Annotated in this window: 112 protein-coding genes, 1 tRNA gene and 3 pseudogenes (2 of these 116 cut by a window edge); 64 read left to right on the forward strand and 52 right to left on the reverse strand. The window is 64.8% G+C overall.

Translation table 11 applies throughout. The features are described 5' to 3' along the window. Positions 1–273: the end of a helix-turn-helix domain-containing protein gene (locus tag ACQCS0_RS02250; RefSeq protein WP_354155460.1), read on the forward strand. Its footprint begins 360 nt before the window's first position; 273 of the gene's 633 nt are visible here — the last part of the coding sequence; its start codon lies off the left edge, out of view; the stop codon is at positions 271–273. A 254-nt stretch (positions 274–527) separates the two neighbouring features. Continuing rightward, positions 528–1,994 carry a DHA2 family efflux MFS transporter permease subunit gene (locus tag ACQCS0_RS02255; RefSeq protein ID WP_354155459.1) on the forward strand — a complete coding sequence of 489 codons (1,467 nt, stop codon included), beginning with the start codon at positions 528–530 and terminating at the stop codon, positions 1,992–1,994. A gap of 79 nt (positions 1,995–2,073) precedes the next feature. On the opposite strand, the gene ACQCS0_RS02260 is transcribed toward ACQCS0_RS02255, so the two are convergent. The 3 genes from ACQCS0_RS02260 to ACQCS0_RS02270 are packed head-to-tail and all read right to left on the reverse strand — an operon-like array spanning position 2,074 to position 4,732. Next, on the reverse strand, positions 2,074–2,910 hold the full coding sequence (locus ACQCS0_RS02260; RefSeq protein ID WP_354155458.1) for an alpha/beta hydrolase: 837 nt from the start codon (positions 2,908–2,910) through the stop codon (positions 2,074–2,076). A gap of 34 nt (positions 2,911–2,944) precedes the next feature. Further along, positions 2,945–3,799 carry an alpha/beta hydrolase gene (locus ACQCS0_RS02265; protein ID WP_354155457.1) on the reverse strand — a complete coding sequence of 285 codons (855 nt, stop codon included), beginning with the start codon at positions 3,797–3,799 and terminating at the stop codon, positions 2,945–2,947. Positions 3,800–3,847: 48 nt separating this feature from the next. After that, a complete protein-coding gene (locus tag ACQCS0_RS02270) occupies positions 3,848–4,732 on the reverse strand; it encodes an alpha/beta hydrolase (protein ID WP_354155456.1) in 885 nt (294 codons plus the stop codon). 67 nt (positions 4,733–4,799) lie between these two features. Between ACQCS0_RS02270 and lysS the strand changes: the two genes are divergently transcribed. From lysS to dhaM, 8 genes are all read left to right on the forward strand, one after another. Continuing rightward, complete coding sequence (gene lysS / locus ACQCS0_RS02275; RefSeq protein ID WP_426939999.1) at positions 4,800–6,332, forward strand: lysine--tRNA ligase; 1,533 nt, start codon at positions 4,800–4,802, stop codon at positions 6,330–6,332. 2 nt (positions 6,333–6,334) lie between these two features. Continuing rightward, complete coding sequence (locus tag ACQCS0_RS02280) at positions 6,335–6,505, forward strand: hypothetical protein (protein ID WP_354155455.1); 171 nt, start codon at positions 6,335–6,337, stop codon at positions 6,503–6,505. Positions 6,506–6,659: 154 nt separating this feature from the next. Beyond that, entirely contained in the window at positions 6,660–6,989 is a 330-nt protein-coding gene (locus ACQCS0_RS02285) for a histone-like nucleoid-structuring protein Lsr2 (protein WP_282329791.1), read from the forward strand. Positions 6,990–7,443: 454 nt separating this feature from the next. Next, positions 7,444–9,936: an ATP-dependent Clp protease ATP-binding subunit gene (locus tag ACQCS0_RS02290; protein ID WP_354155454.1), complete on the forward strand. Its 2,493-nt coding sequence runs from the start codon at positions 7,444–7,446 to the stop codon at positions 9,934–9,936. 140 nt (positions 9,937–10,076) lie between these two features. Continuing rightward, positions 10,077–10,592, forward strand: coding sequence for an amino-acid N-acetyltransferase (locus tag ACQCS0_RS02295; protein WP_354155453.1), 516 nt, complete (start codon positions 10,077–10,079; stop codon positions 10,590–10,592). Between the two features lie 244 nt (positions 10,593–10,836). Then, positions 10,837–11,838, forward strand: a complete 1,002-nt coding sequence (dhaK, locus tag ACQCS0_RS02300; protein ID WP_354155452.1) for a dihydroxyacetone kinase subunit DhaK — start codon at positions 10,837–10,839, stop codon at positions 11,836–11,838. A 2-nt stretch (positions 11,839–11,840) separates the two neighbouring features. Further along, positions 11,841–12,473: a dihydroxyacetone kinase subunit DhaL gene (gene dhaL / locus ACQCS0_RS02305; protein ID WP_354155451.1), complete on the forward strand. Its 633-nt coding sequence runs from the start codon at positions 11,841–11,843 to the stop codon at positions 12,471–12,473. After that, a complete protein-coding gene (dhaM, locus tag ACQCS0_RS02310) occupies positions 12,470–13,177 on the forward strand; it encodes a dihydroxyacetone kinase phosphoryl donor subunit DhaM (protein WP_354223482.1) in 708 nt (235 codons plus the stop codon). Before dhaL ends, dhaM begins: the two co-directional genes overlap by 4 nt. 68 nt (positions 13,178–13,245) lie before the next feature. Here the strand turns inward: dhaM and ACQCS0_RS02315 are convergent, their stop codons facing one another. Then, positions 13,246–13,536, reverse strand: a complete 291-nt coding sequence (locus ACQCS0_RS02315; protein ID WP_354155449.1) for a DUF3040 domain-containing protein — start codon at positions 13,534–13,536, stop codon at positions 13,246–13,248. A 211-nt stretch (positions 13,537–13,747) separates the two neighbouring features. On the opposite strand from ACQCS0_RS02315, the gene ACQCS0_RS02320 reads away from it, so the two are divergent. Continuing rightward, the gene (locus tag ACQCS0_RS02320; RefSeq protein WP_354156531.1) at positions 13,748–14,983 is read left to right on the forward strand and encodes a transposase family protein; all 1,236 of its coding nucleotides are present in this window, start codon (positions 13,748–13,750) and stop codon (positions 14,981–14,983) included. Positions 14,984–15,030: 47 nt separating this feature from the next. On the opposite strand, the gene ACQCS0_RS02325 is transcribed toward ACQCS0_RS02320, so the two are convergent. The 3 genes from ACQCS0_RS02325 to ACQCS0_RS02335 all read right to left on the reverse strand — a co-directional run bounded on the left by ACQCS0_RS02325 (position 15,031) and on the right by ACQCS0_RS02335 (position 16,814). Beyond that, a complete protein-coding gene (locus ACQCS0_RS02325) occupies positions 15,031–15,522 on the reverse strand; it encodes a hypothetical protein (RefSeq protein ID WP_354155448.1) in 492 nt (163 codons plus the stop codon). Between the two features lie 36 nt (positions 15,523–15,558). Beyond that, the gene (locus tag ACQCS0_RS02330; protein WP_354155447.1) at positions 15,559–15,774 is read right to left on the reverse strand and encodes a hypothetical protein; all 216 of its coding nucleotides are present in this window, start codon (positions 15,772–15,774) and stop codon (positions 15,559–15,561) included. Between the two features lie 65 nt (positions 15,775–15,839). Continuing rightward, entirely contained in the window at positions 15,840–16,814 is a 975-nt protein-coding gene (locus ACQCS0_RS02335) for an A/G-specific adenine glycosylase (protein WP_354155530.1), read from the reverse strand. Between the two features lie 153 nt (positions 16,815–16,967). Here ACQCS0_RS02335 and ACQCS0_RS02340 point away from each other — a divergent pair, with 153 nt between their 5' ends. Further along, positions 16,968–17,651: a hypothetical protein gene (locus tag ACQCS0_RS02340; RefSeq protein ID WP_354155446.1), complete on the forward strand. Its 684-nt coding sequence runs from the start codon at positions 16,968–16,970 to the stop codon at positions 17,649–17,651. 23 nt (positions 17,652–17,674) lie between these two features. Here the strand turns inward: ACQCS0_RS02340 and disA are convergent, their stop codons facing one another. The 6 genes from disA to ACQCS0_RS02370 all read right to left on the reverse strand — a co-directional run bounded on the left by disA (position 17,675) and on the right by ACQCS0_RS02370 (position 24,474). Beyond that, positions 17,675–18,751, reverse strand: a complete 1,077-nt coding sequence (gene disA, locus ACQCS0_RS02345) for a DNA integrity scanning diadenylate cyclase DisA (RefSeq protein WP_282329780.1) — start codon at positions 18,749–18,751, stop codon at positions 17,675–17,677. A gap of 256 nt (positions 18,752–19,007) precedes the next feature. Continuing rightward, a complete protein-coding gene (locus ACQCS0_RS02350; RefSeq protein ID WP_426940000.1) occupies positions 19,008–19,550 on the reverse strand; it encodes a TOPRIM nucleotidyl transferase/hydrolase domain-containing protein in 543 nt (180 codons plus the stop codon). 253 nt (positions 19,551–19,803) lie between these two features. Next, positions 19,804–21,726, reverse strand: a complete 1,923-nt coding sequence (locus ACQCS0_RS02355) for a putative transposase (protein ID WP_426940001.1) — start codon at positions 21,724–21,726, stop codon at positions 19,804–19,806. Positions 21,727–23,312: 1,586 nt separating this feature from the next. Beyond that, positions 23,313–23,720, reverse strand: coding sequence for a hypothetical protein (locus tag ACQCS0_RS02360; RefSeq protein ID WP_426940002.1), 408 nt, complete (start codon positions 23,718–23,720; stop codon positions 23,313–23,315). A 29-nt stretch (positions 23,721–23,749) separates the two neighbouring features. Continuing rightward, positions 23,750–24,283, reverse strand: a complete 534-nt coding sequence (locus ACQCS0_RS02365) for a DUF2269 domain-containing protein (protein WP_426940003.1) — start codon at positions 24,281–24,283, stop codon at positions 23,750–23,752. 5 nt (positions 24,284–24,288) lie between these two features. Next, positions 24,289–24,474 carry a hypothetical protein gene (locus ACQCS0_RS02370; RefSeq protein WP_426940004.1) on the reverse strand — a complete coding sequence of 62 codons (186 nt, stop codon included), beginning with the start codon at positions 24,472–24,474 and terminating at the stop codon, positions 24,289–24,291. A gap of 114 nt (positions 24,475–24,588) precedes the next feature. On the opposite strand from ACQCS0_RS02370, the gene ACQCS0_RS02375 reads away from it, so the two are divergent. Continuing rightward, complete coding sequence (locus ACQCS0_RS02375) at positions 24,589–25,146, forward strand: TetR/AcrR family transcriptional regulator (protein WP_426940005.1); 558 nt, start codon at positions 24,589–24,591, stop codon at positions 25,144–25,146. A 310-nt stretch (positions 25,147–25,456) separates the two neighbouring features. Here ACQCS0_RS02375 and ACQCS0_RS02380 read toward each other — a convergent pair whose 3' ends face one another. The 4 genes from ACQCS0_RS02380 to ACQCS0_RS02395 all read right to left on the reverse strand — a co-directional run bounded on the left by ACQCS0_RS02380 (position 25,457) and on the right by ACQCS0_RS02395 (position 28,733). Continuing rightward, positions 25,457–25,927 carry a hypothetical protein gene (locus ACQCS0_RS02380; RefSeq protein ID WP_426940006.1) on the reverse strand — a complete coding sequence of 157 codons (471 nt, stop codon included), beginning with the start codon at positions 25,925–25,927 and terminating at the stop codon, positions 25,457–25,459. A gap of 734 nt (positions 25,928–26,661) precedes the next feature. Further along, on the reverse strand, positions 26,662–26,964 hold the full coding sequence (locus ACQCS0_RS02385) for a hypothetical protein (RefSeq protein WP_426940007.1): 303 nt from the start codon (positions 26,962–26,964) through the stop codon (positions 26,662–26,664). 363 nt (positions 26,965–27,327) lie between these two features. Further along, positions 27,328–28,128 carry a peptidase M56 family protein gene (locus ACQCS0_RS02390; RefSeq protein ID WP_426940008.1) on the reverse strand — a complete coding sequence of 267 codons (801 nt, stop codon included), beginning with the start codon at positions 28,126–28,128 and terminating at the stop codon, positions 27,328–27,330. Further along, positions 28,125–28,733 carry an RNA polymerase sigma factor gene (locus ACQCS0_RS02395; protein WP_426940009.1) on the reverse strand — a complete coding sequence of 203 codons (609 nt, stop codon included), beginning with the start codon at positions 28,731–28,733 and terminating at the stop codon, positions 28,125–28,127. The genes ACQCS0_RS02390 and ACQCS0_RS02395 overlap by 4 nt, the downstream gene beginning before the upstream one ends. 121 nt (positions 28,734–28,854) lie before the next feature. Here ACQCS0_RS02395 and ACQCS0_RS02400 point away from each other — a divergent pair, with 121 nt between their 5' ends. Continuing rightward, on the forward strand, positions 28,855–29,298 hold the full coding sequence (locus ACQCS0_RS02400; protein WP_426940010.1) for an NUDIX domain-containing protein: 444 nt from the start codon (positions 28,855–28,857) through the stop codon (positions 29,296–29,298). A gap of 176 nt (positions 29,299–29,474) precedes the next feature. Here the strand turns inward: ACQCS0_RS02400 and ACQCS0_RS02405 are convergent, their stop codons facing one another. The 4 genes from ACQCS0_RS02405 to ACQCS0_RS02420 all read right to left on the reverse strand — a co-directional run bounded on the left by ACQCS0_RS02405 (position 29,475) and on the right by ACQCS0_RS02420 (position 32,445). After that, on the reverse strand, positions 29,475–29,738 hold the full coding sequence (locus ACQCS0_RS02405; protein ID WP_056634869.1) for a hypothetical protein: 264 nt from the start codon (positions 29,736–29,738) through the stop codon (positions 29,475–29,477). Positions 29,739–30,052: 314 nt separating this feature from the next. Then, positions 30,053–30,523, reverse strand: coding sequence for an STAS/SEC14 domain-containing protein (locus tag ACQCS0_RS02410; RefSeq protein WP_426940011.1), 471 nt, complete (start codon positions 30,521–30,523; stop codon positions 30,053–30,055). A 309-nt stretch (positions 30,524–30,832) separates the two neighbouring features. Further along, the gene (locus ACQCS0_RS02415; RefSeq protein ID WP_426939104.1) at positions 30,833–31,333 is read right to left on the reverse strand and encodes a GrpB family protein; all 501 of its coding nucleotides are present in this window, start codon (positions 31,331–31,333) and stop codon (positions 30,833–30,835) included. Positions 31,334–31,740: 407 nt separating this feature from the next. After that, complete coding sequence (locus ACQCS0_RS02420; protein WP_426940012.1) at positions 31,741–32,445, reverse strand: SMI1/KNR4 family protein; 705 nt, start codon at positions 32,443–32,445, stop codon at positions 31,741–31,743. 280 nt (positions 32,446–32,725) lie between these two features. Here ACQCS0_RS02420 and ACQCS0_RS02425 point away from each other — a divergent pair, with 280 nt between their 5' ends. From ACQCS0_RS02425 to ACQCS0_RS02435, 3 genes are all read left to right on the forward strand, one after another. Then, positions 32,726–33,169: an NUDIX domain-containing protein gene (locus ACQCS0_RS02425; protein WP_426940013.1), complete on the forward strand. Its 444-nt coding sequence runs from the start codon at positions 32,726–32,728 to the stop codon at positions 33,167–33,169. Between the two features lie 177 nt (positions 33,170–33,346). Then, entirely contained in the window at positions 33,347–33,970 is a 624-nt protein-coding gene (locus tag ACQCS0_RS02430; protein ID WP_426940014.1) for a GNAT family N-acetyltransferase, read from the forward strand. Next, complete coding sequence (locus tag ACQCS0_RS02435) at positions 33,967–34,560, forward strand: class I SAM-dependent methyltransferase (protein ID WP_426940015.1); 594 nt, start codon at positions 33,967–33,969, stop codon at positions 34,558–34,560. The genes ACQCS0_RS02430 and ACQCS0_RS02435 overlap by 4 nt, the downstream gene beginning before the upstream one ends. A 158-nt stretch (positions 34,561–34,718) precedes the next feature. On the opposite strand, the gene ACQCS0_RS02440 is transcribed toward ACQCS0_RS02435, so the two are convergent. Next, positions 34,719–35,183 (reverse strand): hypothetical protein, encoded by a 465-nt coding sequence (locus ACQCS0_RS02440; RefSeq protein WP_426939110.1) that lies wholly within the window; start codon positions 35,181–35,183, stop codon positions 34,719–34,721. Positions 35,184–35,489: 306 nt separating this feature from the next. Between ACQCS0_RS02440 and ACQCS0_RS02445 the strand changes: the two genes are divergently transcribed. Both ACQCS0_RS02445 and ACQCS0_RS02450 read left to right on the forward strand, forming a co-directional pair. Then, entirely contained in the window at positions 35,490–35,723 is a 234-nt protein-coding gene (locus ACQCS0_RS02445; protein ID WP_426939111.1) for a hypothetical protein, read from the forward strand. Positions 35,724–35,744: 21 nt separating this feature from the next. Continuing rightward, positions 35,745–36,389 carry a hypothetical protein gene (locus ACQCS0_RS02450; protein WP_426940016.1) on the forward strand — a complete coding sequence of 215 codons (645 nt, stop codon included), beginning with the start codon at positions 35,745–35,747 and terminating at the stop codon, positions 36,387–36,389. A gap of 68 nt (positions 36,390–36,457) precedes the next feature. Here the strand turns inward: ACQCS0_RS02450 and arr are convergent. Then, positions 36,458–36,869 (reverse strand): annotated as a pseudogene (arr, locus tag ACQCS0_RS02455) (NAD(+)--rifampin ADP-ribosyltransferase). A gap of 9 nt (positions 36,870–36,878) precedes the next feature. Beyond that, entirely contained in the window at positions 36,879–37,076 is a 198-nt protein-coding gene (locus ACQCS0_RS02460) for a hypothetical protein (RefSeq protein ID WP_282329775.1), read from the reverse strand. A gap of 121 nt (positions 37,077–37,197) precedes the next feature. Here ACQCS0_RS02460 and ACQCS0_RS02465 point away from each other — a divergent pair, with 121 nt between their 5' ends. Continuing rightward, entirely contained in the window at positions 37,198–38,811 is a 1,614-nt protein-coding gene (locus tag ACQCS0_RS02465; protein ID WP_426939113.1) for a peptide chain release factor 3, read from the forward strand. A gap of 6 nt (positions 38,812–38,817) precedes the next feature. Then, complete coding sequence (locus ACQCS0_RS02470) at positions 38,818–40,047, forward strand: beta-ketoacyl-[acyl-carrier-protein] synthase family protein (protein ID WP_426940017.1); 1,230 nt, start codon at positions 38,818–38,820, stop codon at positions 40,045–40,047. A 98-nt stretch (positions 40,048–40,145) separates the two neighbouring features. Here the strand turns inward: ACQCS0_RS02470 and ACQCS0_RS02475 are convergent, their stop codons facing one another. Next, positions 40,146–41,141: a patatin-like phospholipase family protein gene (locus ACQCS0_RS02475; protein ID WP_426940018.1), complete on the reverse strand. Its 996-nt coding sequence runs from the start codon at positions 41,139–41,141 to the stop codon at positions 40,146–40,148. Between the two features lie 195 nt (positions 41,142–41,336). Between ACQCS0_RS02475 and ACQCS0_RS02480 the strand changes: the two are divergent. Continuing rightward, positions 41,337–41,629 (forward strand): annotated as a pseudogene (locus ACQCS0_RS02480) (L-idonate 5-dehydrogenase); the annotation flags it as partial. A gap of 12 nt (positions 41,630–41,641) precedes the next feature. Here the strand turns inward: ACQCS0_RS02480 and radA are convergent. The 3 genes from radA to ACQCS0_RS02495 all read right to left on the reverse strand — a co-directional run bounded on the left by radA (position 41,642) and on the right by ACQCS0_RS02495 (position 45,902). After that, entirely contained in the window at positions 41,642–43,015 is a 1,374-nt protein-coding gene (gene radA, locus ACQCS0_RS02485; RefSeq protein WP_058930359.1) for a DNA repair protein RadA, read from the reverse strand. A gap of 105 nt (positions 43,016–43,120) precedes the next feature. Further along, positions 43,121–44,248 (reverse strand): FUSC family protein, encoded by a 1,128-nt coding sequence (locus tag ACQCS0_RS02490; RefSeq protein ID WP_354156221.1) that lies wholly within the window; start codon positions 44,246–44,248, stop codon positions 43,121–43,123. A gap of 211 nt (positions 44,249–44,459) precedes the next feature. Then, on the reverse strand, positions 44,460–45,902 hold the full coding sequence (locus ACQCS0_RS02495) for an IS1380 family transposase (protein ID WP_426940019.1): 1,443 nt from the start codon (positions 45,900–45,902) through the stop codon (positions 44,460–44,462). A gap of 324 nt (positions 45,903–46,226) precedes the next feature. Between ACQCS0_RS02495 and pstS the strand changes: the two genes are divergently transcribed. The 4 genes from pstS to pstB all read left to right on the forward strand — a co-directional run bounded on the left by pstS (position 46,227) and on the right by pstB (position 50,355). Continuing rightward, positions 46,227–47,348 carry a phosphate ABC transporter substrate-binding protein PstS gene (pstS, locus tag ACQCS0_RS02500; RefSeq protein WP_354156220.1) on the forward strand — a complete coding sequence of 374 codons (1,122 nt, stop codon included), beginning with the start codon at positions 46,227–46,229 and terminating at the stop codon, positions 47,346–47,348. Between the two features lie 102 nt (positions 47,349–47,450). Then, entirely contained in the window at positions 47,451–48,383 is a 933-nt protein-coding gene (gene pstC / locus ACQCS0_RS02505) for a phosphate ABC transporter permease subunit PstC (RefSeq protein WP_354156219.1), read from the forward strand. Next, a complete protein-coding gene (pstA, locus tag ACQCS0_RS02510; protein ID WP_354156218.1) occupies positions 48,384–49,496 on the forward strand; it encodes a phosphate ABC transporter permease PstA in 1,113 nt (370 codons plus the stop codon). It begins immediately after the preceding gene. A 79-nt stretch (positions 49,497–49,575) separates the two neighbouring features. Beyond that, positions 49,576–50,355, forward strand: a complete 780-nt coding sequence (pstB, locus tag ACQCS0_RS02515; RefSeq protein ID WP_354156217.1) for a phosphate ABC transporter ATP-binding protein PstB — start codon at positions 49,576–49,578, stop codon at positions 50,353–50,355. Positions 50,356–50,393: 38 nt separating this feature from the next. On the opposite strand, the gene ACQCS0_RS02520 is transcribed toward pstB, so the two are convergent. From ACQCS0_RS02520 to ACQCS0_RS02530, 3 genes are all read right to left on the reverse strand, one after another. After that, positions 50,394–51,407 (reverse strand): inorganic phosphate transporter, encoded by a 1,014-nt coding sequence (locus tag ACQCS0_RS02520; RefSeq protein ID WP_354223938.1) that lies wholly within the window; start codon positions 51,405–51,407, stop codon positions 50,394–50,396. Between the two features lies 1 nt (position 51,408). Further along, positions 51,409–52,026 carry a DUF47 domain-containing protein gene (locus ACQCS0_RS02525; protein WP_282329765.1) on the reverse strand — a complete coding sequence of 206 codons (618 nt, stop codon included), beginning with the start codon at positions 52,024–52,026 and terminating at the stop codon, positions 51,409–51,411. 260 nt (positions 52,027–52,286) lie between these two features. After that, positions 52,287–52,946 (reverse strand): hypothetical protein, encoded by a 660-nt coding sequence (locus tag ACQCS0_RS02530; protein ID WP_354156215.1) that lies wholly within the window; start codon positions 52,944–52,946, stop codon positions 52,287–52,289. Between the two features lie 203 nt (positions 52,947–53,149). On the opposite strand from ACQCS0_RS02530, the gene ACQCS0_RS02535 reads away from it, so the two are divergent. Continuing rightward, positions 53,150–53,222: transfer RNA gene (locus tag ACQCS0_RS02535), tRNA-Lys, on the forward strand. Between the two features lie 56 nt (positions 53,223–53,278). Here ACQCS0_RS02535 and ACQCS0_RS02540 read toward each other — a convergent pair. Continuing rightward, positions 53,279–54,019: an ANTAR domain-containing protein gene (locus ACQCS0_RS02540; protein ID WP_354223936.1), complete on the reverse strand. Its 741-nt coding sequence runs from the start codon at positions 54,017–54,019 to the stop codon at positions 53,279–53,281. A gap of 668 nt (positions 54,020–54,687) precedes the next feature. Between ACQCS0_RS02540 and ACQCS0_RS02545 the strand changes: the two genes are divergently transcribed. The 5 genes from ACQCS0_RS02545 to ACQCS0_RS02565 all read left to right on the forward strand — a co-directional run bounded on the left by ACQCS0_RS02545 (position 54,688) and on the right by ACQCS0_RS02565 (position 60,946). After that, complete coding sequence (locus ACQCS0_RS02545; protein ID WP_354223934.1) at positions 54,688–55,647, forward strand: alpha-L-arabinofuranosidase C-terminal domain-containing protein; 960 nt, start codon at positions 54,688–54,690, stop codon at positions 55,645–55,647. A gap of 17 nt (positions 55,648–55,664) precedes the next feature. Next, complete coding sequence (locus ACQCS0_RS02550; RefSeq protein ID WP_354223932.1) at positions 55,665–56,249, forward strand: HhH-GPD-type base excision DNA repair protein; 585 nt, start codon at positions 55,665–55,667, stop codon at positions 56,247–56,249. Positions 56,250–56,255: 6 nt separating this feature from the next. Beyond that, entirely contained in the window at positions 56,256–57,260 is a 1,005-nt protein-coding gene (locus ACQCS0_RS02555) for a LacI family DNA-binding transcriptional regulator (protein ID WP_426940020.1), read from the forward strand. A gap of 115 nt (positions 57,261–57,375) precedes the next feature. Next, entirely contained in the window at positions 57,376–59,643 is a 2,268-nt protein-coding gene (gene malQ / locus ACQCS0_RS02560) for a 4-alpha-glucanotransferase (RefSeq protein WP_426940021.1), read from the forward strand. Between the two features lie 475 nt (positions 59,644–60,118). Then, entirely contained in the window at positions 60,119–60,946 is an 828-nt protein-coding gene (locus ACQCS0_RS02565) for a putative protein N(5)-glutamine methyltransferase (protein WP_354223926.1), read from the forward strand. A 58-nt stretch (positions 60,947–61,004) separates the two neighbouring features. Here the strand turns inward: ACQCS0_RS02565 and ACQCS0_RS02570 are convergent, their stop codons facing one another. Beyond that, positions 61,005–62,285: a DUF222 domain-containing protein gene (locus ACQCS0_RS02570; RefSeq protein WP_354223924.1), complete on the reverse strand. Its 1,281-nt coding sequence runs from the start codon at positions 62,283–62,285 to the stop codon at positions 61,005–61,007. Between ACQCS0_RS02570 and ACQCS0_RS02575 the strand changes: the two genes are divergently transcribed. Both ACQCS0_RS02575 and ACQCS0_RS02580 read left to right on the forward strand, forming a co-directional pair. Continuing rightward, entirely contained in the window at positions 62,267–62,485 is a 219-nt protein-coding gene (locus tag ACQCS0_RS02575; protein ID WP_354156207.1) for a hypothetical protein, read from the forward strand. The genes ACQCS0_RS02570 and ACQCS0_RS02575 overlap by 19 nt on opposite strands. A 578-nt stretch (positions 62,486–63,063) precedes the next feature. Then, complete coding sequence (locus ACQCS0_RS02580) at positions 63,064–63,411, forward strand: DM13 domain-containing protein (RefSeq protein ID WP_354156206.1); 348 nt, start codon at positions 63,064–63,066, stop codon at positions 63,409–63,411. A 151-nt stretch (positions 63,412–63,562) separates the two neighbouring features. On the opposite strand, the gene ACQCS0_RS02585 is transcribed toward ACQCS0_RS02580, so the two are convergent. The 6 genes and pseudogenes from ACQCS0_RS02585 to ACQCS0_RS02610 all read right to left on the reverse strand — a co-directional run bounded on the left by ACQCS0_RS02585 (position 63,563) and on the right by ACQCS0_RS02610 (position 67,963). After that, on the reverse strand, positions 63,563–63,997 hold the full coding sequence (locus tag ACQCS0_RS02585) for a hypothetical protein (RefSeq protein ID WP_354156205.1): 435 nt from the start codon (positions 63,995–63,997) through the stop codon (positions 63,563–63,565). A gap of 107 nt (positions 63,998–64,104) precedes the next feature. After that, positions 64,105–64,371, reverse strand: coding sequence for a GlsB/YeaQ/YmgE family stress response membrane protein (locus tag ACQCS0_RS02590; RefSeq protein WP_248763117.1), 267 nt, complete (start codon positions 64,369–64,371; stop codon positions 64,105–64,107). A 134-nt stretch (positions 64,372–64,505) separates the two neighbouring features. Continuing rightward, on the reverse strand, positions 64,506–65,339 hold the full coding sequence (locus ACQCS0_RS02595) for an aldo/keto reductase (protein WP_354156204.1): 834 nt from the start codon (positions 65,337–65,339) through the stop codon (positions 64,506–64,508). A 141-nt stretch (positions 65,340–65,480) separates the two neighbouring features. Beyond that, positions 65,481–66,089, reverse strand: a pseudogene (locus ACQCS0_RS02600) (hypothetical protein). Next, positions 66,083–67,054 carry an aldo/keto reductase gene (locus ACQCS0_RS02605; protein WP_354156203.1) on the reverse strand — a complete coding sequence of 324 codons (972 nt, stop codon included), beginning with the start codon at positions 67,052–67,054 and terminating at the stop codon, positions 66,083–66,085. The pseudogene ACQCS0_RS02600 and the gene ACQCS0_RS02605 overlap by 7 nt, the downstream one beginning before the upstream one ends. Before the next feature lie 87 nt (positions 67,055–67,141). Beyond that, positions 67,142–67,963, reverse strand: a complete 822-nt coding sequence (locus ACQCS0_RS02610; protein ID WP_354156202.1) for an aldo/keto reductase — start codon at positions 67,961–67,963, stop codon at positions 67,142–67,144. Positions 67,964–68,161: 198 nt separating this feature from the next. On the opposite strand from ACQCS0_RS02610, the gene ACQCS0_RS02615 reads away from it, so the two are divergent. After that, positions 68,162–69,073, forward strand: coding sequence for a helix-turn-helix transcriptional regulator (locus ACQCS0_RS02615; RefSeq protein WP_354156201.1), 912 nt, complete (start codon positions 68,162–68,164; stop codon positions 69,071–69,073). A 130-nt stretch (positions 69,074–69,203) separates the two neighbouring features. Here the strand turns inward: ACQCS0_RS02615 and ACQCS0_RS02620 are convergent, their stop codons facing one another. Together ACQCS0_RS02620 and ACQCS0_RS02625 are read right to left on the reverse strand one after the other, a co-directional pair. Beyond that, entirely contained in the window at positions 69,204–69,413 is a 210-nt protein-coding gene (locus tag ACQCS0_RS02620; RefSeq protein ID WP_160676972.1) for a dodecin, read from the reverse strand. Between the two features lie 105 nt (positions 69,414–69,518). Next, positions 69,519–70,223, reverse strand: coding sequence for a FadR/GntR family transcriptional regulator (locus ACQCS0_RS02625; RefSeq protein WP_354156200.1), 705 nt, complete (start codon positions 70,221–70,223; stop codon positions 69,519–69,521). A 143-nt stretch (positions 70,224–70,366) separates the two neighbouring features. Between ACQCS0_RS02625 and ACQCS0_RS02630 the strand changes: the two genes are divergently transcribed. The 12 genes from ACQCS0_RS02630 to ACQCS0_RS02685 all read left to right on the forward strand — a co-directional run bounded on the left by ACQCS0_RS02630 (position 70,367) and on the right by ACQCS0_RS02685 (position 84,111). Beyond that, positions 70,367–71,851 (forward strand): four-carbon acid sugar kinase family protein, encoded by a 1,485-nt coding sequence (locus tag ACQCS0_RS02630; protein WP_354156199.1) that lies wholly within the window; start codon positions 70,367–70,369, stop codon positions 71,849–71,851. 48 nt (positions 71,852–71,899) lie between these two features. Then, positions 71,900–72,799, forward strand: coding sequence for an NAD(P)-dependent oxidoreductase (locus tag ACQCS0_RS02635; RefSeq protein ID WP_354156198.1), 900 nt, complete (start codon positions 71,900–71,902; stop codon positions 72,797–72,799). A 101-nt stretch (positions 72,800–72,900) separates the two neighbouring features. Further along, the gene (locus ACQCS0_RS02640) at positions 72,901–74,328 is read left to right on the forward strand and encodes a GntP family transporter (protein ID WP_354156197.1); all 1,428 of its coding nucleotides are present in this window, start codon (positions 72,901–72,903) and stop codon (positions 74,326–74,328) included. Continuing rightward, positions 74,328–75,179 carry a class II fructose-bisphosphate aldolase gene (locus ACQCS0_RS02645; protein ID WP_354156196.1) on the forward strand — a complete coding sequence of 284 codons (852 nt, stop codon included), beginning with the start codon at positions 74,328–74,330 and terminating at the stop codon, positions 75,177–75,179. The genes ACQCS0_RS02640 and ACQCS0_RS02645 overlap by 1 nt, the downstream gene beginning before the upstream one ends. A gap of 37 nt (positions 75,180–75,216) precedes the next feature. Continuing rightward, a complete protein-coding gene (locus tag ACQCS0_RS02650; RefSeq protein WP_354156195.1) occupies positions 75,217–75,621 on the forward strand; it encodes a DUF1304 domain-containing protein in 405 nt (134 codons plus the stop codon). Between the two features lie 77 nt (positions 75,622–75,698). Beyond that, complete coding sequence (locus tag ACQCS0_RS02655; RefSeq protein ID WP_426939125.1) at positions 75,699–77,063, forward strand: acyltransferase family protein; 1,365 nt, start codon at positions 75,699–75,701, stop codon at positions 77,061–77,063. Beyond that, on the forward strand, positions 77,060–77,392 hold the full coding sequence (locus tag ACQCS0_RS02660; RefSeq protein WP_354156194.1) for a GNAT family N-acetyltransferase: 333 nt from the start codon (positions 77,060–77,062) through the stop codon (positions 77,390–77,392). Before ACQCS0_RS02655 ends, ACQCS0_RS02660 begins: the two co-directional genes overlap by 4 nt. Positions 77,393–77,723: 331 nt before the next feature. Then, the gene (locus ACQCS0_RS02665) at positions 77,724–79,340 is read left to right on the forward strand and encodes an aspartate aminotransferase family protein (RefSeq protein ID WP_354156193.1); all 1,617 of its coding nucleotides are present in this window, start codon (positions 77,724–77,726) and stop codon (positions 79,338–79,340) included. Then, positions 79,337–80,719 (forward strand): lysine N(6)-hydroxylase/L-ornithine N(5)-oxygenase family protein, encoded by a 1,383-nt coding sequence (locus ACQCS0_RS02670; RefSeq protein WP_354156192.1) that lies wholly within the window; start codon positions 79,337–79,339, stop codon positions 80,717–80,719. Before ACQCS0_RS02665 ends, ACQCS0_RS02670 begins: the two co-directional genes overlap by 4 nt. Next, positions 80,716–81,309 carry a GNAT family N-acetyltransferase gene (locus tag ACQCS0_RS02675; RefSeq protein WP_354156191.1) on the forward strand — a complete coding sequence of 198 codons (594 nt, stop codon included), beginning with the start codon at positions 80,716–80,718 and terminating at the stop codon, positions 81,307–81,309. The genes ACQCS0_RS02670 and ACQCS0_RS02675 overlap by 4 nt, the downstream gene beginning before the upstream one ends. Then, positions 81,306–83,180: an IucA/IucC family protein gene (locus ACQCS0_RS02680; RefSeq protein WP_426939127.1), complete on the forward strand. Its 1,875-nt coding sequence runs from the start codon at positions 81,306–81,308 to the stop codon at positions 83,178–83,180. The genes ACQCS0_RS02675 and ACQCS0_RS02680 overlap by 4 nt, the downstream gene beginning before the upstream one ends. 163 nt (positions 83,181–83,343) lie before the next feature. Then, on the forward strand, positions 83,344–84,111 hold the full coding sequence (locus ACQCS0_RS02685) for an SDR family NAD(P)-dependent oxidoreductase (protein WP_354156190.1): 768 nt from the start codon (positions 83,344–83,346) through the stop codon (positions 84,109–84,111). On the opposite strand, the gene ACQCS0_RS02690 is transcribed toward ACQCS0_RS02685, so the two are convergent. Both ACQCS0_RS02690 and ACQCS0_RS02695 read right to left on the reverse strand, forming a co-directional pair. Further along, the gene (locus ACQCS0_RS02690; protein ID WP_426939513.1) at positions 84,077–85,144 is read right to left on the reverse strand and encodes an FUSC family protein; all 1,068 of its coding nucleotides are present in this window, start codon (positions 85,142–85,144) and stop codon (positions 84,077–84,079) included. The genes ACQCS0_RS02685 and ACQCS0_RS02690 overlap by 35 nt on opposite strands. 274 nt (positions 85,145–85,418) lie before the next feature. Next, on the reverse strand, positions 85,419–87,044 hold the full coding sequence (locus ACQCS0_RS02695) for an MFS transporter (RefSeq protein ID WP_354156189.1): 1,626 nt from the start codon (positions 87,042–87,044) through the stop codon (positions 85,419–85,421). 490 nt (positions 87,045–87,534) lie between these two features. On the opposite strand from ACQCS0_RS02695, the gene ACQCS0_RS02700 reads away from it, so the two are divergent. Together ACQCS0_RS02700 and ACQCS0_RS02705 are read left to right on the forward strand one after the other, a co-directional pair. Beyond that, positions 87,535–87,747 (forward strand): hypothetical protein, encoded by a 213-nt coding sequence (locus ACQCS0_RS02700; protein ID WP_354156188.1) that lies wholly within the window; start codon positions 87,535–87,537, stop codon positions 87,745–87,747. A 71-nt stretch (positions 87,748–87,818) separates the two neighbouring features. Further along, a complete protein-coding gene (locus ACQCS0_RS02705; protein ID WP_354155428.1) occupies positions 87,819–88,079 on the forward strand; it encodes a hypothetical protein in 261 nt (86 codons plus the stop codon). Positions 88,080–88,238: 159 nt separating this feature from the next. Here the strand turns inward: ACQCS0_RS02705 and ACQCS0_RS02710 are convergent, their stop codons facing one another. Next, entirely contained in the window at positions 88,239–90,674 is a 2,436-nt protein-coding gene (locus tag ACQCS0_RS02710) for an ATP-dependent DNA ligase (RefSeq protein ID WP_354155427.1), read from the reverse strand. A gap of 40 nt (positions 90,675–90,714) precedes the next feature. Between ACQCS0_RS02710 and ACQCS0_RS02715 the strand changes: the two genes are divergently transcribed. Next, positions 90,715–91,764 carry a Ku protein gene (locus tag ACQCS0_RS02715; protein WP_354155426.1) on the forward strand — a complete coding sequence of 350 codons (1,050 nt, stop codon included), beginning with the start codon at positions 90,715–90,717 and terminating at the stop codon, positions 91,762–91,764. A 42-nt stretch (positions 91,765–91,806) separates the two neighbouring features. On the opposite strand, the gene ACQCS0_RS02720 is transcribed toward ACQCS0_RS02715, so the two are convergent. Then, on the reverse strand, positions 91,807–92,073 hold the full coding sequence (locus ACQCS0_RS02720) for a DUF7218 family protein (RefSeq protein ID WP_354155425.1): 267 nt from the start codon (positions 92,071–92,073) through the stop codon (positions 91,807–91,809). A gap of 247 nt (positions 92,074–92,320) precedes the next feature. Here ACQCS0_RS02720 and ACQCS0_RS02725 point away from each other — a divergent pair, with 247 nt between their 5' ends. Together ACQCS0_RS02725 and ACQCS0_RS02730 are read left to right on the forward strand one after the other, a co-directional pair. Then, positions 92,321–93,166, forward strand: coding sequence for a class I SAM-dependent methyltransferase (locus ACQCS0_RS02725; RefSeq protein WP_354155424.1), 846 nt, complete (start codon positions 92,321–92,323; stop codon positions 93,164–93,166). After that, positions 93,166–93,597, forward strand: coding sequence for an SRPBCC domain-containing protein (locus ACQCS0_RS02730; RefSeq protein ID WP_354155423.1), 432 nt, complete (start codon positions 93,166–93,168; stop codon positions 93,595–93,597). The genes ACQCS0_RS02725 and ACQCS0_RS02730 overlap by 1 nt, the downstream gene beginning before the upstream one ends. Before the next feature lie 73 nt (positions 93,598–93,670). Here the strand turns inward: ACQCS0_RS02730 and ACQCS0_RS02735 are convergent, their stop codons facing one another. From ACQCS0_RS02735 to ACQCS0_RS02755, 5 genes are all read right to left on the reverse strand, one after another. Beyond that, positions 93,671–93,949 (reverse strand): HPr family phosphocarrier protein, encoded by a 279-nt coding sequence (locus tag ACQCS0_RS02735; RefSeq protein ID WP_193340868.1) that lies wholly within the window; start codon positions 93,947–93,949, stop codon positions 93,671–93,673. A gap of 67 nt (positions 93,950–94,016) precedes the next feature. After that, the gene (locus ACQCS0_RS02740; protein WP_354155422.1) at positions 94,017–96,077 is read right to left on the reverse strand and encodes a fructose-specific PTS transporter subunit EIIC; all 2,061 of its coding nucleotides are present in this window, start codon (positions 96,075–96,077) and stop codon (positions 94,017–94,019) included. A 2-nt stretch (positions 96,078–96,079) separates the two neighbouring features. Next, entirely contained in the window at positions 96,080–97,105 is a 1,026-nt protein-coding gene (locus ACQCS0_RS02745; protein ID WP_354155421.1) for a hexose kinase, read from the reverse strand. Next, positions 97,102–97,905 carry a DeoR/GlpR family DNA-binding transcription regulator gene (locus ACQCS0_RS02750; RefSeq protein WP_354155420.1) on the reverse strand — a complete coding sequence of 268 codons (804 nt, stop codon included), beginning with the start codon at positions 97,903–97,905 and terminating at the stop codon, positions 97,102–97,104. Before ACQCS0_RS02750 ends, ACQCS0_RS02745 begins: the two co-directional genes overlap by 4 nt. A gap of 294 nt (positions 97,906–98,199) precedes the next feature. Beyond that, positions 98,200–98,457, reverse strand: a complete 258-nt coding sequence (locus tag ACQCS0_RS02755) for a DUF6458 family protein (RefSeq protein WP_282329715.1) — start codon at positions 98,455–98,457, stop codon at positions 98,200–98,202. A 163-nt stretch (positions 98,458–98,620) separates the two neighbouring features. On the opposite strand from ACQCS0_RS02755, the gene ACQCS0_RS02760 reads away from it, so the two are divergent. From ACQCS0_RS02760 to ACQCS0_RS02780, 5 genes are all read left to right on the forward strand, one after another. Then, entirely contained in the window at positions 98,621–99,271 is a 651-nt protein-coding gene (locus ACQCS0_RS02760; RefSeq protein ID WP_354155419.1) for a phospholipase, read from the forward strand. Positions 99,272–99,724: 453 nt separating this feature from the next. Continuing rightward, positions 99,725–100,513, forward strand: a complete 789-nt coding sequence (locus ACQCS0_RS02765) for an HAD-IA family hydrolase (RefSeq protein ID WP_354155418.1) — start codon at positions 99,725–99,727, stop codon at positions 100,511–100,513. An 81-nt stretch (positions 100,514–100,594) separates the two neighbouring features. Continuing rightward, positions 100,595–102,937, forward strand: coding sequence for a glycosyl hydrolase family 65 protein (locus ACQCS0_RS02770; protein WP_354155417.1), 2,343 nt, complete (start codon positions 100,595–100,597; stop codon positions 102,935–102,937). A 256-nt stretch (positions 102,938–103,193) separates the two neighbouring features. Further along, positions 103,194–103,997, forward strand: a complete 804-nt coding sequence (locus ACQCS0_RS02775; RefSeq protein WP_354155416.1) for a hypothetical protein — start codon at positions 103,194–103,196, stop codon at positions 103,995–103,997. After that, entirely contained in the window at positions 103,987–104,736 is a 750-nt protein-coding gene (locus tag ACQCS0_RS02780) for a 5-oxoprolinase subunit PxpA (RefSeq protein ID WP_354155415.1), read from the forward strand. Before ACQCS0_RS02775 ends, ACQCS0_RS02780 begins: the two co-directional genes overlap by 11 nt. Before the next feature lie 90 nt (positions 104,737–104,826). On the opposite strand, the gene ACQCS0_RS02785 is transcribed toward ACQCS0_RS02780, so the two are convergent. Next, complete coding sequence (locus tag ACQCS0_RS02785; protein WP_354155414.1) at positions 104,827–106,176, reverse strand: DUF445 domain-containing protein; 1,350 nt, start codon at positions 106,174–106,176, stop codon at positions 104,827–104,829. Positions 106,177–106,226: 50 nt separating this feature from the next. Here ACQCS0_RS02785 and ACQCS0_RS02790 point away from each other — a divergent pair, with 50 nt between their 5' ends. The 6 genes from ACQCS0_RS02790 to ACQCS0_RS02815 all read left to right on the forward strand — a co-directional run bounded on the left by ACQCS0_RS02790 (position 106,227) and on the right by ACQCS0_RS02815 (position 109,551). Beyond that, positions 106,227–107,135: a glycerophosphodiester phosphodiesterase family protein gene (locus tag ACQCS0_RS02790; RefSeq protein ID WP_354155413.1), complete on the forward strand. Its 909-nt coding sequence runs from the start codon at positions 106,227–106,229 to the stop codon at positions 107,133–107,135. A 74-nt stretch (positions 107,136–107,209) separates the two neighbouring features. Then, positions 107,210–107,698 (forward strand): hypothetical protein, encoded by a 489-nt coding sequence (locus tag ACQCS0_RS02795; RefSeq protein ID WP_354155412.1) that lies wholly within the window; start codon positions 107,210–107,212, stop codon positions 107,696–107,698. Beyond that, positions 107,695–108,510 (forward strand): AzlC family ABC transporter permease, encoded by an 816-nt coding sequence (locus tag ACQCS0_RS02800; RefSeq protein WP_354155411.1) that lies wholly within the window; start codon positions 107,695–107,697, stop codon positions 108,508–108,510. The genes ACQCS0_RS02795 and ACQCS0_RS02800 overlap by 4 nt, the downstream gene beginning before the upstream one ends. Further along, positions 108,507–108,818: an AzlD domain-containing protein gene (locus tag ACQCS0_RS02805; RefSeq protein WP_354155410.1), complete on the forward strand. Its 312-nt coding sequence runs from the start codon at positions 108,507–108,509 to the stop codon at positions 108,816–108,818. Before ACQCS0_RS02800 ends, ACQCS0_RS02805 begins: the two co-directional genes overlap by 4 nt. 109 nt (positions 108,819–108,927) lie before the next feature. Further along, positions 108,928–109,188, forward strand: a complete 261-nt coding sequence (locus tag ACQCS0_RS02810) for a hypothetical protein (protein WP_426940022.1) — start codon at positions 108,928–108,930, stop codon at positions 109,186–109,188. Positions 109,189–109,242: 54 nt separating this feature from the next. Beyond that, positions 109,243–109,551, forward strand: a complete 309-nt coding sequence (locus tag ACQCS0_RS02815; protein WP_354155409.1) for a hypothetical protein — start codon at positions 109,243–109,245, stop codon at positions 109,549–109,551. Positions 109,552–109,556: 5 nt separating this feature from the next. On the opposite strand, the gene ACQCS0_RS02820 is transcribed toward ACQCS0_RS02815, so the two are convergent. Continuing rightward, positions 109,557–109,775, reverse strand: coding sequence for a hypothetical protein (locus tag ACQCS0_RS02820; RefSeq protein ID WP_282329703.1), 219 nt, complete (start codon positions 109,773–109,775; stop codon positions 109,557–109,559). A gap of 708 nt (positions 109,776–110,483) precedes the next feature. Between ACQCS0_RS02820 and ACQCS0_RS02825 the strand changes: the two genes are divergently transcribed. Next, a protein-coding gene (locus ACQCS0_RS02825) for an integrase catalytic domain-containing protein (protein WP_426940211.1) crosses the window boundary here: on the forward strand, positions 110,484–111,046 show its 5' portion. The gene runs 205 nt beyond the window's last position; only the first 563 of its 768 coding nucleotides appear in the window; the start codon lies at positions 110,484–110,486; its stop codon lies beyond the right edge, outside the window.

Below are 111,046 nucleotides of genomic sequence, written 5' to 3' on the forward strand. Positions count from 1 at the left end.
GAAGACTTCGAAGCCTGCTCCTTCATCAACATCCTGCTGGAAATGGGCCCGGCCCATCCGCTGGGCCAGGCCAGCATCGACTACCTGGCCAGGATCAGGGGCCACGTGCAGGCCCTCGCAGAGCAGGCCGGGTTGGACCACCCGGAGGATTTCGCCCGGTCCTGGCACATCCTCATGAAGGGGTCCATCGTCTCAGCCACCGAAGGTGACACCCAGGCGGCGAAGCGGGCCCAGCAGATGGCCGGCTGGCTGATCGAGCACCACCGCAGCTGACAACTGGCACTCCCGCGCGAATGGCCCCTTAAGCCCCGCCCACGAATGCTGCGTTCCCTCGATGCCGAGCACCGGATTGCAAGGAATCAGGCGAAGCCCGGTTAATCCGGCCGGCTCCGAGGCGGCATACTGGATCAAGGTCCGGGCCGAACTAAAAACCTGTGTCCCCGGAATTAGTCCGGACGGTAGAGTGTTGGAATCTGCAGCGAGGTTGCTCGCGAGCCACTTCATTCTTACTCCCTGAGGGAATACCCGTGTCTACAGAAGTCTCTTCGAACGCCTCCGGGCAGCCCGGGCCGGTAGCAGCGCCGAAGTCCGCCGCGCCGGAGAAGATGTCCCGCGAATCGGTGACCATCATCGCCACCCTGCTCGTGGCGACCTTTGTGGTGATCCTGAACGAGACCATCATGAATGTGGCCCTGCAGCGGCTGATGGTTGACCTGCGTGTGGACGCGCCCACCGTGCAATGGCTCTCCACCGGCTTTATGCTCACCATGGCGGTGGTCATCCCCACCACCGGGTTCATCCTCCAAAGCCTGCCCACGAGGGCCGTCTTTATGCTGGCCATGGGTCTGTTTGCCGGCGGCACCGCCCTGGCGTCGGTGGCTCCCGGTTTTGAGGTCCTGCTCCTGGCCCGCATCGTCCAGGCCAGCGGCACCGCCATCATGCTTCCGTTGCTGATGACCACCATCCTCACCCTTGTCCCGCTGGCCAAGCGCGGCGCCGTCATGGGCAACGTCAGTATCGCCATCTCCGTAGCGCCGGCCATGGGCCCCACTGTCTCCGGGCTGATCCTGGAGCATTTCACCTGGCGCTTTATGTTCGTTTTTGTCCTCCCGGTCGCCCTGGCCGCGCTGGCCATCGGCGCCAAGTACCTGACGAACGTGGGTGAAACCGAGAAGACCAAGCTCGATTTCCCCTCCGTGCTCCTGACGGTTCCTGCCTTCGGTGGCTTGGTGTACGGCCTGAGCCAGATCGGCGGCGGCCAAAGCGGTCCGGGCACCATGGCCATCGCCGCGCTGGTCATCGGCGTCGCCAGCCTGACGGTCTTTGTGCTCCGCCAGCTCCGGCTGCAAAAGTCCGAAGCCCCGCTGCTGGATCTCCGCGCCTTCAACTTCAGGATGTTCACGGTCTCCGTGCTGCTGATGGTGGTGGCCATGATGGCGCTCTTCGGCGGTGTGATCCTGCTGCCCCTTTATCTGCAGGAAATCCGCGGCCTGGGCTCGCTGGAGACGGGTCTCGCGCTGCTTCCGGGTGGCCTGGCGATGGGCCTGCTGGGCCCGTTTATCGGCCGGCTGTTCGACAAAGTGGGCCCGCTGCCGCTCACCCTTACCGGTTCCGTGCTGATGGCGCTGGCGCTGTGGCAGTTTTCAATGCTCGACGCCGGCACTCCGGTCTGGTGGATCATCACCCTCCATGTGGGGCTCAGTTTCGGCCTGGCGCTGCTGTTCACGCCGGCATTTACCACCGGCCTGAACCCGCTGCCGCCGCATCTTTACTCTCACGGCTCGGCGATCATGAGCACCGCCCAGCAGGTAGCCGGTGCCGCCGGAACGGCGCTGCTGGTGTCCATTTTTGCCGTGGTCTCGGCCGCGTCGGGGCTCGTTGCCGGCATGAGTGCAGCGTTCCTGACGGCAACCGTGATAGCCCTCGCCGCCGTCGTACTCTCTGCGATGATGCGCAAAACCGAAGGTGCCGCCCCGGGCCACGGCGCCCACTAGCCCACTTTTAACCCAACGCGGGGTCACTTAGCGCCCATCCGGCCCACGGGAATGGGCGCTAAGTGACCCCGCGTTGCTGTTAGCCGGAGAAGAAGTCGCTCAGCTCGGTGATGAGCTTGTCCGGTGCACGGAGGACGCCGTCGTGGCCGGCTCCCGGCAGGATGGTGTAGCTGGAGCCGGACAGGACATCATGGATCTGGCCGCAGGCAACACCGAAGTACGCAGGGCTCTTCTCGCCCACGATAATCAGCGTTTCCAGGGGCAGCTCCAGGAACGGCTCGGCCGGCATGTCCGCTGCGATGATGGCCTTGATTTCCCGGACGCCGGTGCGCATCAGTTCACGCTGCTGCTTGCCTTCGGAAGTGCCCGCGGTGAGTTTGTTGGCCAAGGTCAGCATGGACAGCGGCATGCGGGATGAAAACGCTCCGCCCGCCTCAAGCCCGCGCTGCAGTACGGCTAAGGCGCGGTCGTCGTCCCCGGCGGCCGTGGCGCGTTCGTATTCGGCAGTCCAGTCGGCCTTCACACTGCGGTTCACGGACACGGCGGGGTCATACACAGCCAGCCGCTCCACCGGAAGGGTCCGGGCCGCGTGCAGGGCCACAGCGCCGCCGAAGCTGTGCCCAAAAACGTCCGTGCTGGAGGTGTGTTTCATTACGGCATCCAGGTCCCGGATGTCCCCGTCCAGCGTGTAATCCTCGGCCTGCGGCGAGGATGATCCGCGGCCGCGGCGGTTGAACGTGTGCACGGGGCGGCCCAACGCGGTGCTGAGTTTCTGGGCGAATTTTGTGTAGTCGGCCGCGGTCACCATGGAGGCCGGGACCACAACCACGCCGGAACCGGCGGAGGCCAGTTCAGCACCGGTGGAAAAGAGCTCCAGCGTGCCGCCGTCGGGGGTCTTGATGTTCTCGCTCGTCATGATCCGAGCCTAGCTGAGCAACCTGCGGAAAGCCTCAGCCCTTGAAGTAATCCGCGATGTCAGCGACAAGTTCCTTAACTGCGGCCGGAATGGAGCCATGGAAGCCGTTAGGTGAGAGCTCGAACGTGCTCCCCGGGACGGCCGCGTGAAGGCGCTGGGCGGTGACCTTGTAGTAGCTCGGGCTCTTGCCGCCCACCATAAAGTGCGTGTTGGCGGGCAGGACGGCGAAGTTCCTTGCATGCTCGGCTTCGCCGTACGCGGCCCGCAGTTCGCCCACGCCGGTTGGCATCAGCCCCCGGAGCATCTTGTTCACTTTGGTGCGCGACACCACAGCCATCAGCCCCGCAAGGACAGGCTCGGGGATCTTCGAGAGCGCGGTGCCAGGCTGCATGCCCTTTTTCATTCGGGCCATGGCATGCCCCACTCGGCCGGCGTTCACCGCGGCCTCGAACTCGTCCAGCCAGGACATGTCGATGCTGCCGTCGATATTGACTGCGGCGTCGTAGACCGCCAGCTTGTCCGGTTCGTATGAGGTGCCTGCGAACTCCTGGACGGCGTTCAGCGCCACCGATCCGCCCAGGCTGTGGCCCAGGACGTTGCGGGCACCCGTCGCATCCATGACCGTGCGGACATCGGCAATTTCCGTGGCCATGGAATAATCCGCCGGCTGCTCGGTGGAGTTGCCCCGCCCACGCCGGTCGTAGACGTCCACTGCCCACCCGTCTCCCAGCCCGTCGGCCAAAGCCATCGAGAACGGCCGGTAGATCAGGGCCGTGAGGAAGGCTCCGCCGATGACCACCACACGGCGTTCTCCCGGCGCATCCTCGGTTCCGTAGCTGTACAAAGCCAGCCTGCCGCCGTCGTGCGTGGGGACTTCCTGTGCTTTCACGCTCCCCATCCTAGGCGCGCGGTAAGGCTCCCCACCGGGCAAGGCGACCTACCGGCGCCTCCCCAGAGTTCGGGCCTGGCCGTCGCTGCCGTTGATGAACCGGGCAATCCGCACGGCCAGGCCCTTGCCGGGCCGGATGGGCCCCTCGTGCAGCTGGCCGGGGACCACCTGGAAGGTGATTGATGGCGCTGCGGCCGCCAGCTGGCGGCCGGTCTCGGCAAAATACGCCGGACTCCAGCCGCCGCTGAGCATCAGGACGGGGGCGGTGAGGGTGGTGAAATTCTCCAGTTCGGCGTCGGCGTCCAGTACCGCCCGCATTTCGTTGACGGCCGTGGGCAGCAGCTGGCGCATTTCCGCGCCCAGGTTGGTTTTGGCGGAGAGAATGCTCAACATCCGCAGCGCGCCGAGCGGCAGGTAGGACAGGGGACCGGCCGTGGCCAGGCCCTGGACCAGGTGCGCCCAGGCATGGTTAAGCTGGCCTGCGGTGACGGCGTCCTCAAGCTCCGGCCGCCAGCGGTGGCTCAGGTTTCCGGACAGCGACACCGCGGCGTCATAGGTCACCAACCGGCCCACGGGCAGGGTCCGGGCCGCCTGCAGCGCCACGAAACCGCCATAGCTATGGGCCACCACGTCCGTGGAACCCGTCTCGCGCATGACCGCCGCAAGGTCGCTGATCTCCGTCTTCACCGAATAGTCCTCCGGCTGCGGGGCGGACCCCGCCCTGCCGCGGCGGTTGTAGCAGTGCACCGGCCGGCACAGCAGGACGCTGAGCTTCCGGGCAAAAGGCCGGTAGAGGGCGTCCGTGACCAAAGTGCCGTGGATGAGTACGACGCCGGGAGGTCCCGCCGTCGTCGGGTCCAATCCTGCGGGGGTACGGAAGGAATGGACGTCGAGGCGCCCGCCGTCCTCCGCTTCAACTTTCCACGTCTCCACAGCCCGAGTCTATGCCCGGGCGGCTGCCGGGAACCGGTGGCGGGAATGCCCGGTAAACTTGGGGATTGTGACTCCCCAAAACACCCCCACCCCAAAAAATGTCCCAGAGCCGCTCGACGCCAGCGAGCAGATGCGCATCCGCATGGACAAGCGCGCGAAGCTGATTGAGCGCGGCACCGAGGCATATCCGGTCGGTGTGGAACGCACGCATTCCCTCACGGAGATCCGCGAAAAGTACTCTCACCTTGAGGCTGACGACACCACCGGCGACGTTGTGGGCATCACCGGCCGCGTGGTTTTTGTGCGCAATACCGGCAAGCTCTGCTTCGCCACACTCCAGGAAGGCGGAGTTGACGGCAAGGGCACGCGGCTCCAGGCGATGCTCAGCCTTGCCAACGTCGGCGAGGAAGCGCTCGCGGACTGGAAGGCGGTGGTGGACCTGGGCGACCACGTGTTCATCAAGGGTGAGGTGATTTCCTCCCGCCGCGGCGAGCTGTCCGTGATGGCCGAGTCCTGGTCCATGGCTTCCAAGGCACTGCGCCCGTTGCCGGTGCTGCACGCGGAACTGAACGAGGAAACCCGCGTCCGTCAGCGGTACGTGGACCTGATGGTGCGCGATGAAGCCCGGGAGATGGTCTATACCCGCGCCGCGATTACCCGTTCCATCCGCGAGAGCCTGCACCGCCACAGCTACGTCGAAGTGGAAACCCCCATCCTGCAGCTGGTCCACGGCGGCGCCCTGGCCCGCCCGTTCGAGACGCACATGAACGCGTTCGACCAGAAGATGACCCTACGCATTGCCACTGAGCTTTACCTCAAGCGCGCCGTGGTGGGCGGGATCGATCGCGTCTACGACATGGGCCGCGTCTTCCGCAACGAGGGCGTGGACTCCACGCACAGCCCCGAATTCACCACCCTTGAGTGCTACGAAGCCTGGGCTGACCAGTTCGTCATGGCCGAGCGCATCAAGGAGATCATCCTGGACGCCGCTGACGCCGTGGGTGTGGGCCGCACCCTCCAGACCGATGCCGGGGAGATCAGCCTCGACGGCGACTGGGCCTGGGTTTCGGTCTACCCGGGACTGTCCGAGGCCGTTGGCCAGGAAGTCACACCGGACACGTCGCTTGAGGTGCTCCGCGAAATCGCGCAAAAGCATGAGGTCAAGATCGACCCGAAGTGGGACGCCGAGAAACTGGCCGTTGAACTGTTCGGCGAAATTGTGGAACCCACGCTCCTGAACCCCACCTTTGTGTACGACTACCCGCCGTCTGCCCAGCCGCTGGCCCGCCCCCACCGGAATGACGGCCGCCTGATCGAGGCTTGGGACCTTATCATCGGCGGCATGGAGCGCGGCACGGCCTTCTCCGAGCTGATCGACCCCGTCATCCAGCGCGAGCGGCTGACTGAACAGTCGCGGCACGCTGCCGCGGGCGATGACGAGGCAATGCAGCTGGACGAGGACTTCCTGCGGGCCCTCGAATACGGCGCGCCGCCCATGGGTGGCATCGGCCTCGGCATCGACCGGCTGGTGATGTTGTTCACCGGCGCCGGTATCCGCGAAACCATCCTTTTCCCGCTTCTGAAGCCCGAAGGCCACTGACCATGGAATATGTAGCCGTACTCCTGCCCTCGTTGGTGGTTGGCCTGCTTTTTTGGTTTGCCATGAAATCCATCTTCAATGCCGATAAGTCCGAGCGTCAGGCTGAAGCACGGGCCCAAGCCGAGGCGGAATCGCGTTCCGGCGCGCCCGTGAACGAACAGAACCCCGAATAAGACAAATAGCTCGAAAGAGATTTGCGTGGGTTCCTGTGGATATCCACAGGAACGATTGAACGCTTTGACGCGTTGCCATAAAGAGGCCCATACTTTTTACAGGAACATCCTCATTTTCTGACAACCGAACCTTTCCAAGAGGAAGACATATTTAATGGCACAGAAAGTAAACATCATCCTCGTCGATGATCTTGATGGGGGATCCGCGGACGAAAACGTCCGTTTCGGCCTCGATGGGGTCAGCTACGAAATCGATCTGTCCTCGGCCAATGCGGCCGAGCTCCGTTCTGCCTTGGGGCGCTTTGTCGCCGCTGGACGCAAGACCTCGGCCGGCAGGCCTACCCGCACCAAGCCGGTTGCAGGCACCCGCCCCAACGACTCCGCGCAGATCCGCCAGTGGGCGCGGGATAACGGCTACACGGTTAACAGTCGCGGCCGAATTCAGGCTGAAATCCAGGAAGCCTACCAAAAGGCAAATTCCTGACCTGCGCATCTCCATCGGCGTGATAGGCCCTGTCTTCACCTTCGGGGTGGGGGCAGGGTTTTTTGATGCCAATTGTGAATGCGCAAAGACGGACTTTGGCATGCGCGAACCCTTGCTGGCCAAAGATCTTCAGCCGTGCCGTTGGGCAAATCTCCGCGCGATTTCCTTACGGCGAGCCGATGATTCGGTTTGAGCCTCTGGTCTGGGTCGCCGGCGCGAATTCTCCCACTCAAATCTTTGCGTGGCGGGAGACACCCGAAATGTCTCTAATTAGCGGGCCTTAGTGATCCTTGAGCCGTCGTCGTCCCTTACTGCGTTCCGCTCCTGACGCCGCGGTCATGAGCAGGATGACGGGAGGTTGAACACGTCATGTTTCCCCTGTGGCGAACACGCTCCCCAATAGTGGGTCTGCCACGTAGCATCAAAGTACGTCGTAGCTAGGAGTGTGGCGAAAATGTTTGAGCGATTTACGGACCGTGCCCGTCGCGTAGTTGTGCTTGCCCAAGAAGAGGCACGCATGCTGAACCACAATTACATTGGTACCGAACACATCCTCTTGGGTCTGATCCATGAAGGTGAGGGCGTTGCCGCCAAAGCTCTTGAGTCCTTGAGCATTTCGCTCGACGGTGTGCGCGAGCAGGTACAGGAGATCATCGGCCAGGGCCAGCAGGCCCCATCCGGTCACATCCCCTTTACCCCGCGCGCCAAGAAGGTGCTGGAACTTTCCCTGCGGGAAGCCTTGCAGCTGGGCCACAACTACATCGGCACGGAGCACATCCTGCTGGGCCTCATCCGTGAGGGTGAAGGCGTTGCCGCTCAGGTGCTGGTCAAGCTGGGCGCAGACCTCAACCGCGTCCGTCAGCAGGTCATCCAGCTCCTCTCCGGCTACCAGGGCAAGGAGACTACCGGCGCAGGCGTCGGTCCCGGCCAGCCCGAGGGCACTCCAGCCGGCTCCGTGGTTCTGGACCAGTTCGGCCGCAACCTTACCCAGGCTGCGCGCGAGAACAAGCTGGACCCGGTGATCGGACGTGAGTCCGAAATGGAACGCGTTATGCAGGTCCTTTCGCGCCGCACCAAGAACAACCCTGTGCTGATCGGTGAGCCCGGCGTCGGCAAGACCGCCGTCGTCGAAGGCCTCGCCCAGGCAATTGTGCGCGGCGACGTCCCGGAAACCATCAAGGACAAGCAGCTGTACACCCTGGACCTCGGTTCACTGGTGGCCGGCTCCCGGTACCGCGGCGACTTCGAAGAGCGACTGAAGAAGGTCCTCAAGGAAATCCGCACCCGCGGCGACATCATCCTCTTCATCGACGAAATCCACACGCTTGTGGGTGCCGGCGCTGCTGAAGGTGCCATCGATGCTGCGTCCATCCTGAAGCCCATGCTTGCCCGCGGTGAACTGCAGACCATCGGTGCCACCACCCTGGATGAGTACCGCAAGCACATCGAGAAGGATGCCGCGCTCGAGCGTCGTTTCCAGCCGATCCAGGTCAAGGAGCCCTCTGTCGCACACGCGATCGAGATCCTCAAGGGACTGCGTGACCGTTACGAGGCGCACCACCGCGTCACCATCACCGACGGCGCCCTCACCTCGGCCGCGAACCTCGCCGAACGCTACATCTCGGACCGCTTCCTGCCGGACAAGGCCATCGACCTGATCGACGAGGCCGGTGCCCGGTTGCGCATCCGCCGGATGACCGCCCCGCCGGAACTGAAGGCCATGGATGAGCGGATTGCCAAGCTGAAGATGGAGAAGGAATCCGCCATCGACGCGCAGGACTTCGAAGGTGCCGCTTCGCTCCGGGACAAGGAGCAGAAGCTCATCACTGAGCGTGCCGAGAAGGAACGCCACTGGAAGTCCGGCGGCATGGATGACATCTCCGAGGTGGACGAGGATCTCATCGCCGAGGTGTTGGCCAACTCCACCGGCATCCCGGTCTTCAAGCTGACCGAGGAAGAGTCCACGCGCCTGCTGAAGATGGAAGACGAACTGCACAAGCGTGTGGTGGGCCAGAATGAGGCCATCAGGTCCCTATCCCAGGCGATCCGCCGCACCCGTGCAGGCCTGAAGGACCCTAAGCGTCCGGGCGGCTCGTTCATCTTTGCCGGCCCCACCGGCGTCGGCAAGACCGAGCTGGCCAAGGCCTTGGCGGAATTCCTGTTTGGTGACGAGGACGCCCTCATCACGCTGGACATGTCCGAGTACTCCGAAAAGCACACTGTTTCACGGCTCTTCGGTGCCCCTCCGGGCTACGTCGGCTACGAAGAGGGTGGCCAGCTCACTGAGAAGGTCCGCCGCCGTCCGTTCTCCGTGGTCCTGTTCGACGAAGTGGAGAAGGCGCACGCTGACCTCTTCAACTCACTCCTGCAGATCCTTGAAGACGGCCGCCTGACCGACTCCCAGGGTCGCGTGGTGGACTTCAAGAACACCGTGATCATCATGACCACCAACCTGGGCACCCGGGACATCTCCAAGAGCGTTGCCACCGGCTTCCAGTCCGGCACGGACACCCAGACCGGCTATAACCGGATGCGTGCCCGTGTGACGGAGGAGCTCAAGCAGCACTTCCGTCCGGAGTTCCTGAACCGTGTGGATGACGTTGTGGTGTTCCCGCAGCTCACCCAGGACGAGATCATCGAGATCGTGGACATGTTCGTTGGCCGCCTGGAGAAGCGCCTGGCGGACAAGGACATGGGCATCGAGCTCACCACCGCGGCCAAGGTGCTCCTGGCCACCCGCGGCTACGATCCTGCTATGGGTGCCCGGCCGCTGCGCCGCACCATCCAGCGCGAGATCGAGGACCAGCTCTCCGAGAAGATCCTGTTCGGCGAGCTCCACGCCGGCGACATCGTTGTAGTGGACGTGGATGGCGAAGGCGACGACGCCAAGTTCACGTTCGCTGGCAATGCCAAGCCGCGCATCCCGGAGATCGCTCCCAGCGTCTAACCACCAAAAGCGAAGGCTCCGCCACTCCGAAAGGAGCGGCGGGGCCTTCGTGTTGTCCGGCTTCCCGGTGTTGAGTCCGGGAGCGCTCCAGCCCAGCGGGAGCGGCCGAAGCCGGCCGGGCGCCACCGTAGGATTATGGGGTGACCGACTCTGATTCCTTCCACATCCGTTCCGCACGTACCAGTGACGTGGCCGCCATCAAGGGCCTTGTGGCGCCGTTGGCTGAGCAGCGGATCCTGATGGCAAAAGAGACGGTTGCCTATTACGAGAGCCTCCAGGAATTCCGGATCGCAGAGGCCCATGACGGCAAAGTCATCGGCTGCGGTGCGCTGCACGTTATGTGGGAGGACCTCGCTGAAGTCCGTACGCTGGCCGCGTCGGATGCATGGCGCGGCAAGGGAGTGGGGCATGTGCTCGTGGAAAGCCTGCTGGCCGCAGCCCGTGAACTGGGCGTGGGACGGGTCTTTTGCCTCACCTTCGAGGTGGATTTTTTCAAGCGCCATGGCTTCGAGGTCATGGCCGACCAGACGGCAGTGGACCCGGTGGTCTACTCCGAGCTGCTGCGCTCCCATGACGAAGGCGTTGCAGAGTTCCTGGACCTGGCGCGGGTCAAGCCCAACACCCTGGGCAATACCCGCATGATCAAGACCCTCTAACCACCTCTGGTCACCCTGCCCGCGCTACTGCGGCAAGAAGGCACCCTGTGACATAAATAGCTTTAAATCGAATTGATGGATAAACTGACCGGGGTTGCAGCGTGGGGGCCTGCCGTAAGGGACGGTCATTGGGGGCTGTCCCTTACCGCTTCCGTCGCATCGTCGCAGGCTACCGGACTTTGCGCGGCGGTAGTAGGGTCGAAGTGCATCCTCCAGGAAGCACCCACACCCCAGGAGTTCTGCCATGAAAAAACTCATCAACGATCCCCGCTCCGTGGTTGACGAATCCGTCGAAGGATTCGGTCTTGCCCACGCGGGACTCGTCACCGTCATCGCCGATCCCAAGTACGTCACACGCAAAGACGCGCCTGTGGCCGGAAAAGTCGGACTCGTTTCCGGCGGAGGAAGCGGCCACGAGCCGCTCCACGCCGGTTTTGTCGGGCTGGGAATGCTCGACGCCGCGGTGCCGGGGGCGGTGTTCACTTCACCGACGCCGGACCAGATCCTCCCGGCCACGCTCGCCGTTAACTCCGGCGCCGGCGTCGTCCATATCGTGAAAAACTACACCGGCGACGTCCTGAACTTCGAGACCGCAGCGGAACTGGCGCAGGCCGAAGGGGTGGACATCCGCACGGTCCTGGTGAACGATGACGTTGCGGTGGAGGACTCCCTGTACACCGCGGGCCGCCGTGGCGTGGGTGGCACCGTCCTGGTGGAGAAGATTGCCGGCGCCGCGGCTGAACGGGGCGACAACCTCGATGCCGTGGCCGCGATCGGCGTCCGCGTCAACAGCAATGTCCGCACCATGGGGGTCGCCCTGTCCGCGTGCACCGTACCGCACGCGGGAACGCCCAGTTTCGACCTTGCGGACGATGAAATCGAGATCGGCATCGGCATCCACGGCGAGCCCGGCCGGCACAAAATTCCGATGGAGAATGCCGACGGCATCACCGACCGCCTGCTGGACCCGGTCCTCACCGACCTGGGCATCACGAGCGGCGAGAAAGTGCTGCTGTTCGTCAACGGTATGGGCGGCACGCCCCTGAGTGAGCTGTACATCGTCTACCGCCGCGCTGCCCAGGTTATCGCAGAACGCGGAGCCGTCATCGAACGCTCGCTGGTAGGGAACTACATCACCGCCCTCGAAATGCAGGGCTGCTCCATCTCCGTGCTACGGCTCGACGATGAACTGACGCAGCTGTGGGATGCCCCCGTGCACACTGCAGCCCTGCGCTGGGGCGTGTAACTGTGATCCTGGACGTGAACTGGGCCGTCAGGTGGCTGACGCTGTGCGCCCAGGCCATGGCGGAAAACCGGGTCTGGCTCATCGAACTGGACCGTGCCATCGGGGACTCCGACCACGGCGAGAACATGGACCGCGGCTTCCAGGCCGTGCTCGACAAACTGGCCGAGGCGCGGCCGGAGACTCCCGGCGCGGCGCTGAAGCTGACAGCCATGACACTGATGTCCAAGGTGGGCGGCGCCGCGGGACCCTTGTATGGAACCGCGTTCCTGCGCGCCTCCACCGCGCTGGGAGACGCGGCCGAGATTGATCCGGGGCGCCTTGCCGAAGCGCTCGGGGCTGCCCGCGACGGGATCGTGGCCCGGGGCAAGGCCGAACCCGGCGACAAGACCATGGTGGATGCCTGGACCCCCGCAGTGGAGGCTGCACAGGCCGCCGCCAAGGACGGTGCCGGCACCGTCCTTGGCGTGCTGGTGGCTGCGGCCGAAGCGGCTGAAGCCGGCGCTGTGGCCACCGACCAGTTGGTGGCCCGCAAGGGCCGCGCCAGCTACCTGGGGGAGCGGAGCGCGGGCCACCGCGATCCGGGCGCCGCCTCAAGTGCGCTGATTCTCCGGGCGGCCGTTGGGGCCGCAGCGTGACAGTTCGTCTGGTGGTGGTGTCCCATAGCGAAAAAATAGCCGACGGCGCCGTGGAACTTGCCGCCCAGATGGCGCCCGACGTCGTCATCCTCGGCGCCGGGGGCACAGCAGACGGCAGGATCGGAACGAGCCTGGAAAAAGTCATGTCCGCCCTGGACCAGACGGCCGGCGGCGATGGCGTGGTGGTCCTGACAGACCTGGGATCTGCCGTGATGACGGCGGAATCGGCCTTGGAGCTCGTGGAGGAGCCGGCCGGTGTGCTTCTGGCGGACGCGCCCTTGGTGGAGGGCTTGGTTGCTGCCGCGGTGGCCGCGCAGGGCGGTGCTGATGCGAAGGCAGTTAAACGTGCCGCCGAAGCGGTCTACGGACTGGGACCGGACGTGACGGCTGCTTCGCTGGCCCTGGCTGCGAGTACAGTGGCTGAAGGGTCCGTCACCGGTCCGGGGCCGGACTTCACCGGCGACTTCGAACTGGTGAACGAGGCCGGAATGCACGCCCGTCCGGCCGCCAAGATCGCGGGCGGCCTGGCGTCCCTCAACGCCGAAGTCACGGTCAACGGCGTGGATGGCGCGTCAATGACATCTTTGATGATCTTGGCGGCAGGCAAGGGATCCATGCTCCATATCGAGGCATGGGGGCCCGACGCAGAGCGTGCCCTGAACTACGTTGGCGGCCTGGTGCAGGCCGGCTTCGGCGAGCCGTAGGCCGTGGACTGATATGGGCGTTGCTGGCGTGGATCCCGGCCAGGCGGGAATGCCGTCCGGTCAGCCGCCTATTTGACCTGGTTGCGGCCGAGATTGAAGGAGCGCTTGTCCACGAGCAGGTACGTGCCGGCTCCCATCAGGAGGAAGCCGCCAACGCCGATCACGATGATCTGAGTGCTGACACCGACAATAAGCAGCACCAGTCCGGACAGGCAAGCGATGGCACCGAAGTACGTGCGGCGCCCAAACCTCGTGCCCACGGAGCCGGACGAGAGTTCCTCGGCGAGCCGCGGATCGTCTGCAGACAGGCCCAACTCCAGCTCCTCAAGCTGTTTCCGCTCTCTATCTGAAAGTGGCATCATAACCCCTTCCCGGCGGCGAACCTGTTGTAATCCATCTTTGCCGATGCTAGTAATACAGACCGTAGAAGCGTCCTGGGTGGAAGTCAAGGGAGCGACCAGACTCATCAATAGTGCTCGCGAGATGGGGTGCGTGCCTCATTTGAGAAACGCTCGCGTAAATCACGGGCCGCCACGGGCACGGCGGTGACGATGAGGGATGGGCCTGTCGATGGGTACGCGTAGGGAAATCACGAAGCAGTACGCACGCGATTATGCGAAAGGAGCCAAGAAGGCCAAGGGGGCGGTGCTCGATGAGCTGGTGGCCGTCACCGGCTGGTCAAGGGCCAATGCCCGTCGGGCGCTGTCCACGGCCCGTAAGCGTAAGGGTCCTGCGAAGGCTGTTGTGCGGAAGCCGCGGGGACGTACTTACGGCTACGGCACCCTCAAGGTCCTGATCGAGGTGTGGCGGTTCGCGGGGATGCCGTCGGGTAAGTACCTGGCCGCCACCATGGACCTGTGGCTGCCCAAGCTTGAGGCCTTCGGGGAACTGGACAAGGACAGGCTGACCCCTGAGGTGAGGGCGCAGCTGCTGAAGGTCTCCGGTGCCACCATCGACCGGCTGCTCAAACCGACCAAGGACGCCGGCAGGCCTAAAGGCCTGTCCGCGACCAAGGCCGGGCCCCTGCTGCGCAACTCAATCACGGTCCGCAAGGCCGGGGATGAACACGAACAGGCTCCCGGTTTCATCGAAGCCGACATGGTCGTCCACTGCGGCCCCACCCTGGCCGGGGAATTCGCCAGGACCCTCACCGCCACGGACGTGTTCACCGGCTGGACCGAGAACGTCGCGGTCCGCAACGGCGCGCACAAATGGGTGCTGGAGGCAATGGATGAGGTCGTGGCACGGCTGCCGTTCCCCATGGTCGGGTTGGATACCGATAACGGAGGAGAGTTCATCAACTACGCCCTGATCAAATGGGTCGATGACAAGGACATCTACTTCACCCGGTCCCGGCCGTACAAGTCCAACGACAACGCCCACGTCGAGCAGAAAAACGGCGACGTGGTCCGCCGGCACGCCTTCCACTACCGCTACGATACCGCCGCGGAGCTGAAGCTGCTCAACGCCCTCTACGCCCTCGTGCGGGTACGGCTGAACCTCTTCACCGCCACCACGAAAGCGGTCGGCTGGCGCTCCAATAAGCACGGGAAGAAGGCCCGCATCTATGACAAACCGCGTACCCCGTACCAACGCGTGATCGATTCCGGGATCCTGACCGGAGCTAAAGCCGCGGAACTCGCCGAGCTGATGGAGATCACCAACCCGGCCGACCTCACCCGCGGCATCACCAAGATCCAGACCCAGCTGATCGCACTCGCCGCAGCGAAAACACGGGCACTGGAAGCATCATCCACGCGAGCACAATTAGATGAGGCAAGCAAGACACTTTCGCGTGCATCTTGACATGAGTCGTTTCGGGGAGGGGCTGGAGGGCCCTTGGCCGCCAAGAGTCACGCAGCCTGTCGCAGGCCCTGGGCGTCGAGAATAACCGAAGCGGTGACGAACTTCCCGCACTGCTCGCCGTAGGGATAGGCGCCGCGGGGCCGGAAATTCAGGGTGCGCACCGGCAGTGCCGATCCGTCCGGAGCAGCCGCGGTGGCGGTCAGCGCCATCGGGGCCTCCGTGAGGAACTCCAGCATCAGCATCCCGATCATGGTCCCGTCCGGGGAAGCCGTGGCGGAGCAGACCCCTTCCGGTGTGCAGCCCTGGTCAATCGAGGCAGTGCCGGGAAAAAGCTCGACCGCGGCCTCTTCACAGACGCCGTCCTGGCAGGCCTTGAGACGCAGTGAGCCCACCTGCGGTGCGTACTCCCGGGCCACGGTCACAGAGACCGCTGACGCCTGGGCAATCATCGGGCACGGCGTCGGGGCGGGGTAGTAGTAGCAACCGGAGGTGAGAACCGCCGTCGTCATCAGTGCCAGAAGTACCCCGGGCTTGCCCATACTCCAGCGTAAATCCGGAGATGGAAGCCGGCATTGCTACCAGGAAAGTGATGCAAACATTGTTATGGCCGTTGCTCCGAAGATCACCATAATGAGACCCGTCGCCATCCGGACCTTGGCAACAACAAAGGCCGGCAGCGTGGATTCGGCGGGGTTGTTTTCCTGCCGCTTGGCTTTCCGCAGTGAGCGGACCAGCGCAAAAATGACACCCGCAACAAACAGTGCCCAGATGACATACAACACGATTCTCATGAACTTCCCCCGGTTCGAGTCACCAGAAAGTATGCCATCCAGGGGCGGGCCACCCTAAAAGACGCTCAGGCCGGCAGCCGGTAACCGCCCTGGTGCAGCTCGGCCAGGCCGTCGCCGAGGAGGCCGGCAATGGCACGTTCGAGTTGTTCCGGCGCGGAGTTCAGGCGGTGCAATGCGGACAAGGGCACGCCGATTCCTGTCGCCGCGAAGCCCAGGTCAGCAGGCTCCCGCTGGAACATTTCCGTCGGCACCGGGGCTTCCGCAAGCCGAAGCACGGCTATCACGGCTCCCCGGACCTGCCGGTCAGTGCCATGCCACGCCTGTCCTTTGGGAACGTACGACGGCGGCGGCTCGCCGGCCGCCAGCCACGCACAGGAGTCCCGCACCGGGCATTCCGCGCACTTGGGCGCACGCGCCGTGCAGACCAGCGCCCCCAGTTCCATCACCGCGGCGTTCCAGCGCACGGAGGTCCCGACGTCGTCCGGCAGCAGTTCCGCTGCGAGCCGCATCTCCGCGGCGTTCAGCGACGGTGAGGGGAGTGCGACGCCGGAAACCAGCCGCGCGTGCACCCGCCGGATGTTGGTGTCCACCACAGTCTCCCGGCGTCCGAAGGCAAAGGCGGCAACGGCCGCGGCCGTGTAGCTGCCCACGCCGGGCAGGGCCAGCAGCTCCGTGTAGTCGCCGGTGACCTCGCCGGCGTGGTCGCGGACGATGGCGGCGGCGGCCGCGTGCAGGCGGAGTGCCCTGCGGGGATAGCCGAGCCTTCCCCAGGAGCGGACGGCTTCCCCTGCAGGCTCACCGGCGAGCCCGGCGGGGGTGGGCCAGCGCTCAAGCCATTCCCGCCAGACCGGCAAAACCCGCACCACAGGGGTCTGCTGGAGCATGATCTCGCTGACCAGGACTCCCCACGGTGAGCAACGGGTTTCGCGCCACGGCAGGTCCCTCGCCGTCTCCGCGAACCAGCCGGTGATCCTGCGGTGCAGCGCGGCGAGCTGGTCGGGGCGGAGTCCACCCGGGCCGGACGGGCCGTCCACGGGCATGGCTGGGGAAAGGGTCATGGCGTCGATTCCAACACTGTAGTGGATTCCCGGGAGCCGCGCGAAGATTCCCGCGGACAAACTGTGACCTTAGCGTTGACTGGGGGACCGGCGTGGTGGGACGGCAGAATCCGGCGGGTTCTCTAGCCTAGAAGGATGGGCAGGCAAGGCAATTCATCACCGCGCAAGACGGCATCCGCATCCGGTTCCCGGGGCGGTTCCGGCGCTACCCGGCAGCCGAGCGCAGCCGTCTACCGCCGCCGTCGGCTTTTTATGGGAACAGCCCTGCTCATGGCGGTGGCGCTCACCTTCGGTGGCTTTGCGGTGGCCGGTGCGCTCAGCGGCACCGAGCAGGCAGCTTCCACGGGCGGCGCCACCGAATCTGCCCCCGCCCCCGGCCCATCGCCGTCGCAAACTGCGGGCACGGAACCCATTGCCACGCCCACGCCGTCCTGCAGTCAAAACCTGGTGACGGTGTCCGCTTCGACGGACAAAGCCGCCTACGGCCCCGATGAGAACCCGCTGCTCACCCTGAAGGTGACCAACGGCGGAACCATGCCGTGCGAGGTGAACATCGGAACGTCCCAGATGGAGTTCCTGGTGACCAGCGGTGCGGACAGGATCTTCTCGTCCAAGGACTGCCAGGCCAAAAGCGAAGACCTGATGAAGACGATTGCCCCGGGAGCCAGCGAAACGGCGAACTTTCCGTGGGCCCGTAACCGCACGCTGGAGGGCTGCAGCCCCATCGAAGCCAAGCCAGGAGCGGGCGGGTCGTACTACATTTTCACGGCCAAGCTTGGCTCGAGGGCCAGCCCCAAGGCCGTGTTCCAGCTCAGCTGATCCGCCCCTTCGGTGGGTGGGGATTAGAGGAAGCGGTCCAGCAGGCTGGCTTCGGCCATCCGGCTCAGGCCTTCGCGGACGGTGCGGGCGCGTTGGTCGCCGATGCCGTCAACGGTCATGAGGTCGTCAATGGTGGCCGCCATCAGGAACTGCAGGCCGCCGAAGTGGTCCACCAAGCGGTCGGCAACAGCCTTGGGGACTGCCTTGAGCCCGGACAGCAACCTGTAACCGCGCGGCTGCACCACGGCGTCGAGATTGGCCTCGCCGCCGGCGAAACCGACGATCCCGGAGATCTTGCCCAGGTCGATCAGCTCTGTAGGGCCGAGGTTCACCAACGCAGTGACGGCCCGTTCGATGTCCTCGGCGGACGCGTCCGGCCGGGCGTAGTCGCGGATGATGACATCGCTGCCCGGGCCGCGGCCAACCGTGAGTTCATCGAGCTGGAGGGACAGAAGCCGGCCGTCCTCGCCGAGTTCCAGGACATACTGCGATATTTCCTCGGAGATCCGGCGGACCATTTCCTGGCGCTGCAGGGTCACTGCGACGTCGCGGACGGTCACCATGGCCTCGATCTCCAGCGCGGACAGGGAACTGGTCACCTGGTCCAGCCGCGAACGGTACCGTTCCAGCGTGGCGAGGGCCTGGTTGGCGCGGGCCAGGACCTTCTCGGATCCCTCCAGCACGTGCCGGAGCCCGTTCACGTACAGCGCGATGATCTGCATGGACTGGCTGACGGAGATCACGGGAACGCCGGTCTGGATGGCCACGCGCTCCGCCGTGCGGTGGCGGGTGCCGGATTCCTGGGTTTCGATGCTTGAGTCCGGGACCAGCTGGACCGCGGCCCGGAGAATGTTGCCGGCGTCCTTGTCGCAGATGATGGCGCCGTCCATCTTGGCCAGTTCGCGGAGCCTTGTGGGGGAGAAGTCGATGCCAATGTCGAACCCGCCGGAGCAGATGGAATCGATGGTCCGGTCCGAGCCCAGCACGATAAGCGCACCGGTCCGTCCCCGGAGGATGCGCTCCAGGCCATCGCGCAACGGCGTGCCTGGAGCCACTCTGCCCAGAGTCGCCTTGAGCGATTCTTCGGGGCTCCGAGCCATAGGTGTTCCCTTCAAAGGTGCAGACTGCCGCCCGCAGGTACGCCGGTTTCTCACTCCGCCGGCAGGATCAAAAAGTACTCAGTTTCCCGCAAGCTCAATGATAGAGGTAAGAAGCGGCAACAACCGCACGGACAAGCCCCAAAGTGCCCCGTTAGGGGGTGCACTAAAGTGCCTCGGGGGCGCGTGCGACGGCGGCTGGTCGGGTGGGCACATTTGGCCGGTTTGGGTGCGTGGCGGGCTCTGCGCCCCCACCACATCAGAATGAGGCAACGAGGCTCGCGAGCGGCGGAGGTGCATGCCCGGTTGGCAATGCGTCGACGAGCAGGGGCGCGTACCGGACCTTGTTACCGCTGCGTCCCCCGAAGAACCGGCGCAACTGCGCCGTTTTGGGCCGGTCTCGCTGAGACGGCTGGTGTTGGAGTATCCGGAACGACGCGAGCTCGCCCTGAGCCGCGATGACACCGGGAATGCCGTCAACCCCAAGGCAGCGGATGAGTTCATCCTCCAGGTCGGCGTCACAGACGTGGAAGCCAAGCTCCGCGAGCGGGCCCGACCCGATGCTGGCCCGGCCGAGCGCACGAGCGATGCCACGGGACTCCCGCACATCACACAGACCTAGCAACTGGTGGCCGGCGCCGTCCGGGCCGTAGCGGTCGAGGAAGCGGACGATGCTGCTGGCGCCTCTCATCGGGGCCACCGTCACCCGCTCGGCGGCCAGGTCATGGCCAAGGCTCACGGCCAGCGTCTCCACCGCCATCCGGTCACTCTCGCCCTCAACCAACACCGTCGTCGCCTGCATGGAACCAGTATGCCGAACGCCAGCCTGGGTGGCTCGCGCGCCGTCAGATCTGGCACGGGCTGAGGGTCGTACGCGTTAGTCCGTCGAGCGTCACCGCGATGAGTTCGGCAAGCTCCGCCGGAGTGTGCGTCCCTGCCCGGCAAGGCCCTGGCCGGAGAAGGTCTTGTCCGGGCGTCATCCCAAGGCGACCCGGGCGTTTTTTCTCGGCGCTGAGGTCCAGGGCTCCTGACATGGTGAGCTATTGCGTGTGGGGTCAGGCGTGGTTTTTGATTTCGTAGCGCAGAATTAGCCCGGTGCCGGTGCCGGTGCCGGTGCCGGTGCCGGGGTAGCGGGTTTCGGTGGTGGTGAGGTGCTGGCAGAGCTCGCTGATTGCTGCCGTGGCGCGCGCCGTGGGGAGTGGGTCCAGGCGGATCGTGAGGTAGCCGGGGGTTGTGGTGTCGATATCGCCGCTGCCGGTGAGCGCCTGCCGTGCCAGTGCGTGGGCTTCTTCGGTGGCGCGGGCGTAGCCGGTGTTGGTCCGGATTTCCCTGGCGAGGGTCGTGGCGGTGTTGAACGCGGCCATCCTGATCGCGTGGGTGATCAGTTTCGTCTCGGTGTCGAGGACTTGTTGGCCGGGTGAGAGTTCTCCCAACGTGACCCGGACGGGGATCTTCTGGTGGGCAGCTTCTGCCTGGTCCAATGCGGCTTCCGCGTCCCAGAGGGGTGCGGTGACCTGGTTGTGCATGGCGTTGGTGATGGTGACTTCGTTGGTGCCTGGGGCTGGTGTCCGCAGCGCGAGCATCGCGGCGTCTGTTCGAGCCAGGACCTGGTCGTAGTGGGCGCGGGCGGCGACGACTTTTTGGTAGGCCTTTTTCTTGTCCGGGTTCGGTACTGACCTTTCGGGGTCATCATCGGTGGAGGGGTAGGCGTCGTGGGAGTCCAGGTCGAAATGGATGCGGGCGTAGCGGAAGTAGTCTTCCTGCCGCCAGCGGGAGCCCATCCGGTAGATCACTTCACCGGCGGGCATCCCCTGATCGGTGGTGAGGATGTGGATCTGCCGGGTTGTCCCGCCCCGGGCCGGGACGATGCGGCTGATCTGTCGCATCCGGAACGCTTCCCCGGTGGCGGCCATGGCCAGGTCAACGGCCGTGTCCGCCGCGTTCCAGGTCCTGGGTTCCCCGTGGGCGTCAACATGGGCGACCTCGGTGAAGCTGTTCTCGGGGATGTCCGTTGTGGTGCCTTTGCGCCAGGTCAGGACGTCGAAGCCGGCCTCGTCCATGTGCTTGAAGAGCGACGGTGACCAGCCTCCCCGGTCAAAACCGACCAGCACCCGCCGGGAGTCTCCGATGATGGTGCGCAGTTGGGGCAGCAGGGCCCGCAGTTGACCGGTCAGGGCGGTGCCGGGTTTGGCCATGACGACCAGCACCGGGGACCCGTGCGCGTCGGAGACCCAGGTTTCCTCGGTCGCCGGGACCGGGAACTTCAGCCTCGTGGAGTGGACTTTCCCGATCTTCTTCCCGCCTTGGTAGGCGCGGACGTGCCCGTCAACATAGAGCACAGCAGCCAAATCCCCACCCTCACCATCGCCGCTACCGGCACTATCGCCGCCGGCTGGGTTCAGGTGGTGGATGGCGAGGGCGGTGAGCAGGTCCCCGGCCTTACCGGTCTGGGCCAGGTGACTGATTTTGCGGCGGATGGTTTTTACTTCCGGGGCCCGGTCCAGGCCCAACACCCGGCCCAGGGCCACGGGATCGATCCGGGTGGCGCCTTCGGCACGGGGTTCCCCGGCCAGGGCCCGCAGCACGGCGTCAAGGAGCATTGTTTCCAGCCCGTAAAACCCGTCAGGCAACGCCCCGAACGTTGCCTTCGCGCAGGCCAACAGCCCGGTGGCCTCCAGCGCCGGCAAGGCCAGAAACAGCCCGGCCAACGGCACCCGGGCCGCCGGGGCAAACACCGGAACCGCGCATTCGAGGAGCCCGGAACGGGCTGCTGCCCGCTCCCCGGAACGATCCGTCGGCTCCGGCAGCACGGGCAACACCAGCTGGGTCGGCGACGTTGATGCGCCGGGCGCTGATCCGCCTTTGTCAGCGCTGATTTGGCCGGTTTCCGGGGTGTTTGACTCATTGCCGGCGAGGGCGCGCCGGACAGTGTCGGTGGAGACCCCGGCCGCTGCAGCCGTTGCCCGAAGGCTCGCCACGGTTCCCGTTCGCGGATCCGGCAAGGTACTTGAGATAAACACAGCAGAGGACTGGGTAAGCCTCTGCCGCAAGTTCCCCCTAGAAGTCACAGCGTCCAGGCGACACGACTGGTTCCACACCACCGGACGACATGGAAGATGGGTAATCCCGGACTGGGAAAAAGTCGCCGGCGAATGGGACGCCACGCACCTGACCGTCATGGGCTACCTGAATGCCGCGGGGCTCCCACTTGAGGTCGACCTCGAAACGGCAACGGTCATTGCGGGCTGGGACCCTGACAGCACGATCTGGTTGACGGATGTAGCGCGTGAATGGATCGGACCCCGGCAGCAATGGCAGCGAGACTCGAACCGCGACGAATGGATTCGAACACAATAATCAGGACAATGAACGCGACGTCTGCCACGACTTCGACGTTCTATTTTGCGCGGCGCAGGACTGCGCGGAACCTACTTGAGCAAAGGCCTGTAATCGTCCCGTAGATGGTTCGACAAGCGGAACGGGAACTTGCGTGTTGAGCGTATGCTCTGGTCAGGCTGGGACTTCGGGGGAAGGGCCATAAATGAAACGCCAGGCGGGCCGTTGGATGGGTCTATTCCTAATAATGCCCTTTGCCCTGGGTAGCTGCGGTGTGGCAACAGACGCAAGCATCACCCCAGGAACGTCCGACCGTTGGAGTGTCTCAGTGCTCGGACCGAGGGACGGTGCCTCGATAGATCACTGCGTTGAAGACCCGCTCATTGAGGAGTCGATCCAATCGGCAGATTTGCCTTCTACTCACCTGGGTATCAAGCTGCTCGAGACAGCGACACAAGAAGATGCTGAACGGATCGCTGATTGTCTTAGCGACCGCCTCGGCGGCGGCGAGGTATCCATCAGAAGCCCCAAAAGGTGATGCACAACGAGGGCGCAAACCCCTTGCCCCCGGCGGGCAGTCGGGGCGTATTAGGCAACTATTCATCGCGACGCCTCATCAAACGTTGGGGCTGTCCCGTAGAGGGTTCCCTCTACGGGACCGACACTGACCAGCAGCCGCTCCTGAAGGGGATGGGTGGCTCGGGTAGGCTCGGGACACCAAGCCTGAGGGGGCGGCCGCATGGAACCCGAGCATTACAGCAGACCGGTCAACGATCACACCACAAGCAGTGAGCCCGCTGCCAAAACGCGGGAAGAGCAAAAGCGAATCAGGCTTTCAGCCTGGCTCGGTATCGGCCTCGCCATATTCATCATGGTTCCAGCCGTATACAGGCTTGCCATAGAACCGCCTCGCTGGCCAGACGCCATATTCGTCAGCATTGGAGTGGGGTTGATCCTTTTTCACACCGTCCGGGTTATTCGCCTACGCAGGGGCTAGCTAGACGGTCTCCTGCAGGCCTGTTAGCCGGTCCGTTAGAGGATCCCCTTACGGGATCTAGACGGGCTGTGCAGTCGACTTTGGACATTCCGTGCAGACGACTTCGGAAAATGACAGTACGCGGCAACCGTTACACGGCGAGCCCTTGTATTCCTTGGTCCGGGAAGGATCTCAAAACGATGTCTTGCGAACGATCGTTTCTATGATGCTGATGACCTGCGAGGATCCGGCCTAGTGATGGTGATGGTCCCTGGTCGCTTCGCCTTCCACCTCAAGGTCGACGGTTTTTGCTAGGTAGTTCCAGGCCGGAGTGTTCAGCGTGTGCCAGGCGACATGGGCTTCCCTCGCGCGGGTGGCAGCAATCTTCGCGTCGCCACCACCGAGCGCCGTGGCGAGTCGGCCGGCGGCGTCGCCGAGTGATTTCGCTTGTTGTTCGAGTTCCTCCGGCCAGGGGATGGAGGCGGCCGCGATCTGGGCGGCCCGTGAGCGGCTGGACCAGAATTCGTCGATGATTGGCGATTCTTTCCGGAGGGCTGCGTCGATGCCATGGAAGCCCGCTCCGTCGATGTGGGCAAGCGCGGCGAGCATGCCGGCGACCGCGGCTGCGGTCTCGACGTCTGGGGTGTTGTGTTGGGTCATTGGATTCTCCTCTTGGGGTTGACGTGTTTCTACTTTGCGTAGGTCGGATCGGTCGGCGGTGGCGTTCTACGCTGTGCTCGCTGCCCATAGCTGGTCATGCCCCGCGGTTTATACACCGACAGGGCGGTGGCAACGAGCAACACCAGAAGCGCCAATGCGGCCTGCACGAGGACCTGGGTTCTCAGGCCGTCGACTCCGCCAACGGACACGCTCGTTTCCGCTGCCGTGGCTGCGAGGCCGCTGATCGGCCCCATGTGTACCAGCAGGACGCCGGTGGCCAGGACGGTTATCAGCAGCTTTATCAACACCCAGTAGTACCGGAAGAGACCCCAGACGGTGCCCAGAGACAACGCAATCCCGGTGAGTAGGGCGGCAACCGCCAAAGGGACGATGGCAAACCAGCCGGTCACCCCCATCCCGAGATACGCTGCCTTGGCCAGGCCGGCATCCGGACTGACGAGTCCGGCGACGGCGAGAGCCAGGAAGGCTGCGACGGCGCCGAACCAGCCCACCGAGACGGTGACGTGGGCCGTGAGGGCAAGTTTGCGCAGGCGGGGGGACATGGCCGTCACGGTGTGTGGTTTCCCATGCCGCCGCCTGCAAGGTGGCTGACGACGAAGATCAGAACCAGCGCCACGGCGATGAGTCCGAAAACCTTCACCCAGCGCGGCGTTTTAGTGGCCGGTCCGCGGCCGGGATTCGTCCCGGCATTGGGGTTCTGTGTCGTGCGGTGGTCAGGTGGTGGGTCAGTCATGGTGGTCTCCTGTTCTGCCGGGCCTAGTTTGCAGCGGCGATTTCACGCTATCGAGACACTCTGTATTAATCAAGGGCATAGTGTCATGCAACCGTCGTCTCGTACACTGGGATGGTGCCGAAGCTATGGAACGAGACAATCGAGGCGCATCGCGGCGCCGTGCAGGATGCGATCCTGGACACCGCGGCCGCTCTCGTGGCCGAGCATGGAATGCTGTCAGTGACCATGTCGCAGATCGCCCAGGAGGCCGGCATCGGGCGGGCGACCCTCTACAAGTACTTCCCGAACGTCGAATCAGTACTGCGTGCCCAGCATGACCGCCAGCTCGCCGGGCACCTCGAACACCTTGCCGCAGTCACACATTCAGGGGGCGACGCCGGCCACCAGCTGGAGGCGGTGCTCCACATCCATGCCATGATGACCTTCGAACATCACGGATCGGCCATCGCCTCGGTCATGCACCTCGAGGGTGCCCGCCAAACGCAGCTCGCGTTCGTCAGTGATGTGCTCCGCCGGGCGGCCGAAGCAGGAGCCATCCGTGACGACATGGCGCCCGAAGAACTCGCAAGCTACTGCGTGCACGCCCTCGCGGCGGCCGCGGAATCACCCTCGAAGGCAGCCGTGAGTCGACTCGTCCAACTAACGCTCGAAAGCTTGCGCCCAAGAGCCTGACTGAGCGGGTATGGCTGCTTCGGGCCGGGCTGGGACATCGACGGGTGCCCCGCGCCCCGGCACCCGGACCCGGTCCTCAGGTCAGTACCTCGAGAGCGAAACGTCCCGATGGAACACCTCAACCTCACCTGCCGCACGTGGCCCCGCGCCAACCAGATCAAACCCGGCAACTACAGGCCACTGCGCCGCAAAACCTTAGCACCGGATATTTCACTTTTTCACAAGCCACCCCGTGACACTCAGCGTCAGTGATGACGGCCGTGCCGTCTCATCAACTGATCGTTTTCGAGACGGAACACGTCGTGGACGATTATCCGATGGTTCGGAGCCAGCCGATGGCCTCTTCTTCGTCCGTGAAGTATTTCGTGGGGCATCTGGGCGGGCCCAGTCGAAGAAGTCTGTGGGCGATGACGCGGTCAACCTGTGTTTTGCCCAGGACGGCAAACGCCGTGACAGTAGCCGCCTCACCGAAAACGCTGATCGCCTCCGCGCTGAAAGAGCCGACGCCGGTGATCTGCAGAAGCGCTCCTCCGGGTTTTCCACCGGTGAGCACCAGCAGTTCCGCACAGGTGCGGACGCAGTCGTCCTTTGTGATCCGGGAGTTGGGCGGCAGGATGATCCGGCTTATTCCCACACCCACGCGGGCGACGGAAAAGCCTGAGTGACTCTCAGCAACTATGTGATCCGGCACGGCCAGGATCCGGGGTGCCCTGGTTCTCTGGAGCAGGATCGTGCGGTCCGGAAGCGGCACGCCAGTCTCGGTGAGATGTTGAATTGTCATTGAGCCCCCAATGTTGTGGCAACAACCGCCGCTCCGGAGCCGGCTGGCCATTGCCCGTCCCGGGCCACGCTGCTCCGGGGTTGCTGACAGGCTATATCGAATACGGCGACGCGTCGATCAAACACGAGAGCAGTGTCCGCTCAGCGTTCCCCAAACGGAGCGGTGAACCACTGAGTAAGGAGTCCTTATGGCGAGACTCCCGATGGATGACGGGCTAGGCTCACGCTATGAAGCTTCGGGGCGTACTTCTGCTTGCGGCAGGCATTGTTGTCACCGTGTTGGCATTTGCTGTCCTACTCGGCCGCATGCCCTGGGTAAGCCGGGCATGTCCAGCAGTCGGTTACGCCTATGTGGGTGATGTGGAGCTGGCCTTTTCCACCCCGCCGGAGTCAGTAGCGGCTTGTTTTGGGGAGGGATGCACTCCTGAACCGGTGGCGAGAAACCCTGAGGGAAAATGGCTGGTGCCGCAGTCTCCGCCATACCTGAATCCGCCTGTCAGTGTCACTTCGATTTTTGTGGAAGCCGTGGCCGCTTCTGGTGAACGGATAGCCCGTGATTTGCCCATAGAAACGGAATCAACCGGGGAGCACCCCTTCGGACCTGGTTGCGGCGGGCCTTTCGGGTTCAAGCCCGTGCAAGTGGCCTTTAGCTGAAGCATCGACCCGCCATCCTCCCGTAGAGGGTTCGCTGAGAGAGTGGATTCGGATCCTCAAGCCATGGAACGCGGACTCACGCTAATGAAAGGGAAGCTCTGCACCCTTGGGGAAGGGCAAGACTCCTTGTGCGGGGGTCATGGTGAACCACTCACCGCCCTGCTTGGAGGCAAAAATGATGACTCTTTCAGCTGTATCGAGCGGATCGCCGTCCGGGTAGGACGCTCCCACAGTGCAGGTCGGGGGCGTGGAGGTGATGCGCAGGTTCCCCTCTCCGGGATTCCCTTTGAGTACCTGTTCGACTTCTGCAAGGTGGGTCGTGGCTATGTGACCGTAAATGCTGGTTTCGCCGGCCCGGCTTACAGACTTTCCAATGAGCACCATGCCGGCGTTGTCGTATTGATCCTGGGGGGGTCTCGAATCGGACCCAGTCGACGCACGCGAAGGGTCCACCGCTTGGAATGGGGCCGCTGGTAGATCCAGGGATTGAGCTGGTGGTGTTCGTCGTGGGCTCGGCAGTTCCCGGTCCGCCCGTCACCTTATCGCCGCATGATGTCAGCAGCATGGTGAGAAGTAGGGATGGAACCAGGCGTCGCCACAATCGAATGCGTTTCATGGTGCTCCTTCATTGGTGGACGCTGACCGGCGGATATTGGGTGCGTACGCGCATTCATAGGATGGCGCTCTCGGAGTGGATCGGGAACGGCATGTTGCGGCGGAGGGCAGGGATGCCAGCGGATGGGCGGTTTACCCTGGCGGGGCACTTCGCGTTGGGTAGGAGGGTATCCCTCCGCCGGAGCCGGCGGCCATGAAGCCACCTATCTGGGTTTCTCCGTCGCTTTGGAAGACAGGGATCTCGCGGGGAGGGCGCGGGCTACTGAAGTTTTTGACGGCGTCTTCCGGGCTGGTGGGCATGGGACCTCCGTACAGGTCACTGGCGTAGGCGTACCCTGATTGCCCGTTGGTGGCCATCACAGCGATGAGGTCGGGGGTTCCGTTCTCCTGGCTTTCGACGCCATATGTTTCGCCCTTGGAGTTGACACCAAGGGGTGTTCGTTCCTGCTTCACATACTCGGCGGTCAGCTGCCAGCGGGCCTCGGTATTAGTTTTGATCGTGACACTGTCCTGGCCAGGGGCGAGGCTGATGGTGTAGCCGCTCCAACCCAGTCTGTCGCTGGCCGCATCCGCCTCAGAGCAGCTGGCCGCCGCGCCGTCGGGAAACTCAAACCAGCCAGGGGTCAGGCACCTAAATTCCATTTGAATCCCCGTCGTTCCCGCGGGAGGAGTGCCCAGTTCCACGGTTGCCGTGCCGGTGTAGGTAGTGGTCACAGGCGAAGCCAACGGTGTCACCTTTTCGCCTCCCGGGATGACGAAAAGCCCGGCCGCCGCCGCTCCGACACCAAGCAGTCCGGCCCCGGCCAGCGCACCGGTACCAAGCCACACCCTGGTACGCCTGCGTTTCACAACTGGTGATTCCTTGTTGACTTGGGAGACGAGTTCTGCCCGTAGGGCGTCACTGAACGCGTCATCGACGTGGAGCTGGTTCATGTCCGTTCTCCTTCCAACACCGGGGTTGGAGCGGTGGGCGGGTTAGGTGATGCATCAGGGTTTAGCGCTGCTCTGAGCCGCTGGCGGGCCCGGTGGATGCGGGATTTCGCTGCCGCAGGAGTCAGATCCAGGACAGCGGCGGCAGCGGCGATGGTGTGCTCCTCGAAAACGATGAGGGTGACCAAGTGCAGGTCCTCGGCCGTCAGCGTGGCCAGCGCCCGTGCAAGGTCCTGATCGAGAGCGTCCTGGTAAGACCTGTATGAATCTGATGTTGGGTCGCTCATGTCCTCGGTTCGGGGAAGGGCGTTCAGGAGGCGCTGGTAGCGGAGTGCAGCCCGGGCGCTGTTACGTGCCATGTTCGTGGTCGTAACCAGCAACCAGGGAAGGATCGATCCTTCCACGACACGGACCTGCTTTCTCCGCCGCCAGAGCTCCAGGAAGGATGCAGCCATAATGTCTTCAGCGTCGTGGTGTTTCCCGCAGAGCCGGTACGCGTGGCGGAAGACCCTGTCCCGATGCCGGTCGTACAGGGCAGCAAAGGCATCCCCCTGGCCCAGAAGACTCTGGCGCCACAACACGTCTTCGCTGTCTCCGTTGTTCCCCATGCCCTTTAGTGTCCGGCAAAGCCCAAAAGGTTTCACCGAATCCGAAAAAGTTTTAGATGAGGTCCGAAGTGCCCGGTAACGGATCCCTGACCGGACACGAACGAAACCTATGATCGAATCCATGCAATTGATCAGAAATATTGCCGTCGGACTGCCTGTCCGCGATGGATATGTCCTTGTGTCGGGTGCAACAGATTCCGTAAAAGGCGAAGCGTTCTATAGGGCAATTGGAGGTGGCATTGAGTTCGGAGAGACTGCCGACGTCGCCCTGCGGCGCGAGTTTGAAGAGGAGCTCGGAGTGGCTTTGGAAACGGTGGAGCTACTCGGTGTTCTGGAAAACATCTTCGAATTCGAAGGGCTCGCCGGCCACGAAATTGTGCATGTCTTCGCCGTGACAGCCAACGAACTAGACATCATCCCGATCGATGCCGACCTACACGTTCTCGATGAGTGCAGCCCCGTTGGCTGGAAGAGCATCAGCGATATCGACCGCCCGCTCTACCCCACCGGGGCGCTGCAGATGGTTCTGAACCAGGCTCCGGCTCACCCCTGGCGGCGGCTGTGATGTTCGCCCATGAGAAGCAAGGGAAGACCCCTTGAAGCTGCCTTGGGCACCATCAACTCTGCAGTTGACGAGCCACGCAGGAAGTGCCCGGTGAGGGATCGCCAAACGGGACACGAGGTGAGGCCGTTCGCGGCCGGTAGGCGGTTTTCGCGCACCTGCGCTTCCGAGAAAAGTAACTACGCCTCGACGAGAATCACCAAGGTCTCGGGCAGCACGCCGTCATACGCCATCGCCTCGGCCCCGGCCTCGGATTGCATCAGGGCCATGACGGCATCCATGTCGGGAACGTCCATCAGCACCGCGACTTGCGTCGGGTTCTGTGGGTTGACGAACGTCCGGATGTTAGTGACGCCGAGGGGTCCGAAGATCTCTTCGCGTTTCGGTGAGGCAAGCCAATGGTCCTTGTCCTTTACATCGTGGTGGCCGATCACGGTTGGCATAGCGCGTCCTCTCGAAGGGGGCCAGCGGTCCACAGGCCCACTGCGCAGAACGCTACTGGTCGTTCCGCACCCAGACAAGGCTTTTCGTGGCCGCATCTCCCTCGGTCTGCGGGCTGCCCGCAAAGGGTTCCGCAAGCGGGGCGGCAAAACCGCCATTTCAAGCTGCGATTTAACCGCCAAACGAACTCAATAATCACAGTCCGCGGCAGGACGCCGCGCTGCTGTAACGACAGCGGAGCGGCCGATTCTCGAGTCGTAGCATTCTCGGAATCCTTCGTTTTCAACGACGGGCCGACGATGGAGAAGGCCGTGGATCATCCGATGGTTCGGAGCCAGCTGATGGCCTCGTCTTTGTCCGTGAAGTATTTCGTGGGGCACCTGGGCGGGGCCGGTCGAAGAAGTCTGTGGGCGATGACGCGGTCAACCTGTGTTTTGCCCAGGACACCAAACGCTGTGACGGTGGCTGCCTCACCGAAAGCGCTGATCGCCTCCGGGCTGAAAGAGCCGATGCCGGTGATCTGCAGAAGCACTCCGCCGGGTTTTCCGCCGGTGAGCGCCAGCAGTTCTGCACAGGTGCGGACGCAGTCGTCCTTTGTGATCAGGGTGTTGGGCGGCAGGATGATCCGGCTTATTCCCACACTCACGCGGTCGACGGAAAAGCCTGGGTGACTCTCGGTAAATATGTGATCCGGCGCGATCTGGATCCGGGGTACCCCGGTTCTCTGGAGCAGGATCGTGCGGTCCGGAAGCGGCCCGCCAGTCTCGGTGAGATGTTGAATTGTCATTGAGCCCCCAATGTTGTGGCAACAACCGCCGCACCGGAGCCGACTGGCCATTGCCCGTCCCGGGCCACGCTGCTCCGGGGTTGCTGACAGGCTATATCGAATACGGGGACGCGTCGATCAAACACGAAAGCATTGTCCGCTGAGCGTTCCTCTAACGGATCCCCGAACGGGATGGAGTTGTTTCACAGACTGCCGGTCGTGCAAGAATCGCCGTATGGATCAGGATGAGCGGCACAGGGACGAATTGATGATCCTCGAGGCTCTGGTGCAGGCGATGGATCGGCGCGGCCTCCGGGACGCCGGTCTGCACTAGTCGGGGCCTCCGGCGCTTTTGAGGATCGCCGCAACCACGTCCGCTTTGTGTGTTGTGTACGCGCCCCAGTCTTTGGTACTGGCGGCTGCTTCGCGCTTGACGCTCAGATAGCGTTCCCTTGCTTGGATGTCCTTCCGCAAGATGTCGCGGAACAGTATGCGTCGGTGCCATTGGCGTCCCTGGATCTGGACAAGGTGGACGACGATCTCTCTGTTACTCCTGTCGGGCAGGCTGAACCACGCGTGTCCTTCTCTGTGGCCCTCGCAGTCGAATCCATCCGAGCTGAGCAGGTCCATGGCGGTCGACCATTGGTGTAGGTTCACGCCGACCAATACGTCGACAACGTCCTTGGCAGGAAGATCCGGAATGGAGGTTGAACCTATGTGCTCGACCTCCGCGTCCGGTAACAGGGAAGCCAGCCTTCCGCGCACCACGTCAAATCTTGCTGCCCATCCCTGTGGGTCAGCAGGGATAAGTTCGATGCTGTCGGATTCCATAATCCCTACCGTGGGTGCTTGGAAAGAGGCCCCGAGGCTCGGCTGCTCTGACGAAGACAAATGCGACATTTACCCTGATGCTGATACATGCGGCTGCCTGGCTATGCAGATGGATCGGGTGTGCATTGGTGGTGGTCACACGCCCGAAAGGTCCCGCCCAAATTTTCGGAGACCGCGGGGTCGTGCATGCTCAGTTGTGCCCTTTCGACGCATCGCCTAAAGCCCGGTCAAGGTTCCCCAAAGGGACGCCCGAACCCTAACTCGAGCGGCTGTCCACGAGGCACTCCGAATGCAAAAGAAGGGAGGCGTCGAAACGGTCGCTATTGCCTCGTTCATTTCCTGACCACGAGTCGGGATCTGGCTGCCCGGTCGCGGGGCAGGCGTTCAAGGGCTCCCCGTTCGCTGGCTTATCGTTCCCGAACGAATTTCCAATTCAGACTGCCGTCTATAACCGAGGGCCTGACGGAGAGGGATGGTCGTCCTGTTCGCAGGCTAGTCAGCGTTTCGTCCAGGAGTTCTTCGACGGATGGCCAGATGGCGGGACGCCAATCGGCCTCTCCCTTGAAATACTCGCTGACGCAGCCGTGCTGCCGCCCGGCCCTGAGATCGACGAACAGGAAGTCGCCGGCGTTATCGTCTGCGATCGGCAGGAATGAGGAGATGAACATCCAAGCGCGGGTACCGGCCTCATCAGCTTCAGCACCTGCTGGATCATAGGGTTTATGGGGTTCGGGCACAGGAACGCTGCTGTGGGCTTCACCGACTGCCCGCAGGTTTCGGTAAATTGGGGAACTTTTTCTCCGCTCGAATTCTGCATTGGAATCCGCCCCGAGCTCCGCCTCGATGCTCAGCATCATTTGCCGCACTTTCTCAGCTTCTTCCAGAGGAAGTGGCCGATAGCCCGGGAGAATATACCCCGCCGTTGACGGTTCTGCACCGTCGAAGAGGCGATGCATGGTCGACAGATCGCCGGGCCAACCGATCGGCGCGGCCTGTTCAAATGAGCGGACAAGGGGATCCGGTGCGGGTGCTCGGATGGTTTTGGCTGTTACGGGGGCGTTGATGTTCAGCCAGTTAACAATGCCGGTCCAGAGTTCCTGTGCCCATGACAAGGGGGAATCCTGTTACGGGGGCGTTGATGTTCAGCCAGTTAACAATGCCGGTCCAGAGTTCCTGTGTCCCCATGGGGTGAATCTACGTGCCTTTGCCCTCAATGGACACGTACGAGGCCAAGCATCAATACCTTCCTCGAGTCGGGCGCGGAGAGAAGTCGGGCTTGAGCAAGGGTTCTTGCGGATTCGGGTCTTACGCGTCTGACGCCAATTGGTCGTCCGGTAAAGGTTCCTCTAACGGATCCCTGACCGGACACGAACGAAACCTATGATCGAATCCATGCAATTGATCAGAAATATTGCCGTCGGACTGCCTGTCCGCGATGGATATGTCCTTGTGTCGGGTGCAACAGATTCCGTAAAAGGCGAAGCGTTCTATAGGGCAATTGGAGGTGGCATTGAGTTCGGAGAGACTGCCGACGTCGCCCTGCGGCGCGAGTTTGAAGAGGAGCTCGGAGTGGCTATGGAAACGGTGGAGCTACTCGGTGTTCTGGAAAACATCTTCGAATACGAAGGGCTCGCCGGCCACGAAATTGTGCATGTCTTCGCCGTGACAGCCAACGAACTAGACATCATCCCGATCGATGCCGACCTACACGTTCTCGATGAGGGCAGCCCCGTTGGCTGGAAGAACATCAGCGATATCGACCGCCCGCTCTACCCCACCGGGGCGCTGCAGATGGTTCTGAACCAGGCTCCGGCTCACCCCTGGCGACGGCTGTGATGTTCGCCCATGAGAAGCAAATGAAGACCCCTTGAAGCTGCCTTGGGCACCATCAACTCTGCAGTTGACGAGCCACGCAGGAAGTGCCCGGTGAGGGATCCCCTCCCGGGCGCCAGGGCGTCAGCAGAACCACCGGCCTAAGGACGAGGCTCCGAGAGCTTCTGACAAACTGGCCGCATGACCACGATCTTCACGCATAAGCCGACAATCGAGGGCCCACGCGTCAAACTGCGACCGATTCAGGCTCAGGACGCACCTATAGTGCATCGGATGCTCCAGGACGCTGAAGCTGCAATTCTGACCGGAACAGTGCACTCCAGCAGCCAGACAACGCTGCCATGGACTCTTGATGACCTCCGCGTGACGTACGAACGCTGGAGCTCCGCTGATGACCGTCTCGTCCTCGCCGTGATCGATCAGGCGACGAACGCGATGGTTGGAGAAGTCGTGCTCAACGACTTGAACGAGTTGAATCGCTCCTGCGGCTTCCGCACTTTCCTTGGCGCCGAAGGCCGCGGCCGGGGACTTGGCAGTGAGGCGACCGAGATGATTGTCCGGTACGGCTTCCAGGAGCTTGGTCTTCATCGGATAGCTCTTGAGGTTTACGCCTTCAACCCGCGGGCCCGGCAAGTCTATGAGAAAGTAGGATTTCGCTACGAAGGCACGGGCCGGGACGCGCTGTGGTCCGACGAGCAATGGATTGACGTCCACTACATGTCGATCCTCGAAACTGACGTACCACTGAGTAGAGGATCGGCAACCGGGCACCTGTCCGTAGCCTGCCTAGACTCGAACGCATGATCAGCGCTGTCAGCGATGCGTATTCGCGTCGGGCGGTGGAATACGTCGAACGCTTTGCTTCACTCGGTGCTGTGCACCCTTCAGATCGTCAACTGGTGGCGACGTGGGCGGATGGCATCGAGGGTGCGGTCATCGACGCCGGCTGCGGTCCGGGTCATGGGACGAACTTCCTCAGTGAAGCCGGGGTCCCTGCAGTCGGAGTGGATCTGGTTCCGGAGTTCATTGCGCACGCCCTCGGTACTTATCCCGGCATTCCGTTCCGGACAGGCAGCCTCGACGCCCTCGACGTCGGCACCGGGAAAATTGGCGGAGTGCTCGCCTGGTACTCACTAATCCACTATGAGCCAGACACGATCCGCACTCCTCTCCTGGAGTTCAGTCGGGTCCTTAGCCCTGGCGGCGCCTTGCTGATCGGCTTCTTCCACGGCCACGTCGTCGAGAAGTTCGATCATGCGGTCGTCCCGGCATACCAGTGGCCGGTAAGTGACCTCTGCGACGAGCTGGTAGCTGCGGGCTTCAATGTGGTCGAGACGCACGCCCGGACAACAACCGGGCAGCGATCCCACGGAGCAATTCACGCCATCCGCTGAGGTGTTCGGTGGGGGATCCCTTACCGGACGGGCCGCTCCGTCGCAGTAATTGAAATTGGGAGCATCGTCTCAAGTGCAGCCCGCAAGGGGATGGTAGCGCGGCTCGTTTCCCACACCGGGACCGGCCCCGCATCAACCTCTGCTGACGCTTCCGTAGCTCAGGCCCGCCGCGGTGGCCTGGTGAGGAGGAGCAGGACCGCCGAAGTCACGACAACGGCCGCAAAGACGGCGGCCAAGTGAATCCAGAGTGCCGCGCCGTTGTACATGGTAATACCGACTGTCAGCAGCGCGGCCGCCAGGAGCGCGGTGACCGCCTTGTTTTCTCGCCGAAGGCCGGCAAGAAGCATCAGTGACGGAGCGGCGTACCAGGCCACGCTTGCCGGGCCCATCGCATTGATCTGGGTGATCACGGCCCCGCTTCCCGGAATCACGCTAACCAGCGGCTCGAAGAACATCGAAGCGCAATGGAGAATCAGACCCGCCAGACCTGCCGCTGTCAGGCCCAGGTCCAGGGTGGTGAGCTGGGTTGCCAGCCTTTTCGGGGGCAGTCCCGGTACCAGAAGCCGCGAGAGTAATAACGACAGGACAACGACGGCGAGCCCCACCACATACACAGTCGACATGTGCACAGACTACAGAGTCCGGCGTGAGGGAATGCGGTCTGCCCTCCATGATCCAACAGCGGCCAGGCCCGATGCGATGAACACTCCTCCACCTCGCATCCACGAACACGCGGCGCCCAAGCCAAATATGTGGATATGATCGCTATGTGGCGGCGTTCTATGATCGCTATATGGCGAATAAGTGTCCGTAAGCCGATCCCTCTGCGGGACACGCCTGGGGGTTGTGCTCTTTAGCCGGTGTCTTTGCCGGAGCCCCTCGCACGGCGGACTGTGTACACACGACTTCCGGGGTGCAACACTGCGTTGATGAACATCTTTGAGTGGTGGCTTCTGGTCGATATGGAAACACGCGGCTGGCTTATTGAGCACAATGGCGAGCCGCTGCCGCAGCATGTCATCGCCGATATCTTGGCGGTTACGGGCGGCGAGACCGATTCTGAGTGGTGGGCTGGCGAATCAGAAGACGGACCCCAGCTTTCCGACGAGGCCGTAGATTGGATCGAGGCTGTCGCCAACGATGAGGAGCCGACTATCGGCTGATAATTTTCTGCCGCGTCCCGCTTGCGGCGTACGTCAGACCGCCATGTTGCCTTCGGCAAATATGGCGGTCGTGGGGTCTACGGGGCAGGGCTGCGGCTAGACATCGGAGCCGATGGCATTGCCGAGCTTGGCCATGGTCTGCTCGTTACGTCGGTAGTGCGAAAACTGGCCGATGCGATGGTGATTGCGGTATACGCCTCCATCAGCAAAGAGCTCGGCATCCCTTTCCGGTTCCCGGGCAAAGCTGGGGCGTACACAAGCCTGATCGAGATGACCGACTTAGGGCTGCTGGCGGAAGCGACCGTCTGGGCGGCAACGAACCCCGAAGGTCAGAATCAAGCCTTCAACATCACGAACGGTGATATGTTCCGCTGGTCCTCGATGAGGCCGAAAATTGCAGAGTTCTTCGACCTCGACGTAGCGCCACCTTTACCGATGAGCCTGAGCGATGTGATGGCAGACAAATCTGATCTGTGGGATGCAATGGTTGCGAAGCACGCTCTGGCGAAGACCCCCTACTCTAAGGTGTCTTCCTGGCAGTTTGGCGATTTCGTCTTCGCGTGGGATTACGACGTTATCGCCGATACTTCAAAATCGAGACGAGCCAGCTTCAACGCATATGTTGAAAGCGAAGAGATGTTTCTGAGAATCTTCCAGAATCTCTGAGATCAGCGGCTGATTCCCTAAGCCGGTCCGCCCTACGTTCTATGCCCTTGAAGGAGCGTTGATCCTCGTCAGTTGATGATTTGGCCTCGCTCGTCCGCCCTTAGTGCTGCGAGTCGCTCCTTCCAGGCCTGTAGCGCCTCGGGCGCCTGTCGTGTCCAATCGGTGACTTCGCCGACGACCCTGAGCGGGGCACTCCTGCGACATGACCGGGTGGGGTTGCCGGGGAATTTCTTGTCGGTCACGTTGGGGTTCGTTCTCGAATGCCCCGGTCGGCTCGACCTCGTAGACGCGCGGGGCGCCGTCACCCGCCGCGAGTTCCGCGGCGAGTCCCGCGCCGTTCGGAAGAGCGGTGAAATAGATGTGATTCATCACGACTTCGGGACGGTAGTTCGACCTGAAGCCCGCCCTGAGGAGATCACCGTCCCGGAGGTTGGCTTTCGTGCCGTGAAAGAACGGACCCTCGTCCAGGGGTTTGCTCACACCTACAGCCTAAGCGTCTGAACCGCTGGCTGCCCGGAGGGAGAGAATCGCCCTGGCGGCGAAAGCGATGCCGGCTAGAAGAAGTACCACGGCCGAAATGATGAGGTACCAGACTCCGTTGGAGCCCAGTGCGGTGGATACGCCGATGAGGGAGAAAATAACTGCCCCCAGCGACCAAATGAGCGTTGCTCTCTTGGTGTTATTCATGGCCCCAGCCTAAAGTCCGCCGCTGCGATAAACTTGGAACTTGGCTCTCACAGAGCCATGCTTCCCTCCTTGAGGCCTGCCGAGCGCCTTGGGGTAACCCCACCGCAGCGAAAGTAGCACCGTGTCCCAAGATGTCCTTAGCCCCGCCCGGGTCAACCAGATTCACAAACAGGCGGCCCGGCGTCGGACCTTTGCTGTCATTTCGCACCCTGACGCCGGCAAGTCCACCCTCACCGAGGCTCTGGCATTGCACGCGAAGGTGATCGGCACGGCTGGCGCCTCCAGCGGTAAGGCCAACCGCAAGGAAACGGTTTCGGACTGGATGCAGATGGAGAAGGACCGCGGCATCTCCATCAGCTCCGCCGCCCTCCAGTTCTCCTACCGGGACACCGTCATCAACCTGCTTGACACCCCCGGCCACGCGGACTTCTCCGAGGATACCTACCGCGTCCTGGCCGCCGTCGACTGCGCGGTGATGCTCGTGGACGCCGCCAAGGGCCTTGAAACGCAGACCATGAAGCTGTTTGAAGTCTGCAAGGCGCGGAACCTGCCCATCATCACCGTGATCAACAAGTGGGACCGGCCGGGCCTGGACGCACTGGCGCTGATGGACGAGCTCACCGAGCGCACCGGCCTCCAGCCCATGCCGCTGACCTGGGCCGTGGGAATATCCGGTGACTTCCGCGGCGTCTGGGACCTCCGCCAGGACCGCTTCGCCCGCTTCCAGCGTAACAATTCCGGCGCCAACATCGCCCTGACCGAGTACTTCACGCCCGAAGAGGCCGCGGAGACGCAGGGCAGCAACTGGACCGACGCCGTGGACGAGGCCGGCCTGGTCATCGAGTCCAACCTCGAATTCGACGTCGAAGCCTTTCACGCGGGCACCGCCACCCCCATCCTTTTCAGCTCCGCCGCCCTGAACTTCGGCGTGAAGGAACTGCTGGACGCCCTGGTGGACTTCGCGCCGCACGCCGCCCCCCGGCCCGACGTCGAGGGCAGCCCGCGCCCGGTCGAATCGTCCTTCTCCGGCTTTGTCTTCAAGGTCCAGGCCGGCATGAACAGGGCCCACCGCGACCACGTCGCCTTCATTCGCGTCTGTTCCGGCGTTTTTGAACGCGGCATGGTGGTCACCCAGACCCGCACCGGAAAGTCATTCGCCACCAAGTACGCCCAGCAGGTCTTCGGCCGCGAACGCGAGGTGATCGACGAGGCCTACCCCGGCGACGTCGTGGGACTGGTCAACGCCTCCACCTTGCGCGTGGGCGACAGCCTGTTCCTCGAAGACGCGGTGGAGTACCCGGCCATCCCGTTGTTCGCCCCGGAACACTTCCAGGTGGCCCGGTCCAAGGACCCCAGCAAGTTCAAGCAGTTCCGCCGCGGCATCGAGCAGCTCGAGCATGAGGGCGTCATCCAGGTGCTTCGCTCCGACGTCCGCGGCGACCAGGCGCCGGTGCTTGCCGCCGTCGGCCCCATGCAGTTCGAAGTGGTGGAGGACCGCATGGCGCATGACTTCAGCGCGCCCATGCGGCTGGAACGCCTGCCGTACTCCATCGCCAGGATTTCGACGGCGGAGGCCATGCCCACGCTGGCCAACGTGCCCGGTGCCGAGGTGCTGTTGCGGTCCGACGGCGAATACCTTGCCCTGTTCAACGACGTCTGGGCCCTGCGCCGGATCGAGAAGAACCACCCCGATCTGACCCTCGTGCCCATCGGCACCCACAACCCCGCAAAGTAGCGTCCAATGTCTGCAGACCACCCACGCGCGCTGATCACCGGCGTCGGCACCATCAACCCGCTCGGATCCACGATGGCAGAAACCTGGACCGGCCTGCTGGCGGGGCAGTCCGGCATCGCCGCGCTGGATCAGGAGTGGGCGGAGCAGCTGCCCGTGCGCATGGCCGGACAGGTCACCGCGGACCTTTCGGAGCACCTCACCACGCGCGAGCTGAAGAGGATGGACCGGTGCGGGCAACTGGCGCTGGTGGCTGCCCGGGAAGCCTGGCAGCAGGCAGGGGCGCCCGACGTCGACCCCGAACGGTTCGCCGTGGTGATCGGCTCCGCCTATGGCGGCCTCGGCTCCACCCTCGAACAGGACCGTGCGCTCGCCAGCGGCGGCCCGCGCCGGGTCTCTCCGCACACCCTCACCCGGCTGATGGTCAACGGCCCCGCGGCCTGGGTCTCCATTGACCTCGGCGCCCGCGGCGGAGCCCGGACCCCGGTCAGCGCGTGCGCGTCCGGCGCGGAAGCAATTGTCCAGGGCGCCGAAATGATCCGCTCCGGAGCGGCCGACGTCGTGATTGCCGGCGGCGTGGACGCATCCGTCAACGACCTGGTGATCACCGGGTTCTCCCAGATCCGGGCACTCTCCACGCGCAACAGCGAACCCAAGCTCGCTTCGCGCCCGTTCGACGGCGGCCGCGACGGCTTTGTCCTCGCAGAAGGCGCCGGCATTGTGGTGCTTGAGAGTGAGGCCCACGCCCGGGCGCGCGGCGCCGCCATCCTTGGCGCAGTGGCCGGCGGGGCGGTAACCTCCGACGCCAACGACATCGTGGCCGCGGACCCCGCCATGCAGCGGAGGGTCATGCAGAAGGCCCTGGAGTCGGCCGGAATGCAGGCTTCGGAGATCGGCTTCGTCCATGCGCATGCCACCTCCACCCCGGTAGGGGACCGGCTGGAAGCCCAAGCCATCAACGCTGTTTTCGGTGCCGAGGTGCCCGTGACCTCCACCAAAGGCCACACCGGCCACCTGCTGGGCGGTGCCGGTGCGCTCGCGGCGGTTGTGGTGGTCCAGGCCCTGCAGACCGGGCAGCTCCCCGGAACCGCGAACGTCGAGGCGCTGGACCCCGAAGTGAACCTGAACGTCATCACGGAAAACGCGCACACGCTGGCGCCGGGCTCCGCCCCCGCCGGCCTGGTGAACGCTTTTGGCTTCGGCGGACACAGCGTTGCCCTGGTGATCACGGCCAGCTAGCCCGTTAGCCGGTGGCGCGGTGGTCCACGGAGTTCCTCAGATGCGGCGATAAGTGAATCGTGTGGTCTCGCCTTCGTCCGATACCGCACCGGCCGGCGTCAGTGCCAGAACTCCGAGAGATGCTCGGCGAGAGCTCTGCCTTGGTGGTGTCCGGCCCGGGCAGCGGGCGGACGCAGCGACAGGTCCATCGCATTGGCGCCGAACATGTGCTCGGAGTTGCTCTCCGGGAAGATCGTCTCGACTCTGCTGCCGCGAGCGCGTAATTCATCTACCTGTGTTGTGAGATGCGTGCCCCACTCCTTCGGCACTAGTGATCTGCCGCCGAAGGGTGACAGCACGAGCACCCGCCCGTATGCGGCTGCCAGATCGGCATTTTCAGCGTTGGATCGGTAGCCGCCGTCTATGTAACGGCTGTCCCCGATCCTATAGGGGCGGCCACTGGCACAGCTGGCGGCTACGGCGTCTGCCAGCTCGATTCCGCTGTTCCGGTCGAACACGACCGGTTCACCGGTCTGGGCATCTACGGCTGTGATGAGCACAGTCCGCTGCGGCCAGTGCTGACTGGGCAGCCGGGAGGCGACAATGGCTCGCCACTGTGTTTGCCAGGCGCCGTCCGACGCCGGATCCATGTCGAGTGCCGCCGTGCCCATTCTGCGGCGCATGTCAGCCGCATCCTCAGAGGCGGCGATGATCTTGCCGATCCTCTCCAAGTGATCCATCGCCGGGCTGATCGGAACGCGTCCTGGGCCGGATCCGACCGGAACCGTCCGTTGGTTTGGGGCAGCGGCAAGGATGGCGGCAAACAGGTCGGCGGGGCTGGCGCCAGCCAGCTGGGCCGCGGCCGTCGAGCCTGCTGACGTCCCAATGGTGAGGTCGGCTGTGGTAATGTCCAGCCCGACATCAAACAGGCCGGCGATGACGCCGATCAGCCAGGCGTTGCCTGTCGATCCGCCGCCACCGAGGACCAACGCTCGCTCGCGCGGCGCGCCCACCATCGTTGAGGCGTCGACCTGAGGCTGTTCCTGGCCGGGCTTCGGCCGTTCGGAGTGTGTGGTCGAGGTGAACTGCAAAGTTGAAGAAGGTTTTGTATTCATGGGAGTCGCCTTTCGCGAATTGCCTGTTAGGGCGCTCCCAGTTGCGACTACTTCAGTCGAGCGATCGCGGACTGGAGGGAAGCGCCCATTGCGGTACTGCGTACATGGGTCTCACCTCCTGCCGACGGATCACAATACGATTACCGGAATGATCCCACGTCAGCGACGCCGCGCGCAATCAACATCAAGCCGGTTTCAGCCATCCAGGGCGCGGGGCGCGGCGGGACCGTGGTTATGGTCGGGCTGCGGCCCACCGGGCCCCAGCCGGTCCTGATTTCCCTGGCCATCACCGGGAACTGGACCTGCGCGGGTCCTTCCGCTTCAACAACGAGATCGACGATGTCATCACCGCCCTCGCCGACGGCACCCTCCACATCAACCCCGTCATCACCCACGAATACCCCCTCAGCCAAGGACTCGAAGCTTTCGAAACCGCCAGGAACTCCGCCGAATCAGGAAAAGTACTCCTCAACTTCCAACCCGAATAACGCGGTCCGGGCCTACCCGATCAGCAGGCTCAACGCCTCCGTCAGATGTTCCACCTCGCGCACGGAGAAGCCCGCCGGGACAGGGCCAGGCCCGTTGTGGCTGGCCGGGACCACGGCGTGGGTGAAGCCCAGGCGGTGTGCTTCCTGGATGCGCTGGTTGATGCCGGGTACCGGCCGGACTTCGCCGGCCAGGCCCACCTCGCCGAACGCGATCAGCCGGATGGGCAGGGGTTTGCGGGCCTTCGCGGACGCGACGGCCAGGGCGACGGCGAGGTCCGTGGCCGGTTCGCTGAGCTTCACGCCGCCCACCGTGGCCACGTAGGAATCGTCCTTGTGCAGCAGGCAGCCGGCGCGCTGCTGCAGCACCGCCAGGAGCATGGACACCCGTGAACTGTCCAGGCCGCTGGTGGCCCGGCGGGGCTGCGAGTTGGCGCTCTCGGCAAGCAGCGACTGCACCTCGGCAAGCAAAGGCCGCCGCCCTTCCATGGTCACGGTGATGCAGGTGCCGGAGACAGGTTCCTTGGTGCGGCTCACGAACAGCCCGCTGGGGTCCGTGAGCCCTTCGATGCCGTTCTCATTCAGGTCAAAACAGCCCACATCGTCCGTGGGTCCGTATCGATTCTTCACCGCGCGCAGCATCCGGAGCCGGGAATGCCGCTCGCCTTCGAACTGGCACACCACGTCCACCAGGTGTTCGAGCAGCCGCGGCCCCGCGATGGACCCGTCCTTCGTCACGTGCCCCACCAGCAACGTAGTCATGTTCCGCCGCTTCGCAGCTGCGATGATGGACGCCGCCACCTCACGCACCTGCGAGACACCGCCGGCGCTGCCGTCTACGTCAGCGCTGCTGAGTGTCTGGACCGAGTCCACGATCAGCAGCCGCGGCTCGATTTTCTCCACCTGCCCCAAGGCCTGCCCCAGGTCAGTTTCGGCGGACAGGTACAGGGAGTCCGCGACGGCGTCGATCCGTTCGGCGCGCAGCTTCACCTGCGCGGCGGATTCCTCGCCCGTGACGTACAGGACATCCTGGGCGGTGCGGGCGAACTTGGCCGCTACGTCCAGCAGGAGGGTGGACTTGCCCACGCCGGGTTCCCCGGCAAGCAGGATGACCGCACCCGGGACGAGGCCACCGCCCAGTACGCGGTCCAGTTCGTCCACGCCGGTAGGCAGGAAAGCCGCCGTGGTGGCATCCACCTCGGCGATCCGGCGGGCCGGCTCCAGAACTGTTGTTGCCGCCGTCGTACGTGCTACAGCGGCACCGGTCTCCTCAACCGTCCCCCACGCCTGGCACTCGCCGCAGCGTCCCACCCACTTGACCGTGGTCCAGCCGCATTCGGCGCACTTGTAAGCCGGCGCTTTGGACGCCCGGGAAGTCTTTGTTGCCATGGGTTCCACCCTACTGGCGGGCACCGACAATCCTCCCCACCTGCCCCCTAACCTCGCAAGCTCGGCCAGGGAACCCTGCAGGCGTGGGCCCAGCCCGTCGGCCGGCTACAAGCCCGGCAGCACGTCCCTAGCCTCGATCGGATCCATGCCCGTGGCCTCCAGGAGGTCCACCATCAGCGGCCGGAACAGCATCACCACAGTCTCTCCCTCAAGGCGCTGGACTTCCAGCAGCCTGGGGTGCAACCGCAGCGCAACCTCGCTGAAGTCCTGCCGGGCCGTCCTCAGATGGGCGCGCCGCGCGCCGTCGTGCGTCTCGGCAAGGCCCAGCGAGAGTTCATCAATCGCAGCCGCCGTATCCTCCAGCACCTCTACAATGTTCTCGATTGCCTCATCGGACAGTGCGGCATGGTTGATGGCGCTGGTCAGCCGCCGTGCGAACACGCGGCTGTTCCTGAGCGCAAGGTCGATGGAGTCCAGTGACTGCTTGAGCCGGTCCAACTCGTCGCGGTGCCGGCGGTGGGCCGGCGCGAGCGTGGCCACCTCGCCGGAAGCACGGAGGGAGTGGCGCATAGCGTCCACCAGCGTCTGGCAGTTCCGCCCGCGGATCAGCGCGTGCCAAGCCTGGGTGGAGTCGCTGTTGCTCAGTGCAGTGGCGCATTCCCGCAGTACTTCGGCCAGTTCGTGGAGCAGCTTCCGTACATCCTTGCGGGGCTCCCGGCGCGGATCCTTCGGAATCAGGATGGTCACCAGAAGTGCGAACACCCCGCCAACAATGGCGTCAATGCTGCGGGTGAACGGCCCGCCGTCCGGCGCCGGGAGCAGTACCACCAGCAAGGATTGCAGCCCCAGCTGGGTGGTGAAGATGTTGCCGCTGTCCAGGAAGCGGGCAAGCAGGATGGAGAACAGAAGGACGGCGGCGGCCTGCCAGATGCCGCTGCCCAGCCAGTGCAGCAGCAGATCACCCACCGCGATCCCGATGGTGCAACCGAGGCCCACCTCCATCACCCGGCGCAGCCGCGGGTCACGCGAGAAGCCCAGTGCGATCAGTGACGATGTAGCCGCGAAGAGAGGGCCGGAGTGCCCCAGGACGTATTCGGCGAAGGCGTACGCCCCCACCGCGCAGGCGGTCATCTGGACGGCGGGGACCAGCGAGTTCCGGCTCCGGACCAGGCCGGTGCGGATGCGTCCGCGCAGGAATCGCCTGCTTGCTGAGAGTCCTGCTGCTGCGGCCATGCCCACCAGTCTATTTGCCGCCCGGACACCTAGCCCAGATTTTTCATCGGATGGTGGTCGGGGTGCCGGGTCCGGTTTTTGCCGTCCCGGCGGGCTGAATCGGATTTTGGGCGTGGCTGAAGGGCCCCGGGGTCGCGGGGCGGGGCGTGGGCTTCCACTGATCCCGTTGGTTTTCTTCTTTCCTGCTCGTTCGTTGACGGGGGCAGCGGTGTCAGGTCCGCAGCAGGTGTGCGGGGCGGTTCGCGGCTGCGGCGATTCGGCTGATCGCTTCGAGCAGTGCGGCGATGAGGGGTTTCTCCGGTGCGGCGTCGGGCAGCAGCAGGTGGTTCCGGCGGGCGCGGGTGATGATCTTCCCGGCGGTAGCGAAGAGCCGGTAGCGCCAGCGTTTGATGTCCCAGCCCCTTGCTTTGTGGCCGTCGGGCAGGGCGGTGAGCTGGAGCCAGGAGACCAGGTTCGCGGCCAGGACCGCGAGGTTCGCCCAGGCCTGGTTCGCGGCGAAATCGAAGAACGGGAGCTTGCCCAAACCTGTATTCTTCAGCGTCTTGATGCGGTTCTCGGCCCGGCCGCGGGCCCGGTGCCGGGCGTCCAGGAACGGTCCGTGCCAGCGCGGGGCATTGGTCAGGAACGCTGTCACACGGTGACCGTCGATGTCGAGCAGGGTCGGGGTCGCACCGGGGTGCAGCGGTTCGGCGCGCAGGAAGATCTTCGTCCCGGGCGGGTAGTCCTCGAGCGGGATCACCTGGGTGGCGTTGATTACCCAGGCATCGTCGCGTTCGTTGCCGTCCTGGTCCAGGGCCGGCTGCCAGTATTTCTTGTCGTTGATCCAGGCGATCATGTGGGCCTTGCCGACCGGCACCGGGTACGAGACCGAGAACTGCACGCCTCGCGAATGCAGGTACCAGAGGAACTTCCGGGACGCGCCGGCGCTGTCGGTGCGGACCAGGATCTTCTCCCCGTCCAGTTCCTCGTCTTCACCGTAGAGGGAGTCGGGCAGGACGGCGATGGCGGCCTCGAAGATGCGGATGTGGTCCTCGGCGTTGTTCGCTGTGGCCCCGCCGTGGCGCATCAGCACCGCGAGTTCCTCCCCGGTGCCTCGGCCGGAACCGTAATCGATGCTGGCGGTGAACGGGGCGAATCCGAACCCGCCCTTGTAGTTTCCGGTGGCTCGTTCCTTCTCGGAGTGCGAGGTCACCAGTGTGGCGTCGAGGTCGATGAGGAGCGGGTCCGCGGCCGTGGCCTTCACCGCCGGGCTGCGGTCACCCGCGGCTTCCCAGGCCCGGGTCCGCAGTTCTTGGGCCAGGGTCGAAAAGCCGTAATCGAAAACGTCCGGGTTCTTCACGGTGCGTTCGAAGAACCGCGAGACTGTCGCGTTCGAGGGCACGTTGCCGAACACGCCGGGCTGGGAGCGCAGGATGTCCAGGTCGGAGGCGTGCTCGCCGCCGGCGGCGAGCATCACCGCCAGCGACCCGAGTAGCCTCCCGGGCCGGTGCGAGGCCATCGCGGGGGCGAACTGCCCGAGCCGGTCCTCGCACAGATCCCGGAACCCGAGGGCGTCGATGAATGACGTCAGGATCCTGGCGCCGGCATGGGAAACCAGCGACTGGCCGGTGAAAGTGACCGGGACGGATGGGAAGACCTTGGTAGGCTGATGCATCGAAAAGGTGCTCCTTCAAGACACGGAAATAACGGCGTAGACACCCCTATTTTCCCTTGTCAGAGCACCTTTTCGTGTCTTAAACACACCCCTCAGCCCAACCCCGATGAAAACCCCGGGCTAGGCCCGAAAGTGTGACACGCGCAATGGTGGCGCCGCGGGTGTAAGCCAAAATGCCGCCGTCGTTAATCTTCTGTTCACCTATGCCCGCCCATCCCGTTACCTGCGGCCCATAAATTCATTGAAGGTACAAAACGTACGCATCGCGCTGCAGGGCGTCTCCGGTCCTGCCGCTGCTGAATATCCCTGGAAGGGGTACATCTAGTGAAGGCACTCCGTTTCGGCCGCCACGCGGCTATCGCTGTAATCGCAGCCGGCGCACTCGCGCTCACCGCCTGCGGTTCAGACAACGCTACCGGCAACACGCCTGCAGGCAACCAGACTTCTGCCGGCCCCAAGGTCACCGGCACACTGACCGGCATCGGCTCGTCTGCGCAGGGCGCAGCCATGGACGCTTGGAAGACCGCTTTTGCTGCAGCCAACCAGGGTGCCACCGTGCAGTACTCCCCGGACGGCTCCGGCGCAGGCCGCAAGGCCATCATCGACGGTTCGGCCCAGTTCGCCGGCTCCGACGCTTACCTCAAGGATGACGAGCTGGCCAGCTCCAAGGCCAAGTGCGGCACTGAGGGCGCCATTAACATCCCGGTCTACATCTCCCCGATCGCCGTGGCCTTCAATGTCCCCGGCGTCACCGACCTGAAGCTGGATGCCGCCACCGTGGCCAAGATCTTCCGCGGCCAGATCACTAAGTGGAATGATCCCGCCATTGCCACCCTGAACGCCGGCGCCTCCCTTCCCGACCTGAAGGTCACCCCGGTGAACCGCTCCGACGACTCGGGCACCACGCAGAACTTCACTGACTACCTGGCCGCCGCTGCCCCCGAAGTCTGGACTGACCAGTCCGCCGGCATCTGGCCCGCCAGCCTCCAGGGTGAAAACGCCAAGGGAACCTCCGGCGTGGTCAAGACCGTTACCGACACCCCCGGCGCCGTGACCTATGCCGATGACTCCGCCGTGAGCGGCAAGCTGGGCGTGGCGCAGATCAAGGTAGGCGATTCCTTCACCAAGATCTCCGCCGACGCCGCTGCCAAGGCAGTTGACGCAGGCAAGCCGGTCGAAGGCCGCGGCGCCAACGACCTCTCCATCAAGCTGGACCGCAAGACCACCATCGCAGGCGCCTACCCGATCGTCCTGGTGTCCTTCCACGTCCTGTGCACCACTTACGACAAGCAGGAGACCGTCGACCTAGTCAAGGCCTTCGAGCACTACGTAGTTTCCGCTGAGGGCCAGAAGGCGGCTGCGGACTCGGCCAAGTCCGCGCCGCTGTCTTCCGGCCTCGCAGCCAAGGCCGCCAAGGCCATCGACTCGATCAAGGTCAAGTCCTAGTACCTGTCCCTGAACCACGTTCCCCGCCACGCCGAAAGGCGGGGCGGGGAACTTGGCTTTGTACGCTCGATTTAGGCACCACCCACAACCGAAGGGTCTGGAATGACCGCCACCCCCCTGAGCAGTTCCCAGGGCGCAGGCCGCGCCGGGGATAAGATCTTTTCCGGCGCCGCCCTTGCCGCCGGGTGCCTCATCCTCGCCGTCCTGTTCGGCGTGGCATTGTTCCTTGTTGTCCAGGCCATTCCGGCACTCACTGCCCCGGCTGCCGATATCCAGGGCGGCAAAGGCTTCTTCGCCTACATCTGGCCGATCGTTATTGGCACCCTCATTGCCGCCGTCATCGCCCTGGTGATCGCAACCCCCGTCGCCATTGGCGTGGCCCTGTTTATCTCGCACTTCGCCCCACGCGGACTCGCCGCCGGTCTTGGCTACGTCGTGGACCTCCTGGCCGCCATCCCGTCAGTGGTTTACGGCGCCTGGGGCGCGGCATTCCTCGCCAAGGAAATATCCCCGGCCTACAACTGGCTGGCCGGGAACATGGGCTGGCTGCCCATCTTCCAGGGCCCCGCCTCTGCCACTGGCAAAACCATCCTGACCGCAGGCATTGTGCTCTCGGTGATGGTCCTGCCGATCATCACTTCCCTGAGCCGTGAAATCTTCCTGCAGACCCCCAAGCTCCATGAGGAAGCCGCCCTGGCCCTCGGCGCCACGCGCTGGGAAATGATCAAAATGTCGGTCCTGCCGTTCGCCCGTCCGGGCATCATCAGCGCAGTCATGCTGGGCCTGGGCCGGGCACTGGGCGAGACCATGGCGGTTGCCCTGGTCCTCTCCTCCGGTGCCCTGACCGCCAGCCTGATCACGTCCGGCAACCAGACCATCGCCGCGGAGATCGCCCTGAACTTCCCCGAAGCCAGCGGCCTCAAGGTCAGCACGCTGATCGCCGCCGGCCTGGTCCTGTTTGTGATCACCCTGGGAGTCAACATGATCGCCCGTTGGATCATCACCCGGCACAAAGAATTCTCGGGAGCAAACTAAATGTCCTCCACTCTCACTCCCGTGCGCAACAAGCGTTCAGCCCTTACCAAGGGCCAGTTGCCCCCTTTTGCGCCGTATGTTGTCCTGGCACTCGCGCTCATCGTGGGCGCCGCGATCCTGGCCCTGATCGGTTTTAACGCTTTCGGCTGGGGCATTGTCTCGGCCATCCTCTTCACCGCCGGCCTGGTGGGCTGGAGCGTTGTTGTGGAGGGCTCCCGCAAAGCCAAGGACAAGCTGGCCACATGCCTGGTGGTGGGCTCATTCCTGGTCGCGCTTCTCCCGCTGATCTCCGTAATCTGGACGGTTCTGGTCAACGGCGTTCCCGGCCTGATCGCCCCGGGTTTCCTCACCAGCTCCATGAACGGCGTCACCGGCGCCTACGACAATAAAGCTGTCGAAGAGGGCGCCCCCGTGATCGGCGGCATCTACCACGCCCTGGTGGGTACGGTGCAGATGACGCTGGTCGCCACTGTCATCTCTGTACCCGTCGGCCTGCTGACCGCCATCTACCTGGTGGAGTACGGCAACGACGGCCGGCTGGCCCGCGCCATCACGTTCTTTGTGGACGTTATGACCGGCATCCCGTCCATCGTGGCCGGCCTGTTTGCCGCAGCGTTCTTCTTCGCCGTGGTTGGGCCCGGCACCAAAACCGGTGCCGTCGCCGCCGTCGCGCTTTCTGTCCTGATGATCCCCGTGGTGGTGCGATCCAGCGAGGAAATGCTGAAGATCGTCCCCAACGAACTGCGCGAAGCAGCCTACGCGCTGGGCGTGCGCAAGTGGCGCACCATCATTATGGTGGTTATTCCGACGGCGATCTCCGGCATCGCGTCCGGCGTCACCTTGGCGATCGCCCGCGTGATCGGCGAGACCGCGCCCATCCTGGTCACCGCCGGGTTTGCCACCAGCATCAACAACAACGTGTTCGGCGGCTGGATGGCCTCCCTGCCGACGTTCATTTACACCCAGATCCTGAACCCCACGTCGCCGGCAAACCCGGACCCGTCTTCGCAGCGGGCCTGGGGGGCCGCCCTGGTGCTGATCATCCTGGTGATGGTCCTGAACCTGGGCGCCCGGCTGATCGCCAGGATCTTCGCCCCCAAGACCGGCCGCTGAAAATTGTTCAGCTTGTGATTCCGGTCCTCCCGGCCAAACCATAGACTTCAATCCGTACCCCAGCAAGTGAAGGAACATCATGTCTAAGCGCATCGACGTCAAAGACCTGAACGTGTACTACGGCGATTTCCTGGCCGTGGAGGACGTCAGCATCAACATCGAAGCCAAGTCCGTGACGGCTTTCATTGGCCCCTCAGGCTGTGGCAAGTCCACGTTCCTGCGCACCCTGAACCGAATGCACGAAGTGCTGCCGGGCGCCCGCGTCGAAGGCGAAGTCCTTATGGACGGGGACAACCTCTACGGACCCGGGGTGGACCCGGTGACGGTGCGTTCGCAGATCGGCATGGTTTTCCAGCGGCCCAACCCGTTCCCCACCATGTCCATCCGGGACAACGTGCTGGCCGGCGTGAAACTGAACAACAAGAAGATCTCCAAGGGCGAGGCTGACGTCCTGGTGGAGAGGTCCCTTAAGAGCGCCAACCTCTGGAACGAGGTTAAGGACCGCCTGGAAAAGCCCGGATCCGGCCTGTCAGGCGGCCAGCAGCAGCGTCTCTGCATCGCCCGTGCCATTGCCGTGGAACCGCAGGTAATCCTCATGGACGAGCCGTGCTCGGCCCTGGACCCGATCTCCACGCTGGCCATCGAGGACCTCATCAACGATCTCAAGGATCAGTACACCGTGGTGATCGTGACCCACAACATGCAGCAGGCCGCGCGCGTTTCGGAAAAGACGGCGTTCTTCAACATCGCCGGCACCGGCAAGCCGGGCAAGCTGATCGAATACGGGAACACCCAGAACATTTTCAGCAACCCCACCATGAAGGCCACCGAGGACTACGTCTCCGGCCGCTTCGGCTGAGCTCCACCGCCGCCAAATGCGGCGTTGAAGGCTTGCCCTTAGGCAACCAATGGTGACAACGCCAGGGCCAGCACGAACGCCCCGGCCGCGGTTGCCGCGGGGGTAAGTACCCACAGCGCCAGGATCTGCATGACCAGCTTCCGGTTAGTGACTGAGAAGTGCTGGTTTTCGCCGGCCCCCAACACGGAAGCCGTCACGGTGTGGGTGGTTGAGAGGGGCCATTGAAGCGCGATCGCGCCGACAAACAGCATGGCGGCGCTGAGCGTCTGGGCCACGGAGCCCCGTAGCGGGTCCACCCTGGTGATCTTGTAGCCGATGGTGTGGGAGATCCGCCAGCCGCCAAAAAGTGTTCCGGCAGTGATCATCACGGCGGAAACCAGCACCGCCCACGGGGGGATAGTCTCGCCGTCGGAATAGCCCCCCGCGAGCAGGGCAAGCAGCAGTACGGCACCCACCCGCTGGCCGTCCTGCAGGCCGTGGCCGAATGCCACGGCACCGGCCGCGATGGCCTGGTTGCGGCGGAAGCGCTGGTTAATGACGTTCGGCTGGGCATACCGCGCGGCCCAGGTGACGGGGAAAACCAGCAGATATGCGCCAACGTAAGCGACAGCGGGCGAGAGCATCAGGGGCAGGAGTACCTGGAACAGCAGGGACTGGTCAACGCCGCCTACTCCCACCCCGCCCACGGCCAGGCTGGCGAGTCCGGCCCCGGCCAGCCCGCCCACCAGGGCGTGCGTAGAGGACGCGGGGATGCCGCGCCACCACATGATCAGTCCCCAGGCGCAGGCGCTGGCCAAGGCTGCCACCAGGATGCTGAGGCCGCTTGGGCCAGCCGGCAGGTGAATCCAGGTGTGGCTTATGACAACCACTGCGGTGGCGCTGATCAGGGCGCCCACGAAGTTGAAAAAGGCGGCCAGCAGCACTGCCACGCTGGGTGTGAGCGCCCGGGTGCGGACAGCCAACGCCACGGACGTTGAGACGTCCCTGAAGCCGTTGAGGAAGGCAAACGTTGCGGTCAACATCACCACAACGCCGAAAATCACTGCTGTCACGTCAGGATTCCTTGACGATGATGCTGCCTACCTGGGTAGCGATGCGGCGCATGTCCTTGGTGACTTCGACCAGCTGGTTGGCGACGTCGCGGTTACGGGAATACTGCGCCCACTTCATGTCCCGGATCATGTCCGCTACCCAGATCCGGTGGGTCCGTTCGGCGCGTTTAGCCAGCCTGAGAATCTCAATCCAGTAATCCTCGAGGTCGTCGAGGTTGTTGAGCTGGCGCATGGCGTCCACGGTGAGCTCGGCTTGCCGGCTGATGATCTCGAGCTGGTCTGCGGCGCGCCGGGGCAGGCGGTCAAGCTGATACAGGGACACAAGCTCCGCAGCGCCGTCCAGTTTCTCGAGGGCCTCGTTCAGGTATCGGGATAGAGCGTACATGTCTTCGCGGGGGAGCGGGTTCACAAAGCTCGTGCGCATGTGGGTGAGCAAGGCGAAATGCAGTTCGGCGGACTTGGCTTCGTGGTTGTGCATGTCGTCCACGAGTTTGGCGTGCTCAGTGGCGGGTACGCCCAGGATCTCTGCCATGGTGGCGCTGGCATGCACGATTTGCTGGGCCATCTGGGACAGCAAGGTCAGCCCTGCGGGCTCCTGGGGAAAAAGGCGCAGCTTCACGTTGGGATACCGGTCTCCGGGGATGTGCAGGGGTGGTGGGCCGCCCGCTTGTGACTTGACGCAGGCCAGCAACTGTGTTGATTCTAGCGGCCGTGGCCTGAAAACAGGCATAAAAATGGTGCCGAACCGGATACGCCTCTCGGCGGTAGGCCGCTCTAGGCGGCTAATTGTTGAAGCCCGGGGGTTTCGCGGCTCGACACCAGTTTCAGTGTTCTACGTTGCCTGGCCCAAGTCAACATTGACAGATCGGCGCCGGTGGTTCAGTCGAGCTCGCCCAGTCGCCAGGCATTCGCCGCGTGCTCAAGGTCCTCGGCGGTCTTCACGAGCTGGTGCGAGTTGCGCGTGAGCTTGCTCGCGTGGGCCTCGTTGCCGAGCTCGGCACCGTCGGCAATCGTCGCCTGGCCGAGCGCCACCACGCGGCAGAATGCGGCGGAACGCTCCAACGCGACGTCGAAATCGCCGTCGAACGCTCCGGAAAGAATGGCATCCGCCATGGCCCGCATTTCTTCGGCTCCAGGCGGTTCGGCGGCGCCGGCCACTACATGGGAGACCTGAGCGGTGTCCTTGCCCGCGCGGAAGTACACGGAGATCCGTTCCGGGTCCTGGACAGTGGCGGCGCGCAGGGCGTACAGCCGCCAGAGGGCGCCGGGCAGCGAACGTGCCGGGCTTTCGGCCCACATCTCCGCGATGGCCTCCAGGCCCTGCTCGTCCGTCAGCTTGACCAGGCGTTCGGTGATGACGGGATCGTCGCTGTCGCGTCCGTGGCGCACCAGAGCCTGGGCAGCGAGGTGGGCGGCCTCGGACACGCGCGCAGGATCCGGACCGCCTGCGAACGGCTCAAAGTCGATGGGGGCGAACGGCTTGGGCTTGTGATGCCGGTTGGCTCCGCCGTAGTGACTGGGTCCTGCTTGTTCGCTCATGCCCCCACGCTACTCCTGTGCCGCGCGGGAAATCGAGTGCTGTTCGCAGTCAGGATGCACCTTGCCAGCGCCGGTGACGCTGTGCGGAATACGGAACGTACGACGGCGGTGCACGCCTGCGTGCTAAACCCGCCCCGTGTGTGGGGTAAAGTATTCTACGTCCAGAAATGGACTGGGCTGATCGGTCGTTTGACGGTCAGCTGGGGCCTTTAGCTCAGTTGGTAGAGCATCGGACTTTTAATCCGTGGGTCGTGGGTTCGATCCCCACAGGGCCCACCCACGCAGAAGACCAGAGACACTCCGTCTCTGGTCTTCTGTCGTACAGCGGGAGCCTAATGTTCGAAATGAGTGTCCGGCGCACCGCCCGGCAGGCTGGCCAGGATGCCCTCGGCCACCTTGCGGAGCTTGATGTTCCGGTGGCTGGATGCCTTGGAGATGATGGCAATCGCGTCGGTGTAGGAACACCTGTTCTGCGCCATGATGACGCCGCAGGCAATATCGATGGACGTCCGGCTTTCCAATGCTGACTGCAGATCCGACGCCCTGGTGCTGGCCGACTGCAGCTCAAGGGCCAGCCTGAGGCCGCGGGACGCCAGGTCAGTGAAGCTGCGGGCCTCGGCGATCACGGGCAGCGGGAACGCCTGGGAGTCGGTTGCGAAGAAGGCGATGGCAGCCTCGGTGCCCTCATCAAGTGAAAGCCGAAGTCCCAGGACGCTGGCGAAGCCGGCGTCCTGGAGGTACGGCCTGTAGCGTGCCCAGCGAAAGTCGGAGCCCACGTGGTTCATGGCAGCGGTACCCGTGCCCGTGAGTGCGTCGGTCAGGGGGCCTTCGCCAGCCTCCGTTTCCAGCCGGGCCAAGGCTACAGGCCTTGTGCCGGTTCCCGCGGTGGCTCTGGCGCGTTTAACCCGGTTCAGGACCAGGGCACATTCGATGGGGGCCCCGGCGAGCTGGCTCAGCGCGGCCGCCGCGAGGTGGACTAGGGTCTCCAAGGAGTCGGGAAGGTCCGTCGAGCCGGTGACCAGATCGGGGATAAGCCCATCGGCCCCGAGCAGCCCGGAGGTGATCGCTTTCACGGCCGAGTCCGCGTCCGGATGACCGCCCGGTGCCGGGCTGGGTCTGCGGTCCGTGGTAGCTGCCGGCCCCGCAGGGGGGACTCCATGCTGGATGGCGGGCTGTGTCGGATGAGCAAGCGCCGGACGCCTGCCTGCCGACGAGTGCGCCGGGGACGCTTCGGAACGGGACTTCATGTCCGCCTCGCCATGGGTCACCGGGATCCGGCTGGCGGCGTGCGGTAGCTGTGAACAGTGGAGAATGGAGGGCCGGCGACGGCTGGGGGAGAGGCCTTGGTCTCGAAGACCTCCTCGTCGCCGGCCCCGCTTACTTCCCGTCCCCCTTGGGACGGGAAAGCGCGGTTGCCAGATCGTGTATTCATCCTTCTCACAACCCCCTGGTGAGACATCCAATCGAATGCGATGTGCGAGTCTGTGCTCCTAGTCGACGGTAGTTCGGACGCGTCCCCGGCGACCGCGTAATCGGTACTTGTTTTTCAAGTTAGGTATTACTTGTTTTTTCCGTCTACGCCAATCCGCGGATTGAAATTCTCTCCTCCGCCGAACTCCTTGACTCTGACGCAGACAGCGCCAAGAATTTGCATTCTATAACGTTGTAAATTCCTCAACAAAGGACTGACCGTGAGCACAGCAAGGCCGCCGGCAAAGTCACCATCGATCCGGCGTTCACTGTGGAACATTTGGGACGCTGCGTCTACACCGGCATCCTCGAGCCGGAGCACCCCACGGCGGACACGGACGGGTTCCGCACGGACGTCCTGGAACTGACCCGCGAACTCGGCGTTTCCACAGTCCGATACCCGGGCGGAACTTCGCTCGCCGCAGACACCGCCCGCGGCATGCGCATGGTCGATCCCGACTTGGGGCTGGTAGTCTGCGGCAGTTCGGCGCCCACCATGCCCACCTTCGGCGAGTGGGAGCGCGTGGTGCTGACTGAGACTGAGACCCACGACCACATGAAGTCGGGGAAGAAGTCCGCCAAGCAGGTCAACATTTCCTTTGACGAGTGGAACGTCTGGCACATGAGCCGCGCAGAATCAAAGTCGCCAACCGGCACGGACTGGCCGGTGGCCCCGGCGTTGCTGGAGGACAAATACACCGTGGCGGACGCCGTCGCGGTAGGCGATCTTCTGATCACGCTGCTGCGCAACACGGACCGCGTGCACGCAGCGAGCCTGGCCCAGCTGGTAAACGTCATAGCCCCCATCATGACCGAACCGGGAGGACTGGCGTGGAAGCAGACCATCTTCCACCCTTTTGCCCTCACCAGCCGCCACGCCGCCGGTACGGTGCTGCAGCTCGCCGTCAGCGGCGACACAACGGCGGACTTCGCTGCCCTGTCCGCGGCGGCAACGCTCGACGCCGACAAAGGCGAGGCAGTCATCTTCGCCGTGAACCGCTCGGTGACGGACGCCCTGACACTGGACGCCGCCGTCGCCGGCCTCGGCAGTGTCCGGGTGGTGGAAGCGGTCACCTACGCGAACAAGGACCCGCACTGGCAGGCGACGGTGGAGGACTCGACGTCGGTCCTGCCCGCGGAGAACGTGAGCGTCAACGCCAAGGGCGGCTGGCTCACCGCGGAACTCCCGGCGGTGTCCTGGTCCATGATCCGGCTGGCCCTCGATTCCTAGCCGCGGGAGGTGGAAAGATGAGGGCCATGGAACTGCATATCACCGGTGACCCGGCCGCCGACCAACTGCTGACCGATGACGCGTTCGCGCTGCTGACAGGCATGCTGCTGGACCAGCAGGTCACCATGGAATCCGCCTTTGCTGGGCCGGAGAAGATCCGGGCCCGGATCGGGTCCATTGCCCCGGCCGCCGTTGCCGCATATGAACCCCAGGCGTTCGTTGAGGTGTTCAAGGAACGGCCCGCGGTGCACCGGTTCCCTGGTTCGATGGCAGGTCGCGTCCAGGCGCTCGCCGAAACAGTGCAGCAGGATTGGGACGGCGACGCGACGCTGATCTGGACCAAGGGCGATCCAGACGGCGCGGAGGTGCTGCGCCGTCTGCAGGCACTGCCAGGATTCGGGGAGCAGAAGGCAAAAATCTTCCTTGCACTCCTCGGGAAGCAGCGCGGGCTGAGCGCCCCGGGCTGGCGCGAGGCCGCCGGCCATTACGGCCAGGAGGACGCCTTCCTGTCGGTTGCGGACATCGTGAGTCCTGAATCGCTCGTTAGGGTGCGGGCCAGCAAGCAGGCAGCAAAGGCGGCGGCCAAGGCTGCCAAGGGCTGACCAACCGTGGCAGTGACCATGAACGATGTGGCGCGCGCGGCCGGGGTGTCGTTGAAGACCGTGTCGAACGTGCTCAACGACTACGAGTTTATCCGGCCGGCCACCAGGCGGCGGGTCCAGGACGCCATCGCCGAACTGGGCTACGAGGCGAACCTGACGGCCCGCAGCTTGCGCTCGGGGAAGACCCGCATGCTGGGCCTGATGCTGTCCGACCTCGCGGCACCGTGCTACGCGGAACTGGCCTCGCGGGTGATGACGGCGGCGGAGCGGCGCGGCTACCGGGTGCTCGTGGAACAATCCGGCGCCCTGGAAGCCAACGAACTCGGTGCCCTGCAAGGTCCCCTGCGGCAGTTGACCGATGGCCTGCTGTTCACGCCCCTGGTCGTGGGGGCCGACGCCGTCGCCTCCCACCGCGGCACAAAGCCGGTGGTGCTGCTCGGCGAGCACATTCTGGATCCTCGGCTGGATCTGGTCACCATGAGAAACCGGGACGCCGCCCACGCCCTCACCGCCCACCTGCTGGCGGGAGGCCGCCGTCGTATCGCCGTGCTCGGCGCCCGGCCCGGCGAGTCCGCGGGCTCTGCCGGTCTGCGGCAAAACGGTTACCGGAGCGCACTGGAGGACGCCGGCGTCCCGTTTGACCCCGCATTGGTGGCACCCGGTGAATGGCGCCGCGACGGGGGAGCAGCCGCCGTCGCCGGCCTCCTGGAGCGCGGAATTCCGTTTGACGCCGTCTTCGGCCTGAACGACGCCCTCGCCTTGGGCGCCATGCATGAACTGCTCGTCCGTGGCGTGAAGGTGCCAAACGAGGTTGCGGTGGTGGGCTTTGACGATATCGAGGAGGCACGGTTCGCCTCGCCGTCGCTTACCACCGTGTCGCCCGGCATGGACGAGATTGCCGAACGGTCCATCGGCCTGCTGATCGACCGGATTGACGGGCTGGAATCGGGGGCAGGCGGGGTCCACGCGGAGGCGGGCTTCGTCCTGAAAATCCGGGATTCGGCGCCCTGAGGGCTGCCGCCCGACTATCGTTGGCTGCAACAGTCGTGCGCGGGGGCGTGTTGCTCCCGTGCGTCAACAAGCAATGTAGGTTCGGGCCCAACACACCAGGCGAGGCGGACATTCCATGAAGACTCCAGACCAGCAGCACGCTCAAATTTTCGGCACACCGGCACCGTCGGGCGGCGGCGATGCCGCCGGTGATGAGCCCGTGGACCATCAACTCCTCCAGAGTTTGGCGGACGCGCACGGCGTGGGCACCTCGTTCCACGGCTGGGACGGGCTGCCGCACAGCGTCGCCGCGGAGACGCTGATCAAGGTCCTGGCAGCGCTCGGCGTCCCCGCTCACACGAACCAGCTGATCGAAACTGCCTTGGTCGAGGCGGAAGTGGCGCCGTGGCGGCGGATGCTGCCCCCCGCCGTCGTGGTTCAGCAGGGCGAATCCGCGCTGGTTCCCGTCCACGTCCGGGACGGGGCCACGGCCCGCCTGCATGTGGAGCTTGAAACGGGCGCGGGCGAGCCGGTGGACGCCGTCCAGCAGGATCTCTGGGCGACGCCCCAGGACGTGGATGGCGTGGCCACCGGCCGGGCCACCTTCGCGTTACCGGAGGGGTTGCCGCTGGGCTGGCACACGCTGCGGGCAGAGTCCGACGGCGTCATAGCCGAGGGTGCGCTGGTGGTGGTTCCGGCGCGGCTCACCACCGCCGATTCCTTGGTGGAGCGTCGGGGATGGGGCCTGGCCACGCAGCTCTACTCCGTGCGGTCCAAGCGGTCCTGGGGGATCGGCGACTTCGCCGACCTCGCGGATCTGGCCACGCTCAGCGGGGCCCGAGGTGCGGACTATGTCCTGGTCAACCCGCTGCACGCCGCGGAACCCGTGCCGCCGGTCCAGCCCTCGCCCTACTCGCCGTCCACACGGCGCTTCTTCAACCCGCTGTACATCCGGGTGGAGGCCATCCCGGAAATCGCCTACCTGAAGCCGCGTAAGCGCGCGGCAGTGGACAGCCTGCAAGAGCAGGTCCAGGCCCTGAACAAGGACGGCGAACGGCTGGACCGCAACGCCGTGTACGCCGCGAAGCTCCAGGCCTTCGAACTGCTGTATCACGCCCGGCGCTCGCCGGCACGGCAGGCAGCGTTCGACGAATTCTGCCGGATCTCCGGCTCCGGCCTGGATGACTTCGCCCTGTGGTCCGCTATCAGGGAAGACCTGGCGCCGGACCATCCGCTGTGGACCGATCCGGACTGCGTTATTGGCTCGCCCGACGCGGAGTCGCTGCGCGGAAAGCTGGCGGACAGGATCGGGTTCCACCGCTGGCTGCAGTGGATCTGCGACGAGCAGCTTGAGAACGCGCAGCAGGCGGCGCGCCGGGCGGGGATGCGGCTGGGTGTGGTGCACGATCTCGCCGTGGGCGTTGACCTCAGCAGCGCCGACGCCTGGACCCTGCGTGACGTCCTGGCTCCCGGGATGAGCGTGGGGGCGCCGCCGGACATGTACAACCAGCTGGGCCAGGACTGGAACCAGCCGCCGTGGCATCCCTCCCGTCTGGCGGAGGCCGGCTATGCACCGTTCCGCAACATGCTCTCCACCGTGCTTCGGCACGCCGGCGGCATCCGGGTGGACCACGTGCTGGGCCTGTTCCGCCTCTGGTGGGTGCCGGCTGGCAACTCCCCGAGTGACGGCGCCTATGTTACGTACGACCACGAAGCACTGATCGGCATCCTGGCGCTGGAGGCCCAGCGTGCCGGCGCCGTGGTGATCGGCGAGGACTTAGGAACCTTCGAACCGTGGGTGCGCGACTATCTGGCTGCCCGCGGCATCCTGGGCACGTCCATCCTCTGGTTCGAGAACGACGGCGATTCGCCCCTGCCACCGGAACGGTACCGGACGCAGGCCCTCGCCAGCGTCAACACCCACGACCTGCCGCCCACCGCGGGCTACCTGGCGGGCGACCATGTGGCGCTCCGCAGCAGGCTGGGCCTGCTGGAACGCTCTGAGGCGGAGGAACGGGCGGACCACACGGCTACGCTGGAAAAGATGATGGGGCTGCTGCGGGAACGCGGCCTCCTGCCCGAGGATGGGGGCACGTCCGGCGCCTCCGCCGAGGGGAACCACGGCAGCACCGGCAGCACCGGCAGCGAGGAACGCACCATAGAGGCGCTGCACCGCCTGCTGGCCCAGACGCCGTCGGTGCTTCTTGGCGTGGCGCTGGTGGATGCCGTGGGGGAGCGGCGGGTGCAGAACCAGCCCGGCACCACCGAAGCGCTGTACCCGAACTGGCAGGTCCCGCTCGGTGATCCGGACGGGAAGCCGGTGTTCATCGATGACCTCCCTGCCAACCCACGGTTCAACGCCTTGCTGGGTGCCGTCTCTGAAGCGCTGGGGGATCCTCAATGACCGACCGGGCCAGTACTCGTCGTGGGAGGCAGATGGATCGTTGGTCGTTGCTGCGGGCAATGGAGGCGTCGACGCCGTGATCACCTCGGCAGCGGGCTATCCGAGGCACCGCAAGGCGGACACCCCCGAGACCGATGCGGTGGGCAACATCAACCTCGTGGGGGCGGCGACCCGTTCAGGAAAGGGCGGCTCAGCTGGATCGGATCGCCGCGGATCCCATTGACCTTTGTGCTTACAGCCGACTCGTAGCCTGCAGTGACCGCCGTGGCCCGTCGTGAGCAGCTGGATGACGTGGTCGTAGCGGGCGCGTGTTCACGTCAGGAGACCTTCCTGTTAGTGGCGTTGCTGTCCAGGCTGCTGTTGGAGTTGCGATTGGGTGGCGTCAGTTGTAGACATGCCGCCGGAGCCAAGCTTGGCGTACATTCAGAGGCGGGCGATGGTGCCCGGAGCCCGTCAGCTCGCGGAAGGTGTAGCCATGTCAGCCACTGAACTTCACGTTGAGTCCCTTTTGGGGATCGCTGAGCAGCTTCGCTCGGCGGGGTGCGTCTTTGCGGAGGAGGAAGCCCAGCTTCTCCTGGCCGCAATGTCCGATCCGGCCCAGATCGCTTCGGCGGTCCGAAAGCGCATTGCCGGGTATCCACTGGAGCACATCCTCGGCTGGGCAGAGTTCTGCGGTCTCCAGGTTGAGCTCGATGCCGGGGTTTTTGTACCGCGCCGCCGGACCGGGCTCTTGGTGAACGAGGCCGCATCCCTGCTCTCTGCGGACCGGATGCGGGAGTGCCTGGATGGTTCGGAGCCCGCCGTAGTTGTGGACCTCTGTTGCGGGTCGGGTGCCGTGGGTGCTGCCATCGCCTCCCGGATTGCTGGCCTGGAACTTCATGCCGCGGATATTGACCCGGCGGCGGTGGCCTGCGCCCGCCGGAATATCGGCCGTGCCGAGGGTGACGTCCACCAGGGCGATCTGTTCGAGGCACTGCCGCCCACCATTAAGGGCCGGATCAGTGTGCTGGCTGTCAACGCCCCTTACGTCCCCACCAGTTCTATCGATTCCATGCCCCATGAGGCGCGCGAGCACGAACCCTTATGGTCGCTGGACGGCGGCGCTGACGGACTCGACTTCCACCGCCGCGTCGCTGCGGAGGCCAACGAATGGCTGCGGCCGGGCGGGAATCTCCTCATCGAAACCAGCGAACGGCAGGCCGCCCGGACGTCGTCGATCCTGGCGCATGCAGGATTCGCGGTGAGGACTGTTCGTTCGGAAGAACTGGACGGCACCGTCGTCGTCGGACGGGCCCGGTCTTAGTAACGGTGCGCCGGCAGGTACCAGTGCCTGCGGTGGCGGCTGCCCTTTGGCGCTGCGCTCAAGGCATTCCGTGTTGTGGCCGCCTTTTCGCGTTATGGCAGCGTCTATTCGCGCTGGGGTGGTGGGGGTGGTGGTTTGAAGTAGTGGTTTGTTGGGGTTTTTGGGTGGGGTCGATGTGTGGTGGGGATGTGAACCAGGGGATGCCGTTGCGGGTGTGGATGGTCCATTGTTCTTTGTGGATGAGGTGGTGGTGGGAGCAGAGGAGGGCTCCGTTGCTGACGTTGGTGGGGCCTTGTTGGGACCAGTAGGTGATGTGGTGGGCTTCGCACCAGGGGGCTGGGATGGTGCAGTTGGGGAAGGTGCAGCCTTGGTCGCGGGCGCTCAGGGCCAGGCGTTGGGCGGGGGTGAAGAGCCGGGTTTTGCGGCCGAGTTTCAGGATTTCGCCGCTGGTGTCGAGGAGGACGGGGATGATCTCGGCGTCGCAGGCGAGTTTGCGGAGGGTGGTTGCCGCGACGGGCCCGGTGAAGGTGAAGCTGCCGGCGCCCGTGGCTGTGCCCGCTCCCGTGCCAGTGGCAGTGCCGTTGCCGGTGTTGTTGGCGTCCGTTCCTCGGCGTTGGGCTGTGGCTGGGTGGGGGTGGAGGTCTTGGTAGTTAATGGTGGCGAGGATTTGGGGGCGGTTCCCGCCGGTGGTGGGGAGTTCGTTGGTGCTGGGGGCGGCTTTGAGGGCGCCGATGATGCCGTCGAGTCGTTTCTGGGAGCGGGTGCGCCGGTCCAGGCCGGGGTCTGCGTTCTGCCAGATGTCATTGGCTTGCCCGGTGGTGCGGGGGTTGGTGGCGGTGTTCATGACGGTGGCGAGGTGTTCGTATTGGTCGGTGGTGGCGAAGATTTCGAGGTGGTGGAGGCCATGGCGGGGTTTGCGGATGAACGCGCCCTGGGTGTGGCGGAGTGCTTCTTCGGTGGGTTCGGTGCCGTCGTCGTCGAGGGTGTTGGCCCAGCGGCGGGCGACGCGGGCGAGGAAGTCGGGGTCCGTGGTGGCGGCGGTGCGGGTGAGGTCGTGTTCGATCCGGTCCAGGGTCTCGGGGGTGGTGTGGTGCTTGAGGCGGTCCAGGGTGGCGCTGATGATGGTCCCGGCGCGGGAGGAGACCACGGGCCCGGACCCTGGAATGGCTTGCGGGTTTAGGGCGGCGTCTGCGGTGGTGGTCTCTGCCGGGCTGGTGTGCGGGCTGTTCGTGGCGTTTGGGGGTGAGGGCTGCGGCGAGGTGGATGCGGCGGGTGGCTTCGCTGCGTCCGATCCGGATCCGGAGGCGTAGGAATTCGGCGGTGTTTTTGCAGCCGTCATCGGCCGGGGACCGCGGTATAGGCCAGCTGGTGGTTCCGGCGGTGGTCCCGGCTGGCCAGCCGGTGTCGGTTTCGTTCAGGGTTTCGGCGCCGTTGTCCCAGCCGGTGGTCCATGACCGGGTGGTGCGGGTGGTTGCGGCGGCGGTGATGGCCTGGGTGCGGGTGCGGTCGACGGCGCCGGCGGCGAGGATCTGGAGGTAGTCCACGGTCCGGGAGAGGTCCTCAACCAGTCCGGCGAAATCGGCGGCGTCGACGTAGCTGGCCATCGCCAGCGTCCCGGGCGCAGAAGTGGCGGCAGCGTTCACCGCGGCGTTCACCGCAGCCAGGCCGGCGTCGGCCGTTAGAACAGCGACGGTCGTGCCGGCGTCGTCACTGTTCTCCGCAAGCTGATCCCTCGAAGCTTCCATGGGAATACTGTGCCGTAGGGGTACGACATTGTTGCGCGTGCTGGGGCCGACGCCCAAAACGCCGCACGCCCGGTTATGGCTGGTGCGTTGCGCCGGTCAGCCGATACACGGACGATGAGTCCATGAGGGAAAAGCCCATGAGCGGAACGCAAACTCCAAACCGGCGCCGGATCTGGATCGTCGCTGCGGTGGGGGTCGCGGCGGTAGGACTGGTGCTTGGGCTTGTGCTGTTCAAGCCCTGGCTCCTCATTGTGGACGTGAAGGTCGATGAACAGCTTCCCATCGTGGCCAGCGGTCCCGCGCAAGCACAACCTGCTACGCCTGCACCCTTTGCGCCGACGCTGACGCCGATACCCGTGCCTGCAGGTCCCGGTGCAGCTTGCTGTCGGTACGCTGATCAGCCATGAACACGCCACCACGGGAACTGTCCGGATCGTCCGGCAGCCTGACGGTGCCAGGCTACTCTCGCTCGAAAACCTGGCTACGTCCAACGGTCCGGACGTGCACGTCTGGTTAAGTGCCGCGCACGTGGTGGAAGGGACGGCCGGGTGGTTCACCGCCGGCTCCGCTGATTACAACGACCTCGGCCTGATCAAGGGAAATCTGGGCAATCAGATTTATCAGATCCCCGCCGACGTGGATCTGTCGAAGTACCGCTCGGTTGACCTGTGGTGCGCTCAGTTCAGCGTGTCGTTCGGTGCTGCCGAGCTGGCTCCCTGAGTCAGGGCATGTGGCCATGGCCTGAGACGCTTCTGGCCGCCGCGTCCCCCAAGGAGCGCGGCGGCCAGCAACGACTATTTTTAGCACAATTTCAACGTTGCTTCCGTGTCACACGGCGAATCCCGCGTAATGTCCCCGCAACGATCCCGGATCATTCCCGCCGAGGGTCAACATTCATTGCTGCGCCGGCAGTAGTGGCGCCGCCTTCACCGGACCAGTCCTGGCCCTCGTTGTCATTGAACGCGGGGTCGGATTCGACGTCCGATGCTCCCAGGTTCATCGATTCACCCACCGAAGTGCCGGCGTCGGACATTTTGGACTTGGTGTTACCCGACGCGGCGTCGTGGTGGACAGCGGAGCTGATGACTGTGCCCGCCCGGCGCGCCGCCTCACCCAGCTGGTCCGCCACGTCGGGAGCCTTCTCCTTGATGGCCTCCGTGGCGGCACTGACTTTGTCCTGAACCGGCTTGCTGTCCCAGATGCTCGTAGCCCTGGCCTTGAGCTTGTCGTACGCTGCCCGGCCGGACCGTGATCCCAGGACGTAACCCGCCGCGATTCCAATACCTAATAGAAGCTTTGATTTCATTGTGAACTCCTGCTCGTTGAGAAGGTGTCATTCCCCGGTCCGAGTGGCCGGGGAAAGAAAACCGGCCCCGGGAGGTCCCGGGGCCGGTGTTCATGCCGGTAACGAAGTTAGCTGCGAACGCTGCGCTTCGTGATCATGCCGTAGACAAGCAGCACGATGATCGAGCCGGCGATCGCGAGCAACCAGGTCTGCAGCGAGAAGAACTCCTGCAGGCCGGTACCGAAAATCATTCCGCCAAGCCAGCCACCCAGGAATGCGCCGACGACGCCCAGGATGAGGGTGATAATCCAGCCGCCACCCTGCTTGCCTGGAAGGATTGCCTTAGCGATAGCGCCGGCAATAAGGCCAAGAATCAAAAATGCAAAGAAACCCATTTTGTCGTTCCTTCTTCCTACATCAAGGAGGTACCCGTATCCCGGGCACGCTTCATCCTTCTGCCTCAATACTAATCATGCTTAGTATCTTTTCGCCACTCTGCATCAGGGCAGGAAGCATTGTCGCGGCCCTGTCAGTGCCCTGTCGTGTCCGAATCGTTGCCGGCGCCTGGCCCCTCGTCCAGGATGGCAAGTTCCGCGAGATCCTGCCGGTCCAGGGCGAAGTCGAAGATGTCCAGGTTTTCCTGCATCCGCTCGGGATTTCCCGATTTGGGAATGACTACAAGTCCCTGCTCAATATGCCAGCGCAGCACCATTTGAGCAGGCGTCTTGTCGTATTTTTCGCCCAGCTGCGCAAGCAGGGGAGCGCCCAGCAGGCTGGCCCCTGAACCGCCCAGCGGGCTGTAGGATTCGGTGAGAATTCCGTGCCCGGCATTGAACTCCCGTTCCGCCTGGCGGGTAATCGCCGGGCTCAGCTGGATCTGGTTCACGGCAGGCACAACGTCGCTTCCGGCCAGCAGCCGTTCCAGGTGTGCAGGCTTGAAGTTGGAGACGCCGATGGACCGGACTTTGCCCTCCGCCTGCAGCCGCTCGAACGTTTTCCACGTCGACACGAAATCATCACGCGCAGGGAGCGGCCAGTGGATCAGCAGCAGGTCCACGTAGTCCAGTCCCATGCGGGTCAGCGACCCCTCCAGCCCCGCCGCGGCGCGGTTCACGCCTTGGAACTGGCCATCCAGCTTGGTGGTGACGAAGATTTCGCTTCGGTCCAGCGCTGCCGCGCGGATACCGTTCCCAACGCCTTCTTCATTGCCGTATTTCACTGCCGTATCGATGTGCCGGTACCCGGCTTCCAGGGCATGTACGACGGCGGCAGTCACCTGTTCGTCGTCCAGCGGCCAGGTGCCGAGTCCCAGCTGCGGGATGCTGTAGCCGTCATTGAGCATGATGCGCGGTGAGAGAGTCATTTCAACAGTCTGCCGTGCTTTCGCCTTCCTAGCCCTCGAATGCCCGGAGGATGTTGCCGGCCTGGTGGACTACAACGGGCCGCAATACGAAAGGGTGTTCATTTTCGAATTCCGGGACGGCAGGATCGCCAAGGAGACGGCCTACTGGAGCGACGCCTTCGAGGCGCCCCCGTCAACGATCTCGCTGGTCCCGTCAGCGAACGGAATCGTGGCCCTATGGTCCGGGACCAGAGACTTGATCTTGGTGTTGTGGAAAACACTGAGTGTGATCGGTCGCCCAGCAGGTTGGGCCCCAGTTCCGCACTGTACGCGGCGATGGTTTCCGAGGCCACGTGGACCAGCTCGGGCTCCGGGACACCGGCTGCCCGGGCGAACGAACGGTAACCCTGGTTCCAGGTCAGGTATTCGTCGGAGGTGATGAAGAATGTCCTCGCAGGCGATTTTGTCTCGCGAATAATGCCAGAAAGGGTTTTTTAGAGGCGTGGATTCCATGATGGGCAGCCGGGCGGGCGGCTTCTGGTACGCCGAGGCTGAACTGATGAAGACGTATTGACCCGTCCTGCTACGGAACAGCTCCAAGCTGGCCCGTGCCTGATCCGGCTTGCCTGATTGGCCGCGGTTGATAGTCAGCCGGTGCCCCAGCGCGACGGCGCGTTCTGCCGCCGCCGCGCTGATCGCCCCGGTGCCGCCCAGGAAGAGGAGGCTCCGCGGCGCCACGGTGTCTGCCGTGGAATCCAATGGATTCACCATGCGTAGTCCTCCGGTGCCGGGCGGTGGCCCGGGAAGATGTCGTCGAGCCGCTTGAGGGCGTCGGCGTCAAGCGTGACGTCCAATGCCCGGATGCCGGCGTCGAGCTGTGCCTGCGTGCGCGGCCCCACGATCGGTGCAGTGACAGCAGGCTGGTGAAGGAGCCAGGCGAGCGCGATGTCACCGGGTTCATGTCCGAGTCCGTCCGCAAGATCCTCGAACTGCTGGATCTGGTCCCGGTGCTTCTCGAGCGTTTCTGCAGCGCGTCCTTCGATGCGCCGGACGCCTCCGCGTTCCTTCTTCAGGACGCCGCCCAGCAGCCCGCCCTGCAGAGGGGACCAGGGGATCAGGCCCAGGCCGTACTGCTGGGCGGCAGGGATGACCTCCAGCTCCACCTCGCGGCGGAACAGGTTATAGATCGACTGCTCGCTGACCAGCCCAGTGTAGTTCCGGCGACGGGCAGCTTCCTGTGCCTGGGCGATGTGCCACCCGGCGAAGTTGCTGCTGCCTGAGTAGAGGATCTTGCCCTGCTGGACGGCCACTTCGATGGCCTGCCAGATCTCATCCCAGGGCGTGTCCCGGTCAATGTGATGGAACTGGTACACATCGATGTAGTCCGTCTGGAGGCGCTTCAGGCTGGCGTCCAAGGCGCGGCGGATGTTCAGCGCGGACAGCTTGGACTCGTTGGGGCGGTCAGTCATGGTGCCGTACAGCTTGGTGGCCAGGACGGTCCGTTCGCGCCGCTCGCCGCCCTTGGCGAACCAGCGGCCAATGATGTCCTCGGTCCAGCCCCGATGCCCGCTGCCGCCATAGACATTGGCCGTGTCGAAGAAGTTGATGCCGGCGTCCAGGGCGGAATCCATGATGTTGTGTGCGTCCGCTTCGTCGCTATGCGGGCCGAAGTTCATGGTGCCCAGGCACAGGCGGGAAACTTTGAGGCCGGAGCGGCCCAGGTGCGTGTACTGCATGGGGAATCCTTCGTTGGTGGATGGACCTATCGGAATGCGGTGACCGAGCCTGCCGGAACCGGTGCCGGCAGGCTCGGTCACCGGTTGCTACAGCTGCGTGAAAGCGGCGACGGCGGGATCGGCACCGATGCGCGCGCCCCGCTCCAGGGTGGTGATGGAGGCGAGTTCGTCGTCGGACAGTGTCAGGGACGCGGCGGCGAGGTTTTCGCGGATGCGGGACGGGTTAATAGACTTGGGGATGACGATGGTGCCGGCGGCCAGGTGCCAGGCCAGGACCACCTGCGCCGTGGTGGCGTCGTGAGCCTGCGCGACAGCGGTGACGGCGTTCCCGTTGAGGTCGCCGCCCTGGCCCAGCGGACTGTAGGCCTCCACCGCAATCCCGAGGGCGCGGCTCTTGGCGGCAAGTTCGGCCTGCTGGAAGCTGGGGTGCACCTCGATCTGGTTCACTGCCGGTACCACGTCCGAAGATTCGAGCAGGGTGTCCAGGTGGTCCGAGAGGAAGTTCGAGACGCCGATGGCGCGGATCTCCTGGGCGTTATGCAGGGCCTCCAACTCCTTCCATGCCTGGACATAGAGGCCCTGCGACGGAACCGGCCAGTGGATGAGGTAGAGGTCCACGAAGTCGAGACCCAGTGCATCGCGGGTGTCCTGGAATGCGTCCCGGGCCCGGCCCTGGTCGCCGTTGCGGAGCTTGGTGGTCACAAAGATTTCCTCGCGCGGAATGCCTGAGGCTGCGATGGCAGCTCCCACACCTGCTTCGTTGCGGTAGCCGGCGGCGGTGTCGATGTGGCGGTAGCCGGCGGCGAGAGCATCTTCGACGATCCGCTGGGTGTCTTCCGGCGGGACCTGGAATACGCCGAAGCCGAGCTGGGGAATGGTGACGCCGTTGTTCAGCGTGATTTCTGACATGGGGGACTCCTCGTAGTGCGGAAGGGTGGTTCCTGGCACGGGATGTCCGCCGGAAACCGTTTTCGGGAATTGCTCCGATACGAGCCTATGTACTTTCGCGCCGATAGCCAGGCCCTGACCGTATCCCTGTTTTTCCTAGGACTGGCAGTCCTACCTTCGCCGGAGGAAGTGCCTGCCAGGACGATGCAGAATAGGGGCATGGGTCAGAGCGCCGAGTTCGGAAAATTCCTGAAGGCCATGCGGTCCCGGCTGAGTCCGGAAGACGCGGGGGCGGAAGCCACCTCCGGTGTGCGCCGGGTTCCTGGCCTTCGGCGTGAGGAAGTGGCCAGGCTTGCAGGGGTCAGCACGGACTACTACATCCGGCTGGAGCAGGGCAGGAACATCCACCCGTCGCGCTCTGTGCTCGACTCCGTGTCCCGAGCCCTCCGGCTGGATGCGGGCCAACACGCGCATATGCTTGACCTCATGGAAAACTGTGCGGCCAGCCCACGTTCACCCGGACCGGCGCAGTCAGTACGGCCGGCACTGCGGCAGCTCCTGGAAGCGGTGGGGGACATTCCGGCTTTGGTGCTGGGCCGCCGGACCGATGTGCTGGTGGGGAACCGGATGGCCTACCTGTTGTTCACGGATTTTCGGGACCTGCCGGCGCACGAGCGCAACCTGACCCGGTGGCTGGTTCTCGATCCCGGTGCCCGGGAACTCTTCCGCGACTGGAAAACAGTGGCGGCGGACGAGGCCGGAGCCCTCCGCGTGGATGTCGGCCGGCACCCCAACGACCCGGAGGCCAACCAGCTGGTCGGCGAACTCGCCGTCCATAGCGAGCAATTCCGGCAATGGTGGGCAGGGCACCGCGTGGCCACGCGGTCCGCCGGCAGCATACGGCTCCATCATCCCGCCGTCGGCGACCTGGAACTGAACTTTGAAAACCTGGTCCTTCCGGACGATCCGGACCAGACTCTGAGGGTGTATTCCGCAAAACCGGGCTCGCCGTCGTCGGACGCCTTGGCGTTACTGAGTCTTGGCCTCAATGCCGGGACCGGCTCCGCAGTCGCCCCTCCGGGCACGGCGCTGGACTTGGAAGTACTCCCTCCGGCCTCCGCCGAAAGCTGATCGGTCTGTACGGCTGCTGGCAACGCTGATTCTAGCCAGGCGCACCGCAGGCGTTGCCTCGTCCAACAGAAGCCAAAGAGTGATGGCCGCGCCCAAAGGGCGCGGCCATCACTCCGAAAACCCAGGCAGGTCAGCCTTCGTGGCGGAAACCGAGCTTGACCCGCACCTGCCAGTCGGCAACCTGGCCATCTTTGAGATGGCCGCGGATTTCCTTCACTTCGAACCAGTCAAGGTTGCGCAAGGTCTTGGAGGCCTCGGCGATCCCGTTGCGGACTGCCGCGTCCACGCCTTCTTCGGAGGTACCGACAATTTCAGTAATGCTGTACGTGTGGTTGGACAACTTCGCTCCTCGTGATCGCCTTCGATTCCCGGTTGCGGGCCGTTCTTGAACACTAGTGGCACTTCTCAGGTGTGGCCAGACCCAATACTTCGGAGCGGATGCTGGTCAGGGCGCCTCGAGGACCAGGTTCTTGAGGTCATCCAGGGTCTGTTGCATGTGCAGGTCCATGGCTTCCCGCGACCGGCTCGGATCGCGCGACTCCAGTGCCTCGGCGATGTTCTGGTGGTGCCCGATTGCATGCTCCTGGATGGCGGGCACGGCCGATGTCTCGGCCCGGCGCTTTTCGAGCACCCGGTGCAGCGGCGCGAAAAGGACCGCCACAAAAACGTTCTCTGAGGCGCGCAGGATCAGGTCATGGAATGCCAGGTCAGCCTCCACGAAGGCGGCCACGTCATTGACCTCATGGGCGGCCCGCATCGCCGCTACATGGACGAACAGCGCCTGGATGTCGGTGTCGCTGATCCGGGCGGCCGCGAGCTCACACGCCCCGGTTTCCAGCATCCGGCGCAGTTCAATCAGCTGCACGGAGGCGGCGGCTTCGTTCTGGCCCTCTGACGCGGCGCGCAGCACAGCTTCCAGCGAAGCCCAGCGGTTCAGCGGGTTTACGAACGTGCCGCGGCCGCGTTCCACGCTGAGGATCCGCTGCGCCTCGAGGGTTTTCATGGCCTCGCGCACGGTCATCCGGCTTACCTCGTGTTTGGCGCTGAGCTCAAGCTCTCCGGGCACGCTGGATCCGGCGGGAAATTCCCCGGCAATGATCCGGTCCAGGAGCTCGTCTGCAACAACGCCCACCAATGATTTCCGTGCCATATGTCCCCCTGCGGCGTCGCCAGATATGTCTGACAAGTCTACTTGCGCGTTCCTATGTCCTGTGCCACACTATTTGAAATGTTAGATGTCAGACATCTTACAGCTATCTCAATTTTTTGATTTCCCACACAATGGAGTGCACTGTGACGCTTGAAGCAGACATCCTGGCCGCCTTCCCGGCCGAAGTCCGGATTCCCGCCCGCCTTGTTGCCGACGCCGTCGCCGCGTCCAACGCGGAGACCCCCCGGATGCTCATAGTGCTCGACGACGACCCAACCGGAACGCAGTCCGTTGCGGATCTGCCCGTGCTCACCCGCTGGGAGGTGAAGGACTTCACCTGGGCCTTCGGACAGGCGAAGCCTGCCGTGTACGTGCTGACCAACACCCGCAGCCTGGACCCCGCAGAAGCTGCAGCCCGCAACGAGGAAGTGGTCCGCAACGCGCTGGCCGCCGCGGGGCCCGCAGATGCCAGCACCGGTTCGGGCCTCCGGCTCGGATTCGTGAGCCGCAGCGACTCCACTCTCCGCGGACACTACCCGCTGGAGCCCGACGTCATCGCCGCCACCGTTGCTGACGTCAGCGGAGAAGCCACCGACGGCGTGGTGCTGGTGCCGGCGTTCCCCGACGCCGGCCGCGTGACCATCGGCGGCGTGCACTACATGCGTGGCACCGGGGACGACGCCGGCACGCTCACCCCCGTGGCCGAGACCGAATTCGCCAAGGATGCAAGCTTCGGCTTCACCAGCTCGGACATGACCCAGTACGTGGAAGAGAAGTCGCAGGGCCGTATCGCCGCGGAATCCGTGATCGTCCTTGACCTGAACATCATCCGCGCCTCGGCCGATCCGCAGATCACCGCCAAGGCCATCGCCGACGCAATCCATCCCGCCACCGACTCCACGCCGATCATCGCGGACATCGTCACGGAGAACGACCTCCGCGCCCTGTCACTGGGCCTGCAAGAAGCCGAACGGCGAGGCAAGAAGCTCCTCTACCGCGTGGGACCGCCGTTTGTCCGGGCCCGGATCGGCCAGGAAATCCGCGCCGAGCTCACCGGCGCTGAAGCCTTTGCCGGCAACACCCCGTCCGAGGCAGGCGGCCTGATCGTCGTCGGATCCCACGTGGGCGTGACCACCCGTCAACTCAAGGCCCTCACAGAACAGCACAGCGCCGCCCGGATTGTGGAGATCGACGTCGAGAAGCTGCTCAGCGACGCCGGGGACGCCCATCTGGACCAGACCGTCGGCACCGTCGTGGAGGCTCTCCACGGGGGAGACGTGATCGTCCACACGAGCCGGCTGCTGATCAAGACCGACAACCCCGCCGAAAGCCTTCGGATCGCGCGCACGGTGTCCGCCGCCGTCGTTGCCGTGGTGAACCGGACGCTCAAGACGTTCCCGCCGCGATTCGTCATCGCCAAGGGCGGGATCACGTCCTCCGACGTCGCCGCCCACGGCCTGGAAATCCGCCACGCCATAGTCCGCGGGCCCATGCTGCCGGGCATCGTCTCGCTCTGGGAGCCGGTGGACGGACCCGCCACGGGCATCCCGTACATCGTGTTCGCCGGCAACGTGGGCGATGACCAGTCCCTCGCCGACGTCACCCGCAAGCTCAGCAACACCATCTGACCGGTGGTTGAGCTTGTCGAAACCCGCAAGAATTCAAAGGAGAACACCATGACCAGCAACTACACCATCACCGTCCTGGGCCTCGGCGCCATGGGCCTGCCCATGGCTACCCGCCTGGCCAGCGAACTCACCGTCCACGGCTTCGACATCGCCGAGCCGCGCCTGAAGCTCGCCGAAGAAGCCGGCATCCGCACCTTCGCCTCCGCCCGGGAAGCCTCCAAGGGCGCCGACGCCCTGCTCCTGGCGGTCCGCAACGGCGAGCAGCTCAACGAGGTCCTCTTCGGGGAGAACGGCGTGGCCTCCGTGCTGGAGCCGGGCGCCGTCGTTATCCTCGGCAGCACCGTGGGCACCGAAGCGATCCCCGCCACCGTGGCGCGCCTGGCCGAATACGGTGTTGAGCTCGTGGACGCGCCGCTGTCCGGCGGCCCCAAGCGCGCCGGCGAAGGCGACCTGCTGATCGTTGTCGGCGCCTCCCCGGAAGCCCAGGAAAAGGCCCGCCCGGCCCTCGAGCTGCTGGCCTCCACGCTCACCGTGGTGGGCGACAAGCCCGGCGACGGCCAGGCGCTCAAGACCGTTAACCAGCTCCTCTGCGGCGTCCACATCGCGGCCGCCGCCGAAGCCCTGGCCCTCGCCGACGCGCTCGGCCTGGACCAGGCCAAGACCCTCGCCGCGCTCGAAGCCGGCGCGGCAGGTTCGTTTATGCTCTCCAACCGAGGCCCGCGCATTCTCGAGGCCTACACGGAAAACGGCGCCGAGGTCCTGTCCCGCCTGGACATCTTCGTCAAGGACATGGGCATCGTGGGCAAGGCCACCCGCGCCGCCGGCCTGGCAGCCCCCGTCGCCGCCGCGGCGGAGCAGCTGTACCTCCTGGGCCAGACCCAGGGCCTGGCCGCCGCCGATGACTCCGCCGTCATAAAGGTCGTCGCCCCGGCCAAACGCACCTCCTAAGCGCCACCCCAATAACCCGACGACGGCGGATCCCCCCTTTCCGCCGTCGTCGATCCACCCAGCCCGCTAGGCCGAACTAGCACCGTCGAAGGAGACACACCATGAGCGCTCTCGCTCTCCTGGCCATTGCAGCAGCAGGCGTCGCCCTGCTGCTCGTGGCAGTCATCAAGTTCAAGATCCCCGCCTTCCTGGCCCTGCTGGTGGTCAGCGTGGGAGTGGCACTCACCGCCGGAATCCCGCTGGCCGACGTCGTCAAGACCGTCACAGAAGGCATGGGCGGCACACTCGGCAACGTGGCCATCCTCGTCGGCCTCGGCGCCATGCTCGGCAAGATGATCGAAATCTCGGGCGGGGCCCAGGCCCTGGCCGGTAAGTTCACCCAACTGCTGGGGCCGCGCCGTGTCATCGCCGCGCTCACCTCGGCCGCCTTCCTACTGGCCATCCCCGTGTTCTTCGATGTCGGATTCATCATTCTGATCCCGATCATCTACGGCTTCGCCAAGGCTGCCGGCGTTAACCCGGTCAAGATCGGCCTGCCGGTCGGCGCGATCATGCTCGCCATCCACGTTGTGGTCCCGCCGCACCCGGGCGTGGTGGGCGGCGCCGGAATCCTCGGCGCGGACATCGGATGGACCACCATCATCGGTCTGTCCCTCTGCATCCCCGTCGGCGTCGTCGGTTACTTCGTTGCCCGCCGGCTGAACCGCCGCGACTTCACCATGCTTCCCTCCACCGCGGCGCAGTTCCGGCTCTTTGGTACGGGGAAATCCGAGGTCGAACAGGACGCAAACGAAGGCGGGTCCGACGTCGCCGTCAAGACCCGCGTCGCGCCGGTCAAGACCGCTCCGAGCCCGGCCATGATCATCTCCCTCATCGTCCTGCCGATCCTGATGATCATGGTGGGAACCCTCGGCGCCGTTATCCTGCCCAAGGGCACCCCTGCTGCAGACGTTGCCGGCTTCGTCGGTGCGCCACTCATCGCCCTGCTGACCACCTTGGGACTCGCCTACTACTTCCTGGGCATCCGCCGCGGCTGGAGTTCACAGCAGACCGGTGAAGTCATGGACTCCGCCCTGGCCCCCACGGCCATCGTGATCCTCGTAACCGGCGCCGGCGGTGTCTTCGGCAAGGTCCTGACCGTCTCCGGAATCGGCAAGGCGCTGGCCGAGGGCCTGCACACAGTCGGCCTCCCGGTCATCCTGATGGCCTTCGTCCTGGCGGCAATCCTTCGGGCGTCGCAGGGCTCGGCCACGGTTGCCATCATCACCACCGCCGGCCTGCTGAGCGCTTCAGTTGCCGACGGCGGCTACTCGCCGGTGCAGACCGCGCTCATCCTGGTAGCGATCGGCTTCGGCGCCTTCGGCCTCAGCCACGTCAACGATTCAGGCTTCTGGATCGTCACGCGTTTCCTGGGCCTGTCCGTCGCAGACGGACTGCGGACCTGGACGGTGCTCACCACCATCCTTGGCCTGGCAGGCTTCGCCCTGACGTTCCTGGTATGGATCCTGGCCGGCGGCCTGAGCGTCTGATGCGCACCCGACTCGACCAGCTGGTCACGCAAGCCCTCCAGCAGGGCTCGGCCGTTCCCGCCTTCACCTGCTACGACTTCACCACGGCGCTTGCCGTTGTGGGCGCGGCCGAGGACGCTGGCCGCGGGATCATCCTGCTGGTGGCCCCCAAGACGGCTGCCACGGCGAACGGACTGCGGCTGATCGCCGCGCTCCGTGGCCTGGCAGACGCCGCGTTCGTTCCGGTGGCGGTCCAGCTTGATCACGCGACGGACCTCAAGGTGATGGCCGACGCCGTCGCCGCGGGGGCGGATTCTGTCCTCGCGGACGGTTCCTCCTTGCCGTATGAGGAGAACATTGCGCTGGTCCGTCAGGCACGCGCTGTGCTGGGTGCCGACGTCGTGCTTGAAGCCGAACTCGGCGGCCTGGCCGGCGACGAGGACCGGGCCTTCGGCGCGGATGAAGCCGGTGTGGCAGTGGCCGGCCTGACGGATTCCGCGCAGGTGGAGGATTTTGTGGCCCGGACCGGCGCGGAACTGCTGGCTGTTGCGGTGGGGAACGTCCACGGCAAGTACGAGGGCGAGCCGCAGCTGCGCTGGGATGTCCTTCAGGACATTGCCGTGCGGACGCACCTTCCCCTGGTGCTCCACGGCGCGTCCGGCATTCCGGCGGGGGAGCTGGTCAAGGCCGCCGCGATGAACGTGGGCAAGGTGAACTTCAATACCGAGCTCCGTACGGGAGTGCTGTCCTCACTCCAGGAACAGCTGCCCGCGCACCGTGCCGACGGCGAGAATCTCCAGGGCCTGCTGGGCCACTGGAACACCACGGCCAGGGAGTTCGCCACGTCCGCACTGGGCATGCTCACCCGGTGACGCCCTTTTGAGTTTTTGGGGAGGCTAGGATCAGCACATGATCCTGGCCTCCCTTCTTTTTGCGTTCATCGCCGCCGCGCTGCACGTGTACATCTTCACCATGGAGTCCCTCACGTGGACCACCCCGGCCACCTGGAAACGTTTCGGCCTCGCCTCCCAGGCCGACGCCGAGACCACCAAGGCACTCGCCTACAACCAGGGCTTCTATAACCTGTTCCTGGCCATCGGCGCGTTCATCGGAGTGGGCTGCGTGGCGTTTGGCCCGGACGCCTCGGCGCAGCACGTGGTTGGCTGGACGCTGATCTTCAGCTGCTGCGGCTCGATGCTGCTGGCCGCCGCAGTGCTGGCACTCAGCGGGAAAAAGTACCTCCGCGCCGCGGTGCTGCAAGGCACGACGCCGTTGCTCGCCGTCGTGCTTGGGTTGCTGGCCGTTGCGGGCTGACTGGCGTTGCTGGCCGGAAGCGCATCGCGGGCGGACAATTTAGTCAACAGCAGCATCGGCGCATGTAGGGACTGCACGTGAGTGGTCTGAAGGAGCCGGGGCCGGCCCCGCAGGGTGAACAGGCGGCCCAGCGCGACCTGGTGATCGACCTTGTCCGGTTCTTCTGCCTGGCCCTGGTGGTGGTGGGCCACTGCATGATGGTCAGCCCCGTCCTGCGAAGGGACGGCACCGTGACCTCCGAAAACACCCTCGGCGATCAGCCGTGGTTCGTGCCCGTCATCTGGATCTCTATGGTCATGCCGCTGTTCTTCCTGACCGGCGGCACCACCGGGCTGCAGTCCTGGCAGCGGCTGCAGGCCCTTGGCGGCACCGGCTTCGAATTTGCCCAGGCACGGCTCCTGCGGCTGGTCCGTCCGGCGGCGGCCCTCCTGGCGGTGATGTTCCTGGGCCTTTCGGCGGCGCTTCTGTTCGGTGTGGACGCCCAGGTGGTCCAGCTGATGGCCACCGGGGCCGGTATGCCCCTGTGGTTCCTTGCCGCCTACCTGGCAGCCCAGCTGAACATTCCGCTCCTGGCGCGGTTCCACAGCCGCGCGCCCTGGCTGACTGTTGCCGTCCTGGCTGCCCTGGTAGTAGCCGTCGACTGCTTACGCGGGGCCCTCCCCATGCTCGCCTACGCGAATCTTGTCTTCCTGTGGTGCGCGGTGCAGCAGCTCGGCTTCCTGATGGCTGACGGACATCTCGCCAGGCTCACCCGCTCCGGCCTGGTGGGGCTCATCCTGGCAGCCAACCTGCTGCTCGGGCTGGTCACCGGCCTGGGCCTCTACTCCGGAAACATGCTGGTCAACCTCAACCCGCCCAACCTTTGCCTGCTGCTATTGGGCGTGTCCCAGGCCGCCGCTCTCCAGCTTTTCCGCCCGGGGCTCAGCTGGGTTTCCGGCTTGGGCTGGGTCCGCGCGGTGGTCATGGTCGCCGGCCGCCGCTCCATGACTGTCTACCTCTGGCACCTGCCGCTGCTCGTGGCCATGTCCGGGCTACTGCTCCTTACCGACTTCCCCAAGCCCGTGGCAGGCACAGCTGAATGGTGGTGGGCCAGACCCCTCGTCCTTCTTGGCGTTGTGGCCCTCCTGCTCCCGGTGCTGGGCGCGTTCGGTCGCCTTGAGGAACGTCCGACGGCGTCTGTCCACACCCGCGGCAGGCCCGCCGCCGCGGTGCTGGCTGCCGCCGTCGTCGTCTTCATACCGGTGGGGCACGCTGCCCTCAACGGCCTGACGCTCGGCCTGCTCGGAGGTGGCGCAGCGTGCTTTGTGTTGGCCGTGCTGCTGCTGGGCAGGATGCCGGAACGCGTCCCCGGCGATGTCCGTGCCGAACTGGCCGCCCACAACGGACGGCAGCCTGATGGGCCATTGCCAGCCGGGCCAAGTAGTGCCAATGTCGAACCATGACTGAGAACATGATTTCCACAGAGGACAAGTTCAGCCCGGACGTCTCGTTGTCCAGGGATGACGAGCATCACCGCTACGAGCTGCGGGTGGGCGGGAAGGTCGCCGTCCAGTCCTTCTTCCGGGACCTGCCCGGACACGTGGATTTCCTCCACACCGACACAGCCGAGGACTTCAAGGGGCAGGGGCTGGGCAAGGTGCTGGCGCACTTCGCGCTCGACGACGTTGTGGCTTCGGGTAAGCGGATCATTCCGCATTGCCCGTTCATTGCCAGTTACCTCCGTGCCCATGAGGGGGGCTACGAACAGCACATCGACTGGCCGGACAACTAGCGCGAGCGGTCACTTAAGCCCCCTCCCGCTGGCGCGAACGGTCACTTAAGCCCCCTCGAACTAGCGCGAACGGTCATTTAAGCCCCTGAAAGCTCCCGCAGGAGGGCCTCAAGTGTCCGTTCGCGCGGAGTATCTTGCCCCCGATTTGCGACCGGGGCCAGTCAATGACGCGCCCCCGCCCGTAGAACACCCGTATTCCCGCAACTAGAGATAATAAGTCACTAAAGTTTGACGAAAAGGGTTACCTAAGTAAGGCTTACCTTGCTAAACCCTCAACGTCGAACTAAGGATGACCATTGTGCCGCTGCTGCCCCGTGTTGATGAGATGTACATGGATGAAAATCGGGTGAGCGAAACCTTGCCCGGACAGGATTTCGGTTCCCGGGTGGAGCTGGCCCTCGCTGCCACCAACCATCTGTTCAACACCAGGAACTCCACCCGGTACGTGGCGCAGGTGCTGCAGGGCGTCAACGCCGTGGCCACCAAACTGGACCGGACCACCCGGCCGTTCACCGGCGTCGGGCCTGCCGAAATGAAGGCGCGCATCGGCGCCGTGGACCTGGACCAGCCGCTCCCGGACACAGCCGCGGCCCTGGAAGAGCTGGAGACCGTATACCTCCGGGACGCCATCTACTTCCACGACGCGAAGTACGCAGCCCACCTGAACTGCCCGGTGGTGATCCCGGCACTGGTGGGGGAGGCCATCCTGTCCGCGGTGAACTCCTCGATGGACACCTGGGACCAGAGCGCCGGGGCCACCATGATCGAGCGCCGGCTCATCGACTGGACCGCCGAACGCCTGCAGCTGGGGGCTGCAGCTGATGGCGTATTCACCTCCGGCGGCAGCCAGTCCAACCTGCAGGCACTTCTGATTGCGCGCAACCACGCCGTTGCCGGGCTGCGGCAGGAGCCGGCCAACGCCGGACTCCGGCTGCCCGCCATGCTGGAAAAGCTGCGCATTTTCACGTCCGCGGACAGCCATTTCAGCATCCAGAAGTCCGCGTCCATGCTGGGCATGGGCTTCGACGCCGTGATCTCCGTCCCGTGCGCCGATGACCATAGGATGGACCCTGCCGCGCTCGCCGAGGCCATTGCGGAAACGCACGACGCCGGGCTGGTGCCGATGGCGGTTGTGGCCACCGCCGGGACAACCGACTTCGGTGCAGTGGACCCGCTCGCGGACCTCGCCGCCCTGGCCCGCGCCTACGGTGCCTGGTTCCACGTTGATGCGGCTTACGGCGGCGGGCTGATGGTTTCCGGCCGCTACCGCCACCTGCTGGAGGGGGCCCGCCTGGCAGACTCCGTCACCGTGGACTTCCACAAAACGTTCTTCCAGCCCGTCAGCTCCAGCGCCTTGCTGGTCCGTGACCGCGCCATGCTCCAGCACGTCACGTACTATGCGGACTACCTGAACCCGGAAAGCGCTGCCCTGGCCGAGGTCCCCAACCAGGTGGACAAGAGCATCCAGACCACCCGGCGCTTTGACGCGCTCAAACTGTGGCTGACCCTGCGCATCATGGGAGCGGATGCCATCGGCGCCCTGTTTGATGAGGCGATCGATCTCGCAGCCCGCGTGGGATCAGTGCTGGCTGCCGACGACGACTTTGAGCTCGCCGCCGCTCCGCAGCTCAGCACGCTGGTGTTCCGGTACCGGCCCGGGGTCTCCGGTTCTGAACTCACGGGCGCCGTGTCCGACGCTCACGGACGGCTTTCCGAGGATGCGGCCGATACCCTCAACCCGGCCATCCGCGCGGCGGTCTTCGCGTCCGGGCAGGCGGTGGTGGCCGGCACCAAGGTGGCCGGCAGGCACTACCTGAAGTTCACCCTCCTCAACGCCGAAGCAACCCTGGGGGACATCGGCTCGATCATCGAGCTGCTGCGCCGCACCGGCGCGCAGCTGCTGGCCAGCGACAGTGCCAGCCCCAGCACCAGCGAGGTGTCCGCATGAGCATCCCGGACTGTGGCAGTTCTGCAGACACGCGCATTTTCGACCTCGCCGGGATCGGCGTCGGGCCCTTCAACCTGGGCCTCGCCGCCCTCAGCGAGCCGGTGGACGGGCTGGATGGCGTCTTCCTGGAGCAACGGGAATCCTTCGACTGGCACCCCGGCATGATGCTGGAGCCTGCCCACCTCCAGGTGCCGTTCATGGCGGACCTGGTGACACTGGCAGACCCCACCTCGCCGTATTCGTTCCTGAATTTCCTCAAGCAGACCGGCAGGCTCTACCGCTTTTACATCCGCGAAAACTTCTATCCGCTGCGCGCCGAATACAACCAGTACTGCCACTGGGTGGCCGGCCAGCTGCGCTCGGTCCGTTTTAGCACAGCTGTGCTGGATATAACGTACGACGCCGGCGTGTACCGCCTTTCGGTGGAAGGCCCGGAAGGGCCCGAGGTGCTGCTGGCCCGGCGGCTGGTGCTGGGCACCGGCACGTCGCCCTACGTGCCGGCATCCTGTGACGGAATAGTCGACGCGGCCGCTGATGGGGGCGGGGGACTTGTCCTCCACAACGCGGACTACCTGTTGAGGAAGAGTGAGCTGCAGGCCAAACGGAGCATCACCCTCGTGGGCAGCGGCCAGAGCGCCGCGGAGATCTACTACGACCTCCTGCAGGACATCGACACCTACGGCTACCAGCTGAACTGGGTCACCCGGTCGGGGCGATTCTTCCCGCTGGAGTACACCAAGCTCACCCTGGAGATGACCTCGCCGGAGTACGTGGACTACTTCCATGGGCTGCCCCAGGACCAGCGCGACGGACTGATCAAGAGCCAGAAGAACCTTTACAAAGGCATTAACTCCGAGCTGATCGATGCCATCTACGACCTCCTGTACACCAAGAGCCTCTCCGGCATGGTGGACACCCAGCTCCTCACCCAGTCGTCGCTCACCGGCGCCGCCTGGGATCCCGCTGCCTGCGTCCACACGCTGCAGCTCCGGCACGAGGAACAGGGCGCTGATTACGTACTGGACAGCGAAGCAGTGGTCCTCGCCACCGGCTACACGTATCGGGAGCCGGACTTCCTGGCCGGCATCCAGGACCGGATTGCCAGGGACACTGCCGGCCGGTTCGCCGTGGCACGCAACTACAGCACCGGCGTCGAACCCGGCGAAATTTTCGTCCAGAACGCCGAGCTGCACACGCACGGCTTTGTCACCCCGGACCTCGGCATGGCCGCCTACCGCAACTCGTGCATCCTGCGCGAGATCACCGGCCGCGAGGTCTATCCAGTGGAGCGGAGCATCGCTTTCCAGCAGTTCGGGCCGCCGCAGCCAGGCCCGATCGCCGCGCCGGCTCCGATCCAGGCTGCGGAGGTGTCCGCATGAGCTTCACGTTCCGCTGTGTTGACGCCGTTGCCGACGCACCCCTCCTCCACAGCTGGGTGACCCAGCCGTACGCGTCGTTCTGGGGGATGCTGTCCTCCACAGTTGAAGGCGTGGTGGAGGAATACTCGAAGATCCAGGCAACGGGGCATCACCATGCCGTGCTGGGGATCAACGACGACGGCCTCCCCGCCTTCCTGATGGAGGAATACCTTCCGGCCGCCTCGCCGCTGGCCGCGGTCTATGCCGTGCAGGAGGGCGACATCGGCATGCACCTGCTGGTGGCGCCGCCGTCGGGAGATCCCCAACCGGGGTACACGGCCGCGGTGATGGACGCCGTGCTGGAGCGACTGTTCGAAAACGCAAGGGTGGAACGCGTGGTGGTGGAACCGGACGCCAGGAACTCTAAGATCCAGGTGCTCAACGAGCGGCTCGGCTTCCATCCGTCGGGGGTAGTCAACCTGCCGGACAAGGAAGCGCTGCTCAGCTTCTGCACACGCCAGGACTACCTCGCCGCCCACGCAGCCCTGCGCCACCCCCAAGACCCTTCCCATGACCTTTCCGCCCCGATCCACCAGGGAGCATCACTGTGACTACTATCGAACTGAACCCCGCCATCGCCGCAACGGCGGGAACCACCGCCAACACCGTTCCCCACCTCGCGCCCGAGCGCTGGGCTACGGCCAACCGGCATCTGGTCCGCAAGGCGCTCGCCGAATTCCTGCACGAACGCATCCTGGAGCCGCAGCGCCTGGGCTCCGGCGGGGGTGCCACAGGTGCGGAAGAGCCCGCGGTATACGCGGTGCGCAGCGACGACGGCTCAACCGCGTACTCGTTCACCGCACGCGTGCTGGAACTGGAGCATTGGTCGGTGGACGCAGGTTCCATCCGCTGCACGCGCGGCGGCGAGGACGCCGCCCCGGACGCGCTTTGCTTCATCACCGAGTTCAGGGGCACCCTGGGCATCCGCGAGGAGATGCTCCCGGTCTATTTGGAAGAGATCAGCAGCACGCTGGCCGGGCACTCCTACAAGCAGTGGCTGGGACAGCCATCCGCCGAAGAGCTCGTGGCAGGAGTCACCGGCGGCACCGACCCCGCAGCCGACTTCCAGGCCATCGAACGCAGCATGACGGAGGGCCACCCGTGTTTTGTGGCCAATAACGGCCGGCTGGGCTTCGGCGTCAGCGACTACCGGGCGTTCGCGCCGGAGACCGGAGCCTCCGTCAGCCTGGAGTGGATCGGAGTCCACCGCAGCCAGGCCGTCTTCACGTCCAGCGCCGGGCTGGACTACCGCGCCCACCTGGAGGCCGAGCTCGGCGCCGCCGCGCTGGAGTCGTTTGACGCTGAATTCGCAGCCCAGGGTGTGGACCCCGCGCAGTACTTCCTGATGCCGGTGCATCCCTGGCAGTGGGAGAACAAGCTCACCGTCACGTTCGCTGCCGAGATCGCCCAGCAGCACATCATCCACTTGGGGACGGGGGCTGACAGCTACCAGGCCCAGCAGTCCATCCGCACGTTCTTCAATACAGCCGCGCCCGCCAAGAGCTACGTCAAGACGGCGGTGTCCGTCCTGAACATGGGCTTTATGCGCGGACTCTCGCCCCAGTACATGAAGGCCACCCCGGCCATCAATGACTGGCTGCAGGACCTGATCCGGTCAGACGCAGCCCTGCAGAAGCGCGGCCTGGCCATGATCAGCGAGATCGCGGCGATCGGCTACCACAACAGCTACTACGAGGCCGCGTCCGCGAAAGGCTCGCCCTACGGGAAGATGCTGTCTGCGCTGTGGAGGGAAAGTCCGCTCCCTCTGCTGGAGGACGGCCAGCAGCTGGCCACCATGGCGTCGCTGCTGCACGTCGATTCGGCCGGCAATCCGATGGTGTCTGCCCTGATCGAGCGCTCAGGACTGGAGCCGGTCGAATGGCTGCGCCGCTACTTCGAGGCTTACCTCGTCCCGCTGGTCCACTGCCTCTACCGGTACGAACTCGCCTTTATGCCGCACGGCGAGAACGTGATCCTGGTGCTGAAGGACGGCGTCCCAGTGCGCGCGGTTATGAAGGACATCGCCGAGGAAGTTGTGGTGATGGGGCGCCGGCTGGACCTGCCCGCGGAGGTGTCGCGGATCCAGGTGGACATTCCCGACACCGAAAAGGTCCTGGCGATCTTCACGGATGTGTTCGACTGCATCTTCCGTTTCCTCGGTGCCCTCCTGGTGGAGGACGGCAAACTCAGTGAAGAGGAGTTTTGGGGCACGGCCGCCCGGGCTATCCAGGACTACCAGGCGGAGAACCCGGAGCTCGCGGACCAGTTCGCCCGCCACGACCTGTTCGCCGCGGACTTCGAACTATCGTGCCTGAACCGGCTGCAGCTGCGGAACAACCAGCAGATGCTTGACCTCACCGACCCGTCCGGCGGGCTGCAGATGGCGGGCCGGCTCGCCAACCCCCTGGCAAGGTTCGCTTAGACCGAGGCTCAGCTTTTCGCCATGGACCGCGGGTAGCAGATGCTAGCCCGCCAGGGCGCCGCGTTGGCCCGGGTTCGCGAACTTGGCGGCTCGGAGGAGGCTATGCAGCCGGGCCAGGAGGAAAACGCGACGGAGTAAGGAATAGCACAGCTAGTCTGGGCATATGGAGACACCAAGAACAGCGCTCGTGACAGGTGCAACGGCAGGGCTGGGTGCGGAGTTCGCCCGCCAACTGGCGCAGGAAGGCCACCACATGGTGCTGGTGGCCCGTGATGCCGCCCGGCTCCAGCAGATCGCTGATGAACTGGAGCGTGATTACAGCGTCTCCGCTGAGGTGCTGCCCGCAGATCTGACGGACGACGCCGGCGTGGCCGCCGTCGTCGGGCGGCTCACGGACGCTGCGCGGCCAGTTGAAGTCCTGGTGAACAACGCGGGGATCGGGCTGTTGCATTCCTTCGAAAACAATTCCTTGGAAGACGAGAAAGGGCACCTGCGCCTGCACGTTGAGACGCCCATGGTGCTTTGCCATGCCGCCCTGCAGGGGATGTTGGAGCGGCATTCCGGCCGAATCATCAACGTGGCCAGCGTGGCGGCTTTTGCCAACCGCGGCAGCTACTCGGCTGCGAAAGCCTGGCAGGTCAGCTTCAGCCGCTGGGCCAACATTGCGTATGGACCGAGAGGCGTGCATGTCACGGCACTGTGCCCCGGATTTACGCACACCGAATTCCATGACCGCATGGGCATGGACAAATCGGTCGCGCCGCACTGGATGTGGCTGCGGGCGGATTGGGTGGTCCGGGACGGGTTGGCGGACAACGCCAGCGGGAAGGGCGTTTCGATTCCCACCAAACGCTACAAACTGGTGGCGGCCATCTCGCGATTGCTGCCGGCGCGGCTTACGTCCGGGCCGCCGCGACGCCCGAAACAGTAGTCTTCCGCGGTGCGCGGACCGCAACCACCACCGCGATACCGATCACCGCGCCCACAAGGGTTTCCACCGCGCGTTCGGTGACCAGCAGGCCCGGGTCCGCGGGCGCAGCAAGCTGCGTCATGAGCAGGATCACCGGCGTGAAGAAGGCCATGGCCCAGCCGTAGTGCCGCGCCATGAACAGCTCGGTGGGGAACTGGAATGCGATCACCAGCAGCGCCAGCACGGCCGCGGTGTGGCCGGGGAAATATTGCAGCGGCGACAGCGGACCAGGGAAAAGGACGACGGCGACCAGCGCCAAACCGACGAACGTCCCCACGATGCGGTGGATCCCGCGGTGGACGCGGCTGGGCAGGTCGGCTCCGGCAAGCGGGACGGCGGCCGCGGCCATGGCCCAGTGCGGGTGGCCGCTGCCGCTCATCACTCCGCAGGCGCCGGCGGCGCCGACGGCCAGGACATAGCGGGCTGCGTGCACCAGCGCGGCCTGACGGATTTCGCCGCTGAGACGCGGAACGTCCCGCATGGCGCCCGCTTGCCACGTCCGAACCCGCAGCCAGCCGGCGAAGCCCACAAGGATTGAGAATGCAGCCGAGGCTGCACCGATCAGCACGGCCGTCAGGAACGGCACGTTGGTCGGAATTGAGGCGCAGGCGCCTAGTGCCAGGATGCCGAAGAACGGTCCGTTCGGCTTGAGCTGCACCTTGTCGGAGAACAGGGACCCGACGCCGGCCAGCACAGCCTCCACCAGCACCAGCCACCAGGAGTGGATGTAGTTGAGGGACAGGAATACGCCCACTGTGATGCCGCTGACCAGAACCACCGCCGCCTGGGCCTGGTGCTTGAGGCGAAGCTGATGAGATTCCGAACGCCCGTACATGCCGGTCAGGGCGCCGAATACCGCGTACATGGTGAGCTCGGGGCGGCCGATTGCCAGCAGGACCAGGGAGGGCACTGCCACGCTGAGGGCAACCCTTACGGCCGAGAGTCGGTCGTTGTTCGCCGGGCCCAGCGCGTGCAGGGTGCGGGCATGGGCCATGACTCTGCGCACAGCCAACACCACCTTTTCTTCAAGCCCTTGTTCGAAAATTAGCAGAAGCCCGGAATGGCCACCATTAGCTGGGTCACAGGGCGTCGCTTGGGCCGGGCGGGCGGGCCGGGCCGGGCCGGGCCGCCCGAGAGAGCAGTGCCAGGCACGGCTAAGGCCCGCCCTGCGTGCTTCCCCCAAGGAAGACGCGCGGGACGGGCCTTTGAGCGCGGGCTACAAGACGGCCCAGTCAGGCCGGTGTTGTGTGGTGCTTAGACCGTGTTGCTTAGACTCCGGCCGGGACCTTAGCGGCCGCGGCATCGGTGGCGTCCTGGGATTCGAACGGCATGTCATCCAGGTCGATCAGCGGGTTCTCGTCCTGGGTTGCTACCAGTTCCTTGGCTTCCGCCTGGGTGTCCACGCTGGGCATGGAGCCTGGCAGCGGACGCTGGGCCGATTCCTTCAGGAAGTAGATGGCCACAGCTCCGATGGCTGAGGTCGCCATCAGGTAGTACGCCGGCATCATGTCATCGCCGGTGGCCTTGATCAGGGCAGCGACGATAAACGGGGTGGTTCCACCGAAGATGGCAACGGCGAAGTTGTAGGCGATACCCATGGCGCTGTACCTGTTGGCTGTCGGGAACTGTGCGGGCAATGCCGAGGCGAGGTTCGCAACATAGAACGTGACCGGGAAGGCGATCAGCGAGAGGCCCGCAAGCGTGGACCACACCTCACCGACACCGATGAGGAGGAACGCCGGCGTGGCCAATACCACGGTGCTGATGGCGCCGATCCACAGCACGGGACGGCGGCCGATCCGGTCGGACAGCTTTCCGGTCAGGGGGATGCAGAGGCTCATGATGACCAGCACGGGGATGGTCAGCAGCGTTCCGTGGACGGGATCGTAGCCTTTGGACTCAGTGAGGTACGTCGGCATATAGGACGTCAAGGCGTAGCCGGCGGTGTTGGCAGCGGCGACAAGGACCATCGCGACGATGAGCGAGCGCCAATAGGCCTTGACGATGCCGACCGGTGACTTGGCGGCGTCCACGTCAGCGGCTGCTGCGGCCTGCCCTATGGATTCCTGGGCATCCAGGGTGGCCTGGAACTGAGGGGATTCCTCGATCTTGTTCCGGAAGTAGATGGCGATGAGGCCCAACGGCCCTGCAATCAGGAAGGGTATGCGCCAGCCCCATTCCTCCATGGCTGTCTGGCCAAGGGTCAGTTGCAGGACAGAAACAAGTGCCGCACCCAGGGCAAAGCCAAGGTAGCTGCCCATGTCCAGGAAGCTTGCAAAGAATCCACGGCGCTTATCCGGTGCGTATTCGCTGACGAACGTGGTGGCGCCTGCGTATTCACCGCCGGTGGAGAAGCCCTGTATGAGCTTCAGGACTACCAGCAGTACAGCGGCCCAGATGCCGATCTGCGCGTATCCGGGCAGGAGTCCGACGGCGAACGTGCTCGCAGCCATAATCATGAGTGTTGCGGCGAGTACCTTTTGGCGCCCGATCTTGTCGCCGAGCCAGCCGAACACGATGCCGCCGAGTGGACGGGCAATAAACGTGGCCGCGAACGTTCCAAGCAGGAACAGCGTCTGGACGGACTTGTCGGCCTCGGGAAGGAAGACGGGTCCCATGGTGGTGATCAGGTAGCCGAATACGCCGACGTCGAACCATTCCATGGTGTTACCCACGATGGTTCCGCCGAGCGCTTTCTTAAGCATGGGCTGGTTGACCACGTTCACGTCGGACTCTTTGAGTCGGCGACGCGTAAGGATCTTAGGTTTCCGCCCACTTGTTGGCGCGGTGGGTCGTGCGTTGTTGGGTCCTGCGCTGTCAGATGTTGCGTTGTTGGGTCGGCGGGCGTTGTTAACGCCTGCTGAAGAGTCGGTCGTGCTTCGGTCTGTGGGCATTTGGGCGACTCCTATGGAGGTCATTTGCTTGCGACTTGTAGCTGCCCCGCTCTGGGCAGGCTTTCAATTTTACGCGGATTCCATGGCAAATGAGAGTTTTGTACCGTAAAGTGCCCTCCTTAAAGAGGGTTTCCATCGGCATTCAGGGACTTCTTTTGGCTGGTCTCGCCCCGTCATTACTGGGATTTGGGCGGTTCAGGCCCATCGTTACAGAATCTTTTTGTTCACGACGCACTTTTTAGGCCATTTTTCCCCTGATTTGCGTGGGAAAGTGACGGCCGCCACGGCGATCCGGGCACCAGCCCAGACCGCAAGACGGCCCTACATACGGGCCGGAAACCGGGGGTTCACAACCCAGGCTGAAACTGCCTATTGTTGAGCCATGGGAACACTGATTTTTGAGTAGTCGGACGCCTGCGGCCTGGTACCACAGGCCCCGTCCAGCTGATCTCGTCAGACACACTGATTCTCCTCAGAAAGGTTCCACCACATGACTGAAAACAACACTCCCAGCCAGCCCGACCCCGCGCAGGACGACGCCGACACCAAGGGCATCCGGGCCGGGCTCACCGAAGCGCAGCGGGCCATGCTCGCCAGCAAATCCCGGGGCGCCGACGCCGGACTGCAGAGCGTCGGCAAGAGCCACAAGCCCACCCACGCCAGCGGCAAGCAGGGCCCGGCGGAGAAGAAGGTCCGCTGGTAATTCCAGCGCCCGGACAGCACGCCAGACCTACTATTGGTAACCACTTCATTTCATTGCGGAAGGAAGAAAAAATGGCTGAAAAACATGCTGGAGCAAAGATTGAGCCGGAGGTCGCGGGCCATCTCGCGGCAGCCATGGACACCCCGTCCATGCCTGACCCGGCCGCCATTGCGGTGACCGCGGCGATGGCTGGCGAACAGCAATGGCCGGACGGCAACGGAAAGCACCGGCACCCCAAAGAGCGGGATGCAGGCCACGGCCGCATGGGCCAGGAAGCTGCAGTCACGGCCGTGCACCGCACCGGCCGCCCGCAGATGCCGCACTCGTCCTAGGAACACCTGCGCAGCCGACGCGCATCTGACCTGACGACACAGAAAAGGCCTGGCGAGACCCAAATTCGGGCGTCGCCAGGCCTTTTCTGTGTCCCAGGAGATTTTGCGAGTCCTGGACGAATTTGCGCGTCGGCTGCTCAGCAGCACGAGGCCGCGCCGCTAGGCTTCCGGCAGCACTTCGTCGGCGGTTTTGTCCAGCCGCCAGCCCCGCCACACCGGATGCCTGAGCTTCCCGCTGCCTGTCCATTCCCCGAAAGTCACCTCGCCGACCAGCCGGGGCGTCACCCAATGGGCGTCCGAGGCATCCTCAATGGGAACGTCCTCGAACGGTGACGTCTTGCGGGCCAGATGGTCCACCTTCTGCCGCAGTCCCTCCAGTTCCCGGGTGCTGAACCCGCTGCCCACCCGGCCAACATAGCGCAACTTGTTGCCGTCGGGGATCCCCACGAGCAGCGACCCTACTGAGCTCTGCCGCCCGCCCTTGCCGGCCCGCCAGCCACCCACCACAACTTCCTGGGTCTGGTGCAGCTTGATCTTAATCCATGTCCGGGTCCGCCGCCCGCTGACGTAGCGGCTGTCGGTCCGCTTCGCCATGACACCCTCAAGCCCCAGCTCCTGCGCACTTTCCAGAATGTGCTCGATCCTTTCGTCCAGGATCGGAGACAGCTCCACCGGGCAGTCCGACGGCCGATAAAACTGCTCAAGGCGTTGCCGCCGCTTCACGAGCGGCAGCCGGCGAAGGTCCTCGCCACCGTCGGACAGCAGGTCAAAGAGCACCAGCCGGACCGGGATGTCTGCGCGGGCCTTGGTGACGTCGCCGGGCCGGGTCAGCTTCATGCGCCCCTGAAGCCGCCCGAAGTCGGGCTTCCCGGAAGGCCCGACGGCGATGATCTCACCGTCGGCAACAAACGGCCCCGCCGGCCAGCAGGACCGGTCCGTCAGCTCCGGGTAGGTTGCGGTGACGTCGATGCCGTTGCGGCTGAAGATCCGGACCTTCTTTTCGTCCGCGACCAGCAGGGCCCGCACGCCGTCCCACTTCAGTTCAAACTGCCAATCGCTGCCGTGAAGGTCGGCGGCGGTCCCGGACGTTGCCATCATGGGACTGAAATCCTCCGCCGGTTCATCCTCCACGTGGGCTCGCCGCGGATGGAATGTGTGGTGGTCCTTGTCCATCAGGTGGATGAGCCATTGCCCGTCAGTGTCCCTGCCCTGCCCGCGGCCGGTGTGGATGAGGGCGAACTTCCGGGTGCCGCCCAGGCCCCCGCCCTCGGCGCCGGTCAGGGTGGCGATGACCTCGCGGCCGTTGATCCATTTCTCCAGTTCATACGTGCCGTGGTCCCAGATGGTGACCTCGCCGGCGCCGTACTGGCCCTTGGGAATGGTGCCCTCAAAAGTGGCGTAGTCCAAGGGGTGGTCTTCGGTCTGGACGGCAAGGTGGTTCTTTTCGCCGGATGCCGGGACGCCCTTCGGCAGGGCCCACGACACCAGCACACCCTCGTGCTCCAGCCGGAAATCGAAGTGCAGCCTGCTCGCGTGGTGCTCCTGGATCACGAAGGTGTCCCCGTTTCCGGAGGTGCCGGAGAACGGCTCAGGCGTCCCATCCGGGTCCCGCATCGACCGGTACCGTTCCAGCCGGGCGTGCGCGCCGCCGTCGTCCGTCCCTTCGCCCGAAGGACCCAGGGAACGTGCGTCCCCCGTGTGCCCGGCACCGCTGGCGACGGCGGCGAACGGGTCCTTGCCCGCCTTGACCCGGCGCAGCACGGCTTTGTAGTCGAGGTGCTCGAGCTTGGGGGAGCCGATCTCCTGCCAGGTCCGCGGGGTAGCCACGGTGGGGGTGAGGCGGCCGCGCAGGGAGTACGGCACGATGGTGGTTTTGGCGGCGCTGTTCTGGCTCCAGTCCACCAGTACTTTGCCTTTGCGCAGCGTCTTTTTCATGTCGCTGACGGCGAGATTCGGGTGGTCCGCTTCCAGAGCGCGGGCCAGTTCGTGGGCAAAGTCCGAGATCTGATCGGAGGTCTGCGTGCCGTCAAGGCCGGCGTAGAGGTGGATGCCCTTGCTGCCGCTGGTCACCGGCACGGGTTCCAGGCCCACGTCCTGCAGGATGGCGCGGGCCAGCTTGGCAACCTCGGCGCATTCCTCAAGCCCTGCGCCGTCGCCGGGATCGAGGTCAAGGACCAGGCGGTCCGGGTGGAGCTGCTTGCCGTGCGAGTCCACCTGCCACTGGGGGACGTGGATTTCCAGCGAATTGATTTGGCCGAACCAGGTGAGCGTGGCGGGATCGTTCACCATCGGGTAGTAGATGGTCCGGTCCTTGTGTGTGATGGCGGCGCGGGGGAGCCAGCCGGGCGCTGAATCCTCCAGGTTCTTTTGGAAGAACACCTCGCCGGGCTGTCCGGGGGAGCCCACGCCGTTGACCCACCGCTTGCGGGTGGCGGGCCTGTTGGCCGCTGCGGGGATCAGGACATGGGCCACGGCGGCGTAGTAGGCCAGGACGTCGGCCTTGGTGGTGCCGGTCTCCGGGTAGATGATTTTGTCCAGGTTGGTGAGGGTCAGTTCCCGGCCTGCCACCCTGACACGCTCTTTAGGGCCGGCCATGGGTCTTCACCTCCGGCCCCACGTGATGTTCACTTGAGGGATGAGAGCCATCTGGAAGGGTGCCATCGCGTTTGGCCTGGTGAACGTGCCCGTGAAGGTCTACAGCGCCACCGAGGACCACGACATCAGCCTCCACCAGGTCCACAATGCCGACGGCGGCCGGATCCGGTACCAGCGCCGCTGCGAGTTGTGCAGCAAGATCATCGACTATTCGGACATTGACAAGGCCTTTGAGGACGACGGCCGCACGGTGGTCCTGTCCAAGGATGAACTCAAATCCATCCCGGCGGAGAACAGCCACGAGATCGAGGTGGTCCAGTTTGTTCCGTCCGAGCAGCTCGAACCCATGATGTTCGAGAAGAGCTATTACCTGGAGCCGGATTCCAAGTCTCCCAAGGCCTATGTGCTGCTGCGCCGGGCGCTTGAGGATACGGACCGCGTGGCCATCGTCCAGTTCGCCCTGCGCGAGAAGACCAGGCTGGGGGCGCTGCGCATCAAGGGCGACGTGCTGGTCCTGCAGTCCCTGCTGTGGCCCGACGAGGTCCGGGAGGCCAGCTTCCCGGCCCTGGACACGTCCATCCGGATTTCGGCACAGGAACGCGAAATGTCCGCTGCCCTCGTGGAGTCCATGGCCGCCGATTTCGAACCCGGGCACTTCACCGATGACTACCAGGTGCAGCTCCGGAAGCTCATCGAGGCCAAGCTGGAGAAGGGTGATTCGCTCGATACTGACGAAACATTCGGCGCAGAAGCGGGTGAGGGCGGCAACGGCGAGGTCATCGACCTGATGGAGGCGCTGAAGCGCAGCCTGGAGCGGAAACGCGGCGGCGGGAAGGCTGCCGCGTCTGCGGATGCGGGCTCCGGGGGTACGGCCTCCGGAGACGGGGACGACGACGACACGGAAGCGAGTGCCAACAGTTCCGGCGCGAAGGCTCCCGCCAAGGCCGGTGCCAAGACTGCAAGTACGAGGACTGCTCCCGCGAAGTCCTCCGGAACTAAGTCCTCCGGAACTAAGTCCTCCGGAACCAAAGCCACCGCCGCGAAGCCTGCGGCGAAGCCTGCCACAGCGCGGGCGCGAAAGGGTGCTTAGAGCAGTCCGCGAACAGTCTGTGGTGGTGGGGATGGCCGCCGCCTAAGAGTTCCGCAGGGCGGAGATAAGCTCGCTCTTCTTTTTGGCTGAGTAACCAGCGAGGCCTATCTCCTTGGCTTTGGCCTTTAGCTGCGGGACGGTCCAATCGTCGTAATCGCCGGCTTTCCCACCCTTGCGTCCTACCGCTGAGCGGCCTTTGTTGGCGGCCGCGTTCGAGATGCGGGCGGCCTTCTGCTTGGACGCGCCGTCGTCCCGCAGTTCCTCGTAGAGTTCAGGATCTTTCAGGCTCGGGTTCTTCTTGCCGGGCATGTGGTCCTCCTTCGCCGGGTCCGGGATGAGCACCGTATTGGCTGGTCAGGCTTCCACGCTAATTCCGGGACTCTGGAAACACAAGGAAGCAGTAAGGTTGCTTGCTTCCGTGTTGGTCCTTTAGCTCCAGGCGCTTTACAGCCCGCCCTGCTGCGGCCACAATGGGTCGCATTACAGCCCTGTGGAACAGCCTGCTATCACTTGAAGCCTGTCAAGGGAAAGCCTGTCAAAGGAGAGGGGCGCCACCATGAATGACAATGCGGACGTAGACGAGGCAGACCGGGCATTGAAGCAAAAGCACCGGACCATGTGGGCCTCAGGGGATTACCCGGCACTGGCCAGTGAGCTGGTGCAGGACCTCGGGGCCATTCTGGTTGATGCCTGCGGAATCAAGCCGAAGCAGCACGTTTTGGACGTGGCCGCCGGCGCCGGCAACGCGGCCATCCCTGCAGCCATGATGGGCGCGCATGTGGTGGCCAGCGACCTCACCCCGGAACTGTTCTCCGCCGGGCGTCGGCAGGCTGCCGATCGCGGCGTCGGGCTTGAATGGGTGGAAGCGGACGCCGAGGCGCTGCCGTTCGAGGACAATTCGTTTGACGTGGTCACGTCCTGCCTGGGCGTGATGTTCGCTCCGCACCATCAGGCCGGAGCGGACGAAATTGTCAGGGTGTGCAAACCCGGCGGCACCATCGGCCTGCTCAACTGGACACCCGAAGGCTTCATCGGAAGGATGTTTACCACCATGAAGCCGTTCGCGCCGCCGCCTTCGCCCGGCGCCCAGCCGCCGCCGCTGTGGGGGAGCGAGGATCACGTGCGGGAACTCTTCGGGAGCAGGATCACCGATATCCAGGCGAAGAAGCGTTCGCTGGCCATCCGCAGTTTCCACCAGCCGGAGGACTTCCTGCGGTACTTCAAGTCCCACTACGGCCCCACCATCTCGGTCTATAAGTTCATTGGCGATGACAAGGACAAGGCGCAGGCCCTGGACAAAGCGCTCACCGAACTGGCCGATTCCTTTGGCGAGGCCCACGGCGATGCCGTATGGCAAATGGAATGGGAATATCTACTTGTGACCGCCAAGGAGGCCCGATAGTGCCCGGGAACCATGTGGCCACATCCACCGTCACCATCGAGGCTCCGGCGGACCGCGTCTGGAAAGTTATCACCGATCCCGCCGCCGTGAAGGAGTTCATGTTCGGCGCGGACCTGGAAACCGACTGGACGGAAGGAAGCCCCATGGCCTGGCGCGGGGAGTGGGAAGGCAAACCCTACGAAGATAAGGGCGAGATCCTCGAGGTAGACCCCGGACGCAGATTGGTCCACACGCACTTCAGCCCGCTGGGCGGTCAGGAAGACAAGCCGGAAAATTACCACACGCTCACCTGGACCCTCGAGGGCCAGGGCAGTGCAACAACACTCACGCTCTCGCAGGACAACAACGCCAGCGAAGACGCGGCCGAACACTCCAAGGGCATGTGGGACATGCTCGTGGCGGACGTCAAGAAGATCGCAGAACGCGGCTAAGAAACCAGCGGCCGCCGTCGTACCTTCCCAGGAGAGGGGACAGGCGCGACGGCGGCCGCTGGCGTCAGGCTGTTTACTCGGCGTCGTGATCCGTTTCCAGGATCTGGACCAGACGCTCCAGGGCGTCATCCGCGCCGGTACCTTCTGCGCGGAGCACCACAACATCGCCGTGGGCGGCACCCAGGCTCATGAGGGACAGGATGCTGGCGGCGTCCATTGCCTCATCGACCGGCTCGCCCTGGCGGGCGATGGTGATGTCCAGGTCGAACTCGCCGGCGGCCTCGGCAAAGATGGCGGCGGGGCGGGCGTGCAGGCCTACTCGGCTGGCGACGGTTGCGGTGCGTTCTGACATTTGTGCTCCTTTGTCTTTCGGCGCGTCCGTTGGTTCAGCGCCGTGGGTGGTGGTGCGGTGCGGCCGGTCAGACCGTTACTGGAACCGACTCAACGGTAACAGCGGGCTGGCGGACGGCCCAGCGCTTAAGGGCGATCACTGACAGGGCGGTGACGACTGTTCCGACAATGATAGAGACAACGAACATCAGGAAGTTGTCGATGGCGAAGAAGACAAAGAGACCGCCGTGCGGGGCTTTTGACCCTACACCGGCCGCCATGGAGATGGCGCCGGTGACGGCTCCGCCTAGCATGCTGGCCGGGATGACGCGGAGCGGGTCCGCAGCGGCGAAGGGAATGGCGCCTTCGGAGATGAAGGATGCCCCCAGCAGCCAGGCGGCTTTGCCGTTCTCGCGCTCAGCCAAGCTAAAGCGCTTCTTGTCCAGGACCGTGGACGCGAGTGCCATGGCCAGCGGCGGAACCATGCCGGAGGCCATGACGGCCGCCATAATCTGCCACGGTGCCTGATTGTCCAGCGTTGCGGCACCCAGGCCAGCGACGGCGAAGGCGTAGGCGACCTTGTTGACCGGACCGCCGAGGTCGAAGCACATCATCAGGCCAAGGATGATGCCGAGGGCTATGGCGCTGGCACCAGTCAGGCCGGACAGGAAGGAGTTCAGCCCAACAGTGATGGCGACGATCGGAGCGCCCAGGATCAGGAACATGAGGCCCGAGGCCACGATGGAAGCCGCCAGGGGGATGATCACCACGGGCATCAGGCCGCGCAGCCAGCGGGCAACCTGAAGTTGGCCGATAACGTGCGCGATGTAACCGGCCAGGAGACCACCGACGATACCGCCTAGGAAGCCTGCGCCCATAAAGCCGGCAACGGCGCCGGCAACGAAACCCGGTGCGATGCCTGGCCGGTCGGCAATCGCATACGCGATATATCCGGCCAGTGCGGGAACCAGGAATCCGAGCGACAAGGCGCCGATCTTGAACAAGACCGCACCGAGGTACGCACCGAGCGGGCCCCACGCGTTCTCAGGGAATTCTGTGGGCAGGTTGAAAATGCTGTTGTCCACCACGATGGTGTCCGCGTACTTGGTGATGAGGTAGCCACCCATCAGGAAGCCCAACGCGATCAGGAGGCCGCCACCGGCGACGAACGGGATCATGTAGCTGACTCCGGTGAGGAGTGCCTTCTTCAGCTTTTGGCCGATGTGTTCGCCCTTTTCGGTGGCTTCGTTCTCAGCCTGTTCCTCGGCCCCGAAGTGGGGGACTCGGCGCGCATTCGGGTTGTCGGCGGCAGCGAGCGCCTCCTGGACCATCTTGGCCGGCTCGTCGATGCCGCGCTTGACGGGGGCGTTGATGACGGGCTTGCCAGCGAAGCGCTCCTTGCCGCGGACATCCACGTCCACGGCGAAGATCACGGCTTCGGCGGCGGCAATGACGGCAGGGTCAAGCGGCTTGGCCCCGGAGGAACCCTGGGTCTCCACCTGCAGGTCCACGCCCATTTCCTGGGCTGCGGCAACCAGTGAATCGGCGGCCATGTAGGTGTGGGCGATGCCGGTGGGGCACGCGGTCACAGCCACCAGACGCCTGCGGCCAGCGGTGGTTGAGCCAGTAGCAACAGCACCGGCAACAGCAGCAGCGGGCGCAGCTTCGGCAACCGCAGCGGCTGCGTGGGCCGCCGGCTTGTCCGCCAAAGCGCCGTCCACCAGTGCCACGACCTCTTCCCGCGAAGATGCATTGCGGAGTGCCGCAGTGAAATCCTTTTTGATCAGGGACCGGGCCAGCTTGGACAGCAACTGCAGGTGCTCCTGGTCCGCGCCGTCCGGCGCGGCGATAAAGAAGACCAGGTCCGCGGGCCCGTCCTTGGCGCCGAAGTCCACCTTGGGGTTGAGCCGGGCCATGGCCAGAGTGGGTTCGATGACCGCAGCAGAGCGGCAGTGCGGGATGGCGATGCCGCCGGGGATGCCGGTGGCGGTCTTCTGTTCGCGGGCGAAGGCATCGGCGAAGAGGCCTTCGACTTCTGACGCGCGGCCGGTGGCAGCTACTGTGCTGGCCAGGTGCCGGATCACGTCCTCGGGCGAGGTGCCCAGGTTCTGGTCGAGCACGACCAGGTCGGTGGTGATGAGCTGAGTCACTGTCAATCCTTTCGAAGAGCCGTGATGGTTACGGCATCCGGGGTGGTTTGGTGGACTGCCGGGACAGTGGAACCCGGCAGGGAGGCGGCGGCGGCACCATGTGCCACTGCCTGACGGAGGCAATCGGCCGGGGCGGCGCCCTGGCCATGGGCGAGCAGATAGCCAGCCAGCGACGAATCGCCCGCGCCGACCGTACTGACCGCGGCGACCGGCGGATGCGTGGCCAGCCACGCGCCGTCGGCCGTTACCAAGACAGCTCCCTTGGATCCGAGAGTTGCCAGCACAGCACCCACACCGGAACGCACGACGGCGGCGGCGGCTGCCGCGGCAGCCTGTGGATCCGCTTCCAGTTCGTCTGCGGTGGACGCCGTGGCGAAGCCGGCTGCAGCAGCCAGTTCCGCCAGTTCCTCGGCGTTGGGTTTGAGGAGGTCCGGTTTCCCGGACACCCCGTCCTGTGAAGTCCCATGCTGTGCCGTGCCGTCCGGCGAGATTCCGGAGACGGCGGCGACGAGCGGGCCGCCGGAGGAGTCGACGGCGATCAGCGGGGCGCCGCCGTCGGCCGCAGTCCGCAGCCGCCGGGTGACGGTCGCGTAGAAGTCGGCGGGGAAGCCGGGAGGCAGGGAACCTGCCAGGACTACCCAGCTGGCGCCGCGGGCGCGTTCCAGCAGCAGGCCGATCAGGGCTTCCTGCTGATATGCGTCCATGATGGGTCCGGGCTCGTTGATCTTGGTGGTCACGCCACCCGGCTCGGTGAGTGCCACGTTGGTGCGCAGCGGCTCGTCGATGGGAAGGGCCGCGAACGGCACGCCGTCGTGGAGCAGCCCGGCGAGGACGGGATCATTCTCAGCGCCCGGAAGCACCGCGATAGTCTCCAGGCCGGAGGCGACCAGGGCGCGGGAAACGTTGACGCCCTTGCCGCCGGATTCCTGGCTGACCGAAACCGCGCGTTGGACTTCGCCGCGTGCCAGGGGGCCGGGCAGGGCCACCGTGCGGTCCAGGCTGGGGTTGGCCGTGAAGGTGACAATCATGCGATCACCACGTCAACGCCGGCCTCGGTCAGGGCTGCCGCGAGTTCGGGGCTGGGCTCGCTGTCTGTAATCAAGGTGTCCAGATCTTTCAGGGAGGCGAACTGGACCAGGGTTTCCACGTCCAGCTTGGAGGAATCGGCCAGCACCACGATGCGGTGCGCCGAATGGACGAAGGCCGCCTTGACGGCGGCTTCTTCAGGATCGGGAGTGCTAAGGCCAAAGCTGGCGTGGATGCCATTGGTGCCGATGAAAGCGACGTCGGGGCGCAACCGCTGCGCCGCTTCCACAGTTACCTGCCCCACCGCGGCCTGGGTGAGCCCGCGCACCCTGCCGCCGAGGACTTGGAGGGCGATGCCGGGCGCACTGGACAGCTTCGCCGCGATGGGGACGGCGTGGGTGATGACTACCAGTTCGGCGCCGGGTCCGGTAGCCGAAGGCTCGACGGCGGTGCGCCGGGCGAGAAGGTCGGCCAACGCTTCAGTGGTGGAACCGGCGTCGAGCAGGATGCTGCCGAACGTGGCCTGGGGGATCAGGGCCAGGGCCGCCTGGGCGATTCGCACCTTCTGGTCCGGGCGCTGGATGGTCCGTTCGTTGATGCTTTCCTCGGTGGTGCTGAAGCGGTCGGCGGAAACCGCTCCGCCGTGGACACGGCGCACAGTGCCGGTGCTTTCGAGGGCGGCCAGGTCGCGGCGGACAGTTTCGGTGGTGATGCGGAAACGCTCAGCCAGCAGGGTCACGCTCACCCGGCCGGTGCCGGCAACAAGCTCGGCTATCTTCTGCTGGCGCTCCTCGGCAAACACATACCCTCCATTGCGTAAAGTGCTGAATCCCAGCCCTGAAATCCAGTGACTGGCATCACATGATGTTGAATTACTTGACTTTATCTTTGTCTATGTTGGTTTGTCAATGAAAACCATAAAAACACAGAACCCCCGGGAGTTTTTGTCCACGTATTGCGAGCCGAACGGCCCGAAAGTCCCGATAAGTGGACAAAAAATCGCGGGGCGGGGCGGGTTAGGCCTCGGTTAGGCCGGCAACGCAAAAGCCGGGCCCGACCTTTTCGGTCGGGCCCGGCTTCCGGGTGGTTTTGAAGCCTAGATGCCGCCGTCGCGGCTTTCGTTGCGGGTGATGCGCTCGCCGGTGTTGGGATCAACCACCGACCGGGTTTCGCTGACCCGGCGGCTGCGGCCCGGTGAAGCCAGGATGAGGGAGGTGATCAGCCCGATCACACCAACGGCCATCAGGATGTATCCAATCAGGACCTGGTCTATGAAGGGGATCAGCCCCGGGGCTACGGCCCAGGCCAGGATGGCGCCGAGTGCAATAAGGAAAATGGAGGAACCGATTCTCATGACTTGCTCCTTAGTTGTTCGAGTACGTGTGGTGCCAAAGTTGATAAGCATGCTGTCTTACGCTCACGCTACAGTCCGTCGGGGCACGATTCAATGATTGGGCCGCCCGGGGCGCGCCAGCGTCTTGGCTGTTCAGGAGCCTGGCGCTCGTTAGGCTGATCTGATGGAGACAGTTGTTTGGTCCAAGCCGGAGGCTGAACGGGCCGGCACGCCGCTGCTGGTCATGATGCATGGCTACGGCACGGACGAGTCCCGAATGGTGCGGCTGTTGGAATACCTCCCGGCCGAGTTCACTTGTGCTGCGCTGCGGGCGCCCATGGTGATCGGCGACCACTACGGCTGGTTCCTCCTGGACTACTTCCTGGCCAACGATTTCGCGGATGTCATCACGGCCACCAACACCGTCCAGACGTGGATCAACTCCGTCCGGGGCCAGCACAGCAGCGTCAGCCTGTTGGGCTATTCCCAGGGAATGGCCATGGCCAGCACCCTGCTGCGTCTTCATCCCGCGGATTACCAGGCAACGGTGGGCCTCTCCGGTTTTGTGCTGGAAAGCGAACTGCTGTCGCTGACCGAATCCTTCACGGCCCCGCCGCCCTTCTTCTGGGGTCGGGACAAGGCGGACCTGGTGATCAATGAGGACGCAACGGCCTACACCGGACAATGGCTGAACGAAAACACCCGGCTGACCGCCAGGACATATCCGGGCATGGGCCACGCCATGAGCAAGACGGAGATGGTGGACGTCAGCGCCTTCCTGCGCCACTACGTGCTCGGCCGACTACCTGCTCCACTCGCCGGCATGCCGGGCTGAAATCCTTACCCCGCAAGGCGTGTGTCCGGTATCGCACCATGAGAAAAAACAGTTGCACGCCAAATCTGTAAGCGCTTACACTCGTCGGTGGCCCACTCTTGCGGGTCACTGAAACCATCGGAAAAGGAAGCCGGACCCATGCCACGTGCCATGCCTCCTGCCTGCCTTGCGCCGCCGGCCCACGTCCGCCAAGTTGTCAGGCCGTGCCAAGACGCCCATGATGGAAGAAAACGTTCAACAGCAGCCCACCGGCCCGCCGAGGTTTTCACCTTGGCCCTCAGCCGCCCCTGCTGACCCGGCGGCATCGTGGCCGCCCTCCCCGCTCCTGCTCGGCCCCTCCTTGTTGCCCCGCTTTTCGGGCCCGCGCTACTTTTCTGCCTATTTACCTACCGTCCAGTAACAACCCGCCCGTGACAGCCCGCCTGTTGCCCGCCGTCTGAAAGGACATCGCGCATGACTGACGTTCTGAACACCCGAAGCACCAGCTGGACCACCGCCTCCGCCATCCTGTTCGACCTCGACGGCGTGCTGACCCCCACGGCCACTGTCCACGAACAGGCGTGGAAAGAACTTTTCGAGGGTTTCCTGGCGTCCCGTCCGGATGTGCCCGGCTACCGCGAGGACGACTACTTCGACCACATCGACGGCAAGCCCAGGTTCGACGGCGTCCGGGACTTCCTGGCGTCCCGCGGCATCGTGCTGCCCGAAGGTGCGCCAAGTGACGGCACTGCCGGTCATGCGCCCACCGAGGGCGCCGAGCAAGATGCCACCCGGCAGGACCCCGCCGATGCCACCGTCCAGGGGCTGGGCAACCGCAAGAACAAGGTCTTCAATGACATCGTCAGCGCCGGCGTCGAGCCGTTTGAAGGCTCGGTGCGCTTCCTGGAAGCCGCGGTGGGCCGCGGACTCAAGGTCGCCGTGGTCTCCTCGTCCCGGAATGCTCCGGCTGTCCTGAAGGCCGCAGGCTTGAACAGGCACTTCGAAATAGTGGTTGACGGCGTCGTGGCTGCGGCCGAGGGCCTCCCCGGCAAGCCGAGCCCGGCCACGTACCAGTACGCCGCGGAACTGCTGGGCCTGCCCAGCGAAGAATGCGTGGTGGTTGAGGACGCCGTCTCGGGCGTCCAGGCCGGATGCGCGGGGCACTTCCACTCGGTGATCGGCGTGGACCGCGGCGCCGGCCGGCAGACCCTGCTCGACGCCGGGGCCACGCGTGTGGTCAACGACCTCAACGAGCTCCTCTAACGCCAATCGCCGCCTGACGCTCCCCGGCCTCAGGCACGAAGCACTTCCCCGCACCGCACAACGCCAAAGGACCCCAACACCATGGCTCTCATCACCGCGGACCGTGAACGGTTCCCCAACACCCCCTGGCAGCTTGTGGAAACACGCCACCAGCCGGGCAGCGCGGGCACGCTGGAAACGCTCTTTGCCCTTGGCAACGGGCACCTGGGTATCCGTGGCGCCCACTGGGCGGCCGCGGACGCCGATCTTCCGGGGAGCTTCATCAATGGCCTGCACGAGATCTGGGATATCAAGCACGCGGAGAACGCATTCGGCTTCGCCCGGACCGGACAGCGGATCATCTACATCCCGGATGCGAACAACTTCACAGTGGTCATTGACGGTGAGAGCCTCATGCTCGCCGAATCGACAGTCCTGGATTACCACCGCTCCGTTGACTTCGCCACGGGCATCTACGAATGCCGCATCACCTGGCTGTGCCGGTCCGGCGCCACGGTGACCACCACCGAACGTCGCGCCGTGGGCTTCGCCTCACGTGGCAGCCTGGGCATCTCGCTCGAAGTGGCGTCGGACCGCGAGGTTTCCGCCGACGTGACGTCGTACGTCATCAACCGCCAGGACCAGCCTGTGGAGGACCACTCGGCGCATGACCCGCGCCGGGCGGGCCGGCACGCCGGCCGGGTCCTCCTGCCGGTAAGGACCGACGGCGGCGACGGCTCGCTCCGTCTCTCCTGGGAAGCGGCGGAATCCGGGCAGCGCGTGGGAATCGCCGTGGACCACTGGACCTCGGCCGGGCACCAGCCTTTCGAGACTGTGGCGGGCGAGGATGACAGCAGCGTCCGCTATGTCCTGGCGGTAGGTGCCCAGGAGCCGTTCCGGCTGGAAAAGAGCGTCAGTTACGCAGCGGGCCGCGGCGTCCAGGACTCGGCGCGGGATGCCGCGGAGGCCGCCGAAGCCGGGCTCCGTACTGTGGAGGACATCTTCACCGAGAGCGGCGAGCACTACCGCGCGTACTGGGCCACTTCGGACATCGTGGTGGGCGGCCAGCCCGAACTCCAGCAGGCCATCCGCTGGAACTTGTTCCAGCTTGCCCAGGCCACCGCCCGGGCCGACATCGCCGGCATCCCCGCAAAGGGCGTCACAGGCTCAGGTTATGAAGGGCACTATTTCTGGGACCAGGAGGTCTACCTCCTGCCCTACCTCACGTACACCAACCCCGACGGCGCCCGCCAGGTCCTGGAGTTCCGGCACGACATGCTTCCGGCCGCCAAGATCCGGGCCAAGGAGCTCAGCGTGGACGGGGCGCTGTTCCCGTGGCGCACCATCAACGGCCTTGAAGCCAGCGCCTATTACGCCGCCGGCACGGCGCAGTTCCACATCGCAGCCGCCATTGCCTTCGCCACCAACCGCTACCTGTGGGCCAGCGGCGACGAATCCTTCCGCGAGGGCATGGGTGCCGAGCTGTTGATCGAAACCGCCCGCATGTGGAGCTCCCTGGGATTCTTCGGAAAAGACGGGCTCTTCCACATCCACGGCGTCACCGGACCGGACGAATACACGGCCGTTGTCAACGACAACCTCTACACCAACGTGATGGCCAGGTTTAACCTGCGCACCGCCGCCGCGCTGGACCACGCGGGGATCGACGACGCCGAACGCGAGCTGTGGGAGCAGGCGTCGAACCGCATGCAGCTGCCGTTCGACGATGACCTGCAGGTCTATTCGCAGGACAACGACTTCATGACCCTGGAGCCGTGGGACTGGACCACTCCCCGGTCCAAGTACCCGCTGCTGCTGAACTTCCACCCGCTGGTGATCTACCGGCACCAGGTACTGAAGCAGGCAGACACCGTGCTGGCCATGTTCCTGCAGTGGCAGGATTTCTCCGCTGAGGAGAAGCGCCGGGCGTTCGATTTCTATGATCCCATCACCACCGGCGATTCCACCCTCTCGGCTTGCGTGCAGGGAATCATGGCCGCCGAGGTGGGTCACCCCGAAGCTGCCCTAGAGCACTTTACGAACGCCGTTTTCATCGACCTGGACGACACCCATGGCAACACCATCGACGGCGTGCACATCGCCTCCGCCGGGGGAGTCTGGAGCTCGCTTGTCTCCGGCTTTGCCGGGCTCCGGGACCAGGGCCACCTGCCGTTCTTCGATCCGAGGCTTCCGGCGGAGTGGGAGGCATTGTCCTTCCACCTGAAGATCCAAGGCCGGCTGCTGCTGGTGGAGCTCGACGCCGGTGCACTCACCCTCAGCATCCGCAGCGGCGGACCGCTCGACGTCGATGTCCGCGGCCAGGTGCACACCATTGGTGAAGAAGCAGTCCGGGTTGCCCTGGCTCCCTTTGAGGTTCCGGAACGCACTGTCTTCCCCGGCGGGCCTCCGACGGCGAGCCTCCCCATCGTGGGGTTTCGCGCCTGAAGTGACTGCGCGCCTTAAGTGAGGCTGAAGCGGCAGTCTCCTGCCGCCGTCGTGCGTTCCACGTCTGCTGGCTTGCATGGAAACGCAGGCCCACAGCAGGGTCCACAGCATCTAGGCTCGGCCGGTTCTTGGCGTAACTCAGAGGCACGGTTCGGTTGGGACCGGAACCGCATTAGTCTTAAGCACCCTTAGTGTTAAGGCAGGGCCGCAGCCAAAACTGCCGGCGGACACAAGCAGTACCGAAGCAGAGGTGACCATGGCCAAGCGCAGAAATCCCGCAGTACGTATCGCACAGGAGACCGCCCACAACGCGGTGTTCGACTCCGACGGCAAACCGAAACCCGGCGTTCACAACGTGCTCCTCCGGGCAGTCGAAATCCAGCGGCCGCTGGTGCTCGCCTACGTCCGGCGGCTGCAACGCAAACACCCGCGCGCCAGTGCCGCCAAGCTCGCGGAGATCCTCGAACGCGACTACCTTCGGGCGGTGGCTGGCGGCGGTGCAATCGTTGGCGCAACTGCCGTTGTTCCCGGCGTCGGAACCGTGGCTTCCCTGGGCCTCTCCGCTGCGGCTACCGTTGGCTTCCTGGAAGCCACAGCCCTCTTCGCCACGTCGCTGGCGGAACTCCATGGCATCCGGCTGACCAACCCGGAAAAGGCCAGCACCATGGTCATGGCCATCATGCTGGGCGAAGAAGGCACGGCACTGCTGGGAACGCTGAGCGGCCAGGCCATGGGCAAGGGAGCCAGCCAGACGCAGGCGTGGGGCAATGTGCTGACCAAGTCCATGCCATCGGGCTTCGGTTCCATTCGGAACAAGATCCAGAAGGCCTTCCTCAAGAACCTGCTCAAACGCCAGGGCACTGCGCTGCTTGGCCGGGCGCTTCCGTTCGGCATCGGTGCGGTGGTGGGCGGTGCCGGTAACCTCATAATGGGCCGCGCCGTGGTGGCGAACGCCAAGGAAGCCTTCGGCCCCATGCCGGACATCATCCCGGGGGAGCTCAAGGCCGTGGCGGCGGAACCGGAAATACATACTCTGGAGGGCAACAACCTTGGATCTTAACGCTGACCTCGGCGAATCGTTCGGCTCGTGGAACATGGGGGACGACGCCTCGATGTTCCGGCTCGTGACGAGCGCGAACGTGGCCTGCGGTTTCCACGCCGGGGACCCCATCACCATGCTCGACAGCTGCCGTGCCGCTTTCGAACTTGATGTGACCGTCGGTGCGCACGTGGGGTATCGGGACCTGGCCGGGTTCGGCCGCCGGTCCCTGGACATGTCCTTCGATGAGCTCTTCGGCGACGTGCTCTATCAGCTGGGCGCGCTCGACGGCGTGGCGCACGCCGTCGGTGCCTCCGTTGACTACGTCAAGCCGCATGGTGCCCTGTACAACCGCCTGGTTCACGACGCCGAGCAGGCCTCTGCCGTGGTCGCCGCAATCCAGGCCTACGACCCCGGGCTGCCGATCCTCGGGCTGCCCGGCTCGCAGTTGCTGATCCAGGCCAAGGAAGCCGGCCACCCGGTGTTTGTTGAGGCCTTCGTGGACCGCGCCTACCAGGCGGACGGGACCTTGGTGCCGCGCTCCCAGCCCGGTGCTGTCCTGCACGACGCCGGTTCGATCGTTGAGCGGGCCGTGCGGCTCGCGACGAAGGGCGAAGTTGTGGCCCTGGACGGAACGGTGGTTCAGGTCAGGCCCGACTCCCTGTGCATCCACGGCGACACCCCCGGGGCCGTGGAGATGGCCGCCGGTGTCCGCGCCGGACTTGAGGCCGCCGGCGTCGAGCTTGAATCCTTCGCGTAGTCAGCCCACTGCAACGCGGGGTCACTTACGGCCCATGCCGCGCGCCAACATGGGCCGTAAGTGACCCCGCGTTGGTTTGGAAGGGCCTGGTCAGCCGAAGACCAGGTGCGCCGCGCTGAAGATGACCAGCCCGGCCAGTGAGCCCACCACGGTGCCGTTGATCCGGATGAACTGCAGGTCCTTGCCCACCTGGAGTTCGATTTTCTGCGACGTTTCCTCGGCATCCCAGCGGGCCACGGTATCGGTGATCACGCCTGCGATGTCGGAGCGGTAGGTCCGCACCAGGTAGCCGGCGGCGTCGCCGATCCAGGCGTTGACCTTGCCGGCCAGTTCCGCGTCGTTCACCAGGCGTGAGCCGAAATCGCGCACCGCCGCCTTGAACCGCACCGTCAGCTCGCTGTCCGGATCGTCCACCGCAGACAGCAGGGCGCTCTTCACGGTTCCCCAGGTGCGGGAGGCCAGTTCGCGGACCTCGGGGTCTCCCAGAACCTGTGCCTTGATGTCCTCGGCCCGGTCGATCATGACGGGATCGTGCTGAAGATCCTGCGCGAGGTCGTTCAGGTACTTGTCGATCTGCCGCCGCACCTGGTGGTTGGGATCGGATTGCACGGCGCGCGCGAACTTGAGGATCTCCACGTAAACCTTGTCGCCCACGAGCCCGTCCACAAACTGCGGGACCCAGGTGGGGGAGCGGTCCGAGACCAGCCGGCTGACCGTTTCGTGGTTGTCATCCACCCAGTCCGCGGCACGGTCCACCAGCAGGTCCACCAGCTTGTGATGGTGCCCGTCGGCGAAAATCCGTTCCGCCATCCTGCCTACGGGCGGTCCCCACGGCGGAGCCAGCAGGTGCTTACGCACCATTCCCTCGATGACCGCCTGGACGTCGTCGTCGTTCAACACCTTGAACGCACCGCGGATGACGGCGGCACCCTCCTTCGCCACCCGCTCGGCGCCACCCGGCCCGGCGAGCCATTGCCCGGCCTTCCGGGCGACGTTTACGCTGGCCAGCTTGTCCTGGACCACCTGTTCAGACAGAAAGTTGGTCTCCACAAATTCGCCGAGCGACGCCCCGATCTGGTCCTTGCGGCGCGGGATGATGGCGGTGTGCGGGATCTTGATGCCCATGGGGTACTTGAAGAGCGCGGTGACGGCGAACCAGTCGGCCAGCGCGCCCACCATGCCGCCCTCAGCCGCGGCGCGGACGTACTGCAGCCACGGATACTCCTTCTGCAGCGCGAACGCGAAGACAAAAATGACCGCCATGGCAATGAGGAGTCCCAGCGCCAGAAGCTTCATTTTCCGCAGCGCTGCCGCCTTTTCGGCGTCCCCGGCGCTGAGCTGATGACCGGCGACGGCGGCACTCGCCTTGGGGGACCGCGACGCGGGATCTGCGGGCCCGGGCGGGGGCTGGCGGGTAGTTGGCTCAGAGTTCACCTGCATGTGCCCAGCCTAGTCCCGCGCCGCCGGGCTGCGTCCGCTAGCGTGTCCTCATGACATTCGAGGAGTCTGTGCCGGAAAGGCCACTGGTTTTCGCTCACCGGGGCGCCAGCGCGGCATTTGCCGAGCACACGCGCGCCGCTTACCTGCAGGCGATAGCCGACGGCGCTGACGGGGTTGAGTGCGACGTCCACCTCACCCGGGACCAGCACGCCGTCCTGCTGCATGACGCCAACCTGGACCGGACCTCGGACGGGACCGGGCCCGTCGCGGACCGAACGCTGGCGGAGTTGCGGCTGCTGGACTTTTCGTCCTGGAAGGGCGCCCGGATCCCGGAGGAATACGGTGCCCGGTCTGAGCAGTTCCTTACCCTGCCGGAACTCCTAAACATCCTGCGCGGCGTTGGCCGCCCCATCGGACTGGCCATCGAGTTCAAGCACCCCAGTCCCTACCAGCTGAAACTGGAAGACCGTGTGCTGGGCGTGCTCCGGGGCGAAGGCTGGGACGCTGGAACTTCGATGGTGGACAACGTCCGGGTGACCTTCATGAGCTTCAGCCCCGATTCGGTGAAGCATCTGCTCCGGAGCGTGCCGGCCGAATGCATCTGCCAGTTGGTGGACGACATCGACGTCGACGAACTCCGCGACGACCTGAGCCTTGGCCCCTTGACTGGCGGCGCGATCGCCAATTTGATGAAGGCGGCGCAGTTGGAAGGCGAACGCATCCTGGATGACTGCGAAGTGGGACTCGCGGGGCCAGGCATCATGTACGTCCGCGAGCACGCACGGACGGTACAGCGCTGGCTGGAATCCGGCCGCCGCTTCCGCGTGTGGACCGTGGATTCCGAGCGGGACGTGGCGCTCTGCCAGGGACTGGGGATCCACGAAATCACCACGAACAAACCTGCCAGTGTGCTGGCGCAGCTCCAACCGAGCGGGCAACAGGTCCAGCTGCCCTCCTGAGCCGGTGCTGTCTGCCGTGTTGTTTAGGTCGCTGCTGTTTAGCCGCTGGCGCGGCGCTGTGATTGAGTGGACCCATGCCTTTTCGCTGGTCCGCCCGGGCCACCCAAACAGTCTCCGCGGCGGCCATGAGCGCGCTGCTGATGGCCAGCGCCATGAAGCACTTCCGCGAGCCACGGTTCTTCGAGCAGGTTGTCCCCGACTATCTTTGCCGCGAGGCGCCAATTGCCGGCGGCCAGTCGCCGGAGGGGCGCGAAATACCAGCGACTGACGGCGTTAGGCGGCCCCTGGCGGTGATGTCACGGGAGGAATGGATTGCGGTGAGCGGACTGCTGGAGGCGGGTGCCGCCGTCGGACTTTTGATACCCGGCATACGCCGCGCAACCGCAACCGCCGTGACTGCAATGTTCACCGTCTTCCTGGCCGGGCACGTGGACGCCCTTCGACGCGCGTATGGCCCTGCCGGTTCGCCGGCGCAGCGCAACGTGCATGCTGTCAGGCTGCCGCTTCAGCTGCCGCTGATCCTGTGGGCCTGGAGCCTGCGGAAACCGGGACGACGGCGATGAAGCTGCTTGCCTCGCCCGCCGTGCGGGTGGGAATCTCGATCAGCATTGCAACGGGGCTTTACGGGATTTCCTTCGGCGCGCTGTCCGTCACCTCCGGACTGGATTTCTGGCAAACCATGGCCCTCAGCCTGCTGCTCTTCAGCGGCGGCTCCCAGTTCGCGTTCATCGGTGTGGTGGCGGGCGGAGGATCCGGTATTGCCGCCATGAGCGCGGCCACGCTGTTGGGCATGCGGAACGGCATCTACGGCATGCAGCTCAACGCGCTCCTGCATCCGACCGGCTGGCGGCGCTATGTCGCGGCGCAGGTCACCATCGACGAGTCGACCGCCACCAGCAGCGGGCAGACTGATCCTGATGAGCAACGCCGGGGTTTCTGGACGGCCGGCATTGGCATCTACATTCTCTGGAACCTGTTCACCGCCGTGGGTGCCCTCGCCGGCAGCGGGTTGGGCGATCCCAGGCAATGGGGCCTGGACGGTGCCGCGGTGGCCGCATTCCTGGCTCTGCTGTGGCCGCGGCTCAAGGGCCGGGAACCGGCGGCGATTGCCGTGGTGTGCGCCCTGGCCACGGTGGTGGCCGTGCCGTTCGTTCCCGCGGGCGTGCCCATCCTGATCGCCGCCGTGGTGGCCGCGCTGATCGGCTGGTTCAGCCACGGACGCAGTGATGAAGGCCTGGAACCGGACGTGGATCCCTACGATGGGCACCACAGGCGCCGGGACCGGAGCAACGACAGGCGCCGGGACAATCAAGTGGACGCGCGTCGGGACAAGCAAGGGGACGGCCACGGGCAGGCAGTGCAGGCGGGCACATGAATCTCTGGATCTGGTTGCTGCTGGCGTGCGTCCTTGCCTATGGGTGGAAGCTGGTGGGCTATTTCGTCCCGGCGAAGCTGCTGAAGGACCCCCGGATGTCGCGTATTGCCGGCACCATGACCATCGGATTGCTGGCATCGCTGACCATCGTCAACACTGTGGCGTCCGGCCAGACGCTGGCCGCCGACGCGCGGCTGGGAGCCCTCGCCGCCGCGGCCGTCGCACTGGCCTTTCGGGCGCCCTTCCTCGTGGTGGTTGTGGTGGGTGCCGGTGCTGCAGCCCTGCTGCGGCTGATCGGTTGGAACTGACTGTCCATCTTGCGAAACCGGCATCAAACTACTGGTGGTGCGGTTCACATGCGTTGTAGCATGGGCCTGGCTATGCAGTTGGCCGTGGACTCTCCTGAGAGCGCTGACCATGGAGATAAGGCTGCACCCAGCCGGTGCAAGACCCGGCAAGACTCACCGTCCAGCACTTGAAGGTTGGCGAGCAGGGCTGCCGGTCAAGCGCTTCTTTACCCGGTTCCTGTCCCTGGCCGACCTTCCGCCCGAGGACCTGGATTTACTTTCCGAGCGCATACGGCGGGCCCTGGACCTCGGCCGGGGAGCGGATATGGCCGCCCTGCACGCGGCGGTTCGGGCCGAACTCCGAATCCGGGAAACGGAACCGGACGGCTGAAGGCCGGAAAATATCGGCGTGAAGCGGTTTGCAATGCCTAAAGGAGCCCCTTAGATGAATGATGAGACCGATCCCAACGCACCCGATCCAGGCAGCAGAACCGATAACCCCAAAGGCTCGGACCCGAGGCCGCGTCCGGTGTACGACACCAGCGTCTCCGAATCGACGCGGGAACTGCGGGATACTTCCCGGCGCCGTCGCGACGCAGAGGAGAAGCTGCAGCAGCACCTGGTGGAGGCCAAGGAGCATGTGCCCCATGACTACGATCATGCGCCGCACAACCATGGCAAGGAACACACCGCGGCGGAGGGGAAAGACAGCGCCGGGCGCCAGGAAACCCCGACTGAAGAACCCCAGCCGTAGGCCGGTCAGGCCGTTTGTTCATCCTCTGGCGACCCGGTCCGGCGGGCGCTTTCTTCAACTCCCAGCTCGTACCAAACCTGCGCACCGAACACTGGGGTGGGAGTGTCGAGGTTTTGGAAGAGGGTGTCCAGCAGATTGGCCAGGTCTTCAGCTGCCAACGAAGGAAGGATCTTCTCCGGGCCTAGGGGGTCGTGGATGAGCCGGGACAGGTCAGCCTGGTTCATCGGCGGACGATGGCGTTGGAATGATTGCGCCGCGATTGTTTCACTATTGCTCCCTCTGAAGATTCAGAGGCTGGCTGCGTAACCCTACCCGAGTCTAATCCAACCTTGGGGCACCAACAATGGGGCGACCAGACTCATCAATAGTGCTCGCGAGATGGGGTGCGTGCCTCATTTGAGAAACGCTCGCGTAAATCACGGGCCGCCACGGGCACGGCGGTGACGATGAGGGATGGGCCTGTCGATGGGTACGCGTAGGGAAATCACGAAGCAGTACGCACGCGATTATGCGAAAGGAGCCAAGAAGGCCAAGGGGGCGGTGCTCGATGAGCTGGTGGCCGTCACCGGCTGGTCAAGGGCCAATGCCCGTCGGGCGCTGTCCACGGCCCGTAAGCGTAAGGGTCCTGCGAAGGCTGTTGTGCGGAAGCCGCGGGGACGTACTTACGGCTACGGCACCCTCAAGGTCCTGATCGAGGTGTGGCGGTTCGCGGGGATGCCGTCGGGTAAGTACCTGGCCGCCACCATGGACCTGTGGCTGCCCAAGCTTGAGGCCTTCGGGGAACTGGACAAGGACAGGCTGACCCCTGAGGTGAGGGCGCAGCTGCTGAAGGTCTCCGGTGCCACCATCGACCGGCTGCTCAAACCGACCAAGGACGCCGGCAGGCCTAAAGGCCTGTCCGCGACCAAGGCCGGGCCCTGCTGCGCAACTCAATCACGGTCCGCAAGGCCGGGGATGAACACGAACAGGCTCCCGGTTTCATCGAAGCCGACATGGTCGTCCACTGCGGCCCCACCCTGGCCGGGGAATTCGCCAGGACCCTCACCGCCACGGACGTGTTCACCGGCTGGACCGAGAACGTCGCGGTCCGCAACGGCGCGCACAAATGGGTGCTGGAGGCAATGGATGAGGTCGTGGCACGGCTGCCGTTCCCCATGGTCGGGTTGGATACCGATAACGGAGGAGAGTTCATCAACTACGCCCTGATCAAATGGGTCGATGACAAGGACATCTACTTCACCCGGTCCCGGCCGTACAAGTCCAACGACAACGCCCACGTCGAGCAGAAAAACGGCGACGTGGTCCGCCGGCACGCCTTCCACTACCGCTACGATACCGCCGCGGAGCTGAAGCTGCTCAACGCCCTCTACGCCCTCGTGCGGGTACGGCTGAACCTCTTCACCGCCACCACGAAAGCGGTCGGCTGGCGCTCCAATAAGCACGGGAAGAAGGCCCGCATCTATGACAAACCGCGTACCCCGTACCAACGCGTGAT

Origin of the sequence: Pseudarthrobacter sp. S6, from assembly GCF_050156575.1 — a bacterium.
In the GTDB taxonomy this organism is placed as follows: domain Bacteria; phylum Actinomycetota; class Actinomycetes; order Actinomycetales; family Micrococcaceae; genus Arthrobacter.

Excerpts from the sequence above, each read along its gene's own strand:
- ACQCS0_RS02605 (WP_354156203.1), bottom strand. The coding sequence starts at position 67,054 with ATGCAGTACACGCACCTGGGCCGCTCCGGCCTCAAAGTTTCCCGCCTG.
- ACQCS0_RS02435 (WP_426940015.1), top strand. The coding sequence starts at position 33,967 with ATGATCAGCGCTGTCAGCGATGCGTATTCGCGTCGGGCGGTGGAATAC.
- ACQCS0_RS02370 (WP_426940004.1), bottom strand. The coding sequence starts at position 24,474 with ATGACTGACCCACCACCTGACCACCGCACGACACAGAACCCCAATGCC.
- ACQCS0_RS02640 (WP_354156197.1), top strand. The coding sequence starts at position 72,901 with ATGAGCGCTCTCGCTCTCCTGGCCATTGCAGCAGCAGGCGTCGCCCTG.
- ACQCS0_RS02665 (WP_354156193.1), top strand. The coding sequence starts at position 77,724 with ATGGATGAAAATCGGGTGAGCGAAACCTTGCCCGGACAGGATTTCGGT.
- disA (WP_282329780.1), bottom strand. The coding sequence starts at position 18,751 with ATGGCTCGGAGCCCCGAAGAATCGCTCAAGGCGACTCTGGGCAGAGTG.
- ACQCS0_RS02550 (WP_354223932.1), top strand. The coding sequence starts at position 55,665 with ATGAGGGCCATGGAACTGCATATCACCGGTGACCCGGCCGCCGACCAA.
- ACQCS0_RS02570 (WP_354223924.1), bottom strand. The coding sequence starts at position 62,285 with ATGACGGCTGCAAAAACACCGCCGAATTCCTACGCCTCCGGATCCGGA.
- ACQCS0_RS02675 (WP_354156191.1), top strand. The coding sequence starts at position 80,716 with ATGAGCTTCACGTTCCGCTGTGTTGACGCCGTTGCCGACGCACCCCTC.
- ACQCS0_RS02635 (WP_354156198.1), top strand. The coding sequence starts at position 71,900 with ATGACCAGCAACTACACCATCACCGTCCTGGGCCTCGGCGCCATGGGC.
- ACQCS0_RS02315 (WP_354155449.1), bottom strand. The coding sequence starts at position 13,536 with ATGCCACTTTCAGATAGAGAGCGGAAACAGCTTGAGGAGCTGGAGTTG.
- dhaK (WP_354155452.1), top strand. The coding sequence starts at position 10,837 with ATGAAAAAACTCATCAACGATCCCCGCTCCGTGGTTGACGAATCCGTC.
- ACQCS0_RS02585 (WP_354156205.1), bottom strand. The coding sequence starts at position 63,997 with ATGAAATCAAAGCTTCTATTAGGTATTGGAATCGCGGCGGGTTACGTC.
- ACQCS0_RS02755 (WP_282329715.1), bottom strand. The coding sequence starts at position 98,457 with ATGAGAATCGGTTCCTCCATTTTCCTTATTGCACTCGGCGCCATCCTG.
- ACQCS0_RS02660 (WP_354156194.1), top strand. The coding sequence starts at position 77,060 with ATGACTGAGAACATGATTTCCACAGAGGACAAGTTCAGCCCGGACGTC.
- ACQCS0_RS02460 (WP_282329775.1), bottom strand. The coding sequence starts at position 37,076 with ATGAATAACACCAAGAGAGCAACGCTCATTTGGTCGCTGGGGGCAGTT.
- ACQCS0_RS02410 (WP_426940011.1), bottom strand. The coding sequence starts at position 30,523 with ATGACAATTCAACATCTCACCGAGACTGGCGGGCCGCTTCCGGACCGC.
- ACQCS0_RS02795 (WP_354155412.1), top strand. The coding sequence starts at position 107,210 with ATGCCTTTTCGCTGGTCCGCCCGGGCCACCCAAACAGTCTCCGCGGCG.
- ACQCS0_RS02765 (WP_354155418.1), top strand. The coding sequence starts at position 99,725 with ATGACTGACGTTCTGAACACCCGAAGCACCAGCTGGACCACCGCCTCC.
- ACQCS0_RS02390 (WP_426940008.1), bottom strand. The coding sequence starts at position 28,128 with ATGAACCAGCTCCACGTCGATGACGCGTTCAGTGACGCCCTACGGGCA.
- ACQCS0_RS02530 (WP_354156215.1), bottom strand. The coding sequence starts at position 52,946 with ATGAGCGAACAAGCAGGACCCAGTCACTACGGCGGAGCCAACCGGCAT.
- ACQCS0_RS02705 (WP_354155428.1), top strand. The coding sequence starts at position 87,819 with ATGGCTGAAAAACATGCTGGAGCAAAGATTGAGCCGGAGGTCGCGGGC.
- ACQCS0_RS02645 (WP_354156196.1), top strand. The coding sequence starts at position 74,328 with ATGCGCACCCGACTCGACCAGCTGGTCACGCAAGCCCTCCAGCAGGGC.
- ACQCS0_RS02395 (WP_426940009.1), bottom strand. The coding sequence starts at position 28,733 with ATGGGGAACAACGGAGACAGCGAAGACGTGTTGTGGCGCCAGAGTCTT.
- ACQCS0_RS02685 (WP_354156190.1), top strand. The coding sequence starts at position 83,344 with ATGGAGACACCAAGAACAGCGCTCGTGACAGGTGCAACGGCAGGGCTG.
- ACQCS0_RS02725 (WP_354155424.1), top strand. The coding sequence starts at position 92,321 with ATGAATGACAATGCGGACGTAGACGAGGCAGACCGGGCATTGAAGCAA.
- ACQCS0_RS02815 (WP_354155409.1), top strand. The coding sequence starts at position 109,243 with ATGAATGATGAGACCGATCCCAACGCACCCGATCCAGGCAGCAGAACC.
- ACQCS0_RS02565 (WP_354223926.1), top strand. The coding sequence starts at position 60,119 with ATGTCAGCCACTGAACTTCACGTTGAGTCCCTTTTGGGGATCGCTGAG.
- ACQCS0_RS02695 (WP_354156189.1), bottom strand. The coding sequence starts at position 87,044 with ATGCCCACAGACCGAAGCACGACCGACTCTTCAGCAGGCGTTAACAAC.
- ACQCS0_RS02760 (WP_354155419.1), top strand. The coding sequence starts at position 98,621 with ATGGAGACAGTTGTTTGGTCCAAGCCGGAGGCTGAACGGGCCGGCACG.
- ACQCS0_RS02650 (WP_354156195.1), top strand. The coding sequence starts at position 75,217 with ATGATCCTGGCCTCCCTTCTTTTTGCGTTCATCGCCGCCGCGCTGCAC.
- ACQCS0_RS02350 (WP_426940000.1), bottom strand. The coding sequence starts at position 19,550 with ATGCAGGCGACGACGGTGTTGGTTGAGGGCGAGAGTGACCGGATGGCG.
- radA (WP_058930359.1), bottom strand. The coding sequence starts at position 43,015 with ATGGCAACAAAGACTTCCCGGGCGTCCAAAGCGCCGGCTTACAAGTGC.
- ACQCS0_RS02380 (WP_426940006.1), bottom strand. The coding sequence starts at position 25,927 with ATGACAATTCAACATCTCACCGAGACTGGCGTGCCGCTTCCGGACCGC.
- ACQCS0_RS02490 (WP_354156221.1), bottom strand. The coding sequence starts at position 44,248 with ATGGCCGCAGCAGCAGGACTCTCAGCAAGCAGGCGATTCCTGCGCGGA.
- ACQCS0_RS02590 (WP_248763117.1), bottom strand. The coding sequence starts at position 64,371 with ATGGGTTTCTTTGCATTTTTGATTCTTGGCCTTATTGCCGGCGCTATC.
- ACQCS0_RS02430 (WP_426940014.1), top strand. The coding sequence starts at position 33,347 with ATGACCACGATCTTCACGCATAAGCCGACAATCGAGGGCCCACGCGTC.
- ACQCS0_RS02670 (WP_354156192.1), top strand. The coding sequence starts at position 79,337 with ATGAGCATCCCGGACTGTGGCAGTTCTGCAGACACGCGCATTTTCGAC.
- ACQCS0_RS02720 (WP_354155425.1), bottom strand. The coding sequence starts at position 92,073 with ATGCCCGGCAAGAAGAACCCGAGCCTGAAAGATCCTGAACTCTACGAG.
- ACQCS0_RS02425 (WP_426940013.1), top strand. The coding sequence starts at position 32,726 with ATGCAATTGATCAGAAATATTGCCGTCGGACTGCCTGTCCGCGATGGA.
- ACQCS0_RS02710 (WP_354155427.1), bottom strand. The coding sequence starts at position 90,674 with ATGGCCGGCCCTAAAGAGCGTGTCAGGGTGGCAGGCCGGGAACTGACC.
- ACQCS0_RS02330 (WP_354155447.1), bottom strand. The coding sequence starts at position 15,774 with ATGAGAATCGTGTTGTATGTCATCTGGGCACTGTTTGTTGCGGGTGTC.
- ACQCS0_RS02810 (WP_426940022.1), top strand. The coding sequence starts at position 108,928 with ATGGAGATAAGGCTGCACCCAGCCGGTGCAAGACCCGGCAAGACTCAC.
- ACQCS0_RS02340 (WP_354155446.1), top strand. The coding sequence starts at position 16,968 with ATGGGCAGGCAAGGCAATTCATCACCGCGCAAGACGGCATCCGCATCC.
- ACQCS0_RS02385 (WP_426940007.1), bottom strand. The coding sequence starts at position 26,964 with ATGGTGCTCATTGGAAAGTCTGTAAGCCGGGCCGGCGAAACCAGCATT.
- pstA (WP_354156218.1), top strand. The coding sequence starts at position 48,384 with ATGTCCTCCACTCTCACTCCCGTGCGCAACAAGCGTTCAGCCCTTACC.
- ACQCS0_RS02415 (WP_426939104.1), bottom strand. The coding sequence starts at position 31,333 with ATGGAATCCGACAGCATCGAACTTATCCCTGCTGACCCACAGGGATGG.
- ACQCS0_RS02800 (WP_354155411.1), top strand. The coding sequence starts at position 107,695 with ATGAAGCTGCTTGCCTCGCCCGCCGTGCGGGTGGGAATCTCGATCAGC.
- ACQCS0_RS02770 (WP_354155417.1), top strand. The coding sequence starts at position 100,595 with ATGGCTCTCATCACCGCGGACCGTGAACGGTTCCCCAACACCCCCTGG.
- ACQCS0_RS02820 (WP_282329703.1), bottom strand. The coding sequence starts at position 109,775 with ATGAACCAGGCTGACCTGTCCCGGCTCATCCACGACCCCCTAGGCCCG.
- malQ (WP_426940021.1), top strand. The coding sequence starts at position 57,376 with ATGAAGACTCCAGACCAGCAGCACGCTCAAATTTTCGGCACACCGGCA.
- ACQCS0_RS02745 (WP_354155421.1), bottom strand. The coding sequence starts at position 97,105 with ATGATTGTCACCTTCACGGCCAACCCCAGCCTGGACCGCACGGTGGCC.
- ACQCS0_RS02400 (WP_426940010.1), top strand. The coding sequence starts at position 28,855 with ATGCAATTGATCAGAAATATTGCCGTCGGACTGCCTGTCCGCGATGGA.
- ACQCS0_RS02445 (WP_426939111.1), top strand. The coding sequence starts at position 35,490 with ATGAACATCTTTGAGTGGTGGCTTCTGGTCGATATGGAAACACGCGGC.
- ACQCS0_RS02475 (WP_426940018.1), bottom strand. The coding sequence starts at position 41,141 with ATGAATACAAAACCTTCTTCAACTTTGCAGTTCACCTCGACCACACAC.
- ACQCS0_RS02715 (WP_354155426.1), top strand. The coding sequence starts at position 90,715 with ATGAGAGCCATCTGGAAGGGTGCCATCGCGTTTGGCCTGGTGAACGTG.
- ACQCS0_RS02735 (WP_193340868.1), bottom strand. The coding sequence starts at position 93,949 with ATGTCAGAACGCACCGCAACCGTCGCCAGCCGAGTAGGCCTGCACGCC.
- ACQCS0_RS02335 (WP_354155530.1), bottom strand. The coding sequence starts at position 16,814 with ATGCCCGTGGACGGCCCGTCCGGCCCGGGTGGACTCCGCCCCGACCAG.
- pstC (WP_354156219.1), top strand. The coding sequence starts at position 47,451 with ATGACCGCCACCCCCCTGAGCAGTTCCCAGGGCGCAGGCCGCGCCGGG.
- ACQCS0_RS02690 (WP_426939513.1), bottom strand. The coding sequence starts at position 85,144 with ATGGCCCATGCCCGCACCCTGCACGCGCTGGGCCCGGCGAACAACGAC.
- ACQCS0_RS02615 (WP_354156201.1), top strand. The coding sequence starts at position 68,162 with ATGGGTCAGAGCGCCGAGTTCGGAAAATTCCTGAAGGCCATGCGGTCC.
- ACQCS0_RS02805 (WP_354155410.1), top strand. The coding sequence starts at position 108,507 with ATGAATCTCTGGATCTGGTTGCTGCTGGCGTGCGTCCTTGCCTATGGG.
- ACQCS0_RS02775 (WP_354155416.1), top strand. The coding sequence starts at position 103,194 with ATGGCCAAGCGCAGAAATCCCGCAGTACGTATCGCACAGGAGACCGCC.
- ACQCS0_RS02440 (WP_426939110.1), bottom strand. The coding sequence starts at position 35,183 with ATGTCGACTGTGTATGTGGTGGGGCTCGCCGTCGTTGTCCTGTCGTTA.
- ACQCS0_RS02700 (WP_354156188.1), top strand. The coding sequence starts at position 87,535 with ATGACTGAAAACAACACTCCCAGCCAGCCCGACCCCGCGCAGGACGAC.
- ACQCS0_RS02260 (WP_354155458.1), bottom strand. The coding sequence starts at position 2,910 with ATGACGAGCGAGAACATCAAGACCCCCGACGGCGGCACGCTGGAGCTC.
- ACQCS0_RS02290 (WP_354155454.1), top strand. The coding sequence starts at position 7,444 with ATGTTTGAGCGATTTACGGACCGTGCCCGTCGCGTAGTTGTGCTTGCC.
- ACQCS0_RS02280 (WP_354155455.1), top strand. The coding sequence starts at position 6,335 with ATGGAATATGTAGCCGTACTCCTGCCCTCGTTGGTGGTTGGCCTGCTT.
- pstB (WP_354156217.1), top strand. The coding sequence starts at position 49,576 with ATGTCTAAGCGCATCGACGTCAAAGACCTGAACGTGTACTACGGCGAT.
- ACQCS0_RS02405 (WP_056634869.1), bottom strand. The coding sequence starts at position 29,738 with ATGCCAACCGTGATCGGCCACCACGATGTAAAGGACAAGGACCATTGG.
- ACQCS0_RS02625 (WP_354156200.1), bottom strand. The coding sequence starts at position 70,223 with ATGGCACGGAAATCATTGGTGGGCGTTGTTGCAGACGAGCTCCTGGAC.
- ACQCS0_RS02285 (WP_282329791.1), top strand. The coding sequence starts at position 6,660 with ATGGCACAGAAAGTAAACATCATCCTCGTCGATGATCTTGATGGGGGA.
- ACQCS0_RS02610 (WP_354156202.1), bottom strand. The coding sequence starts at position 67,963 with ATGTCAGAAATCACGCTGAACAACGGCGTCACCATTCCCCAGCTCGGC.
- ACQCS0_RS02785 (WP_354155414.1), bottom strand. The coding sequence starts at position 106,176 with ATGCAGGTGAACTCTGAGCCAACTACCCGCCAGCCCCCGCCCGGGCCC.
- ACQCS0_RS02790 (WP_354155413.1), top strand. The coding sequence starts at position 106,227 with ATGACATTCGAGGAGTCTGTGCCGGAAAGGCCACTGGTTTTCGCTCAC.
- ACQCS0_RS02595 (WP_354156204.1), bottom strand. The coding sequence starts at position 65,339 with ATGACTCTCTCACCGCGCATCATGCTCAATGACGGCTACAGCATCCCG.
- ACQCS0_RS02320 (WP_354156531.1), top strand. The coding sequence starts at position 13,748 with ATGGGTACGCGTAGGGAAATCACGAAGCAGTACGCACGCGATTATGCG.
- ACQCS0_RS02495 (WP_426940019.1), bottom strand. The coding sequence starts at position 45,902 with ATGCATCAGCCTACCAAGGTCTTCCCATCCGTCCCGGTCACTTTCACC.
- ACQCS0_RS02365 (WP_426940003.1), bottom strand. The coding sequence starts at position 24,283 with ATGTCCCCCCGCCTGCGCAAACTTGCCCTCACGGCCCACGTCACCGTC.
- ACQCS0_RS02360 (WP_426940002.1), bottom strand. The coding sequence starts at position 23,720 with ATGACCCAACACAACACCCCAGACGTCGAGACCGCAGCCGCGGTCGCC.
- ACQCS0_RS02470 (WP_426940017.1), top strand. The coding sequence starts at position 38,818 with ATGTCTGCAGACCACCCACGCGCGCTGATCACCGGCGTCGGCACCATC.
- ACQCS0_RS02325 (WP_354155448.1), bottom strand. The coding sequence starts at position 15,522 with ATGGGCAAGCCCGGGGTACTTCTGGCACTGATGACGACGGCGGTTCTC.